Annotated in this window: 116 protein-coding genes and 4 pseudogenes (2 of these 120 running past the window's edge); 71 read left to right on the forward strand and 49 right to left on the reverse strand. The window is 45.6% G+C overall.

The window, feature by feature from the left end; all coding sequences use genetic code 11:
• Positions 1 to 486, reverse strand: partial view of a DNA helicase Rep gene (rep, locus tag ACN0TF_RS06795; protein WP_417441300.1) — the 5' end (the start) only. 1524 nt of this gene lie to the left of the window's left edge; only the first 486 of its 2010 coding nucleotides appear in the window; the start codon lies at positions 484 to 486; its stop codon lies off the left edge, out of view.
• A 110-nt stretch (positions 487 to 596) separates the two neighbouring features.
• Here rep and ACN0TF_RS06800 point away from each other — a divergent pair, with 110 nt between their 5' ends.
• The 3 genes from ACN0TF_RS06800 to ACN0TF_RS06810 all read left to right on the forward strand — a co-directional run bounded on the left by ACN0TF_RS06800 (position 597) and on the right by ACN0TF_RS06810 (position 2226).
• The gene (locus ACN0TF_RS06800) at positions 597 to 842 is read left to right on the forward strand and encodes an accessory factor UbiK family protein (RefSeq protein WP_153849472.1); all 246 of its coding nucleotides are present in this window, start codon (positions 597 to 599) and stop codon (positions 840 to 842) included.
• Between the two features lie 9 nt (positions 843 to 851).
• Entirely contained in the window at positions 852 to 1592 is a 741-nt protein-coding gene (locus tag ACN0TF_RS06805) for a ferredoxin--NADP reductase (protein WP_153849473.1), read from the forward strand.
• A gap of 67 nt (positions 1593 to 1659) precedes the next feature.
• On the forward strand, positions 1660 to 2226 hold the full coding sequence (locus tag ACN0TF_RS06810; protein ID WP_011233473.1) for a hypothetical protein: 567 nt from the start codon (positions 1660 to 1662) through the stop codon (positions 2224 to 2226).
• Positions 2227 to 2328: 102 nt separating this feature from the next.
• On the opposite strand, the gene ACN0TF_RS06815 is transcribed toward ACN0TF_RS06810, so the two are convergent.
• The 5 genes from ACN0TF_RS06815 to ACN0TF_RS06835 are packed head-to-tail and all read right to left on the reverse strand — an operon-like array spanning position 2329 to position 6511.
• Positions 2329 to 2664, reverse strand: coding sequence for a hypothetical protein (locus tag ACN0TF_RS06815; RefSeq protein WP_417441301.1), 336 nt, complete (start codon positions 2662 to 2664; stop codon positions 2329 to 2331).
• A 57-nt stretch (positions 2665 to 2721) separates the two neighbouring features.
• Positions 2722 to 3453: a DsbA family protein gene (locus ACN0TF_RS06820; protein WP_417441302.1), complete on the reverse strand. Its 732-nt coding sequence runs from the start codon at positions 3451 to 3453 to the stop codon at positions 2722 to 2724.
• 29 nt (positions 3454 to 3482) lie between these two features.
• Positions 3483 to 4007 carry a protein disulfide oxidoreductase gene (locus tag ACN0TF_RS06825; RefSeq protein ID WP_417441303.1) on the reverse strand — a complete coding sequence of 175 codons (525 nt, stop codon included), beginning with the start codon at positions 4005 to 4007 and terminating at the stop codon, positions 3483 to 3485.
• Positions 4000 to 6081, reverse strand: a complete 2082-nt coding sequence (locus tag ACN0TF_RS06830; RefSeq protein ID WP_417441304.1) for a protein-disulfide reductase DsbD family protein — start codon at positions 6079 to 6081, stop codon at positions 4000 to 4002. The genes ACN0TF_RS06825 and ACN0TF_RS06830 overlap by 8 nt, the downstream gene beginning before the upstream one ends.
• Positions 6082 to 6130: 49 nt before the next feature.
• Positions 6131 to 6511 (reverse strand): hypothetical protein, encoded by a 381-nt coding sequence (locus tag ACN0TF_RS06835; RefSeq protein WP_417441305.1) that lies wholly within the window; start codon positions 6509 to 6511, stop codon positions 6131 to 6133.
• Between the two features lie 180 nt (positions 6512 to 6691).
• Between ACN0TF_RS06835 and ACN0TF_RS06840 the strand changes: the two genes are divergently transcribed.
• A complete protein-coding gene (locus ACN0TF_RS06840) occupies positions 6692 to 8239 on the forward strand; it encodes a YifB family Mg chelatase-like AAA ATPase (RefSeq protein WP_417441306.1) in 1548 nt (515 codons plus the stop codon).
• Positions 8240 to 8274: 35 nt separating this feature from the next.
• Here the strand turns inward: ACN0TF_RS06840 and ltaE are convergent, their stop codons facing one another.
• A complete protein-coding gene (gene ltaE, locus ACN0TF_RS06845) occupies positions 8275 to 9297 on the reverse strand; it encodes a low-specificity L-threonine aldolase (protein WP_417441307.1) in 1023 nt (340 codons plus the stop codon).
• Between the two features lie 128 nt (positions 9298 to 9425).
• On the opposite strand from ltaE, the gene ACN0TF_RS06850 reads away from it, so the two are divergent.
• The 4 genes from ACN0TF_RS06850 to ACN0TF_RS06865 all read left to right on the forward strand — a co-directional run bounded on the left by ACN0TF_RS06850 (position 9426) and on the right by ACN0TF_RS06865 (position 12499).
• Complete coding sequence (locus ACN0TF_RS06850; RefSeq protein ID WP_011233481.1) at positions 9426 to 10391, forward strand: PLP-dependent cysteine synthase family protein; 966 nt, start codon at positions 9426 to 9428, stop codon at positions 10389 to 10391.
• A 29-nt stretch (positions 10392 to 10420) separates the two neighbouring features.
• On the forward strand, positions 10421 to 11593 hold the full coding sequence (locus ACN0TF_RS06855) for a cystathionine gamma-synthase (protein WP_011233482.1): 1173 nt from the start codon (positions 10421 to 10423) through the stop codon (positions 11591 to 11593).
• 214 nt (positions 11594 to 11807) lie between these two features.
• Positions 11808 to 12038: a hypothetical protein gene (locus ACN0TF_RS06860; protein ID WP_050731324.1), complete on the forward strand. Its 231-nt coding sequence runs from the start codon at positions 11808 to 11810 to the stop codon at positions 12036 to 12038.
• 29 nt (positions 12039 to 12067) lie between these two features.
• A complete protein-coding gene (locus tag ACN0TF_RS06865; RefSeq protein WP_417441308.1) occupies positions 12068 to 12499 on the forward strand; it encodes a VOC family protein in 432 nt (143 codons plus the stop codon).
• 18 nt (positions 12500 to 12517) lie between these two features.
• Here the strand turns inward: ACN0TF_RS06865 and ACN0TF_RS06870 are convergent, their stop codons facing one another.
• Positions 12518 to 13477, reverse strand: coding sequence for a threonine ammonia-lyase (locus tag ACN0TF_RS06870; RefSeq protein ID WP_417441309.1), 960 nt, complete (start codon positions 13475 to 13477; stop codon positions 12518 to 12520).
• Between the two features lie 62 nt (positions 13478 to 13539).
• Here ACN0TF_RS06870 and ACN0TF_RS06875 point away from each other — a divergent pair, with 62 nt between their 5' ends.
• Positions 13540 to 14148 carry a YjaG family protein gene (locus tag ACN0TF_RS06875; protein ID WP_110013021.1) on the forward strand — a complete coding sequence of 203 codons (609 nt, stop codon included), beginning with the start codon at positions 13540 to 13542 and terminating at the stop codon, positions 14146 to 14148.
• Here the strand turns inward: ACN0TF_RS06875 and ACN0TF_RS06880 are convergent.
• Positions 14096 to 14398, reverse strand: a complete 303-nt coding sequence (locus ACN0TF_RS06880; protein WP_034818953.1) for a membrane protein — start codon at positions 14396 to 14398, stop codon at positions 14096 to 14098. The two genes, ACN0TF_RS06875 and ACN0TF_RS06880, sit on opposite strands and share 53 nt — an antisense overlap.
• A complete protein-coding gene (gene rsmD / locus ACN0TF_RS06885) occupies positions 14395 to 14976 on the reverse strand; it encodes a 16S rRNA (guanine(966)-N(2))-methyltransferase RsmD (protein ID WP_417441310.1) in 582 nt (193 codons plus the stop codon). Before rsmD ends, ACN0TF_RS06880 begins: the two co-directional genes overlap by 4 nt.
• A gap of 103 nt (positions 14977 to 15079) precedes the next feature.
• On the opposite strand from rsmD, the gene ftsY reads away from it, so the two are divergent.
• From ftsY to ACN0TF_RS06910, 5 genes are all read left to right on the forward strand, one after another.
• The gene (ftsY, locus tag ACN0TF_RS06890; protein ID WP_417441311.1) at positions 15080 to 16435 is read left to right on the forward strand and encodes a signal recognition particle-docking protein FtsY; all 1356 of its coding nucleotides are present in this window, start codon (positions 15080 to 15082) and stop codon (positions 16433 to 16435) included.
• A 2-nt stretch (positions 16436 to 16437) separates the two neighbouring features.
• Positions 16438 to 17115 carry a cell division ATP-binding protein FtsE gene (ftsE, locus tag ACN0TF_RS06895; protein ID WP_011233490.1) on the forward strand — a complete coding sequence of 226 codons (678 nt, stop codon included), beginning with the start codon at positions 16438 to 16440 and terminating at the stop codon, positions 17113 to 17115.
• Entirely contained in the window at positions 17112 to 18101 is a 990-nt protein-coding gene (gene ftsX / locus ACN0TF_RS06900; protein ID WP_253616956.1) for a permease-like cell division protein FtsX, read from the forward strand. Before ftsE ends, ftsX begins: the two co-directional genes overlap by 4 nt.
• Positions 18102 to 18246: 145 nt before the next feature.
• Entirely contained in the window at positions 18247 to 19107 is an 861-nt protein-coding gene (gene rpoH, locus ACN0TF_RS06905) for an RNA polymerase sigma factor RpoH (protein WP_034818946.1), read from the forward strand.
• Positions 19108 to 19365, forward strand: a complete 258-nt coding sequence (locus ACN0TF_RS06910) for a YkgJ family cysteine cluster protein (RefSeq protein WP_317498162.1) — start codon at positions 19108 to 19110, stop codon at positions 19363 to 19365.
• Here the strand turns inward: ACN0TF_RS06910 and ACN0TF_RS06915 are convergent.
• The 3 genes from ACN0TF_RS06915 to gpmI are packed head-to-tail and all read right to left on the reverse strand — an operon-like array spanning position 19322 to position 22761.
• Positions 19322 to 20077, reverse strand: coding sequence for a divergent polysaccharide deacetylase family protein (locus tag ACN0TF_RS06915; RefSeq protein ID WP_417441312.1), 756 nt, complete (start codon positions 20075 to 20077; stop codon positions 19322 to 19324). The genes ACN0TF_RS06910 and ACN0TF_RS06915 overlap by 44 nt on opposite strands.
• Positions 20077 to 21222: a murein hydrolase activator EnvC family protein gene (locus ACN0TF_RS06920; protein WP_417441313.1), complete on the reverse strand. Its 1146-nt coding sequence runs from the start codon at positions 21220 to 21222 to the stop codon at positions 20077 to 20079. Before ACN0TF_RS06920 ends, ACN0TF_RS06915 begins: the two co-directional genes overlap by 1 nt.
• A 3-nt stretch (positions 21223 to 21225) precedes the next feature.
• A complete protein-coding gene (gene gpmI, locus ACN0TF_RS06925; RefSeq protein ID WP_417441314.1) occupies positions 21226 to 22761 on the reverse strand; it encodes a 2,3-bisphosphoglycerate-independent phosphoglycerate mutase in 1536 nt (511 codons plus the stop codon).
• A gap of 165 nt (positions 22762 to 22926) precedes the next feature.
• Here gpmI and ACN0TF_RS06930 point away from each other — a divergent pair, with 165 nt between their 5' ends.
• Genes ACN0TF_RS06930 through gpsA form a run of 3 tightly spaced genes read left to right on the forward strand, consistent with a single transcriptional unit; the run spans position 22927 to position 24918 of the window.
• Complete coding sequence (locus ACN0TF_RS06930; protein ID WP_110013027.1) at positions 22927 to 23358, forward strand: rhodanese-like domain-containing protein; 432 nt, start codon at positions 22927 to 22929, stop codon at positions 23356 to 23358.
• Positions 23359 to 23400: 42 nt separating this feature from the next.
• Entirely contained in the window at positions 23401 to 23904 is a 504-nt protein-coding gene (gene secB / locus ACN0TF_RS06935) for a protein-export chaperone SecB (RefSeq protein WP_317498166.1), read from the forward strand.
• Positions 23905 to 23916: 12 nt separating this feature from the next.
• Positions 23917 to 24918, forward strand: coding sequence for an NAD(P)H-dependent glycerol-3-phosphate dehydrogenase (gene gpsA, locus ACN0TF_RS06940; RefSeq protein WP_011233499.1), 1002 nt, complete (start codon positions 23917 to 23919; stop codon positions 24916 to 24918).
• Between the two features lie 44 nt (positions 24919 to 24962).
• Here the strand turns inward: gpsA and slmA are convergent, their stop codons facing one another.
• Genes slmA through coaBC form a run of 3 tightly spaced genes read right to left on the reverse strand, consistent with a single transcriptional unit; the run spans position 24963 to position 27311 of the window.
• On the reverse strand, positions 24963 to 25553 hold the full coding sequence (gene slmA / locus ACN0TF_RS06945; RefSeq protein ID WP_253616944.1) for a nucleoid occlusion factor SlmA: 591 nt from the start codon (positions 25551 to 25553) through the stop codon (positions 24963 to 24965).
• 48 nt (positions 25554 to 25601) lie between these two features.
• On the reverse strand, positions 25602 to 26057 hold the full coding sequence (dut, locus tag ACN0TF_RS06950; protein WP_011233501.1) for a dUTP diphosphatase: 456 nt from the start codon (positions 26055 to 26057) through the stop codon (positions 25602 to 25604).
• A gap of 33 nt (positions 26058 to 26090) precedes the next feature.
• Positions 26091 to 27311, reverse strand: a complete 1221-nt coding sequence (coaBC, locus tag ACN0TF_RS06955) for a bifunctional phosphopantothenoylcysteine decarboxylase/phosphopantothenate--cysteine ligase CoaBC (protein ID WP_417441315.1) — start codon at positions 27309 to 27311, stop codon at positions 26091 to 26093.
• A gap of 110 nt (positions 27312 to 27421) precedes the next feature.
• Here coaBC and ACN0TF_RS06960 point away from each other — a divergent pair.
• The 6 genes and pseudogenes from ACN0TF_RS06960 to ACN0TF_RS06985 all read left to right on the forward strand — a co-directional run.
• Positions 27422 to 27715, forward strand: a pseudogene (locus tag ACN0TF_RS06960) (UPF0758 domain-containing protein); the annotation flags it as partial.
• 168 nt (positions 27716 to 27883) lie between these two features.
• Positions 27884 to 28429 carry a TnsA endonuclease N-terminal domain-containing protein gene (locus tag ACN0TF_RS06965; protein WP_417441316.1) on the forward strand — a complete coding sequence of 182 codons (546 nt, stop codon included), beginning with the start codon at positions 27884 to 27886 and terminating at the stop codon, positions 28427 to 28429.
• Entirely contained in the window at positions 28426 to 30333 is a 1908-nt protein-coding gene (locus ACN0TF_RS06970) for a Mu transposase C-terminal domain-containing protein (RefSeq protein ID WP_417441317.1), read from the forward strand. The genes ACN0TF_RS06965 and ACN0TF_RS06970 overlap by 4 nt, the downstream gene beginning before the upstream one ends.
• A 9-nt stretch (positions 30334 to 30342) precedes the next feature.
• Positions 30343 to 31236, forward strand: coding sequence for a TniB family NTP-binding protein (locus tag ACN0TF_RS06975; protein WP_417441318.1), 894 nt, complete (start codon positions 30343 to 30345; stop codon positions 31234 to 31236).
• Positions 31236 to 32381 (forward strand): TniQ family protein, encoded by a 1146-nt coding sequence (locus ACN0TF_RS06980; protein WP_417441319.1) that lies wholly within the window; start codon positions 31236 to 31238, stop codon positions 32379 to 32381. The genes ACN0TF_RS06975 and ACN0TF_RS06980 overlap by 1 nt, the downstream gene beginning before the upstream one ends.
• Before the next feature lie 111 nt (positions 32382 to 32492).
• A complete protein-coding gene (locus ACN0TF_RS06985) occupies positions 32493 to 34325 on the forward strand; it encodes a hypothetical protein (protein WP_417441320.1) in 1833 nt (610 codons plus the stop codon).
• 26 nt (positions 34326 to 34351) lie between these two features.
• Here ACN0TF_RS06985 and csrA read toward each other — a convergent pair whose 3' ends face one another.
• From csrA to ACN0TF_RS07005, 4 genes are all read right to left on the reverse strand, one after another.
• On the reverse strand, positions 34352 to 34528 hold the full coding sequence (csrA, locus tag ACN0TF_RS06990) for a carbon storage regulator CsrA (protein ID WP_417441321.1): 177 nt from the start codon (positions 34526 to 34528) through the stop codon (positions 34352 to 34354).
• An 804-nt stretch (positions 34529 to 35332) separates the two neighbouring features.
• A complete protein-coding gene (locus tag ACN0TF_RS06995) occupies positions 35333 to 36283 on the reverse strand; it encodes a hypothetical protein (protein WP_417441322.1) in 951 nt (316 codons plus the stop codon).
• Between the two features lie 81 nt (positions 36284 to 36364).
• Entirely contained in the window at positions 36365 to 37435 is a 1071-nt protein-coding gene (locus ACN0TF_RS07000) for an MrcB family domain-containing protein (RefSeq protein WP_417441323.1), read from the reverse strand.
• Positions 37436 to 37457: 22 nt separating this feature from the next.
• Positions 37458 to 37817, reverse strand: coding sequence for a hypothetical protein (locus ACN0TF_RS07005; RefSeq protein ID WP_417441324.1), 360 nt, complete (start codon positions 37815 to 37817; stop codon positions 37458 to 37460).
• A gap of 86 nt (positions 37818 to 37903) precedes the next feature.
• On the opposite strand from ACN0TF_RS07005, the gene ACN0TF_RS07010 reads away from it, so the two are divergent.
• Positions 37904 to 39022 (forward strand): DNA methyltransferase, encoded by a 1119-nt coding sequence (locus ACN0TF_RS07010; protein ID WP_417441325.1) that lies wholly within the window; start codon positions 37904 to 37906, stop codon positions 39020 to 39022.
• Here ACN0TF_RS07010 and ACN0TF_RS07015 read toward each other — a convergent pair.
• Entirely contained in the window at positions 39019 to 43359 is a 4341-nt protein-coding gene (locus ACN0TF_RS07015) for a DEAD/DEAH box helicase (RefSeq protein ID WP_417441326.1), read from the reverse strand. The genes ACN0TF_RS07010 and ACN0TF_RS07015 overlap by 4 nt on opposite strands.
• A gap of 537 nt (positions 43360 to 43896) precedes the next feature.
• Between ACN0TF_RS07015 and ACN0TF_RS07020 the strand changes: the two genes are divergently transcribed.
• The 4 genes from ACN0TF_RS07020 to ACN0TF_RS07035 all read left to right on the forward strand — a co-directional run bounded on the left by ACN0TF_RS07020 (position 43897) and on the right by ACN0TF_RS07035 (position 52027).
• Entirely contained in the window at positions 43897 to 47742 is a 3846-nt protein-coding gene (locus ACN0TF_RS07020; RefSeq protein ID WP_417441327.1) for an RNA-directed DNA polymerase, read from the forward strand.
• Positions 47743 to 47827: 85 nt separating this feature from the next.
• Positions 47828 to 49423: a VPA1262 family N-terminal domain-containing protein gene (locus tag ACN0TF_RS07025; RefSeq protein ID WP_417441328.1), complete on the forward strand. Its 1596-nt coding sequence runs from the start codon at positions 47828 to 47830 to the stop codon at positions 49421 to 49423.
• Positions 49416 to 50039, forward strand: a complete 624-nt coding sequence (locus ACN0TF_RS07030) for a hypothetical protein (protein ID WP_417441329.1) — start codon at positions 49416 to 49418, stop codon at positions 50037 to 50039. Before ACN0TF_RS07025 ends, ACN0TF_RS07030 begins: the two co-directional genes overlap by 8 nt.
• Entirely contained in the window at positions 50036 to 52027 is a 1992-nt protein-coding gene (locus ACN0TF_RS07035; protein WP_417441330.1) for a hypothetical protein, read from the forward strand. The genes ACN0TF_RS07030 and ACN0TF_RS07035 overlap by 4 nt, the downstream gene beginning before the upstream one ends.
• A 313-nt stretch (positions 52028 to 52340) precedes the next feature.
• Here ACN0TF_RS07035 and ACN0TF_RS07040 read toward each other — a convergent pair whose 3' ends face one another.
• Positions 52341 to 53711, reverse strand: coding sequence for a hypothetical protein (locus ACN0TF_RS07040; protein WP_417441331.1), 1371 nt, complete (start codon positions 53709 to 53711; stop codon positions 52341 to 52343).
• Positions 53712 to 54087: 376 nt separating this feature from the next.
• On the opposite strand from ACN0TF_RS07040, the gene ACN0TF_RS07045 reads away from it, so the two are divergent.
• The 4 genes and pseudogenes from ACN0TF_RS07045 to rpmG all read left to right on the forward strand — a co-directional run bounded on the left by ACN0TF_RS07045 (position 54088) and on the right by rpmG (position 55523).
• Positions 54088 to 54384, forward strand: a complete 297-nt coding sequence (locus ACN0TF_RS07045; RefSeq protein WP_417441332.1) for a hypothetical protein — start codon at positions 54088 to 54090, stop codon at positions 54382 to 54384.
• Positions 54385 to 54541: 157 nt separating this feature from the next.
• Positions 54542 to 54937: pseudogene (gene radC, locus ACN0TF_RS07050) on the forward strand (RadC family protein); the annotation flags it as partial.
• Positions 54938 to 55119: 182 nt separating this feature from the next.
• Positions 55120 to 55356 (forward strand): 50S ribosomal protein L28, encoded by a 237-nt coding sequence (rpmB, locus tag ACN0TF_RS07055; RefSeq protein ID WP_011233504.1) that lies wholly within the window; start codon positions 55120 to 55122, stop codon positions 55354 to 55356.
• Between the two features lie 11 nt (positions 55357 to 55367).
• On the forward strand, positions 55368 to 55523 hold the full coding sequence (rpmG, locus tag ACN0TF_RS07060) for a 50S ribosomal protein L33 (RefSeq protein WP_006953863.1): 156 nt from the start codon (positions 55368 to 55370) through the stop codon (positions 55521 to 55523).
• A 63-nt stretch (positions 55524 to 55586) separates the two neighbouring features.
• On the opposite strand, the gene ACN0TF_RS07065 is transcribed toward rpmG, so the two are convergent.
• A complete protein-coding gene (locus ACN0TF_RS07065; RefSeq protein WP_417441333.1) occupies positions 55587 to 56204 on the reverse strand; it encodes a 2OG-Fe(II) oxygenase in 618 nt (205 codons plus the stop codon).
• Between the two features lie 158 nt (positions 56205 to 56362).
• Between ACN0TF_RS07065 and ACN0TF_RS07070 the strand changes: the two genes are divergently transcribed.
• Both ACN0TF_RS07070 and mutM read left to right on the forward strand, forming a co-directional pair.
• The gene (locus tag ACN0TF_RS07070) at positions 56363 to 56830 is read left to right on the forward strand and encodes a hypothetical protein (protein ID WP_417441334.1); all 468 of its coding nucleotides are present in this window, start codon (positions 56363 to 56365) and stop codon (positions 56828 to 56830) included.
• Between the two features lie 15 nt (positions 56831 to 56845).
• Positions 56846 to 57658, forward strand: a complete 813-nt coding sequence (gene mutM, locus ACN0TF_RS07075; RefSeq protein ID WP_417441335.1) for a bifunctional DNA-formamidopyrimidine glycosylase/DNA-(apurinic or apyrimidinic site) lyase — start codon at positions 56846 to 56848, stop codon at positions 57656 to 57658.
• 15 nt (positions 57659 to 57673) lie between these two features.
• Here the strand turns inward: mutM and bioH are convergent, their stop codons facing one another.
• The gene (gene bioH, locus ACN0TF_RS07080; RefSeq protein ID WP_417441336.1) at positions 57674 to 58444 is read right to left on the reverse strand and encodes a pimeloyl-ACP methyl ester esterase BioH; all 771 of its coding nucleotides are present in this window, start codon (positions 58442 to 58444) and stop codon (positions 57674 to 57676) included.
• A 36-nt stretch (positions 58445 to 58480) separates the two neighbouring features.
• On the opposite strand from bioH, the gene ACN0TF_RS07085 reads away from it, so the two are divergent.
• Both ACN0TF_RS07085 and nfuA read left to right on the forward strand, forming a co-directional pair.
• A complete protein-coding gene (locus tag ACN0TF_RS07085) occupies positions 58481 to 59170 on the forward strand; it encodes a ComF family protein (protein WP_417441337.1) in 690 nt (229 codons plus the stop codon).
• A 71-nt stretch (positions 59171 to 59241) separates the two neighbouring features.
• Positions 59242 to 59820 carry a Fe-S biogenesis protein NfuA gene (nfuA, locus tag ACN0TF_RS07090; RefSeq protein ID WP_114982115.1) on the forward strand — a complete coding sequence of 193 codons (579 nt, stop codon included), beginning with the start codon at positions 59242 to 59244 and terminating at the stop codon, positions 59818 to 59820.
• Between the two features lie 13 nt (positions 59821 to 59833).
• Here nfuA and ACN0TF_RS07095 read toward each other — a convergent pair whose 3' ends face one another.
• Positions 59834 to 61144 (reverse strand): MATE family efflux transporter, encoded by a 1311-nt coding sequence (locus ACN0TF_RS07095; protein ID WP_417441338.1) that lies wholly within the window; start codon positions 61142 to 61144, stop codon positions 59834 to 59836.
• A gap of 57 nt (positions 61145 to 61201) precedes the next feature.
• Here ACN0TF_RS07095 and ACN0TF_RS07100 point away from each other — a divergent pair, with 57 nt between their 5' ends.
• The gene (locus ACN0TF_RS07100; protein ID WP_417441339.1) at positions 61202 to 62287 is read left to right on the forward strand and encodes a polysaccharide deacetylase family protein; all 1086 of its coding nucleotides are present in this window, start codon (positions 61202 to 61204) and stop codon (positions 62285 to 62287) included.
• Here ACN0TF_RS07100 and ACN0TF_RS07105 read toward each other — a convergent pair.
• The 5 genes from ACN0TF_RS07105 to ACN0TF_RS07125 are packed head-to-tail and all read right to left on the reverse strand — an operon-like array spanning position 62284 to position 66117.
• The gene (locus ACN0TF_RS07105) at positions 62284 to 62898 is read right to left on the reverse strand and encodes an SCO family protein (protein WP_417441340.1); all 615 of its coding nucleotides are present in this window, start codon (positions 62896 to 62898) and stop codon (positions 62284 to 62286) included. The two genes, ACN0TF_RS07100 and ACN0TF_RS07105, sit on opposite strands and share 4 nt — an antisense overlap.
• A gap of 12 nt (positions 62899 to 62910) precedes the next feature.
• Positions 62911 to 63807 (reverse strand): heme o synthase, encoded by an 897-nt coding sequence (gene cyoE / locus ACN0TF_RS07110; protein WP_417441341.1) that lies wholly within the window; start codon positions 63805 to 63807, stop codon positions 62911 to 62913.
• A 13-nt stretch (positions 63808 to 63820) separates the two neighbouring features.
• Positions 63821 to 64810 (reverse strand): COX15/CtaA family protein, encoded by a 990-nt coding sequence (locus ACN0TF_RS07115; RefSeq protein WP_417441342.1) that lies wholly within the window; start codon positions 64808 to 64810, stop codon positions 63821 to 63823.
• 9 nt (positions 64811 to 64819) lie between these two features.
• Positions 64820 to 65365 carry a hypothetical protein gene (locus ACN0TF_RS07120; protein WP_417441343.1) on the reverse strand — a complete coding sequence of 182 codons (546 nt, stop codon included), beginning with the start codon at positions 65363 to 65365 and terminating at the stop codon, positions 64820 to 64822.
• Positions 65362 to 66117, reverse strand: coding sequence for an SURF1 family protein (locus tag ACN0TF_RS07125; protein ID WP_417441344.1), 756 nt, complete (start codon positions 66115 to 66117; stop codon positions 65362 to 65364). The genes ACN0TF_RS07120 and ACN0TF_RS07125 overlap by 4 nt, the downstream gene beginning before the upstream one ends.
• On the opposite strand from ACN0TF_RS07125, the gene ACN0TF_RS07130 reads away from it, so the two are divergent.
• Positions 66095 to 66310, forward strand: a complete 216-nt coding sequence (locus tag ACN0TF_RS07130; RefSeq protein WP_253616902.1) for a DUF2909 domain-containing protein — start codon at positions 66095 to 66097, stop codon at positions 66308 to 66310. The two genes, ACN0TF_RS07125 and ACN0TF_RS07130, sit on opposite strands and share 23 nt — an antisense overlap.
• 15 nt (positions 66311 to 66325) lie before the next feature.
• Here ACN0TF_RS07130 and ACN0TF_RS07135 read toward each other — a convergent pair whose 3' ends face one another.
• The 6 genes from ACN0TF_RS07135 to lexA form a co-directional block, all read right to left on the reverse strand.
• Positions 66326 to 67201, reverse strand: a complete 876-nt coding sequence (locus ACN0TF_RS07135) for a cytochrome c oxidase subunit 3 (RefSeq protein WP_417441345.1) — start codon at positions 67199 to 67201, stop codon at positions 66326 to 66328.
• 12 nt (positions 67202 to 67213) lie between these two features.
• The gene (locus ACN0TF_RS07140; protein ID WP_417441346.1) at positions 67214 to 67783 is read right to left on the reverse strand and encodes a cytochrome c oxidase assembly protein; all 570 of its coding nucleotides are present in this window, start codon (positions 67781 to 67783) and stop codon (positions 67214 to 67216) included.
• A 6-nt stretch (positions 67784 to 67789) separates the two neighbouring features.
• Positions 67790 to 69376 (reverse strand): cytochrome c oxidase subunit I, encoded by a 1587-nt coding sequence (gene ctaD / locus ACN0TF_RS07145; RefSeq protein WP_417441347.1) that lies wholly within the window; start codon positions 69374 to 69376, stop codon positions 67790 to 67792.
• Between the two features lie 10 nt (positions 69377 to 69386).
• A complete protein-coding gene (coxB, locus tag ACN0TF_RS07150; RefSeq protein WP_417441432.1) occupies positions 69387 to 70508 on the reverse strand; it encodes a cytochrome c oxidase subunit II in 1122 nt (373 codons plus the stop codon).
• A gap of 305 nt (positions 70509 to 70813) precedes the next feature.
• A complete protein-coding gene (locus ACN0TF_RS07155) occupies positions 70814 to 71251 on the reverse strand; it encodes an SOS-response cell division inhibitor (RefSeq protein ID WP_417441348.1) in 438 nt (145 codons plus the stop codon).
• Positions 71248 to 71865, reverse strand: a complete 618-nt coding sequence (gene lexA, locus ACN0TF_RS07160; RefSeq protein WP_011233524.1) for a transcriptional repressor LexA — start codon at positions 71863 to 71865, stop codon at positions 71248 to 71250. Before lexA ends, ACN0TF_RS07155 begins: the two co-directional genes overlap by 4 nt.
• Positions 71866 to 71996: 131 nt before the next feature.
• Between lexA and plsB the strand changes: the two genes are divergently transcribed.
• Positions 71997 to 74519: a glycerol-3-phosphate 1-O-acyltransferase PlsB gene (gene plsB, locus ACN0TF_RS07165; protein ID WP_417441349.1), complete on the forward strand. Its 2523-nt coding sequence runs from the start codon at positions 71997 to 71999 to the stop codon at positions 74517 to 74519.
• Here the strand turns inward: plsB and ubiA are convergent.
• Positions 74507 to 75358, reverse strand: a complete 852-nt coding sequence (gene ubiA, locus ACN0TF_RS07170) for a 4-hydroxybenzoate octaprenyltransferase (protein ID WP_417441350.1) — start codon at positions 75356 to 75358, stop codon at positions 74507 to 74509. The genes plsB and ubiA overlap by 13 nt on opposite strands.
• Before the next feature lies 1 nt (position 75359).
• Positions 75360 to 75941 carry a chorismate--pyruvate lyase family protein gene (locus ACN0TF_RS07175; RefSeq protein ID WP_417441351.1) on the reverse strand — a complete coding sequence of 194 codons (582 nt, stop codon included), beginning with the start codon at positions 75939 to 75941 and terminating at the stop codon, positions 75360 to 75362.
• A 78-nt stretch (positions 75942 to 76019) separates the two neighbouring features.
• On the opposite strand from ACN0TF_RS07175, the gene ACN0TF_RS07180 reads away from it, so the two are divergent.
• A complete protein-coding gene (locus tag ACN0TF_RS07180; RefSeq protein ID WP_110013046.1) occupies positions 76020 to 76418 on the forward strand; it encodes a flagellar basal body-associated protein FliL in 399 nt (132 codons plus the stop codon).
• Here ACN0TF_RS07180 and ACN0TF_RS07185 read toward each other — a convergent pair.
• From ACN0TF_RS07185 to ACN0TF_RS07200, 4 genes are read right to left on the reverse strand one after another with little or no spacing between them, the layout of a single operon-like run.
• A complete protein-coding gene (locus ACN0TF_RS07185; protein ID WP_417441352.1) occupies positions 76412 to 77236 on the reverse strand; it encodes a rhomboid family intramembrane serine protease in 825 nt (274 codons plus the stop codon). The genes ACN0TF_RS07180 and ACN0TF_RS07185 overlap by 7 nt on opposite strands.
• Positions 77237 to 77239: 3 nt before the next feature.
• A complete protein-coding gene (glpE, locus tag ACN0TF_RS07190) occupies positions 77240 to 77563 on the reverse strand; it encodes a thiosulfate sulfurtransferase GlpE (protein WP_417441353.1) in 324 nt (107 codons plus the stop codon).
• A gap of 7 nt (positions 77564 to 77570) precedes the next feature.
• Positions 77571 to 78596 (reverse strand): L-threonine 3-dehydrogenase, encoded by a 1026-nt coding sequence (gene tdh, locus ACN0TF_RS07195; RefSeq protein WP_417441354.1) that lies wholly within the window; start codon positions 78594 to 78596, stop codon positions 77571 to 77573.
• 10 nt (positions 78597 to 78606) lie between these two features.
• Positions 78607 to 79797: a glycine C-acetyltransferase gene (locus ACN0TF_RS07200; RefSeq protein WP_114982106.1), complete on the reverse strand. Its 1191-nt coding sequence runs from the start codon at positions 79795 to 79797 to the stop codon at positions 78607 to 78609.
• A 177-nt stretch (positions 79798 to 79974) separates the two neighbouring features.
• Here ACN0TF_RS07200 and coaD point away from each other — a divergent pair, with 177 nt between their 5' ends.
• The gene (gene coaD / locus ACN0TF_RS07205) at positions 79975 to 80475 is read left to right on the forward strand and encodes a pantetheine-phosphate adenylyltransferase (protein ID WP_011233533.1); all 501 of its coding nucleotides are present in this window, start codon (positions 79975 to 79977) and stop codon (positions 80473 to 80475) included.
• A 6-nt stretch (positions 80476 to 80481) separates the two neighbouring features.
• Here coaD and ACN0TF_RS07210 read toward each other — a convergent pair whose 3' ends face one another.
• On the reverse strand, positions 80482 to 81801 hold the full coding sequence (locus tag ACN0TF_RS07210) for a sodium-dependent transporter (RefSeq protein WP_417441355.1): 1320 nt from the start codon (positions 81799 to 81801) through the stop codon (positions 80482 to 80484).
• Between the two features lie 207 nt (positions 81802 to 82008).
• Between ACN0TF_RS07210 and pckA the strand changes: the two genes are divergently transcribed.
• The 3 genes from pckA to ACN0TF_RS07225 all read left to right on the forward strand — a co-directional run bounded on the left by pckA (position 82009) and on the right by ACN0TF_RS07225 (position 85856).
• Entirely contained in the window at positions 82009 to 83610 is a 1602-nt protein-coding gene (gene pckA / locus ACN0TF_RS07215) for a phosphoenolpyruvate carboxykinase (ATP) (protein WP_417441356.1), read from the forward strand.
• A 99-nt stretch (positions 83611 to 83709) separates the two neighbouring features.
• The gene (locus ACN0TF_RS07220) at positions 83710 to 84654 is read left to right on the forward strand and encodes an ABC transporter ATP-binding protein (protein ID WP_417441357.1); all 945 of its coding nucleotides are present in this window, start codon (positions 83710 to 83712) and stop codon (positions 84652 to 84654) included.
• Positions 84651 to 85856, forward strand: a complete 1206-nt coding sequence (locus ACN0TF_RS07225) for an ABC transporter permease (protein ID WP_417441358.1) — start codon at positions 84651 to 84653, stop codon at positions 85854 to 85856. The genes ACN0TF_RS07220 and ACN0TF_RS07225 overlap by 4 nt, the downstream gene beginning before the upstream one ends.
• Before the next feature lie 68 nt (positions 85857 to 85924).
• Here ACN0TF_RS07225 and ACN0TF_RS07230 read toward each other — a convergent pair whose 3' ends face one another.
• Positions 85925 to 87943, reverse strand: coding sequence for a S9 family peptidase (locus ACN0TF_RS07230; protein ID WP_417441359.1), 2019 nt, complete (start codon positions 87941 to 87943; stop codon positions 85925 to 85927).
• Positions 87944 to 87981: 38 nt separating this feature from the next.
• Positions 87982 to 88602 carry an HTH-type transcriptional repressor FabR gene (gene fabR, locus ACN0TF_RS07235; RefSeq protein WP_011233539.1) on the reverse strand — a complete coding sequence of 207 codons (621 nt, stop codon included), beginning with the start codon at positions 88600 to 88602 and terminating at the stop codon, positions 87982 to 87984.
• Positions 88603 to 88755: 153 nt separating this feature from the next.
• Between fabR and ACN0TF_RS07240 the strand changes: the two genes are divergently transcribed.
• From ACN0TF_RS07240 to ACN0TF_RS07250, 3 genes are all read left to right on the forward strand, one after another.
• Positions 88756 to 89895 (forward strand): fatty acid desaturase, encoded by a 1140-nt coding sequence (locus tag ACN0TF_RS07240; protein WP_417441360.1) that lies wholly within the window; start codon positions 88756 to 88758, stop codon positions 89893 to 89895.
• Between the two features lie 114 nt (positions 89896 to 90009).
• Positions 90010 to 90327 carry a flagellar basal body rod C-terminal domain-containing protein gene (locus ACN0TF_RS07245; RefSeq protein WP_417441361.1) on the forward strand — a complete coding sequence of 106 codons (318 nt, stop codon included), beginning with the start codon at positions 90010 to 90012 and terminating at the stop codon, positions 90325 to 90327.
• A 69-nt stretch (positions 90328 to 90396) separates the two neighbouring features.
• Positions 90397 to 91155 carry a putative metalloprotease CJM1_0395 family protein gene (locus ACN0TF_RS07250; RefSeq protein ID WP_417441433.1) on the forward strand — a complete coding sequence of 253 codons (759 nt, stop codon included), beginning with the start codon at positions 90397 to 90399 and terminating at the stop codon, positions 91153 to 91155.
• Between the two features lie 13 nt (positions 91156 to 91168).
• Here ACN0TF_RS07250 and ACN0TF_RS07255 read toward each other — a convergent pair whose 3' ends face one another.
• Both ACN0TF_RS07255 and greB read right to left on the reverse strand, forming a co-directional pair.
• Entirely contained in the window at positions 91169 to 93499 is a 2331-nt protein-coding gene (locus tag ACN0TF_RS07255) for a Tex family protein (protein ID WP_417441362.1), read from the reverse strand.
• A 63-nt stretch (positions 93500 to 93562) separates the two neighbouring features.
• Positions 93563 to 94042 carry a transcription elongation factor GreB gene (gene greB / locus ACN0TF_RS07260; protein ID WP_417441363.1) on the reverse strand — a complete coding sequence of 160 codons (480 nt, stop codon included), beginning with the start codon at positions 94040 to 94042 and terminating at the stop codon, positions 93563 to 93565.
• A 180-nt stretch (positions 94043 to 94222) separates the two neighbouring features.
• Between greB and ACN0TF_RS07265 the strand changes: the two genes are divergently transcribed.
• Positions 94223 to 94438, forward strand: coding sequence for a TIGR02450 family Trp-rich protein (locus ACN0TF_RS07265; protein WP_417441364.1), 216 nt, complete (start codon positions 94223 to 94225; stop codon positions 94436 to 94438).
• Between the two features lie 64 nt (positions 94439 to 94502).
• Positions 94503 to 95171 carry a penicillin-insensitive murein endopeptidase gene (locus tag ACN0TF_RS07270; protein WP_417441365.1) on the forward strand — a complete coding sequence of 223 codons (669 nt, stop codon included), beginning with the start codon at positions 94503 to 94505 and terminating at the stop codon, positions 95169 to 95171.
• A gap of 241 nt (positions 95172 to 95412) precedes the next feature.
• Here the strand turns inward: ACN0TF_RS07270 and ACN0TF_RS07275 are convergent, their stop codons facing one another.
• Entirely contained in the window at positions 95413 to 97041 is a 1629-nt protein-coding gene (locus tag ACN0TF_RS07275) for a hypothetical protein (protein WP_417441366.1), read from the reverse strand.
• A gap of 271 nt (positions 97042 to 97312) precedes the next feature.
• On the opposite strand from ACN0TF_RS07275, the pseudogene ACN0TF_RS07280 reads away from it, so the two are divergent.
• The 6 genes and pseudogenes from ACN0TF_RS07280 to ACN0TF_RS07305 all read left to right on the forward strand — a co-directional run bounded on the left by ACN0TF_RS07280 (position 97313) and on the right by ACN0TF_RS07305 (position 100078).
• Positions 97313 to 97567, forward strand: a pseudogene (locus ACN0TF_RS07280) (type II toxin-antitoxin system Phd/YefM family antitoxin).
• Positions 97560 to 97673 (forward strand): annotated as a pseudogene (locus ACN0TF_RS07285) (type II toxin-antitoxin system YoeB family toxin); the annotation flags it as partial. The pseudogenes ACN0TF_RS07280 and ACN0TF_RS07285, both read left to right, overlap by 8 nt.
• Positions 97674 to 97864: 191 nt before the next feature.
• Positions 97865 to 98185 carry a hypothetical protein gene (locus ACN0TF_RS07290; RefSeq protein ID WP_417441367.1) on the forward strand — a complete coding sequence of 107 codons (321 nt, stop codon included), beginning with the start codon at positions 97865 to 97867 and terminating at the stop codon, positions 98183 to 98185.
• A gap of 42 nt (positions 98186 to 98227) precedes the next feature.
• Positions 98228 to 98719 (forward strand): DUF6985 domain-containing protein, encoded by a 492-nt coding sequence (locus ACN0TF_RS07295; protein WP_417441368.1) that lies wholly within the window; start codon positions 98228 to 98230, stop codon positions 98717 to 98719.
• Between the two features lie 374 nt (positions 98720 to 99093).
• Positions 99094 to 99474 (forward strand): hypothetical protein, encoded by a 381-nt coding sequence (locus ACN0TF_RS07300; protein WP_417441369.1) that lies wholly within the window; start codon positions 99094 to 99096, stop codon positions 99472 to 99474.
• A gap of 49 nt (positions 99475 to 99523) precedes the next feature.
• Entirely contained in the window at positions 99524 to 100078 is a 555-nt protein-coding gene (locus tag ACN0TF_RS07305; protein WP_417441370.1) for a YaeQ family protein, read from the forward strand.
• Between the two features lie 83 nt (positions 100079 to 100161).
• Here the strand turns inward: ACN0TF_RS07305 and ACN0TF_RS07310 are convergent, their stop codons facing one another.
• On the reverse strand, positions 100162 to 100986 hold the full coding sequence (locus ACN0TF_RS07310) for a hypothetical protein (RefSeq protein ID WP_417441371.1): 825 nt from the start codon (positions 100984 to 100986) through the stop codon (positions 100162 to 100164).
• Positions 100987 to 101103: 117 nt separating this feature from the next.
• Between ACN0TF_RS07310 and ACN0TF_RS07315 the strand changes: the two genes are divergently transcribed.
• The 16 genes from ACN0TF_RS07315 to ACN0TF_RS07390 all read left to right on the forward strand — a co-directional run.
• Entirely contained in the window at positions 101104 to 102216 is a 1113-nt protein-coding gene (locus tag ACN0TF_RS07315; protein ID WP_417441372.1) for a DUF4241 domain-containing protein, read from the forward strand.
• Positions 102217 to 102294: 78 nt separating this feature from the next.
• Positions 102295 to 103194, forward strand: a complete 900-nt coding sequence (locus tag ACN0TF_RS07320) for a lipid kinase (RefSeq protein WP_417441373.1) — start codon at positions 102295 to 102297, stop codon at positions 103192 to 103194.
• A gap of 1 nt (position 103195) precedes the next feature.
• Positions 103196 to 103636, forward strand: coding sequence for a hypothetical protein (locus tag ACN0TF_RS07325; protein WP_417441375.1), 441 nt, complete (start codon positions 103196 to 103198; stop codon positions 103634 to 103636).
• A 144-nt stretch (positions 103637 to 103780) separates the two neighbouring features.
• Positions 103781 to 104785: a sensor histidine kinase gene (locus ACN0TF_RS07330; RefSeq protein ID WP_417441377.1), complete on the forward strand. Its 1005-nt coding sequence runs from the start codon at positions 103781 to 103783 to the stop codon at positions 104783 to 104785.
• Positions 104749 to 105471, forward strand: a complete 723-nt coding sequence (locus ACN0TF_RS07335; RefSeq protein WP_417441378.1) for a LytR/AlgR family response regulator transcription factor — start codon at positions 104749 to 104751, stop codon at positions 105469 to 105471. Before ACN0TF_RS07330 ends, ACN0TF_RS07335 begins: the two co-directional genes overlap by 37 nt.
• Positions 105472 to 105483: 12 nt before the next feature.
• Positions 105484 to 106845 carry an amidohydrolase family protein gene (locus tag ACN0TF_RS07340; protein WP_417441380.1) on the forward strand — a complete coding sequence of 454 codons (1362 nt, stop codon included), beginning with the start codon at positions 105484 to 105486 and terminating at the stop codon, positions 106843 to 106845.
• Between the two features lie 242 nt (positions 106846 to 107087).
• Entirely contained in the window at positions 107088 to 107357 is a 270-nt protein-coding gene (locus ACN0TF_RS07345) for a diguanylate cyclase domain-containing protein (RefSeq protein ID WP_417441381.1), read from the forward strand.
• 176 nt (positions 107358 to 107533) lie between these two features.
• Complete coding sequence (locus tag ACN0TF_RS07350; RefSeq protein WP_417441382.1) at positions 107534 to 108145, forward strand: hypothetical protein; 612 nt, start codon at positions 107534 to 107536, stop codon at positions 108143 to 108145.
• Positions 108146 to 108898: 753 nt separating this feature from the next.
• Entirely contained in the window at positions 108899 to 109183 is a 285-nt protein-coding gene (locus ACN0TF_RS07355) for a hypothetical protein (protein ID WP_417441437.1), read from the forward strand.
• Positions 109092 to 109295 carry a diguanylate cyclase gene (locus ACN0TF_RS07360; RefSeq protein ID WP_417441434.1) on the forward strand — a complete coding sequence of 68 codons (204 nt, stop codon included), beginning with the start codon at positions 109092 to 109094 and terminating at the stop codon, positions 109293 to 109295. Before ACN0TF_RS07355 ends, ACN0TF_RS07360 begins: the two co-directional genes overlap by 92 nt.
• A 191-nt stretch (positions 109296 to 109486) precedes the next feature.
• Complete coding sequence (locus ACN0TF_RS07365; protein ID WP_417441383.1) at positions 109487 to 110536, forward strand: lipoate--protein ligase family protein; 1050 nt, start codon at positions 109487 to 109489, stop codon at positions 110534 to 110536.
• 15 nt (positions 110537 to 110551) lie between these two features.
• Positions 110552 to 110974, forward strand: coding sequence for a GNAT family N-acetyltransferase (locus ACN0TF_RS07370; protein ID WP_417441384.1), 423 nt, complete (start codon positions 110552 to 110554; stop codon positions 110972 to 110974).
• Positions 110975 to 111191: 217 nt separating this feature from the next.
• The gene (locus ACN0TF_RS07375; protein ID WP_417441385.1) at positions 111192 to 111740 is read left to right on the forward strand and encodes a hypothetical protein; all 549 of its coding nucleotides are present in this window, start codon (positions 111192 to 111194) and stop codon (positions 111738 to 111740) included.
• A gap of 35 nt (positions 111741 to 111775) precedes the next feature.
• Entirely contained in the window at positions 111776 to 112132 is a 357-nt protein-coding gene (locus ACN0TF_RS07380; protein ID WP_417441386.1) for a hypothetical protein, read from the forward strand.
• A gap of 133 nt (positions 112133 to 112265) precedes the next feature.
• A complete protein-coding gene (locus tag ACN0TF_RS07385; RefSeq protein WP_417441387.1) occupies positions 112266 to 112799 on the forward strand; it encodes a DinB family protein in 534 nt (177 codons plus the stop codon).
• Between the two features lie 146 nt (positions 112800 to 112945).
• Positions 112946 to 113063 carry the beginning of a metallophosphoesterase family protein gene (locus tag ACN0TF_RS07390; protein ID WP_417441388.1) on the forward strand. 728 nt of this gene lie beyond the right edge of the window, so the window shows 118 of its 846 coding nt (coding positions 1-118); its start codon is at positions 112946 to 112948; its stop codon lies beyond the right edge, outside the window.

The raw sequence follows: 113063 nt of genomic DNA on the forward strand, positions 1-113063 counted from the left end.
GGCTTTTTCCTGATCGTTTGACGCCTTTTGTAGAGCCAACTCCGGCGACAGCATGGCGTTTTTCCAGTGGCCTATCTGGTGCTGACAGGTTTGAATCAGCGCTTTGTCGCCCTCAAATACATTTTCAGTCAGGGCGTTAAGCAGGGCGTAGGTGTCCTGGTCGTCAAATAATGAAAAGCCGGGCTTAAACCCCAGGGTGCTGAGTTCCCGACGAATAATATTTAGCCCCAAAGTATGAAAGGTGCACACGGTTAAACCGCGCAGCTGCGCTTTCGGCAAGGTTTGCGCAATACGCTCTTTCATCTCTTTGGCGGCTTTATTGGTAAAAGTCACTGCACCAATTTGCCGGGCGGTGTAAATTTGCTGGCGGATCAGGTACGCAATTTTCTCCGTTATTACCCGGGTTTTGCCACTACCGGCGCCGGCAAGCACCAATAAAGGGCCCTGGATGTAATGTACAGCCTGGTTCTGGCGATCGTTCAGCATGGGCGCCGCGGAGTTCCTGATTCGTGAAAAAGCTGATAAGAAGCTCGGATTTTACCTGAATCTCCTGCTAAGCTAAACGCATAAGCAACGATTTACACAAAGAGAGACTTATGGACAACAAAACAATAGAGAATATTGCTCGCCAAATTAACGACAGCATGCCATCCGGCGTGAAAGAACTAGCCGGAAACATGGAACAGCGCGTTAAACAAACCTTGCAGTCACAGCTGTCAAAACTGGATTTAGTCACCCGCGAAGAGCTGGATGTGCAGCAGCAAATGTTACTGCGCCTGCGCGAGCGCGTGGAGTTGTTGGAAAAAGAGCTGGAAGCGACCAAGAACCAGAACAAGGACTAAGTCAGCCGTATGATCCAATGGATTAGTGGAAAAGTTGTCGAGAATTACCGTTGGAGTTCTGGCGTTTTCAGTTTAAGAGTTGTGGCTGAGCCGTTTGATTTTAAGGCTGGACAGTTTGTGCGTTTGGGTTTGAATATTGGTGGTGAACAGTTGTTGCGCGCCTATTCACTAGCCAGCGCTCCGGACGAAGCCATACTGGACTTTGTGATTGCTGAAGTGGAAGATGGCGAGGTCAGTACCAAGTTAGCTCAGTTACAGCCGGGTGACAGCGTGGACATAACTCAGCCCGCAGGTGGCTTTTTCACGCTGGATGAAGTGCCGGACGGCGACAGCTTGTGGATGCTTTCTACCGGAACCGGCATTGGTCCGTTCATTTCTATGCTAAGAACCGAAAAGCCGTGGGAACGATTTAAACGGATTAATCTGGTGCACGGTGTACGCGTGGCAGAAGACCTGGTTTATCAGGGGCAAATAGAGCAGTGGCAACAAGAATACCCCGGGCAGTTAGGCTATCAACCGGTGATTACCCGTGAAAACATTCCCGGAGCTCTCTCTGCGCGCATTCCTGAACTGATCAACTCAGGACAGTTAAGCAACGCACTTGAAACGCCGTTAGACACTAGCGCGCAAGTCATGCTTTGTGGTAACCCCGACATGATAAAAGAGTCACGCGCTGCGCTTGCGGAATTAGGGCTTGCCAAAAACACCCGCCGTAAGCCTGGTAATGTGACCTCTGAAAATTACTGGTAATTTTACTTTCGAATATTAAAGTTGCCCAATAATTCGCCGATATAAAGGGTTAACACAGGAGGTGTTTATGAAACCTTTAACCATCAGTGATTTCTCGTTCACCATAAAAAAACCATCATCGACAGTGGTAGCCGAGCCCACAGAAAAGCCGAAAGTAAACGAGACTAAGCCTCCGGAGCCTGCGATTGATACCTCAAAGCTTACCGATGAGCAGGCGGAGAAGTTCAAAGGACTGTTGTCGGTTGATCCCGAAAATGCCAAAGACATAACCGTTGAAGAATATATTGCTCTGGCTGAGAGCGTAATGACGTTTAAAGAAGAGACGATAGAAGGTTATTCTCGTGTTGATGATCCATTAAGCCTTTCTGCAGGTGTACTAAAAGTACGTTTACTTTTCCCTGAAAAGGGAGATATATCAGATAGAAAAGTAGCTAATGTGTTTGAAAATAGCCAAGAATGGGCAAATCGACAATATGCGGAACACTCAAGCTATTCAGACGCTGTAAGGATAGCGGATAAGAATTTAGATACGATGACTGAGTTTCTTATGGGGGAGAATATAAGGAATCTTCAGGCTCAGGCTTTAGAATTACTACCTGAAGAAGGAGGCTTTATTATTGACGAACATGCGTGAGTTTTATCAATCAATAGATAAAGAGGCTCTTTCTGAGCCCCTTGAAACGTGACCTGTCAATCTGATTAAGGATGAGTCAGGTTATTGTTTTTTTAAATGATGCTAACGAGTATAGCCGTATTCATATTCAAAGGAACCGGAGCCATCACCACCACCTAGATTTTCTACAGCCCAATAATAAGTCCCCGCCGGCGGATAACCGGTCGTTCCATACAATCCGCTTGAAATTACTTCTACGCCATCTGTTAGGTAAACTCGAAAATTAGCTCCGGCAACATTGTCGGTTATCTGAAACGTCTGATATTCACGTGCACACTCCGGATACACAGTGAATGATGCAATAATATCGATACCATCAGAAACGTCGGTATGAGTATAACCAGCCGAATAAACGGTTCTGCAAATAAGTTGAGGTTGGATTTCTCCTTTTATTCTCAAAGCGTACTTTCGCCGAGTTTAAAGGAGCTTTTAACAAGCTCCCTATCTATTTATCGATTAATCCAAGTCAAATTGCTTTTCGGCTATGGCCTCAAGCTTGTCATAAGGAATGTAACCAGGTGTTACCTGCTGACCAATGATAATAGTCGGTGTGCCGCGAAATCCTAAGTCGCGAAATGCTGACATATTTTTGCGAATAACTGCCTCGTTCTCGCCGGATGGTGACAAAAAGGCTTCGGTACCCGTGACTTGCGCAACGCTTTGTAGCGAGTCAGCGGTGTGCATGCCCGACTTTTTCATCATTAAGTTGTGAGCTTCAAAGAACGCCTTAGGGTCATTGTGCCACAGGTTCAGTCCATAGAGTGCTGAGTTGGTTTTGAGCCCATCGACCTGCTGTTGGCGTAAAGGCACAAAAATGTTCACAACCTGAATAGACGGGTATTCCTCAATCAGTTTATGAAGGCCAGGCTCTAATTTCTTGCAAAACGGGCAGTTGTAGTCGGTAAATACAATGATTTTATGCGGCGCATCTTGGTCACCTAAAACCGGATGTGCCGCCGACTGATACAGCCATTCCTGATGGTTAGCAATGGCGTTTTTTTGCTCACTTTGCTGTTCTAAAAAGCGCTGTAAGCCTCTGTGAATGTTTGGAATAAGCTCCGGATTCTCACGCAATAGCTGTTCGACTTTTTCCAAGTCTTGTTCTTGTTGTGGGTTTAAATCTTGCGCAAATACGTTGCTGCTAAAGATAAAAGCAACGATGAAAAACGTTTTATAGATAAAATTCATACAACTTTCCTACTTAAAAATGAGTTACTTCAAAAAAACTGGTGAAACCAAAGACGAATAAACAAACCGGGAGGTGTTGTGACTCCGGCTGTCGCCGAAACAATGTCACCGTTTTCAATAATGATGATGGTTGGCGTGGCAGATACCTGCCAGCCATTTGAGACGCGGTTGAGGTTGTCGTTAACAATAGGAAACTCATACCCTTTCGCCTGCGCATAGCGCGTCAGCTTGTCATTGTCGCCGGAACGCAATGCCACACTTATGGTCGGGTAGTGGTTGCCTACGTAGTCGACCGTGGGCGATACCGCGGGGCAAACAGGGCACCAGGTCGCCCAGAAGTACAAAACGACCGGGCCGTCCTTACTCATTTCGCGTAAGTTATATTGTTCACCGTTTATGTCCGTTAATGACGAAAGCTCGGCCGGAACAGATTCCGGCACGTCACTATTACGAAAAGCATCAACAACGAAGGCCACTGCCGAGAACAGCACAATATAAAGCGCTGCGGTTCGTAGCCGTTTTGCCCAGGACGTTTTGGCTTTGCTCTTACTCATGGGCATCCTCCAGCGCGTCTATGACTTTGTCTTTACTGAGCACTACGGGCAGGGTTATGCCGTCCGGAGCGCCGGGTCCATAAACTTTGTTAAAGGGCACACCAAAGGTATTGTTAGCCTTTAAGTATTGGGTAATGCTCTCGTTGGCTTTGGTCCAGTCGCCACGCAGGCGGGTGACATGCTCCCGACCTAAGGCAGTGAATACCGGGTCTTGCAGTAATACGCCCACTTTATTGGCCTGGCAGGTGATACACCAGTCTGCGGTCACATCCACAAATACGGTTTGGCCAGTGGCAACGGCTTTATCAATACGCTCTTGCGTTAACGGCTGCCACTGGTGGTCCTGCGGCAGTTTGTTGACCCAGCGGTCCGCGGTAAGAATTAACGTCGTACCGACAGCGGCAGCTAAAACTAGAAAGCCGCCAATAGATAAAAACAGCGGCCTGCGGCCATGTACTTTACCAATAATCACCAATGTCAGAATCGATAAACCGACGATAAGCGCCAGGAATACTTCATTGCTGATAAAGTTTTTCAGCAAGGTTATCAGCCAGACGGAGGTTGCCAGCATCATAATGGCGAAAATGGGTTTCACCCATTGCATCCAGCGACCGGGTTTGGGCAGTAATTTCGCAGTTTTCGGAAACACGGCTATAAATAACCAGGGGCATGCCATACCAACCCCGAAAGCGGCAAAAATCAGCAGAATAACTGATGATTCAGCAGCTAATGCAAAGGCTACCGCGGTACCTAAAAAGGGTGCTGTACAAGGTGTCGCCAAAACCGTTGCCAGCATGCCTTGCAGGAAATGCCCTTTGTAGCTGTTATCGCCGGCGGCCGCAGCACTGGTGCTTAAAGAGGACGGCAATTTAAACTCAAAGGCGCCCATTAAGTTCAGTGCGAATACCCAGGTAATAGCAACCAATGCGGCAATGAAGTAGGGATTTTGAAACTGAATTCCCCAACCGACAGAACCGCCTGACCAGCGAAGCGCCATAAGCCCCAGGGCAATGATAAGAAACGAGCTGATAATACCCAGTGACGACGCAAAAAACTGCTTACGCACGACCTTCGGCTCTTGTGCACCGGACAACATCAGGCTTTGAACTTTCAGGCCTAATACCGGCAACACGCAGGGCATAATGTTCAGAATAAGTCCACCAGCTAACGCCATAAGCAAAATAGCCCAAAGCGGGGGAGCGTTATTAGCAATAGTGCCTGCGGTTAGCTCGGTCTTATATTCAGCGGCAAACTTTTCATCACTAACCGTAGTGATGAGCTCAGCGCTGCTAAGGTCCGGCAGTTTCAGCCAGTGGCTAACCTCAATATTCGCCGTGAGCGTATTTCCTTCCACCTGAATATTCGGTGATGAAAATTCTGCATCGGCCAGAGCTTCGCCGCTGCTGTGTATAAATAGCTGAGGATCTTGCCAGCCACCGTCGCGCTCAATGGTCAGTTGAATGTGTTGGTTTGCGTCGGACCAAATAGCCTGCTTGACGTTATTGCTGTCGTATTCGCGAGGCACCTTGCCCATGGCCTGATTAAAGGCAAACGCGCGATCACTGTCGACGGTCAGGGTGTCCAGATCAACTTGCAAGTCAATTGGGTAGTCCGTTAAAACACAAACGGTGGTACAGGACGACATAGTCAGCGTACCGCTAATGTGCGCCTGTCGGGCATCCGGGCTTAGCTGTATCATTAGCGGAAAGGTCAACGCCCCCTGATACCCAACGGTATCAATACCCTGAATGTTGTAGCGTGAAGGAACCGGCCAGCGCCATTCAATATCGTTAATATTGGATGATTTAGTCCAATCAAAGGTTGGCGGTATGCCGCCTTCGCCCGGTGAACGCCAGTAGGTTTTCCAGTCTTCATCCAGCTCAACATGCAGCAGGGCGGGTAGCAGATTCCGCTCAGCCTCATAGTGGCCGATAAGTTCTAGCTTCACCGATACCGGCGGATGGTCTTCATGACTGAGCCAGCCAGTAGACGGTGTTTCCGCTAAGCTTTGGGCGCTATAAAGCAGCAGCGCAGCAATAAGCGATACGAGCCATAACGGTAAAATTTTATTCATACATTACTCCTGAAGTTAGTATTCCAACGATGAAAATCCGTTGGAAGTGCTACTCCAGAAAGCAACAAAAGACGGCGTGGGGTCGCCTTTTACAGGAAAAGAAAAAGAGTGGGGGCGCTAACTGCTTGTTAACAGTGGTCTTCAGCGCCAAAGTCAGAAGAACAAAGAAGGATAGTGCCGCGTAAGTGATGTCGGACTGGAACTGCTGTAATAAATGCGCTGTTTTGTCGCAGTCGGCCTTAGCGCTTTCGTGTTTTGCTCCTAAATCTGCATGGCTACCGGCTAGCTGTTCAGCCGCGGGTGCGCCCTGATGCTTAGGACAGCCTTCCAGCCAACCAAAGTTTTGTCCCCAACACAGTGAAAAAACCAGCAATAGCAAGGGTGCTATATACCGACCTTTTCGACACTGTTGATTCAGCTGATGGAACATGTTTTTTGGTGACCCTTGGTTATTCGTCTTGTTCTTAAGTAAGGAAAGGATGATGACAGAAGTGGGTACAAAAGCAAGTGGAGAAGGAATGATATCGGTCATTGCTTGAAGTGCTTAGCTTACAGACAGGAACTTTTCTCAAGCTTATAGTTACGGCGTTGTTTAGTCATGGAGAGACAGATGGCGTTAGCGCGAGTTTATACCCGGGCATTGATAGGTATTCATGCGCCGGAAATTCGGGTTGAAGTGGATCTGGCAAGGGGAATGCCAGGATTTACTATGGTTGGCATGCCTGCAACTACAGTAAAAGAGGCTCGGGATCGGGTCAAAACCGCTTTGATGAACGCGGGGTTTGAATATCCACCGGCCACGCGTATTACCGTCAATTTAGCGCCGGCCGATATACCGAAAACCGGGGCACGTTATGACTTAGCTATAGCGGTTGGCATTTTGGCGGCTTCGGGGCAGATACCGGACGCTATTCTGGAGCAGGCGGAATTTTATGGTGAGCTGGCGTTAACCGGTGAGTTGCGTGCGGTAAATGGTTTAATCCCAGCCTTATTGGCGTGTCGTAATAAAAAGCGGCAGGCGTTTGTGCCTATTGCTAACGAGCAGGAAGCCGGGTTAGTACGGGAGCAAAAAAGCTGGCTGGCGGCGGACTTGGTCAGTGTTTATGAACATTTGCATGATCACCAGCCACTGAGGGAATCAAAGCCGATAAATTGGGCAGAGGAATCATCGAACGATGATGGTGATTTAGCCGATGTTGTAGGGCAGGAGCAAGCTAAGCGCGCCTTGTTGTTATCTGCGGCAGGTAAGCACCACTTGTTGTTCGTCGGGCCACCGGGAACCGGTAAGACCATGCTGGCACAACGTTTGAATGGGATATTGCCAGCCTTAACTGAGCAGGAAGCTATGGAAATTGCGGCGGTTAAGTCGGTGTCTTTTGATTATCATCATGCGGAGGCGTTAACACGGCGCGAGTTGCGAAATCCGCACCATACCTGTACAGCCGCTGCGCTTGTGGGAGGTGGGACAGGTAACTCTGTTCGTCCGGGGGAAATATCCTTAGCAAACAATGGGTTATTATTTTTAGATGAGATGCCCGAGTTCAGTCGACATGTATTGGACTGCTTACGTGAACCACTCGGAAGCGGTGAAATTACCATTAGTCGTGCAGGATACAACGTCAAATTCCCGGCTAACTTTCAGCTGGTTTGCGCGCTGAACCCTTCTCCTTGCGGTCAATTCGATGGCTCCTTAGCTAACTGCCGGTCCACACCAGATCAAATCTTAAAATACTTAAGTAAACTCTCAGGACCGCTGTTAGATCGTATTGATATACAGGTGATGGTGCCCCGAGAGAGCGAGTCTATGAGTTTAAAGGGGGCAACTAAGCACAAGACTCAGCCCATGACCTCATTACAAGCAAAAAGCTTAGTCGAGAAAGCTCGGCATCGCCAACTAATGCGACAAGGTTGCTTAAACAGCGAGTTAAAACCAAAAGTGTTAAAGCAGATATGTTTTTTGTCTGAACAAAGCGAAGCTTTTTTGGCAAAAGCGGCCGAGAAAATGAAATTGTCGCATCGGGCCTATCACCGAACACTTCGTTTAGCCCGAACCATTGCCGATTTAGCTGAGAGTGACGCCATTGAGCAGCAGCATTTAGCCGAAGCTCTCAATTACCGAGCCCTAGATCGACTCATTGATCAGGTGCAAAGCTTGTAGCCTGACGCTATTGCGTCAGGCTACGGGATGCAACCTCAGCGCTCGCTACTAAGCCACTGTTTAAACAATTCAACGAAACGCTCCAACTGTTCGCGGCTGACATTCAGGTGGCACACCAGTCGCAGTTTCTGGCCGCCGGGCAGTTTAATATCATTCTCAGTCATCAGTTCCCGTAGGCTGTCTGCCGGTAAACCGTCCGGTAGCTCGACAAAGGTCATGTTGGTACCGGAATAGCGGACTTTGGCTTCGGTACCTGCCAGCAACTCAGAAAGTTGTTCAAACAACCATTTCGCGTTGTCGTGGTCTTGCTGTATACGCTCAAACTGATGCGTTAACGCGTAATCAATGGCTACGGCAACAAACCCGGCCTGACGCATACCGCCGCCGACCATTTTGCGCCAACGGCGAGCGCGGGCGATTAAGTCTTTCGAGCCTGCCAGCAGTGAACCAATAGGCGCGCCCAAGCCTTTTGAACAGCACAAAGACACGCTGTCGAAAGGGGCGGCGAGTTCCGCCATGCTGCGGCCGCTGGCAATAGCAGCGTTGGGCAAGCGCGCGCCGTCTAAATGCATGGACAAACCATTCTGGCCGGTCAGAATACGGGCTTTATCAAAATAGTCCTGGTCTATTAACTGCCCGCCGTGGGTATTTTCAAAGGCCAGCAAGCGGGTGATAGGAAAGTGCGGGTCGTTGGGTTTTATACGCTTTTCAATAGTTTCAAGCGACAAGGTTCCGTCCGCTTCTACTTCTACCGTCTGTGGCACTATGCTGCCTAAAACTGCAGCGCCGCCGGCTTCGTAGCGGTATGTGTGATATTCCTGGCCCACAATGTATTCTTCGCCATTACGGCAGTGGCTCATTAACCCCAGTAAGTTACTTTGGGTACCCGAGCTGCACAGCAAAGCATCTTCTTTACCCAGCAATTCAGCCACCCGCTTTTCCAGCGCGTTAATTGACGGGTCTTCACCATAAACATCATCACCGACGGTCGCTTCGGCAATGGTGGTGCGCATAGCAGCGCTGGGAAGGGTTACGGTATCACTGCGTAAATCCAGCATAACAGCCTCATTTTGGGGTTAGTTATAACAACTATCATCCGGTTCTAAGCGCAAGGTTGTTTAGCGAGCTCAGTCAAGGGATAATGGCCTAATATTGAACCAGACACTCGACAACAAAGCGAGCCAATATGAAAGTTTTTAATAATGTAATGGAAATGGTCGGCAACACGCCAATGGTGCGCGTTACCAATATGGACACCGGCCCGTGCGAGCTGTATTTAAAACTCGAGCTGCAGAACCCGGGCGGCTCAATTAAAGACCGTATTGCGGTGGAAATGGTTGAACAGGCTGAAAAGCAAGGCAAATTAAAGCCGGGCGATACCATTATTGAAGCGACTGCCGGTAATACCGGGCTGGGTCTGGCGTTAGTGGCGGCGAGCAAAGGTTATCCGCTGAAAATTGTTATGCCGGACAAAATGAGCCAGGAGAAAGTAAACAACCTGCGTGCTATGGGTGCCGAAGTGGTACAGACGCGCTCCGACGTACAAAAAGGCCACCCTGAGTATTATCAGGATATGGCAGCGCGCATGGCGGAAGAGAACGGTTATTACTATGTTAACCAGTTTGAGAATCCGGCAAACGTCGATGCTCACTACAAAACCACAGGTCCGGAAATTTGGGAACAAATGGAAGGTAAACTGGATGCGTTCGTTTGTGGTGTTGGCTCTGGCGGAACCTTAACCGGTGTTGGCCGTTATTTACGCGAACAAAAAAGCGATATCGACTTAGTATTGGCTGATCCGGCAGGCTCTATTTTAGAACCATTGGTTAACCGTAACGAAGAAGTGGAAGCAGGCAGCTGGTTGGCCGAAGGCATTGGTGAAGATTTTATCCCGACCATTTGTGACATCAAATTAGCCAATACCGCGTTTGCCATTTCTGATAAAGAAGGCATGCAAACCGCGCGTAAAGTACTGGAAAAAGAAGGCGTTATGGTGGGTTCATCAAGCGGTACTTTAATTGCAGCGGCACTGCGTTATTGCCAACAACAAACCGAGCCAAAACGCGTTGTGACGCTAGCTTGTGATACGGGTAACCGTTACCTGTCCAAGCTGTTCAACGACGACTGGATGCGTGAGCAAAACCTGCTGTAATACTTGTTGTAAATTAAGGAACCTGAATCATGGCAAATGAAAAAACAATGAAATTCGCGACGCGCGCCATTCACGGCGGGCAGTCTCCGGAGCCTGTTACCGGTGCGGTAATGCCTCCTATTTTTACCAGCTCTACTTATGCTCAGGAAAGCCCGGGCCAACACAAAGGTTTTGAGTATTCACGCTCACACAACCCCACGCGTTTTGCCTGGGAGCGTTCGGTTGCATCGCTGGAAGGCGGCAAGCAAGGGCTGGCTTTTGCGTCTGGCATGGCAGCAACCTCGACCATTCTGGAGCTGCTGGATAGCGGCGACCACATCGTTGCTATGGACGACTTATACGGCGGTAGCTTCCGCTTATTCGACAAAGTGCGCGGACGCTCTGCTGGACTGAAATTCTCTTATGTCGACTTAGCTGATTTAAGCGCAGTGGAAGCCAGCATTCAGGACAATACCCGGATGATTTGGGTAGAGACGCCAAGCAACCCGATGCTGAAACTGGTCGACATTGAAGCCATAGTTAAACTGGCTAAGAAAAAGAACCCGGACATTATTGTGGTTGTGGATAACACTTTTGCCACGCCATTTAACCAGCGTCCGCTGGAAATGGGCGCAGACATGGTTATGCACTCAGCAACCAAATACTTAAACGGCCACTCTGATATGGTCGGCGGTATTGCGGTTGTTGGCGACAATGACGACCTGGTTGAGCGTATGCTGTTCTTACAGAACTCAGCAGGTGCTATTGCCGGTCCGTTTGACTCATACCTGGCACTGCGCGGCGTGAAGACGTTGGCATTGCGTATGCGTCATCACAACGAAGCGGCAATGGAATTAGCCAAGTGGCTTGAGCAACACCCGAAAGTGGAAAAAGTCATTTACCCGGGGCTTGAAAGCCACCCTCAGCACGAGTTGGCTAAAAAGCAGATGCAGGGCTTTGGCGGCATGATTTCTATTTTACTGAAAGGTGATTTAGAAGCGGCGCGCAAATTCCTGGAGTCGGTAGAAGTGTTTGCTCTGGCGGAAAGCTTGGGCGGCGTTGAATCACTGATTGAGCACCCGGCTATTATGACTCACGCATCGGTTCCAAAAGAGAATCGTGAGAAGTTAGGCATTCTGGATAACTTCGTGCGGGTGTCTGTTGGTATTGAAGATCTGGATGATCTTAAAGCCGACTTAGACAACGCGCTTAATGCATTTTAATCGCTATTAACGATTAAAAATTCAATATTTAATATGTAAAACCGGCCTCTTGGTCGGTTTTTTACTTTTAATTTCATGGGCTTATACAAAGTTTTACAGTTTAGTCATAATTGAGTAGTCTTTATCTATCAGTAATTACTTGCGAGTAAAAACTGATTTAGAACAAAAAACAGAAACGCAAAGACGTTTTTTAAATAACGAAAAGGAAAGACTTATGCTATTGAGCCTCATGGTACTCCAAGGACTCGTAGCCGCTCTATTGTTTTATACTTTAGTGGGCCAGCATCAGAAAAAACCACTATGGAATTTGTTAGCGGTATTAACCGCCGGTTTCATTCCACCGGTAAACTGGGCGCTTCTTGTGTTCGCTATTGGTGTCAGAATGTGGCGTCGTTCGCCGCAAACCAGTACACCACAAAACATAACGGCAAAGCTCAGCCATTAAGTGGCTAAAGAGCAAGGCAATTTAGCAGTATGTCAGACACAATCAATGTACGACCCTTTCATTTAGCCATTCCTGTCAGCTCACTCGATAATGCCCGTGCGTTTTATGGCGATGTGCTTGGGCTGTCACAGGGACGCAGCAATGACGAATGGATAGACTGGAACTTCTTTGGTCACCAGTTTGTGACTCACGTTGCACCCAATGTTGCCGGTTTAAAAAATCACAGCGGCGTTGATGGTCATTCGGTTCCCGTTCCACATTTTGGCGTTGTCTTATTACGTGATGACTGGGAAGCGTTGGCAGAACGTGTGAAAGCTGCGGATATTGAGTTTGTCATAGAACCCTACATTCGCTTTAAAGGTAAGCCGGGCGAGCAGGGCACCATGTTTTTCTACGACTACTGCGGTAATGCGTTAGAATTCAAAACCTTCAACGACGACAGTCAAATCTTCGCAACCTAAGTTTTGATATAGGCTCGACTACTGGCGCAGCTTTATATCTTCCGGCTGCGCTGCAACATTACCACCGCTCAGCACCAACCCCACTCGTTTACCTTCAAATAGCGCCTTATTTTGTATAACCGCAGCTAAAGCGATAGCCGACGACGGTTCCACAATAATTTTCAGATGATGCCAAACTAGTTGCATGGCGCTTAGGGTGTCTTCATCCTTCAAGACTAAGATCTCGCTGATACGTTGCTGAATAATGGCAAATGGCAATTCACCGATTTGAGTCAGTAAACCATCGCACAGGCTTTTCGCGGGTAACGCCGGTTGCCGCTCTCCGGCTTTTAACGATAAAAAGGCATCATTCGCTAATTCCGGCTCCGCGCCGAACACTTGTATTTCTGTACCGTCACAGGCAAGACAGGCGCCTGAAAGCAAGCCACCACCACCCAGTGGCGTTATTACCGCATCCAGCGCGTCGGTTTGCTCCAGTAACTCAAGTGTTGCTGTGCCCTGACCAGCAATAATATCCGCATGATCATAAGGCGGTATAAAGTGACTTTCACCTTCGTTCTGCCACTTGGCCACAATGGCTTCACGAGCGGCCATGCCGGGTTCTATGTCGGTAATTTCTGCACCACCGGCTTCAATGTTTTGCCGTTTTATTGCGGGAGCATTAGTGGGAACGCCGACTTTCACTTTTACACCCAAAGCTTTACCTGCATGGGCTAATGCCGCACCATGATTGCCGGAAGACACGGTGATAACCCCTTGCTGGCGCTGCTCCGGGCTAAGTTTAAGTAGCGCGTTAGTGGCACCACGGAACTTAAAAGCCCCGGTACGTTGCAAATTCTCGCATTTGAAAAATAATTCGCAGCCCAATTGCTGATTTAACGCAGGGTTTGTCAGTACAGGGGTCTTGACGGTATAGCTATTAATTCTTTGCTGCGCTTGTACGACATCGGCATGGCAGGGGAGCGATAACTTCGGCATAATACGAGCCCTTAACGAATAAAACGACACAGTGATAAGCATACACTGTCTGGAGCCGGAACGTGAGTCAACTCGATACCTTTCAGCGCATACGCGAACTGCCGCGTGAACAGCAAATTGTTATGGCGTTATACCTCTGTGAACGTATGGTTCCAAACTATGACTTTTTTCATCAGCTAACGGGCTTTGGCGACAGTAAACCTTTGCATGGCACGCTAAATGCTTGCTGGGACTGGGTCGCGAACCCGAAGAAAACGAAGGTTAACTTTGCCCGCTGGCAGGAAAAAGTCGACGAGCAAACGCCCAGTGAATACGGGCACGATATGCTGGGTGTCTACCCGGCAATGGATGCCTGCACGGCGTTGAGTACGTTGTTGCAGGGGCTGCTGGACGATAACGGATCTAACTTTCTGGATGTGGCAAAAATATCACAAGCCAGTGTGGCGAAATTTATTGAATTAAATGACGCCGAAGAAGTGGGTACCGAGCAGTTAAAAGAACACGTTCAGAACCATGAATTAATGGAATATGAAGTTGCGATTCAGCAGGCTATGATCAACTTTCTTGAACAACAGCCTGCGGTAAACAGAGCTTTGGTAAGCCAGTTAAAAATGATGCTTAACGACGAGGGGGTGTCGAACCTTGGTCTGGCTTTGGACGCTGAAGAATAGACAGCCAGGCGAAAATGCCAAAGGCCAGGATTTGCCAGCTGTCGCCTTTGCGCCAGGGAAAGACCTCTTTCATGGTGGCAACAAAAATACCAAGCAGCAGCAAGTGAGTAATAACCATAATGGCTAATAATAAGCTCAGCAAACCAATGGACTGAGTGCTGAGCTCGCCGTTTGCTCCTGCAAGCAGAGCAAAAAGACCCAGCCAAATAACGGCAAAAACCACTTTGCCAGCAATAATAATAACTTTCATTCTATGTCCTTAGTCAGTAAGCGAAAGCAAACTTGTCCGTGAGTTTTCTCTTTGGTCACACGCCAGTTTGCCGGTAATTTCAATGGCCACTCTTTTTCTGTTTCCAGATACACCTGATTGTCGGCTGCCAGCCAGTTGCTTTCATCCAGTAGTTTTAATGTTTTATCAGCCAGCCCTTTGCGAAACGGCGGGTCGATAAAAACCATGTCGTAGGCTTCAGCGGATTGAATTTGCAGCCAGTCGAGTGCGTTATGAGTAATGACATCAATGTTTTCGCTGCTTAACAAGCTGACATTATTCTGTAACTGCTGGCTGACGGATTTTACCGCTTCTATCAGAGTCACCTGAGCCGCTCCGCGCGACGCAGCCTCGAAACCTAAGCTGCCACTGCCGGCAAATAAGTCCAGCACCCGGGCGTCGGTAATGTCCCACTGCAGCCAGTTAAACAGAGTTTCGCGCACGCGGTCCGTGGTGGGGCGTAAACCCGGGCTGTCGGCTACGGGTAAGCGACGACCGCGCCATTGTCCGCCAATAATCCGATAGTCGCCGCTGGCGCTTGTCTGGCGTTTTTGTCTCACTCTTTGGCTTCCTTTATTCAGACCGTCGTCAGTTTGTTAACAGCATGGTAAACTAAAGCCTATAGTTTAACGATTCCTGCGTGTCAGTTCCAAGGAAACCAATATGTCGATGTTTTCGCTGTTTAAGAAAAAGCGTAATAAGAAAGCACCCGAGGCCGAAGAGAAAAAAGAAGATGCAGTAGTAGAAGAACAGGAGCAGCCAGAGCCTGAATCAGAATCTGAGCCTGAACCTAAGCCTAAGCCTCAGGACGAGCCGAAACCAGAAAGAACCGAGACACGCGAAGAATTGCCCAGTGCAGTTGACGACTGTGCGCAAGTTACTGCTGAATCGCATGCGGCAAAAACTGCTCCGGAAGCGAAAGAAGCAGCTCAACCTGAAGTGGTTAACGAGCCTGAACCCACAGTTGAACCAGAGCCAGAATCAGAAACTAAATCCGAAGCTAAGCCAGAAGCTAAACCTGAACATAAGCCAGAACCAACCGAAGTCGCACCAAAAGAGAAGGGTGAGAAGAAAGGTTTCTGGGCACGTCTGACCCAAGGTTTACGCAGAACTTCCGGTTCTATCGGTTCAGGTCTTATTGGCGTATTCCGCGGTAAGAAAATTGATGACGATCTGTTTGAAGAGCTTGAAACTCAGTTACTCATGGCGGATCTGGGCGTCGCGACCACCACCAAAATTATTGATAACCTGACAAAGCAGGCCGACCGCAAGCAGTTAAAAGACGCCGAAGCTTTGTATGAGTTGTTACAAGAGCAATTAGCTGAGATTTTAAAGCCAGTCGATAAACGCCTGGAAATACCGGAATCTGATTCTCCTTATGTGATTCTAATGACTGGCGTAAACGGTGTGGGCAAAACCACCACTATTGGTAAGCTGGCTAAACAATTTAAAGCTGAAGGTAAGTCGGTCATGCTGGCCGCCGGTGATACTTTCCGTGCGGCAGCGGTAGAACAGCTGCAGGTTTGGGGCGAGCGTAACGACATTCCGGTTATTGCTCAGCATACCGGAGCCGACAGTGCCTCGGTTCTTTATGACGCGCTGCAGGCCGCTAAAGCACGCGACGTTGATGTACTTATTGCTGACACCGCCGGACGCTTGCAAAATAAAGCCAACTTAATGGAAGAGCTGAAGAAGCTGGTTCGGGTAATGAAAAAGCTGGACCCGGAAGCGCCGCACGAAGTGATGCTGACGCTTGACGCTGGTACCGGACAGAATGCTATTAGTCAGGCAAAACTCTTTACCGAGGCTGTGGGCGTTTCGGGTATTGTGATGACTAAGCTCGACGGCACCGCAAAAGGCGGGGTGATTTTCGCGGTCGCAGACCAGTTCGCTATTCCTATTCGCTATATTGGTGTGGGCGAAAGCTTAGAAGATTTACGGCCTTTTGTGGCAAAAGACTTTATCGCGGCGCTATTTGACCGTAACGTAGATGAATCAGAACAGACAACAGCGAGTTAATCATGATCCGCTTTGAGCAAGTCAGTAAAACCTATCGTGGAGGCCATCAGGCGCTAAGCCATGTCGACTTCCACGTAGAGCCCGGTGAAATGGCTTTTTTAACGGGTCATTCCGGCGCGGGTAAAAGTACCTTGCTCAAACTCATCAGTTTAATGGAAAGACCAACCGCAGGCCGGGTGCTGATTAATGGACACGATTTGCGAAAAATTAAGCCCTCGCAAGTGCCTTATGTGCGTCGCGATATCGGCATGATTTTTCAGGATCACCGCTTGTTGATGGATAAAACCGTGTTCGATAATGTGGCTCTGCCGCTGATTATTGAAGGCTACAGTGTTCAGGAAGCGCGCAAACGTGTTGTGGCTGCGCTGGAGAAAGTGGGTATAGCCGACAAAGTAAAACACTATCCGAAAATGCTGTCCGGTGGTGAGCAGCAACGAGTGGGTATTGCCCGCGCTATTGTTACCAAACCGCCTTTGCTATTGGCTGATGAGCCCACCGGTAACCTCGATCCTAAGTTGTCGATGGAAATTATCCGGCTGTTTGAAGAATTTAATAAAGTGGGTGTTGCTGTCCTCATTGCAACCCACGATTTAGGTCTCATTGCGCGCTTACGCTACCGCACGCTAACCTTAAAAGACGGGCGTATGATTAACGATGGGCTGGAGGACAGTGAACTATGAGTTTATTGTTCCGCAACCGCAGCATTGAAAAAGGTGCCAGTAATCGCGGGCGCTTACCCTGGTGGCGTCGACTCATTATGGTTCCTGTGCATCATGCCCAGCAGGCCATTGCGAGTTTAGGCGAATTGTGGCGTAACCCTTTTGCTTCTTTTATGACCATGGCGGTACTGGGGCTGAGCCTGACGCTACCATCATCGCTTTACGTGTTAGTCAAAAATACCACCAGTATTGCCGATAACTGGCAGGAAGCCTCTGAAGTTACCTTGTTTTTAAGGAAAGATCTGCAGCAATCTGAAGTCGACACATTAAAAACGCAAACGGAACTCTCTGAAGGTGTTGAGTCAGTGCGCCTTATTCCCAAAGAACAGGGGTTGGAAGAGTTTAAGAAAGAGTCAGGCTTTGGTGAAACACTGGATTACCTGTCATCAAACCCGCTGCCGGACGTGTTGGTGGTTATTCCGGCTGAGTCGCATCGCTCACCGCAGCGAGCCGAGGAATTGCTCAACCGGCTGGAAAAACAGCGCGAAGTCGCTTACGCGAAAATGGACCTGGAATGGCTTAACCGACTACAGGGAATTCTCAATTTAATTGAAGATATTCTTGGAGCGCTGGCTGTGGTGCTGTGTTTGTCGGTGGTGCTTATTGTAGGGAACACGATTCGGTTAAATATACTGTCCAAACGTGACGAAATTATGGTGATGAAACTGGTCGGCGCGACTAACGCTTTTATTCAGCGTCCTTTTTTATACACCGGAGTCTGGTACGGAATTATTGGCGGACTGGTTGCCTGGTTGGCAACCGCGTTACTGATCTGGTGGGTCGAGAGTGCCGTAGTAGATTTAACTGAACTTTACGAAACGCCTTTCCAATTAAATGGTCTGACGTTAGGCGAGCTGTTGATTATATGGTTGGTCGCTGTGGGATTAGGTTTAGCAGGTTCTTACTTAGCTGTAAGACGTCATATACAAAGCATAGAACCTGAATAAAATGGGGTTGCGAAAGCCATAGGCTTAGTTATACTGAATTACCTGATCTGCAATGATCATAATGGAACTTTTAGACTCAAAAAGGGTCTTAAAAACTGACTGAAAAAGCAGTAATTAAGTCGGTATTTTAAGTAGAGGTTGTTAAATGAGCACTGAATTAAACACTATGGCATTATCGGTTCCCCAAGGGGCAGGACTCGACGGCTATATTCAGTCAGTCAACCGTATTCCTATGCTCACCGCCGAAAAAGAAAAGGCGTTGGCAACAAGATTATACGAGAACAGTGACCTTGATGCAGCGAAAGAACTCATCATGTCGCATCTCCGTTTTGTGGTACACGTAGCTCGTAGTTATTCGGGTTATGGTCTGCCGCAAGCCGATTTAATTCAGGAAGGCAATATTGGTCTAATGAAGGCCGTGAAACGCTTTGACCCATCAGTTGGTGTGCGTCTGGTGTCTTTTGCTGTTCACTGGATAAAAGCAGAAATTCATGAATACGTGCTGCGTAACTGGCGCGTTGTTAAAGTGGCAACCACTAAAGCACAGCGTAAGTTGTTCTTTAACCTGCGTAAAATGAAAAAGCGTTTAGGTTGGTTTAGCCAGAAAGAAGTTGAAACGGTAGCTAATGAGTTGGGTGTCAGTACTAAAGAAGTGCTGGAAATGGAAACTCGCATGAGCGCCCACGATCAAGCGTTTGAACTGAGTTCAGACGACGATGACTCGAAAGAGGGCAGTGCCTATTCTCCGGCGATGTATTTGGAAGACAAGCGTTCCGACTTAGCCGCAGAAATTGAAGCCGAAGACTACGAAAGCCATACACAGCAGAAGTTGCTGGGTGCAATGAGTCATTTAGACGAACGCAGTCAGGATATCGTCCAGTCTCGCTGGTTATCGGAAGACAAAACTACGCTGCATGACTTGGCAGCAAAATACGAAGTCTCGGCAGAGCGTGTTCGCCAACTTGAACAAAACGCGATGAAGAAACTTCGTCTCGCAATGAGCTAAATGAAGTGCCGCATTGGTTGCGGTGCTTGCTGCATAGCCCCCTCAATTAGTTCTCCCATCCCCGGTATGCCTAAGGGCAAACCGGCGGGTGTGCGTTGTGTTCAACTCGATGATGATAATTTGTGTCGTTTATTCGGGAAGCCAGAGCGGCCGAAAGTGTGTGGCGAGTTTTCTGCCGATGACTATGTTTGTGGTGAAACTCGCGAAGAGGCGCTTATTTTGCTGACGTCACTGGAAGAAGATACCCATTGCGGTTAGCCACAGTGGTTAACTCAGATACGAATACCAACTCAATACCCTGCTCTTGTAATTGTGGTAGTTGCTTTTGCAGAAAGCTCAGGGTTTCCGGATACGGATGGCCAATGCCTATGGCTTGTCCCTGACGTTTGGCTATACTCAACAGTTGCTTAAATTGCTGCCGTAAATAGGGCTCATCAACCTGGTTATCAAGAAACACATGCCGATGTGATGTTCGTACGCCAAATTCTCCCGCCATTTGTTCTGCAACGCTGAACTCAGATGTCCGGCTATCAATAAAAAAGAGTTTGCGTGCCGCCAGTGTCTCCATCACCGCCTGCATGGGCACTTGTAGCTGGGTCAGTTTACTCCCCATATGGTTATTGACGCCAGTAACATAAGGTATCGAGTCCAGGGCATTGACCAGTTGCAGTTTTATCTGCGCATTGTTCATATCCGCCGTAACCACTCCGGGACCCGGGCGGTTATTTTCAACGGCTTCCATTGGCATATGCAGTAATATCTGTTTTTTCTGATGATGAGCACGTAAAGCAAAAGCGCGGGCATAAGGGGTATAGGGCAGCACCGCGAAACTGATATTGCCGGGTAACAGGGCTGCTTTTAAATCGTTTCTATTATTGCCTATATCATCGATAACAATGGCAATTTTAGAGGCGTAGACTGGAGCCGCCAGACACAGCAATAACCCCAAAGCTAGCACAAACCTTAACATTAGCGTATCCAGTTACTTGGGTTTTGTGGAAGCCCCTGGTGGCGAATTTCAAAGTAGAGTGCCGCGCTATTGCGTGAGCCAGACTGACCCATCAGTGCAATTTCTTCGTCTTTACGCACTTTATCACCAACCACTTTTGTTAATGTCTGGTTGTGACCATACAAGCTCATATAACTTTCACCGTGGTCAATAACGATGACTAAACCAAAGCCTCGCAGCCAGTCTGCATATACCACACGCCCATTGGCAATAGAACGAACGGATTGTCCGTTTTGTCCTTCAATGAGTACGCCCTTCCAGTTAACAGGGCCTTCCCGGCGTTGCCCGAATACACGTTTCACGTCTCCGTCACTTGGCCAGCGAAGTTGGTTTTTGACTGCCTGCAGGCCTACCAGACGAACATCTTTTTGCTGAGCCAGCGCGGTTTCAATGGCACTTAATACCTGCTCTAATTGCTCCCGGCTTTGTTCCAGCTGATTCACCCGTGACCGGTCTTTACGTTGCTGTTGTTGCAGCTCTGCTAACTTCTCTTCTTGTCGGTGTTGTTGCTGTTCCAGCTGTGCGCGTTGCTTTTGCTGTTCTTCCTGTAAGCTGGCTAATTGGCTTTGTTGCTGCTTAAGCTGTTCTGTCAGCGTGGCAATTTCTTTCTGAGTGCGCCGAATAACCTCAATTTCATCAACTCTGGCGGCATTCATGTATTGGTAATAGCTCAGCATTCTTTCAAATTGGCCGGGGTCTTGTTGATTTAACAGCATTTTCAGAAAGTCGTGATTACCGTTCATATAAGCGGAAACCAGTTGATCTTCCAGTTGTGTCATCTGCTGCTTTTGTTTTTGCTTAAGCTCTTCGCGGCGTTGTTCTGAGTCAGCTATTGCTGTATTAATTTCTTTAAATTCGATTTCGGTCTGACGTAAAGAACCGGCTATTTCGGAGGTTCTTATTTCCAGATCACGCAGTTGTCGTTCTGTTGAGTTTAGTGCGCTGCTTCGCTCTTCTATAGCCTGCAAACGCTTAGACAGTTCCTCTTTAACAGCTGCAATTTCGGCTTGAGTTGAGGCTTTATCATCTTCGCTATAGTCCTGCGCTAAACTGGGGCTGATAAAAACCAGCCCCAGCGCCACTACCCAAAACAGCCTTATTGGCATAAGTTAATCCTGTTCTAAAGTCATTAGCGAAGTACCGGTCATTTCGTCCGGCTGCTCCATGCCAATTAAGTGCAATATGGTTGGGGCAACGTCAGATAAACGTCCGTTTTTTGCTTTAGCCGGCCGGCCCACATAAATGAAAGGTACAAGCTCGTTAGTATGAGCTGTATGTGCCTGCCCGGTCGTGGCATCGCTCATTTGCTCTGCGTTGCCATGATCCGCCGTTATCAGACATTCACCACCAACGGCCTCTAATGCCGAAACCACTCGGCCAACACTGTGGTCAACGGCTTCACAAGCTTTAACGGCGGCATCAAAGTTACCAGTATGTCCAACCATGTCACCGTTCGGGTAGTTGCAGATGACTACGTCAAAGGCTTGAGACTCAATGGCTGCAACTAACTCATCGGTAAGTTGTTCTGAGCTCATTTCTGGCTGTAAATCGTAGGTTTTAACTTTAGGGGAAGGAATAAGGACACGCTTCTCGCCTTCAAATTCCTGCTCGCGTCCGCCACTGAAAAAGAAAGTAACGTGTGCGTATTTTTCTGTCTCGGAAATACGCAGTTGAGTTTTATCATGCTTAGCCAGCCATTCACCCAGAACATTATTCAAAGGCTCGGGTGGGAAGGCGCTGGGTGCTTCTAAGGTATCGGCATATTGGGTTAGCATAACGAATTCACTGATGTCAGCGTGCGGGCCGCGATCAAAGCCGTCAAAGTCATTATCGACGAAGGCCTGGGTCATTTCACGGGCGCGGTCAGCACGGAAGTTCATAAAGAATACGGAGTCACCATTAGCAATTGGCGCAGGCTGGCCAATAACTACCGGCGTGACAAATTCGTCAGTCTCACCTCGTTCATAGGCATCTTCTACAGCATCGGTCGCATTAGCCGAAGTAACGCCCGAATGACCGTGATAAACGGCTTTGTAAGACTGTTCAATGCGCTCCCAACGTTTGTCCCTGTCCATGGCGTAGAAGCGACCACTTAAGGTGGCGAAACGACCTTTGCCCAGACGTGCAAATAAAGCTTCAAAACGTTCAATGGAAGGCAGTGCCGACTTTGGCGGTGTATCCCGCCCATCTAAGAAAGCATGTAGGTAAACGTCTTCTGCACCTTCTTCCACGGCCATTTCAATCATGGCAATAAGGTGGTCTTCATGGCTGTGAACACCGCCGGCAGAGAGTAACCCCATAATATGAACTGCGCCCTTAGCTGCTTTGGTTTTTTTCAGGGCGTCGCAAAGTACAGAGTTGCCGTAAAAACTGCGATCAGAAATGGCTTTGCTAATGCGGGTGAAGTCCTGATAAACGATGCGACCGGCACCTAAATTAACGTGACCCACTTCGGAATTACCCATCTGGCCATCCGGTAAACCGACTGCTCCGCCGGAGCCATCGACCAAACAATGCGGGTACTTTTCCCATAAACGATCCATAACCGGAGTATTCGCTTTGGCTATTGCATTATCGGGTGCATCTTCACGGTAACCCCAGCCGTCCAGAATCAACAATACCAAAGGTTTTATCGTAGGAGTCATAATGGGCCTCATTGCTCGGTGTTTTCACAGATGAAATTAGCCAACATTCTACTCGATTTCCAGAGCTTACGCATCCACCCAAGATTTTTCTGGAAACTGCGATTTGTACAGGTATACTCTTGACCCGCAACTCTTTTCTGTTACCGACGAATACTGGTAGGTCTTATGCAAGAAATTATGGAATTTGTCAAAAGCAACCCGATGATGAGTGGTATCTGGGTCGTGCTGCTAGTCGCACTGATTGTGACCTCGATTCGCTCGGCTATGTCACCGACAAAAAACTTAGAACCGCAAGAGGCCACGGTATGGGTAAACCGCGGTGATGGCGTTTTTGTTGATATTCGTAGTCCGGATGAATTTAAGAAAGGACACATTCACGGATCGGTGTCATTACCGATGGAAAAAATTAAACAAAAAGAACTTTCCTCTATTGAAAAGTTCAAAGAAGCCCCCATTGTGATAGTCTGTGCAACAGGAATGACGGCAAAATCGGCAGTTAGCCAGCTAACGGCTGAAGGCTTTACTCAAGTTGCTGTGCTGCAAGGTGGTATGAACACATGGCGCAGCGCCAAATTGCCGGTTTCGCAGAAAAAATAATAAAATTCGTCTAATACTTAAAAAAGAATAGGAAGTAAAATCATGGCTGAAGAACAGCAAGCAAACGGCGCAGCAGCTGAAAACCAACAGCAGCAAGTACAATTCGCTATTCAGCGTATCTACGCTAAAGACATCTCTTTCGAAACTCCAAGCTCTCCGGCTATTTTCCGTAAAGAATGGAAGCCTGACCTTAAATTAGACCTGAACGTTAAACACGAAAAAATTGAAGACGGTGTTTACGAAGTGGTACTGACTCTGACGGCAACCAACAAAGTTGAAGACGACGTTGCTTTCCTTTGTGAAGTACATCAGGCTGGTATTTTCACTATTGGTGAAGAGGTTCAGGAAGGCCAGTTGGCGCACATGCTGGGTTCATTCTGCCCGAACATTTTGTTCCCTTACGCTCGTGAGTGCGTTTCAAACCTTGTTAACCGTGCGACTTTCCCACAGTTGAACCTGGCTCCTGTTAACTTTGATGCGATTTTCCAGCGTCATATGCAGCAGCAAGCTGAACAGGCTCAGGGTCAGCAAACTGCAGACGCGTAAGCAGATACAATAATGCAGACACCTCAGGTGACAGTATTAGGGGCGGGCTCTTACGGGACCGCCCTTGCTATTTGTTTTGCCCGCAAAGGTATTCCTACTACCTTGTGGGGGCGGGATGCCGATAAAGTTGCCGTTATGCAGACGGCTCATGAAAACGAAGAGTATCTGCCTGCGTGCCCGTTTCCGGAATCATTAAAGGTTACTGCCGACTTAGGCGAAGCCCTTAAAGACGTGAAAAACGTGGTGGTCGTAGTTCCCAGCCACTCGTTCTCGTCTATGCTGAAGCAGGCAAAACCTTTGTTAGCGGAACATGCCCGCGTTGCCTGGGCAACCAAAGGGTTAGAGCCGGACAGTGGGCGTCTTTTGTACGAAGTCGCAGAAGAAACTCTGGGCGACGAGCATCCGTTAGCGGTGTTATCCGGCCCCACTTTTGCTATTGAAATGGCTAAAGGCTTACCTACTGCCATTTCTATGTCGTCAACTGATCAGGCCTTTGTCGAAGAGCTTTCCGGGCTTCTGCATTGTGACCGCTCTTTCCGGGTTTACACCAACAACGACTTTATTGGCGTGCAACTGGGTGGCGTGGTTAAAAATGTCATAGCCATTGGTGCTGGTATGGCCGACGGTATTGGCTTTGGTGCTAACGCCCGCACGGCGCTTATTACCCGCGGGTTGGCTGAACTCACCCGGTTAGGTCTGAAGTTAGGCGCAAAAAGCGAAACCTTTACTGGTATGGCCGGTTTGGGCGATTTAATTCTTACCTGTACCGACAATCAGTCGCGTAATCGCCGTTTTGGCATGGCTTTAGGTCAGGGCAAAGGAGTTGAAGAAGCGCTGAAGAGTATCGGGCAATCGGTTGAAGGCTACCGTAATACCCGTGAAGTGGTTGCTTTAGCAGCGCGCAACGAAGTGGAAATGCCCATCTGTGAGCAGATATATGCGGTCCTTTATGAAGGTAAAGAACCGCAACAGGCCGCTATTGATTTATTAAGCCGTGAGCGTAAAACGGAGTGATCTGTTTACAGTGACCTGTTTTACGCCTTTATTTACGCACGTACCTACGAACTAACCAGCTGTTGTTCCATTACCTGCCACTGAGCCGAGAAATGCTCGGTCGGTAAACGCTTAAAGTTAGAGCGTACAAACTGGCTGATTTTGCCATCGGCATAGCTTAGCAATAAGTTCGCTAATACCGCTTCGTCCACAATAAAGCGCTGCTGTTCGCGCATCGCTTTCTCGCGCAGTATTTGCTTAATTGAACTCTCTATACGGTTGAACAAGTCTTCCATACGGCCCCGTAAGCGATCATGCTCACCCATTAATGCATCACCTGTCATAACACGGGTAATACCGGGGTTACGCTCGGCAAACGTCAGCAACAGTTGCAATATTGCGTGACAGCGGGAGAGGGTGTTTTTCTCCTCGTCCATAATCATATTAATACGGGTTAGCAGGGTGTCTTCAACAAACTCGATAAGCCCTTCAAACATCCGCGCTTTCGACGGAAAGTGACGATATAAAGCCGCCTCTGAAACGCCTAAATTAGCCGCCAGTTTTGCTGTAGTAATGCGCTGACCCGGGCTGGTTTCCAGCATTGCCGCTAAAGCCTGTAAAATTTCTTCACGACGGTTACGTTTTTGTTCTGCCATGACAGTAACTTTCCTTATTTGAGAGGCCAGAATGATTAGTTGCTGTAACTACGAACGACCAGAATGACCAAAACCACCTTCACCACGATCCGTCTCGTGGAACTCTTCAACAATCGACATTTGCGCCTGCACAACCGGCAAAATCACTAGTTGCGCGATACGGTCGCCGGGCTCAATGGTGTAAGCCTGGTTACTGCGGTTCCAGCAGGACACTTTAAGCTCGCCCTGATAGTCCGAGTCGATAAGACCGACCAGGTTACCCAGCACCAGACCGTGCTTATGGCCCAGCCCTGAACGCGGTAAAATAGTGGCCGCATAATTCGGGTCGCCAATGTACATGGCAATACCGGTGCCTATTAACTGAGTTTGTCCTGGCTCAATGGTTAACGGCTGATCCAGGCAGGCGCGCAGATCCATTCCGGCAGAGCCCTGTGTGGCGTATTCAGGAAGCGGAATAGACTGGCCAATGCGGTCATCTAAAATTTTTACTTCGACTTGCGTCATGGAGTTCTCACTTTCTTATTAATTAGCCCTGAATTAAGGAGCTGTAGTATTAAAATAACGTTTGGCTATCGCGTCGATAATTGCAATAGCCATATCATGCTTGCTCATTGTTGGAAGTGACTGCTCACTGTCCTTACTCAAAATAATGGCGTTATTGCTGTCGCTGTTAAAACCCAGCCCAACCTGACTGACGTCGTTAGCGACAATCATTTGCAGTTGTTTTCGTTCCAGTTTACGTAGCGCGTTGGCTTTTAGGTTTTCAGTTTCGGCCGCAAACCCAACGGTAAAAGGTGGTTTTTCAGAGCTGGCTACCTGCTGCAGAATGTCCGGGTTTTGCACCAGTTTGAGTTGCGGTGGCTGGTTGTTTTGTTCTTTTTTAATTTTCTGCGAGGCAACCTCAGCAACTCTATAGTCCGACACGGCAGCACAGCCAATAAACACATCGCAGTTTGGCAGTTGCTGTTGTACCGCGTTTAGCATTTGTTCGGTAGTCTCCACATCAACGCGTTGAACACCAGCGGGCGTGGGCAGTTGCGTTGGCCCCGATACTAAAATGACTTTAGCCCCTGCATGTGCAGCAGCTTCAGCCAGGGCATACCCCATCTTACCGGAACTGTGGTTACTGATGTAGCGCACGGGGTCGATGGCTTCACGGGTCGGGCCTGCGGTAATCACAAAGGTTTTACCCTGCCAATCTTGCTTGGCTTCAGGGGCTTTTTTTATTAACGCCTGCACAATCTCTGTAGGGTCACTCATGCGGCCGTAACCGACATCGCCACAGGCCTGTTCGCCACTTTCCGGGCCTATCATTTGCACGCCACGGCTCAGTAGCGTTTCAATGTTTTCCTGCACCGCAGTAGCCGCCCACATTTGCTGATTCATTGCCGGAGCAATAGCTAGCGGTGCTTTACTGGCTAAAACCAGGGTACTCAACAGGTCATCGGCAAAGCCGTGAGCAATACGGGCAATAGTGTTAGCCGTTGCCGGAGCAATAAGAATAAGATCCGCCCAGCGAGCCAGTTCAATATGGCCCATAGCGGCTTCTGCTGTGGGATCCAGCAGGTCGTCGCTGACCGTAAAGCCGGACACAGCTTGTAAGCTAAGTGGGGTTACGAAGGCTTTAGCACCGGCAGTCAGCACCACACGAACTTCTGCGCCCTGCTCACGCAAACGGCGCACCAGGTCAGGCGCCTTATAGGCGGCAATGCCACCGGTAATACCTAAAAGTATGTGTTTGTTCTGCAGCTGTGCCATGCGAACCCCTTAGTGTTAAGTCGTGTAAAGATAACATGAGACCCCGTAACTGGGTAGATGGTCGTTATACTTCTCTCTTAAGAATTAAGGTAAGAATTAAGGAGAAAAGAATGAGCGTCAAGGAATGGCCCGTTTCGGAACGACCGAGAGAAAAACTGCAGACCCAGGGGGCAGAATACCTGAGTGACGCAGAATTATTAGCTATTTTACTTGGTAGCGGCAGTGGCGGGCAGGACGTTGTCAGTTTTGCGCGTCGTTTACTAAGTGACTTTGGCGGTGTAGGCGCCTTGCTAACAGCTACACCTGAGCAGCTATTGGCTTGCAACGGCATAGGCCCGGCCCGTGTGAATCAGTTGCGGGTTGTGCTGGAATTGTCACGACGCTACCTGAAATGGCAGCTGGAGTGTAAGTTCTATTGCTAACTGATAGTATCTAATCAATTTCCATTAATAAATAAAAGCACAATGAATTTCTACTCCTCAAAAGTCAGAAAGATTGGTGTTACCACACGAAGCGTATCTGGGGTTGTTCCGGATATCGGCTCTTTTGAGTCTTCATTGGAGAGAGATTTTATGGAGTTGACCCGCTTTGATTCAAATATCGAAGAAATAATTCCGCAGCCAATGACCATAGGTTATTTCGATACACAAGGCGGTTCTCGGCACTACACTCCTGATGGTCTTTTAACGTATAAACTGGAGTTAAACACTCCTCCTATTCTCTATGAAATAAAGTACCGATCTGACTTCAAAGACCAATGGAGAAACTTGATTCCTAAGCTTCGCGCAGCAAAACAGTTTGCTAAAAGTCGGGGCTGGATGTTTAAGGTGTTTACAGAAAAGGAAATAAGAACAACTTATTTAGATAATGTGAAGTTCCTTTGGTCATTCAAGCAGCGAGAAACTGATGAAGAAATGACGTCTTACATCCTTTCGGTTATGAGTGACCTTCAAGAAGCAGATCCGGCATTACTGCTCGCTGCTCTATTCAATTCTAAAAAGAACCAGGCAGCTGTCATTCCACTACTATGGAATTTAATTGCGAACTTACGTATTGGTTGCGATTTAAATGAACCGTTAACAATGCATAGTAAAATTTGGACAAGAGAAGACTTATGAACTCAGTAATCCCAGGAAAAGTCGCCTATTGGAATGATCAATCTGTTCTTGTATTGGAGCTAAAAGGATTCTCTAAAGCAATCGTTCGGTTCATTGAAACTGGCTCTACGGATATTGTTCCAGTTCGTGATTTAGCATTAAATCCAGCTGAAGCAGCTAAAAACCATCAAAGCAAACACCTAGTCGCCGAAGATAAGGAGTGGGAATTGGCATTGGAGCGCTTCGAGGTAATAAAACCTTTACTGGAGAACTCTGGCAGAACCGAGAATGACGTTAAGGAAGTTGCTAGAAAAGAAGCAAAAGGAACAACTACAATTTATCGGTGGTTAAAACGCTTTGAAGAAACCGGCTTGGTCTCTTCTCTGTTGAGACAAGCTCGAACTGATAAGGGCGATCATAAATTAGTTGATGAGGTTGAAGAACTAATACAGGCTCAGATTGAGAAAGAATATCTGAGAAAAGAACGACCCTCAGTACTGAAGCTCTACAGAATAATAAAAGCTGAATGTATAAAAGCTGACCTCCCAGTCCCACACAAAAATACGGTATACGCTCGAGTGCGTAGAATCGACGATAAAGAATCTATTAGAAGGCGTATAAGCCCAAAGGCTGCAAAGCAACAGTTTCAGCCTATAACTGGCCGATTCCCGGGTGGGAATTACCCAAATTCCGTCGTCCAAATTGACCATACAAAAGTTGACTTAATCATTGTGGATGAGGCGCACCGTCTGCCAGTCGGGCGGCCTTACCTTACTATCGCCATTGATGTGGCGACCAAAATGATATCAGGATTCAAAATAACATTAGATCCTCCGAGTGCATCGACTGTCGGACTGTGTGTTGCTCATGCAATCATGTCCAAAGACAACTGGCTCGCTAAGAGAGACATAGATGCTGAGTGGCCCATATATGGAAAAATGGAAAAAATACATGTTGATAACGGGAAGGACTTTCGTAGCAATATGCTTAAAAGAGCCTGTCAGCAACACGGCATCATTCTAGAGTTCCGCCCGAAAGGGCAGCCTAATTACGGCCCTCATGTAGAAAGAGCATTCAGAACTTTCATGCAGGAAGTACAAACGATACCGGGAACTACTTTTTCATCTGTGAAAGATAAGCTCGATTATGACTCGGAAGGTAATGCATGTATGACATTGGCGGAGCTTGAGCTTTGGTTTACCAATTTCATTGTATATTACTATCATCATAAGTCACACAAAGGCATTAATAAAATGGCGCCGATCAAACTTTATACGGAAGCTGTTTTTGGTGATAAATATAAACCAGGTATTGGACTGCCTGCTCCTGTCGAAGATGAGGAGACCCTTCGTTTGGACTTTACGCCTTATGTAGAGCGTACTGTACAGAGACAAGGCGTTATCATAGACAATATCCACTATTATTCAGATGTCCTGAGAAAATGGATCGGTGCAAAGGAAGTCAACGACCGAACGAAGAAACGTAAATTCATATTTGCACGAGATCCCAGGGATATAAGCGTTATTCACTTCTTTGATCCTGATACTCACCGGTATGTGCCGATCCCATACCTTAATTCTTCTCGTCCAACGGTAAGTTTATGGGAATTAAAAGCTGTCGCCAAATCCTTAAAAGACGATGAGCAGCCGTTTATTGATGAAGATGCAATTTTTAAGGGTATCCAGCGAATGCGTGAAATTGAAGCTGAAGCAGTAGAAAGAACGCGGTTGGCTAAGCAACAGCGCGCGACAGAAAAACGAAAACGAAGAATGGCCGAAAGACGAAATAATTGGACGATAGAGGATAACAAGCCAGATAAACATGATGAGCCGAAGATACTTGGACCGAATGTTGATGACGCTGAAGACTTCGATGAGACCGATTTTGATGATATCCAACCGTTTTCTGATGTTGAACTGAATTAAGGGCTAAATATGAATTCATACCCTCACTTACATAAAAACTGCATTGAAAAGTTAGAGTGGGATGTAGAAGCTCGAGTTAAAGATATAAAACAACCTAGGTGGATTGGCTATCCTCGAGCTCATGAAGTTCTTCATCGGTTTGACGATATTTTAGTGCATCCGCGGGTATCTCGGATGCCAAACCTCATGCTTATAGGTAGAACGAATAATGGAAAAACAGAGTTGCTGAGAAAGTTTTGCCAACAACACCTTCCAGACCCCAATAGCTCAGGAGATAGCTTTATCGTTCCAGTGATGTATATGCAAGCTCCTCCTTCTCCTAACGAGTCCGATTTATATGTGCAAATACTTAATAACCTCTATGAGCGGGTCCCTGCTTCTTCTATATCGGCCAAAAGAAGTCGGGTAATTGATGTTTTGAGGAAAATTGAGCTTAAGGTGTTGTGCATTGATGAGCTGCATAACTCGCTAGCAGGCTCCTCCGTGAAGCAACAGAATTTTTTGAATACCCTGAAGTATTTAGGTAATGAATTAAAAATTTCATTTATTGCTTCTGGAACCGAAGATTTATTGAGAGCTACCAGTATTGATAACCAAATTCAAAATCGATTTGAACCAATTCTGTTAAAAAAATGGACGTTAACTAAAGAGTTTCGCCAGCTACTACGCACTTTTGAATCTATATTACCTTTAAAGCGGCCCTCCAAATTGCATAGTGGGTTATTGAGTAAAAAAATACTTGCTCTTTCTGAGGGAACAATCGGAGAGCTATCAACCCTACTGAATAAGGCGACAGTCTGCGCCATTCGAAGTGGCTCAGAGTGCATAGATACCGAGGTGCTTGCAAATTGCGGCTATATCCCACCAAGCGAGCGAATCAGAGATTCGGCTCTCGGTATCTAATGATTCTCCCAATTCATCCTAGGCCTCAGAATAGTGAACTATTGTCGTCGTGGATAACGCGACTGGCGATAGAAAACGGCTTTTACTCGCATTCCTTTTTCAAAAGTATCATTGGCTTAAAAGAAGATATCGTTAGGACAGATGTCGATCGGAGTAATTCCACCGAACTTATTGGAAAATTATCGCAGGTTAGTGGAATAAGTGCCGATGAACTATCAAAGCTGTGTATGAGCTCATTGCAGGGTGAAGTTTTTTCACATGACAGCCTGGGTACTTGCGTTCGCTGGGTTTTACCTCTTGGTTTTTATCACAGAATAAAAAGAAGAAGAGGGATAGTCTATTGTCCACTTTGTTTGAAAGAAGATGAGGTAAGGCACTTTCGAAAAAGCTGGCGATTGGCTTTTATGAATCTATGCGAAAAACATGGGTGTGTCTTATGGGATCACTGCTATCACTGTAAAGCTAACGTTGATTATCAAAGAGTGGGGATAGGTAGTAAGTCTTATGATACCCCCAATAAAGACTTAGGACTTTGCTTTAACTGCCATAAGCCGCTCTGGGATGCCCCTACAAAAAGGCTTTCGCTAGATTTAGAAAGGTTCTCCGCACCCTACAGAGATTTTATATCGGTATACGAGTCAGGAGGCTCTATTTTACCGGCCTTAAATCAACCACTGAACTTACAAGTGTTTAACGGACTTTGGACTTTGGCTGGAAGGGTTGCTTCAGTGCGGGCTGTGGAAGTGAGAGCTCGAATTCTTAGGGAGACAGGAATAGAAATTTCACCCTTAAAGCCAAACAACAGTTTTGAAGGATTCCCGCTTCAGCAAAGGCTTAATATCTTTATCGTTGTTCTATACTATTTGCAAAGCTGGCCCCATAAGTTCATCAATTTGGTAAAGAACACCCACTTTACAGTTAGTGCGTTTGGAAATGACATTGAGCAGCTACCATTTTGGCTAAGCTCAGTTATTTTTGAGCACATGAATTCGACTCCTTACGCTACGACTGAGCGAGAAGTAATAAATGCAATGAAGTACCTACAAGCGGTAAATCCAGACTTCAAAAAAGTAGAATTGGCTAAACTGCTAGGGATTGATATTTGTACTTTAAATAGACGTTTGAAGGGGATGAGTCGACGATAACTCAAGGTATACGTTTCTTACATCATCTTGTTACAGAGGTTGACTCACTGAATTTAACCAATATACATTAGTATTTGATAGTCACTCCTTGGACTTTAATAAGAGCTAGATTTGGGAAAACCTCTAAAAAAGTTATCAAATTACCCAGGAATATGGCGTATTGACGGCTACAGCAATATGCAGCTGTATGCTAACAGTGCGCCAAGAGTATTTATCTCTTTATCACAAATTAAAGAAGAAGGAAGTGATGTTGCGCTATATAACGGGCAGGTAACGGGCAAGCAAATTTGGCTAAATGAGCCCTTAAGTCGCATTTCCGATTTATTGATAGGCTCATGTTGGCGCGGTGGAAAGGATGGTGAAGGAAAACGCATTAACCGGCCTGCACCTATGTCTAAATCATTCCTAGTCGATACTTCTAAAGTTCAAATAGTAAAGCTGATTGAGCCTGTTACTCTCAACGGAGTAGAGTACAGGTCGGCTCTTCCCTCGCGAGCTATTAAGTTAGGCAAGCATTTGAATCGAATGAAGGATTCCTTCTATGCAGTTGTGCCTGTCTTGAATGATGCCGATACAAAGTTTCTAGTCATTTCATGTTATGAACTATACCGAGCATACCTAGGGGTTAGCAGTGGATTAATGAACAATATTGTTCAGGGCGACTTAAGGAAGTTTTTTGAGTGGAATGATCCGAAGCTGAGAGCTAAACGAAGACTCAGTAGACTTGAGCAGTTTGTTGCTTACAGAGGTCATTACGACCAAGAGGGACGAGAGTGGTTTTATATGCCTTCGAACCACTTGAAGGCAACTCGTATGGCCAATCAATATGAGGAAGAACAAAATCGAGAACCACTAGTATTGAAAGCTACCTTCCCTTTCAAGGGCCGAACCCTATTGACCGTAGCTGGGAAAGCGTTCCGCAACGTAAATGACAAAGGTTCGGTTTGGTGTGTCTTTGCTGCGAATCTCCTTCACTGCAGCAGCCCTGTTGATTTTGATGTTCAAATAGAAAGTGATAAGTATTCGACAAGTCCTTTGCCCTGGAGTAATGAAACTGGAGGCTCTGCTCATGATGAGGAAGATGAATTTGATGAAGAAGATCTTCCTGACAGTGAAGAACCTCCAAATGCACGTGGGCGTGGCGCTCACTTGCTAAACTCTAATAACTTTTTCGGTGCAATGCGAGACGTCGGATTCCAGCATTACGATACTGGTGAATCAAAAGACCCGGTATACGAGAAGGATACAGGGGAACCTTTAGATGCTTATTCGTTAGAAGAGCTTGAATCTAAATCAGAGGGGGAGCCTAAAATATTACAGACAGGCGAGTTTGACTCGCATATTGATACTGTGGGGAGAGAGTTATCCGACTTTATAAAGATGATTGTGCGCTTAAGAGGTCTTGTTGCTAAGCGTGGATGGGAATTGAGAACGAGGAATCGAGGTTCAGCTCTTATCATAGTAGAAGGTGAGGTCGTAACTACATTTTTACAAAGCAATAATCCCCGTAAAAGCTGGCACCTGATTGAGGACGAAAATCAAGACAGACTTCGGCAGATAGTTTGGGTTGAAATTGCGCTTGGGAATGATCAGTTTATTTATATTATGGAGATGGAGCTGAAAGAGAGCGAGAGTGGAAAAAGTACACTTTGTGTTATAGCGAACGGTTACAAGTATATGGGCGAAGAGGATTTTAGAATTTTTTTAGGAATGACAGCAGTTCAGAATAAATGGCCAAGAGCCAGTCATCAATGGAAGTCAGATAAAGCTTATGCAGCTGCAAAAAATTACTTTAGCGCCTATAGTCATTTAGGCATTTCACATCCGGCAACTCACCACACCAAGGATGGAAAAAGAGAGCCATTAGATAACAGTGAGTTAAAAGATAAATGGGCTTCCAATATAGAGCAAGTGTTGCTTGAAATATCAGGCGGCCAACAGTAGCTCTATTAGGTCTTGAAAATCACTAGTTATTCATTTTCCGATTCTGATTCTATGCGGAGATAAATCTCTTCTCGATGAACGCCAACGTCTTGAGGGGCTTCAATTCCCAAACGTACCTGATTTCCCTTGATACCAAGAACAGTAACACTTACTTCGTCACCAATTTTTAGAGTCTCGCCATTTCGACGAGTAAGAATAAGCATATCGACATCCTTTGTTAAAAATTATAGCTTATCGAAGCCTAGAGAGAATAGAAACTAATTGGAGCAGCTAACGTTATAGTCGTACATCGATAGTTTATAATTTCTTACATCAGATATAATTCGCTCGAAAATTTTAAGAGAGTTAATCTCACTATCTATACTGTTTACTTTTTTAATGTCATAGTTTATCAAAAGGTTGTTGTCTAATCCGTTTTAGCTTCCGCGATATCCATATATTTCAGGTTAACGATCACTGCTTGCTCATAATAAGAAAGGCAGAAGCTGGGTGTCAGATATAGCTAATTTAAAAGCTATGGGGCTGCTGTTTAGCCTGGCTTACAACTATAAAAGTAATTAACATTATATGCACTAGATTTAGGAATACACAAGAAAGTATCCACTTTAGCCAGTTGATTGACATGTTATCTAGTACCATTAGAATACATAAGCTAAAGGTTAGAAGTAAGAAAACAATTGCGGCTCCATAAAGATGAAAGAATATAGATAGGTAACCTTCTTGTCGCCATTCTTCGAATGCAGGATTCCGACTGACAGTGAATAAATAAGCTCCTATTGCTGCTATAAAACCTGTCATTGTTATACTAAAAGTCGTAACGAAACCGAGAATAACTGGTAGGTTACTAGGCATAATATAGGGAAATAGCGTGGCCACTCCTAGGATATAAACTAGCCCGTTATACAGTCCGTATACGCCACATACAAAGAGAACTGTAAAAAGCCAAATAGCCGCCTTCCAGTACGTTTCTTCTTTGTCGCTGAGCATCGTCATTAAAGAAGTCCCACCTAATATGATCCACTATTCGTTAGCATAGACCATTTATCACAAACCGGTCCACTATGAAGCTTTGTAGTCATTGAATTAAAATAACTATCACAGATACTATTAACAGACTGATTTTTTGATCTTTTTTCTTCAATCTGATGCTCGATCGTGGTTTTTAATTTAGGGTAGATCACATCATAGATAACAAGACTATGATCTAAATACATGTCTTTAATATTCTCAGCCAGGGAGTTACGCTTACCCCTAAAATGGGCGCGAGCAAATTCACTACTATTAGTATCGGATTCGAGAAGGTTTAGCAAAGGCTTGATATCGTCTTCAATCCCTTTGTCACCTGTATTTGTTCGTTTAAAGCTAATTTCAATTTCTAGGTTGTTAGCAACCTTACCGTTAGTTAAAAACTTTTTTAACTTAGTCATTTGTGAAGATCTACTATCCAGAATGATGTCCGCCTGAGATATCATAGCTAAGCTCTTGACTTCTGAACGTGATATCTCAGATATTAAAGGCTCAAGAGAAATTTCGTAAAGTTCGTCTGAAGTCAATCCATTTAAAACTTCATTCAAGTAAAACTGTAGGTCCTCAAAGTTAGCACCACCCTGGGAAGATGCAATACCGACAATCGGTCGTGACTTATCAATAAAAATATAGGTAACTTTTTCTAGGCTATCTCCGCCTATAACCGTACTTAAATGATTTATTCTTCCTGAGCTTTTATCAAGAGTTCTATATTGGTGTAGATCTGTTGGTGTCATTAAGTAAAAAATGGAGTTATATTGTCCAGCTTTTGCAAAATATAATTCTTTATCCGTCTTGTCATTAGTTTTTACTAGACAATTTTCATTCTTTTGGTATGTACAAAAGGTATCAATCACGTCTTTAACGCAAACCTTCCTTCTTTCGCCTTTTTTTTTAAATTTAATGGTATAAGTAAAATAATTTAGCTTCATAAAACTCCGGCTCTTGGCCAAATGCATTAGTTTCCGATAGTGTTTCCAGCATATATTGAAAAATGATTTACTAGCAAACATTTAAATGTATAAAGAGATCAATTGTTCTCTTGATATATGCAAACCTCTATGCTCTAAGCCCGTTTTTCGTATTACGAATAGTGCTTCTATAGCCTCTATAAGCTCTTTTCCGCCTCCATGGTGGAGTAATCTATGACAAGTTGGGCATAGGGCAACGATATTTTCAGGTACATCTATGTTAAACGTAAAATCATCTTGGTAACTTAACGGAACCAAGTGATGGGCTTCAACAAAATTCTCACCGCTGCTTTTGCTCTTAAAGGTCTTATGAGCGGGCTCCAATTGACAAAGGTATCCTGAGTTACGAAGACTAATTGAGGAAACGGCAACATTCCTTCGCCGGCTACCTGTATTAGAAAACTGATTTGGACTAGGCTTTGGAAGCGGTCCATCAGGTAAGTAGCACTGATGAGCTTTCTGAATATTTTTCTGAAAGGAGTCCTCAGTCTCAATCCCTATCGTGGTGAGCAGAGTTGAGCCATAGTACTCAACCAACACTCGATAAATAGAAAGAAGAGAGACTAAGTACTTATCGATTTGCGACCAAGAGAAGAGAGTGTTTACTTCAAAACTTTTACCTATAATATGCCCGGCTTCATATCCCTTACCACGTTCAAGACTGGCTCCTAAATCAGCCGAAACCTCGTAAGTAGAAAAATCATTGATTAAATGCTGAAGTTCCTCTCTAACAGAGCAAGCTCTATCCTTTAATGTTCTAAATTTCTCCGTCCTGTTCAACTTTTTTCCAATCGGTCTCTCGAAGCCTTGGTTTAAGCTTAATAGAATTCTCTTCATGTCTTCCGAAAACAGAAGCGCGACGTAGTAACCACTTTTCGCTGAGTTTGTGACTCTGGCATCCATAAATGTAACTAAAGGGATTTTGGGATAACGGTGATTTGGCTGGGCGATACATCCTTTTATTAGAAGCTCTTCACTACCCTGCAAAGCATTTTGAAAAGCAGTAGGCAACTCTTTCGAAAAAATCTTATAAAACTTATCGTTACTTGCAACAGTTTTGCCCTCTGTATAGGGGATATAGTCTCTACTTATTGCCTTTACAGTATCAAGCATGCTCGTTCCTTTAAGTTAACTATTACCGAACCTTAGACATCCAGTGTGCTGTATGCAGTAGCTGGGCTATAGCCACGGCAGACTCTTGTGAACCATCCCAAACACTTTTTAAAGCATCCATGATGACCGTGCAATTCTCAGGCTCTACGTCTTTCTGCAAACTCTTAAGGGCTACGCCTTCATTGTTAGTAAACTCCAATCCCAAAAAGTTGAATATTTTCAACAGCGATCCAGAATCCACCTTTACTAGATGCCCATTAATAGCCTTGCTTACCATATATTTACTGACGCCTGTATTGTCTGCTATATCTTGGTTTTTTAAGTTCAGATCTTTCATTCTCGACTTTAAAGAGTCAGCAATAGTTGTTGATTTACTACTCATAAAAACACCAATTATTGTTGAAATTATTCAACTATTGTTGTATAAACTTAGTTATGTTTCAAGGGAAAATTTAAATTAGAATATTTATGAGCAAACTATGTTACTTAAAGGAAAATGCGCTTAATTCCATTTGCCCTTATTTCACTATGTTTCCACTCGAGTACCCAATAAGACACTTGAAGAAGTTTAAAATGGGTAATCCAGTGGTAGTGGATCCTTTCTGCGGTCGAGGTACGACATTATTTGCAGCTAGAAAGTTAGGGCTTAATGCTTGGGGGATAGATACGTCTCCAGTTGCAACCGCTATAGCTAAAGCAAAGATGGCTAGTTGCTCTAAAGCGGATATATTAGAACTCGCGCGAGAACTCTTACAAAAGACTCCTAATGACGTACCGGAGAATGAATTTTTTAAAAGGTTATATTCCTCGTCAACTCTTGAAAGCGTTTGCGCGTTACGCGAAGGTCTTTTGTCAATAAATCAGGAAACAAATGCTTCAATAGTTCTCAGAGCTTTAACTCTAGGGGCATTGCATGGACCTTTGAATAAGTCTATTGAGAATTCTATATACTTTTCAAATCAAATGCCTAGGACTTTCGCATCTAAGCCCGACTACTCGATCAAGTACTGGTCTCAAAAGGGGCTCTTTCCGCCAAAAATAAATCCAATCGACGTCCTGAAAAGGAAGTTAGACAGGATTCCGACTTTTAATCATTCTTTAAACGGAAGTTATCATCAAGTAATAGAGGGAGATGCACAGTTAGAGTCGACAACTAACCAAATTAGCGATGATTTTTCGCTCGTCATAACGTCCCCTCCTTATTATGGGATGAAAACGTATGTGCAAGATCAGTGGTTAAGAAACTGGTTTTTAGGAGGGCCGCCAATAGTAGACTATACTTCCGGCCCTCAACTTGAGCACAAAGGTACCGAAGGCTTTGCGAAGTCGCTCGGAAAAGTTTGGAGCAATATGGCAAATTCTAAAGCCAATAATTTAAAAATGTTTGTGAGGTTTGGCATAATTCCCTCGGCTAAGGTAGATGCAAAAAGTCTCATGCATATGTCGTTAGAATCTTCGTCAGCTAACTGGCGAATTATATCCACTCGGAGTGCTCACACAGCAGAAAAAGGAAAGCGGCAAGCGACTCAAATGCAATCTAAGTCTAATGCCGCAATTGAATACGACTTTCATATCGAGAGAATCTAGCTACTAATACTGTTGGATCTCCAGTGCAAGGTAACATCCCTTGTCATATCGGCCGCGTTAACTTGGTAGTGAGTAGTGGCATTACAGTACTGGTATACATAATTTTTAATTGCTCTTGAAGTAATGACCACATCTAAGTCATCGGGTAAATGGTGAACCAACTCTTCGGATATGAACAGAACGGCTTTGCATTCGGCCCTAGAGATAGCAACATTGGTTCTATTCAATTGCAATAGAAACTCTTCCTCTGCTTCGATAATAGATGGGTCGCCAACTCCAAACGCAACTAAAATAATATGTCGTTCGCCACCTTGGAAACGCTCTACTGTATCAATGGCCTCAACTATTAAAGTCGGATCATGGTCTGGAAAGAAGCCCAGTAGTTTTCTAAATATTAATGACTTCTGTGCTTTGTGCGGAGTTACAATTCCGATTACCTTTTTCCAGAAAACCTCCTTGGATAGGTTAGAAAAACTTGATTTTTCATCAATACTAGGCTCTGCACTTACATTGCGCCAAGCATAATAAACATACTCTGCTACAATAGCCGCTTCAAACTCATTAGCCTGTGAACTTTTCCCATCTGGATAAGTTACAGCGGCTACTCTCTTTTCAGGATCTAGTGCTGATAGATAGAAACTCTCGTCGCTGCTGCAATCCGCCTGGGGATTAACAACGATACGCTTTAATTTCTGTTTAGCTTGTAACGTATCTTTATACCCAATATAGTGGCCAAAGTTAACTATATCTTGATTAGACCTGAAGTTAGTATTCAATGTTTGAGTACGAATATTGAACCGTTTTATTAGGTATTCTTGGAAACTCCCAACAAGGTATTCCGCTCCTTTAGGCGGGCAGGCGGCGTGAATCGGGGGCATTTGAAGGTGATCTCCAAATACATTCAGACGAGCATTACTTGATAAGCTAGTTAATACTAGAATGGCATTCGCAACATCAACTTGTGAACATTCATCAATAGCTATGTAGTCAAAGAGCTCAACATTAGAAGATTCTTCAAGCTCAGACTTCAATTTATGTACACTTTGAGGTGTAGCCACTGTGACCGTAATCTTTCCTTTTTCTCTACCTTTAAGCGAAGCGGCTAACTCACCTAACTCTTCGCCATCGCTTAAACATCTTTGGCCACCAAAAACCCGAATGTTTATATTCTCATAGTCATTTCGTTTTTCAAAAATTGATTTCCAAATCCCACCAGCTCTGTCTGACGCTAATAAATTAACCTCAATATTTAAACTCTCACCGAGAGAGTTAAAAATGGGTAATAGGCGAGCAACTAAGACTTCACATGCTCTATAAGTGGGTCCAGTTATCAGCATCCTACTTGAATCCTTTTCAATAGCCGATAGCTCTGCCTCTAAGGAAATTATATATTTAGCAACATCTGTTTTACCCGTTCCCGGAGGTCCCCAAACAACTGATAGTTTCCTTGTTAGGGAGTTAATAATCGCTTCTCGCTGATTCTCTTCAAGAGGAAAAGCACCATGGCGAGCCTCCATATCTCTTAGACTATCCTTAACTTGATCAATATTGTTTCTTACTGTAATTTCAGATAGTTTATCTGCTATCCAAAGAAAATTGGCAGCTGGTGTAACAACGCTTCTACCTGGATTTTTCTCTTTTGTAATACCTTGGGCAAGTAGAGCTTTCTGATCCGGAAAGGCTATGGGAGGATTACCAATATCAGCCAAACACTTTTTTAGTTTTGGAGTTAACGTATCCGTCGAGGTACCCAAGAGTGAAAAATTTTTTGATAAGTCTATGTCAGCTAGATTTTGAATTGAAAACGCGATATCTTCTGCTTTCATTGATGTATACTGAATGGCTATATATCCATCGACTCGATCAAATTTAACTAGTTTAATTCTTAAAAATGATCCGACCCTCATGTTAGGGTAGATCGAGTGGTCGATACTGAGGTTTTCGGGAATATTGCCGTCGAATATCTTTCCGAACTTATCCTCTGGGAAACCCGGAGATTGATCGGGTACGATGGTTAAAAAAGCGTCACCTTCTTTGATTTTAGAGTTCTTTGAATCCTCAGAAATTTTATATAATTTTTCTCTACTACGGCGTAACCCCCAGCTTTCAAACTTCTCTTGGACAAACTTCGGGTCTTCCACTTCGTTCAAAACATGTATAGATTTATAAGAGGCTTCCAGCTCGTCTGCGGAACTAAAATAGCTTTTCTTGTTATCTATATTTTCAATACTTGCACAAACTTCGGAAAATGCCATCCAAAGTTTTGAGTCTTGTGCCATTTTGTTATAGCTTTTCGCATCTCTCAGCTTAATCGGGGCTGCTTTTACTTTGAGTTGTTGCCTCAAATTAGCCCTTAGCTGCTTTGTTATCTTTTCAACTCCACTTACAAGCGTACACATAGTTCTATTCAGTTTGTCATAAACTTCTTTATAATGTGGGGAGTCATTTTTATTCCAAATCTCATATATTCTTTCTTTTGGAATAGCGTCAGAAAATGGATCGCAATAATAGTCACTTACCTGAAAAAACTTTTGCTCATTTTCGGGTAGAATGGACTTTGCGACATTCAATATTGTATATGAATAAGGTACAGGGAGAGCCGCCATTTTCTGAAGACATTCTTTTACGAATGAGATCACTGGAACACTAGTTAACTCGGGGTGCTTATTCAACTCTTCAGGAGGAAAAAGCCATGATAATCCTTTAAAAGACTTGTCTTCCAATATTCGCCATAGATGCCTTCCTATAACCTTTGTTAAGAACTCGTATTGCCTAGGTTCCCAAAAGTATAAATGTGTAGTCGAATTCTTAACTTTGCTTGGGTCATTATATTTGTCTCTATTATTAGTATATTCGAAAATACTTTTTAGTTTGATTAAAAAACCCTTTAAGGCCTGAAACTCTTCTTCAGCTGTATTTTCGAGAGTCGTATAAGCTTGAGGCCTCCATAATTGGTAGTTCCCTTGAGATAATTGCTTCTCTCTATCAGCCATATAATCACGAGGTTCACTCCAGGAAGCGGACGTTGAAATTGATGATAATGTTCCAGTACTAGCATCAAAGTTAACCACTACGTATATACTACAATTTGAAAACTTCGGAATTTCAGTACTCACTCTATGTGAATTAAAAGTCGTTCCTTTCTCCAAAGAGCGAGCTCTTTCCGGAAGAAAGTCACGCTCTTTTTTCAAAGAAACGTGAGCTTTAAAAGCATTACTTTGTGGGTTCAATGATGCTAGCGTTGAACAACTTTGAACGTTCTCATCTTCTAGGGTCCGTCTCATACCCTTAGTAATAAACGCTATCCGGCTTAGGTGATCTGTATTTTTTGATTTCAAATGACAATGGTCGCATCCAACTTTTTCTTTATGCTCTTCTTTAAGCCAAGGTTCATATGCTAACCAATCACACATAGAACAAGATGCTTCTATATGCCAATCTAGGCTTCTCCAATCCAACGTACCGATCACTCTTGGGATATCTTTCAATAAAAATTTTCTTAATGTGATAAGGAACTGGTCGAAAGGAATAGGAGCTAGCTCGTTGTTAATAAGTTCAAGCTTTTCAGTTTCTTGAGCTTCAAGAATGAAATCCTGATTGTAACTTGCTTGATTAGTAACACTTCCTTTAACCCAGAGTGCACACTGGTCAGTCACCACATACTGTTTGTGTAAGTTATGAAAGTGAATCCAATTAGAAATCACCAGGGTATAAAGAACTACTTCAGCAGCATAGCTAGGATTGCCATGTTCCGAGTTTTTAACATCTATAACTGAAAGCCTAATTCGCTCATCATCGCTATCAATTGGCTTCGTGGTACCGTCGACAAGAACCTCGCTCTGAAAGGGGTTTCCACTTTTGTTTATGACTTCTTCGCTACTTAAAACTCTTAGGATATCGGGCCGAAAATCAGCTAAAGTAGGTAAGGTTTTAAATGCGTTATCCTCAGCTTTATAACCTATGTTTACGTAGAAAAATTGATCTAGCTGGTCTGTTTTTATCGGGGTTTCAATTAAGAACGAACCTACGTCCAAGTTTCTTTCCTTCAGCCAATCGACCAACTTTTCGTTTGAAGGTTCATGACTACTAGATTTTAATAATCCATCTAACCTATAAGTTTTATCGGGAAACATATTAGATAAAAGGTCGTACTTGGCTTTTTCTAATTTTATACCTTCGGCCATTGTTTGAGCTATTTGAGGCCTTGCCTTTATCGGTTCTGGTACAGCATCTCCGTTCGGGAAAACTTTATCACTTCGATATAGAGAAAATAATAAAAATTTATCGCACTGTGTTCTAAAATACTGAGAAACTGTCTTTTTTTCCAGTCTTGCCATTACTAAATTCCTTTCAATATCACTGCGAGGAGCTATCAGCTTTTTTTGCCCATAGAGGGCAATTTACACTTTATAAATGAGTTGATAGAAACACTTTTAGCTCATCTTATTATGCTTATTATATTAATATACCGATATATACACACTATGACTACAGTTTAGGGAAGCGATTTCGTCTTTAGTTGAATGGGCAGTGATTTGCTAGAAACCTCATAACTTGTCCTCTGAAATTTCAGTAAGTAAGCGCGCTAATAAAGTGTTAATGAAGTAATGAGTTGTAAAGTCACTTCTGTTAGGCTGGCGATGCTTCAGATTCCACTTCATTCTGTAGAAACAATTTACTAGAAGCCAAGGCGGGCAAGTGCTTTAAGAGTTTCAGTAAAGCTGTAGTGATCTAAACCCTTCAAAGTTTTGTCAACCAAAAACTAGTTAGATAGAGAGCGTGCCAAATACTTTTTGCTATTTAAGCCTTAACATAAGCCTGTATTCTGTGTAGTTTTAAGTTACAAATTAAGTTAAGCAAACGGACTTATAGCAATGAAATTACTGCGTGAGAAGTACTGGAAGTTAACTCCTTCGATGGAACTGCTCTCAGATAAACTAGTTCTTACACAAGCATGGAAAAAATCTCACGCCTATATTCGTGCTCGCAATTGGTATGCCGACACCTTAGCTCTAGATGTTTCAGCGTTGACCATAGAGGAGTCTGTTGAAAAGTGGAGCAGAGACCTAGGTCCGGGTCTTAATACTCACAAAGTAGAGTTGATACTCGCAGGCAAAAGTGAATCGTGGGGGTTTGATGGAGATGAGGGATGGCAGCCAACTGGACTAATTAAACGAGCGCACGAGTCATCATCTAACTCAAAAATAAAGGCTCGTGAGGATCGTCCGCCGTTGAGGCCTCTTTCCCACTTATCTGTAAGAGATCAAACATATGCCACTGCAGTTATGTTATGTGCTGCTGATTTTGTGGAGAGTAGACAAGGGGAGTGTACAGAAAATCCATTTGTAGACCGACAGAACCAAGTTTACAGTTATGGCAACCGCCTCCTATGTGATTGGCGTACTCCTCACGATGCCTGGTTTAGGTGGGGGAACTCTGAAACTTATCGAAAATTTTTTGTTGACTACCAGAGCTTTCTAAGTCGATCTAGTATAATTGGTCAGCATGTCCAGAAAAGTGCTTCCGGTGGGCGAGAAGTATATGTAGTAAGCTTGGATTTAGAGTCCTTCTTTAACTCTATTGATTTGGAGCATTTAAATAACCTTCTTCAGGAGGTGTCATGTGGTGAAGCACAAGGTATTGATAGTGATTTCTGGTCTACAACAAAGAGAATTTTGACTTGGAAGTGGAATGATAAAGAGGTTAGAAAAGCTGAGAGTTTAGGGCTAAAAAATGTTACAAAGGGACTACCGCAAGGCTTGGTTGCGGCTGGCTTTTTTGCAAATGTTTATATGCTCAATTTTGATGAAGCTATATCTTCTAAGCTAAATCAAAGTGTAGGAAAAGAGAAATCTATTTGGCTACATGACTATTGCCGTTATGTTGACGACTTGAGGCTTGTTATCAGTTCGGACATTAGTGATACAGAGCAGTTAAAAGATATTATCGATGATTTTGTCAGTCGCCTATTAAAAAATACTTGTAATGCAACATTAAAAATTAATAAAGATAAGACAAAAATAAACTCTGTTACTGATTTAGCGAACGCTAGCAGTATATCTAACCGATTAAAGGCAGTTCAGCAAGACCTCAGCGGCCCTAATGATAGAGAGAGCCTTGAAACAACATTAGGTATTCTAGAAAACTTTTTAACAACACCGACTGTAAAAAGCGAAAAAAGCCATGTTTTATCTGACGAACATGAGCAGCGTTTACTCTCATTGACTCAATACGATCATGACGTTAGAGCAGACACCTTAAAAAGGTTTGCTGCAAATCGTCTTGAGTCAGTTGTTCGAAAAAAACGACGGATATCCTCATCAAGTGATAGTGACACTAACGCTCAGTTATTGTCGGAAGCTGAAAATGAGTTGCTGGCTAAAAAGCTTATCCATGCTTGGACAACGGATCCTTCACTAGCGCTTTTGCTCAGGAAGGCAATGGAAATATATCCGGACGCAGAATTGTTCGAGCCAATACTGCAAGTGATATTCCAGCGAAGTTCATTTGGTAAAAATCCACTTATGAGAGCGCGAAAAAACAAAAATGAATCAATTAACCAGTATGTAATGGATTTTTTGCTAGCCGACATGTTCCGCTGCGGAGTTGATTTTGTTTACTATTTTGACAAAATGGATTTCCCCTCCAGTTTAGAGCCTAAGTCGTTACTAGAGCTTTTAGCGAGGTTTGCTGTAAAGACAGTTAACAGTAGGCTTAGGAATGTTTCCTTTGTTAACCGGCAAGCATTAATGCTTTTGGCTTCTGTGAATCGACCGACTTTAGCTAGTAACATTAAAAGAAATATCGGCACTCGCGAATCCTCGGTTGAAGGGCTTCAAGAGCTCACTCTACAAAAAGAACTTCTTCGAATTTTATCTGGCTTAGACATAAAGTACCATCGCCAAACCTCAGTTTTATTTGAGATTGCTAGCCAAATCACAGGGCATTACGATAGTTATTCAAGACGATTTTTAGAAACCGCAACATCTCATGAAAACGAAGGTAGTTTTCACATTAAGCTTCTACCATTCGCAAAGAGAGGGGGCTTATTTTGGGATAATATTTGGGCTGATTTGGAAAAAAATCGGAATGATTACGGTGAAGCTTTAGAAAACCTAAAGTGGGCTAGGCCGTGTGGCTCTCAAATACTTTTAGGTAAGAAGCAATCACTTTTTAATCTTATTACGTCGGAAAGTCATGCTTTCGAATACGAGCAGTCGCTTATAAAGCTTGCAAAAGCACTATTTGAAAGATTTTGTGATGAAGACGATTTTAACCCCCCTCCTTTGTCAGATATTATTGTAGCTCTAGATGACAACTCCAACAATTGGAACACCCTTTACCGCCCCTCAAGTGACTTATATATAGAGCAGAGTAGAAAAAAGCTTAAAAGATCCGTAGATCCCCGCTATGCCATACCAGAATGGATAGATGATACTACAGAGAAGCGGCTAGTATATTGGATTGGAATGGTATTAAGAGCGGCTGCCCTTGGCTCACCAGATTATACTGGTAACCTTTGGAATAATAGCAAAATAGCTGCATACCGGGGAGTTAAAGCCACATGGTTTAAACGGCGTATGGCCATGATGCACTCACCTGAATCGATTATTGGTGAAGATGCAACTATTTCTGATTGGTTCTCAGAGTTCTTAATGAAGTGTCTCCAGTGGCCTGGTTTCGAGGTAAATAAAATCCAGCATTCAGATATCGCCAGTGCAAATAATATATCGGATGTTATTTCTGTTATTAAAAATCGGATTAAGAAACTAGACTCATTGTATTGTGAGATCTCTGATACACCTGGTTTACCGACTAGAATAGGTCCAAACCTAGATCTGAAGAACTTTAGAATAGTCACAGTTCAACCGTTACTTCCTAAGCCGGAGTGGTTTATAAACGACATGAAGCTTGACCGCTCGGAAGTTAAACCCTTACACCGTGAGCATATTGCATCCGTCTGCAGCTTAGTTTTAAAAACGCTAGAAGCAAAATCGTTGGCGACAGGAACTAAAGATGAACGCTTTGCAAACATTATAGTTTTTCCTGAGACTTCCGTTCATATTGATGACCAAGACTTAATAAGAAGTTTGGCAGACAAAACTAAGTCTATAATATTTGCAGGAATGGTGTTCACTGAGAAAGATAGCAAATTAGTAAATTTTGCTAGATGGTTCATTCCTAATTACCGAGGGACCGAACGTACCTGGATGCTCCGTGACCAAGGAAAACAGAATCTTATACCATTTGAAGTCTCGAATGGAGTAAACCCTTACAGACCATGTCAGCATTTTCTCGAAATGTTTGATCAAAACAATGAGTCGCGTTTGATTACCGGTGCGATTTGCTATGATGCCACGGACATAAAGCTCTCAGCAGACCTGAGAGATAAGTCTGACCTGTTCATTATTTCTGCTTATAACCAAGATGTGGCGACTTTTGATAATATGGCTAAAGCTCTACATTGGCATATGTATCAGCATGTGGTTATTGCTAATACAGGTATTTATGGTGGCTCCACCATTCAAGCTCCATACAAGCAGTCCTACGATAAAATAATCGCACATGTTCACGGAGCAGGCCAAATTGCTATAAATATGGCGGATATTGACCTTGGTGCATTTACTAGAAGTTATACAAAGTATAAAGAAATTAAGTCACAGCCTGCAGGTTTCGAACGTGATCAACGTCAATCAAGCTTTAGCCTTAAAAAGAGGTAACGGGCAATGAGCGGAATATTTCTTACTTACCTGAATTGGGTTCGTTAAATGATGACAGGGTATTTTCTGAAAGCAGGAGCGTTAAGTGTTAAAGAATGACTTCTATTCAGCTGCTGTAATAAGGTTGGTAACTTTACAAAAGAGAAGAGGCCAGGCGGGTCAGTTACTTTTTGCAACTATATCACTGCTTCCAAGGGGTAGGCCAATACCGTATCCAATGAGTGGGATAGATAGATGCTCTGTCGGAAAAACCGGTGAAACTGTTTTTTTCCGCCGCACCCTTATGAACGTTCAAGAAGCAATAGACTGGTATCGAGGACTTGGCTCCGGTGATGAGAAGTCTCCTATTCCTTCCAAGCAGGAAGAGCGCAGTGATAAGTACGATGGAATTAAAATTGAAGTATCGGAGCTGTCAGATGACCCTGCGTGGCCTCATTTAGGGCTACCGATTGAGAAGGGGCTATTGACTCATTTTTCTGAGCGAAGCCACCCGGCCCCTTTTATCGGCAATCACTCTGCGCGGATTCACCGACGTTTCGGTAATCCTAACGGTTTTGATTCATTGCTAGCTGATGATAAGGCTGTTGCCTTTATTTCTAGGCGTATTCACCTCAATGTTCGACTTTACAGGGAGTACCTCGGGAGTGCGGCTTTGGTAGCCCCTGATCCTGTTCTTCAGCAAATTGACTGCTTTATGATCCCTGCTTCGGGGGAAAGAGGTGAACGTATTTTTTACCGGTTTGTTCCCCGTGCTGGTGAATCCGTTGAAGGTTTGAAAGTAACTACTTTCGATGAACAGGGACATTTACTAACAGACTTCAAAACACATAATATTACAGAGAGTGGCATTTTAGATATTGATAAAGGCTATTGCATTGGCTCATACGGCTATGTGGTGTCTCATCAAGAGCATGGGATTCTGGCATATAGCCCCCCCTCTCGGTTTATGCGCCAGATGAATTTTTCGATGCACGCAAGTACTCGAGAAGTTAGAAAAATTAGTGTTCCAATTAATGAGTCGGATAATGCTCCTCGAATTGAATACTCAGCAGCCCCATCTAAAACGCCTATTTCCCAGAGTATAATAGGAAAAACGCCAAACATACCGAACAACAGTGGCCGTGTCACCGCTGCAGAAGCATATCGAGATAGTCTTGCAAGAGCAGAGTACTACGGTCAGCGCTGGTTTTCTGATGGCTCTCGCGAGGAAGCTATGCGTTTTATTCAAAGTGAATTACGACAGGCTAAATCAAGGGTCATCATCGCAGATCCTTACCTTGCAGGTTTGCAATTAGGCCAGTTTTTATATGCTGTTAACCCGGAAACGACGGGAGTGACCCTATTAACCTCTAATCTTGCGTTTAAGTCTAGAAAAGAAGAACTTTCAAAAATTGATAATTTCGACGAGAAGCTCGCAGAATTAGAGAAATTTGGAAAAATCACAGCAAATGTACATGTACTTCTGTCACCTATTTTGCATGATCGTTTTATGGTCATTGACGATTCGGTATGGTTTCTTGGGAATTCATTGAATACCTTGGGGGATAAAGCCTCTCTCATCGTAAAGTTACCCAACCCAAATGAGGTTATTGAAAAGCTCAAAGGTATGCTAAAACAAGCCGCTTCATTTAAAGATTATAAAAGCGCTCAGCTTAAGACTAAAAGACGCAACGATGATTAGTAAACTTTCCTCTCGAGTTTCGCTTGCGCCAGAGGCAGAGCGACCATTTCCAAACAAAGAAATTCTTTGGGGGTCACAAGAAGGAGGACAGTCACTCTTTCCTACAACCGCCGCTGCTTATGAGCGAAAGTATTCTAGTGACGCTGTACCACTTGAAAAATTTTGCCACGCAGTGGCAAATGCCCAAGAGCGAGTGTGGATGGTTGATGAATACTTACTGATGCCTGATAGAGGGAATCCAGTAGAACGAATTGATAAAATCCTAGAGTGGCTACCTTTATGGCTTGATGCGAGTGACATTAGGCTACTGACGAAGCCTCATCAGGAAATTAGTAAAGATGATCTGAGAAGGTTTTACAATCATGCTATGGCTATAAACAGTCATGATGTAAGGCGCACTAAAGAATGCCGCATTGAAGTTAGGATGCACCTTACTAAGGATTGTGACTTTGTCCATGATCGCTTTGCTATTATTGATGACGAGCTTTGGCATTTTGGTGGAACTGTCGGTGGGTTTCATTCTAAGGTTAGCGCTACTAGTCGCGGATGGAGAGCAGAAGATCACGGTGCCATCAGGTTTTTTGAGGAAATTTGGGATGCTGGTGTTAGAAAATGAATAACAAATGGCCACTCGAACGTCGCAATGAAAAGGTAGAAGCAGGTTCAAGTCCGTTGGCTAAAGGTGTCCCGGACTTTGTAAGCTTAATAAATGTAATAGATGAAGCTGAAGAGTCAAGTTTTATTGAAGTAGTAAACTGGATTGTGAAGCAAGGGGAGAGCATCTCTGAATTAGAAAAACGAATCGTTGAATTTGCGGATGAAATTGAAGTTACCCTTGAGGAAGAAAAACCTGCACTTATGGCGCTAGCTTGTGCTGTAGCTCTTGCGAGGAATCCTTCAATCGACACTTGGATTAAAGTTAATGCGCTAAAATGCGAGTCATGTGAGATTGAAAGTTGGCTGAGTGCAGCCATGGTAGCGTATGTTGAAATATATCCCCCAGCATGTGGTCCTTATAATTCACTTGCTAAAAGTGTTTTTTCGGCACTAGATAATTTTTCATTAAAATCTAAGTCAGAGCGTGTGAATAAAGAGAGAGAAGGGGTTTGGTTCTATTGGAATGATAGGCAAGATAAACTAGAAGAAGTCTGGTTTGGGTTGAGGAGCTGGTCAGGTTTTATTAACTATAGAGAGGAACTTCCATTATTCGAGGTATTCTACAAAATCAGCCCGCATGAATTCATAGCTACAATATCAAGATCCACAAATCCTTATTTATTGAATGCATTGTGCTTAGCAGCTGGCATAGGAGCATTTTATCCAAAGTTCTCCGAGTGGAGAAATATAATTGGCGCTGCGCCTATTGCTTTTGAGGCGAATGGAGAATGGAATGGTTCTGTTCTGTTACCTCTACTGCTTGTTGAAGCTCGCGATCAATTATTACAGTCGCGAGACCCCGTTGGTCCAAGTTTGACTCATGACGAGCACGATGGGCTTGAAAGGGAAATAAAGAAAACAGCGAAAAAAATAGTAACTGCTTTGGCGGAACGTAAAGATTATTTAGTTATCTTCTCTCGTTGGTGGCCTTGGCTAATGAGACAAATTCTAGCAAGTACCGAAGAAGAGTTAACCGATGTTAAGTCTTCGGCGTTTTCGGATAATGTGCTAATGAACGAGATTGGTGAAAAGCTTAAAGGCAAGTCTATATCTCAAGTAGTTTCGAGTAGTGTGCCTTTATGGGAGGTATGGTGCCATTATTGTGCTCTAGCATTTTTTTCTCATGAAGAACATATTCAAACTCCAAACTGGAAAGTTTTTGTCGACGAGTGGAGACTTTTACCTGAGGACTGGGGGGGCGATAAAGGTAAAGCTTTACGTGATCACTCTAGGTTAATTATAGCTTCAAATAGAGAGACTCCCGGGATTGCTGTAAACTTGCTTGCCTATCCGATTGCGCAATCCTCTTTTCCATTTAAAGTATGGGACGATCTATGGAATAACGCTTATGTCTTGCGTGAAATTGTTGAATTCGGGGACTTGGATGCAATTGAAGATGAATATAGCTCACGCTCGGAAGCAGGCCGCCTCTTGCTGCTATTATTTAAAATAGGCCTAGCAATATTAGACCAAATAGCAGTCGAAAGTCCCGATGAAGACAGTATCGAAGCGAGAACTGCCGCCAAACTATTTAATACTCTTTACTTTGCTGCAAGTGAAATGCGAGAAATCGATAGTACTTTGAATCATGACAAATGGTTTCAAATGGTGCAGCACTTAGTGATTAGGAGAGTTATATGGGAGCCCGCCTTTAAAGACGAAGGTACTTCGTTAAACTTCCAAGTTTTCAAATCAGAAGATGTTCCGACCGTCTCATACAGTCTTTTAAAAGAAAAAAGTGACCCAACAAGACTGATAGCCATTTTACAATCTCTTTTGCTCAATACTGAGAGTTCACGGTTAAGAAATGAACTCAGTTCAGCATCAATTGATGTTTCCGTTATTATAAAGTCGATAAGATTGCTGAATGAATATCACCCAAATAAGTACCCTGTTGATAAATCAGAGTTAAGCAAAATAGAAAAACTTCTGGGGGAGGCCAATTAACATTTGGCTTGTAAATGAGTGATGAGGTAAAGACGGAAGTCGAGCGACTAATAGTCGTAAACAGGCCTCATAAATTTACAGAAATACATTAAAGGTCTTAGTTTTTGAAAATCTAGTGTTGATTCTCAAGAAAACAAAGAGCGTTAGTAGTAGCGAAGAACGGTTTTATTTTGCGATGGGCATCTAACTATGAATCAAAGGCGTAGCGGGTGATTAAGAAGACGATAAATCACCTGCTACGCATACCCACAAATAGTAATCGTTATCTCTTTGCTCGTTTTGATGGACATTGGGGCATTTCTTAAAGATTTCCTTACCCTTTCATTTCTTTTTTAACGTTAGTTGAATCCCCAGAGGAAGGCTTCTTCTGCTCTTCATCAAGCCCCACAACAATTTGTTTAATTGCTCGATCTCGTTTTGGTTCACCCAAAATCATGAAAGCTGCGACTTGAAATGCATCCATGTCATCCTTTTGAGCTATAACTCTTTGATATGGGCTTTGTTGGAGGTATGATTCAATGCCGGCTATCATAGCATCATCTTGCTCCGTGTTTTCTCGACCTTCGGTTTTATCATTAGCAGGGGCAATACCTCCACCTGGACCTCCATCGTCTGGAAGTGGCGATATATCCCTTCCGTCGCCGATTAGAAATCCATGTTTATGGAAAATAGGTAGGAAGAACTTTTCTGACTCTGCAACATCAGCAGTAAATAAACCAGAGAATAGAGCCAGCGCTTGGTCTATTGGTGGAGAAGCATGCGCATGTTGCCTTATTCCCCAACAGTTGATAGACGACAAACAAAACATTGATAAATGCCTTGTGTTTTTCATTCGTTCTTTTTCAACAAATTCGAACTCATTGTCTGGCCAATCCGCATCAAGAAAGTTATTCGATGCTTCATATTGGTTCCGAAACGATATGGCTGGTTTAAATAGGATTTGGAAGTCTCGTATATAACTTCGTTGGTTGAAGCATAATGCGCGATGATATTGGAAATGCCAGACGCAAAGGCGTTCCCATCGGGTGAAACTAATGACTCTGTGCTTAACTTCTTCATTGGTTAGAAGTCTGTTATCCTGCGAACCTGCGCCCTCCTCTAGCAAATTAAACAGTTGCATTTGGTAAATGACACCTTTAATTAGCTTAGAGTAAATTGGCCAAGTCTCGTTTACGTGAATTGGCAGAGCCTTTCTTTCTTGTAACTCTAGTAGTCTCAGTACGAATATTATGATAACCGCTGATGCATCAGCTTCATAGTCAATCTCATGTAGAATGTTAGGCGCAAGAGTGGATAACCCTCTATGGTTTTGTTCACCCATTCCTTGGCAGCGGTGAACTATTTCGTGAACAATAAAGTTATCTACAGTCTCGATTAATTCATCCTGGTCTAGTTTTCCTTCGTTTGCCATGTGAACAAACATTTGTCGCATTTCGTTGCTTAAGAGCAATCTTGCGGGGCTTCCCACTTGCTGCCCTCTGATATCTATCCGTCCACTACCGCCGGAGCTAGGTTCATCAGACACGTCGTAATGGAAACCATTTAAGCTGGTTTTAAGTTCATGACCAAACCAAGCAACAACGCCTATAACGAATTCATTTGGTATTTTTCGCCCGAAGTTAGAAATAATTTTAGCTCTTTCTTTAATGGTGTCATTTATCTGTTTTAGGTTGAATTTTGCCATTATTATCTTCCCTAGTCTGGTAGTGACTGGCCTCCAACAATACTAGTACTTGATTTTAACTAATTCCAGAAAGCTTAAAATCGAAACTATTCTTACCGATTTTATCGGAGGCAAGGCCTTAATAAGAGAGATGTTTCGGTAACTTTCAACGCCTGTATTATGATAACCGCTATGGTTCATGCCGGAGTCAGATCCGCGTCTTTCCTCTACTCTCACCACTTGTAACCTAGGTTCACTTTTTCCGCCTAGCGTTTCTTGAACTTGCTCTTCCTAAGGGGGACGGTAAGTATCAGAGCTGAGGACTTTCAGATTTATATGATGAACTGTAATATCCGTTGCAAGAGCGTAATTTATGCTAATAAAAAGGAGAGTGCACATGGGACGAATCCGCCAGCACTGTTTAGATCAAGTGAAAAGTATAGCTAGACGAAAAGGTGAGTCATTTCCGATAAATATTGAAATAACCGACATACATGGAGTTACTATAGCCGGAGGAGAATTTCACAATGATGGAGAAATTACAGTGTATAGTAATCCGAGTTTAGGTATTAAACATCGTCGCTATGAGAACCCAAGTGCAATGAGGCAGGATATAGTGGCTTCAAACCGTCCGACCTATAAGTATATTAAATATAAAGGTAAAACGCTCAGTGATTACGGAGTATCTGGTTAGTTCTATGCGTTATCTGGAAAATGTTACGCAGAGGGCTCTTGGATTGATAGACTTGCGACTTGAAAATCATAAAAGAGCCGTAAAATCAATTTGACATGTTGACTGTAAGTTAAAAATGTACACTTTCACTTAAAAGTGTACATTTTCAATTATCTTTAAAACTTACATGGAGCGTTCAGACGGCTTTACCGAACCTACCATGGTCAAAGACTATTTAACCTCGCAGCTGCGTCATCAGGGCCGCGAAGTCTTTGCTATTTTACTGCTGGACAGCCAGCACCGGCTGTTACGTTACGAAGAACTGTTTCAGGGCACCATTAATGCCGCGCCGGTGTATCCACGTGAGGTAATAAAGCTGGTTATGCAGTATAATGCGGCAGCGGTTATCCTCGCACATAATCATCCATCGGGTGTTGCAGAGCCCAGCCAGGCTGACCAGAGAGTCACCGAACGAGTCAAAAAAGCCCTGACTTTAATTGATGTGGCGTTGTTGGATCATTTCGTAGTGGGCGCCGGCGATCCAATTTCTTTTGCAGAGCGCGGATTGTTGTAGTTTTGTACTGGCGGTTTGGTTAAAAATCACGTAAAATCCGCACCGAACGATCGATGACGATCAAATTTCCGTCGTATAAGCTTGATTAGAAGGGCAGTTTGCTGTATAAAATGCGCCCTCGGATTTATAGGCAAGGTCACGTTGGGCGACAGGCGAGCTTGCAGCAATTTTGGAGTAAAGACATGTCACAAGTATGCCAAGTTACAGGTAAGCGTCCGGTAGTCGGTAACAACCGCTCGCACGCACGCAATGCGACTAGACGTCGCTTCCTGCCGAACCTTCAATCGCACCGCTTTTGGGTAGAAAGCGAGAAGCGTTGGGTTAAGTTACGCATTTCTACTAAAGGTATGCGTATCATTGATAAAAACGGTATCGATACGGTATTAGCGGATCTCCGCGGCCGTGGTGTTAAGGTTTAAGGAACTAAATTATGCGCGATAAGATTCGTTTAGTGTCATCTGCTGGTACAGGTTATTTCTATACCACAGACAAAAACAAACGCACCATGCCAGAAAAAATGGAGATCAAAAAATTCGATCCAGTGGTTCGTAAGCACGTGATCTTCAAAGAAGCTAAAATCAAGTAATTGGTTTCAAAGCTTACAAAAAACCCAGCTTCGGCTGGGTTTTTTATTGGGTGGTGTTTGAGTTTATCGTGGTGGGTCAATAATGCCCGAGATGCTGGCATTAATACGGAACCAGCCGGTAATGCTGAAGCGGTCACGTTCCGAGCGTTGTACTTCATGCACAAAGCGGTCGCTTAAAAATACCACTAAACGCCCTTGTTTAGGCAGCACGGTTTCCAGCACCTGTCCTTTGTCGCCATAAATAACCAATTGCCCGCCGTCGGTTTCCTGCCATTCCGGGTTCAGATAAAACACGGTTGTGAGCACTCGGTTGCTTCTGCCTTTAAACGCATCCAGATGTTTTTTATAAAACGCCCCTTTAGGGTAATGCGCTAAGTGGCACTCATAGTCAAACAAGCCAAGAAAAAGTTCGCGGTTAAATTCGTGGCGTAACTCGTCCATAATGCCGAGGTAGTCTTTATGACGTGGCTCTTCGGACGTTAGCCAGTAAATGCGGTCGTTACGAACCATGGTATTAATGGTCTGGTTTTGCTGGCGGCCTATACCTGCCAGGTTCCAGTATTGCGCGGGTAATTGCAGAGCATATTGATACAGAGCCTGCGAACGCTGCGGCTGCAGAAAATCATCGATAATGCAGTAGCCGTGGTCGGCAACTTTGTCGATAATATCAGATAGCACCATAATGCAATAAAGCTCCGTACTTTGTTGTCGCGCGAGAATATAGGGTATTCTGTCTCCAGTAACAAGGAATACGGCAACAAGAAGATTATTCGACACGTTAGCACAAAGAGCCCAAGCCGATGAAAGTGAATGAGAAGCGAAAAATATTTGGACTGACTATGACCCGAAGGGCGTGGAATAACGTTCTGGTATACGTGATATTAATTATCATGGTGGTGTTCTGGTATGTCGCTCCGCCGGTTAAAGAAGAGGCGGCTGACAGCATCGCGAAAGAGGCTGAATCGGGCGAAGTCATTGGCTTAATACCGAATGATGGAAACTTGAGAGCAATACAAATTGACCAACTGAAGTTAGCGCTAAATGACGGGCAATGGCAATGTCAGTCTCCATGTCGTTTATCGGAAAAAGCGTCCGCCAGCGTCGCTGAAAATTGGTTGGCATTAACCATGACGCCAACCGAACAGTCAGCTGAAAATTTGATAACGGAAATTTATTTTGGTTTTGTCGGGGGCGAAGAAGCACGTGTTGAGTTATACGCAGACCCCGAGTTGATGATCCGTTTGCCAAATCAACAACAGAATTATCGTGTTATAGAATTTACTGCCAGTCAGTTATTGGGCCATTAAGGACATTTTAAGTTTATGCCAGAGTTACCCGAAGTCGAAGTCAGCCGTTTAGGCATTTCTCCACACATTGAAGGCCGCACAATTAAGTCGGTTAAGGTTCACGATAAGCGCCTGCGCTGGCCGGTCCCTGAAACTGTGCATCAGGTCGAAGGACACGTGCTGCGTTCGGTTAGCCGCCGTTCAAAATATTTGTTGTTACAGACAGATAATGGCTGTCTGATATTGCATTTGGGTATGTCGGGTAAGCTGCGCGTGGTTCCAGTCGAAACAACTCACTACAAACATGACCATATTGATATTGAGTTCGATAACGGCCAAACCCTGCGTTTGAACGATCCGCGGCGTTTTGGTGCTTTGCTCTACAGTGAAAGTGATGTGAGCGGGCATGAACTGCTAAGCCAACTTGGCCCGGAACCGTTAACCGACGCGTTTAATATCGACTATTTATTTGAACGCTCACGCGGGCGTTCGCAGTCGGTGAAAACCTTTCTTATGGATAATAAAGTGGTCGTGGGTGTTGGCAATATTTACGCGAACGAAGCTTTGTTTAAGGCGGGTATAAACCCGAAACGGGCCGCCGGGAAAATCAGTAAAGCGCGCTACCAGAAACTGGTGCCGATAATAAAAGAAACTCTGGCAAGTGCTATTGAACTGGGTGGTACTACCTTAAAAGATTTTACTCAGGTGGACGGTAACCCGGGCTATTTCGCTCAGAAACTTCAGGTTTACGGGCGTGGCGGTAAGCTTTGCATGGTGTGCAGTAACCGGTTGAAAGAAATTCGTCTGGGTCAGCGCAGCACCGTGTACTGCACCCAGTGCCAGCGCTAGTTTGGCTTTTAACTCTTAGTTCTTAACAACAACCTTAAGCAATTCACTGACAAAGCGCTCCGGTTCCGAAATAAACGGGGCGTGTGCGCTTTTGGTGAATACCACAGCTTTTGACTCGGGCGCCAGTGCGGAAATATCGTTGATAGCGCGCTCCGGAACCAGGCTGTCCAGGCGTCCGTAAAAACGGTTGAAGGGCACTTCAATGCCGGGTAATTGCTGACGTAAATCTGCGGTTTGTAATATACCTAGGGACTGTTTCAGCACACCCTGGTCTGGCATTGGCTTGGTAAATATCAGCTGCTTTACCTGCTTAACCTGTTCGCGTGCGTCCTCGCTGCCCATGGCCTGAATCGCTAAAAAACGTTCAATGGTCTTTTTAAAGTCGCTGTCCAGTTGCTGTTGAAACTGCTCCAGAATAGTTGGCTTAATACCCGCCCAGTCGCTTTTTTCCACAAAGTGAGGTGACGATGCAACGGTGGTTAAAGACATAACCCGGTCAGAATGCGTCAGTGCAATTTGTGTCGCAATTAACCCGCCTAAAGACCATCCCATTAAATGAAAGCGTGGCGGCAGGGCTGGCATTATTTGTTCAATAAAACTCTCCAGCGACACCTCATTCTCTGATGACCAGACAGAGTCGCCAAAGCCGGGCAGGTCGATGCAGTACAACTGAAAGTGCTCGCTTAATGCCGGTACCACGGGTTGCCAGATGTTCGAATTCATTCCCCAGCCATGGAGTACAACAATAGGGGTTCCTGTACCACAGCACGTTACCGAAAGGCTCACTATACTACCTGTCCGAGTTATTAATTAAGGGGTGGTATGCTAGCGTTTTTACAGCGTTTCGCCAATGCTTTTGAGTTGGGCACATGCTGGAGTTGCGGTTATTCTAAGGTGGCCGCTGCAAGCCTTTGCCCTTATTGCGAAGAAGCACTGCCGCGTTGGTATCCGCGTTGCTGTCAGCATTTGTCCGATATTGAACAGCATTTAGTGGCGGAGCAGAAGCAGTGCCGCTACTGGTACGGTGCATTACGCTGGGAGCCGCAGGTACAGCAGCTTATTACTCAGTTTAAATTTCGCCATAAAGCCGAGCTGGCCCCTTTACTGGCAAACCAGTTAGCGGCTCATTTACGCCTTTGTTACCGCGAACAGGCACTGCCGGACTGCGTTGTTGCGGTGCCTATGACGCAACAAGCCTGGCGTAAAAGAGGTTTTCACCAGACTGCATTACTGGCGCGGCATGTGTCAGTGGCGCTTGAGTTACCTTACATTGCGGGCGGATTACGTAAAATACGAGCGGTGCCCATGCAGCACATGGCATCGAAGGCATTACGCTGGGAGAACAGTCGGGGCAGCCAACTCGCTTTACAGGATTTTAGTGGCTGTACGGTAGCGGTTGTGGACGACGTACTGAGTACCGGCGCCACTATGATGGCGGCGGCTGATGCGCTCTACAAAAAAGGGGCTAAAACCGTCGATGCCTGGGCCGTTGTCTATAACCAGCACGACTAGAAACTGCAGGGCGTTTCGGTTACACTATACCCTAGTAATTTACTCAGGTATAAGCCGTGAGGTCAGTATTTATGATTCGTATTTCAGAAGCAGCGCAGTCCCACTTTCAGAAACTATTAGCCGATCAGCCCGATGGCACGTGTATTCGTGTGTTTGTGGTGAACCCGGGTATGGCGAATGCAGAGTGTGGTGTTTCTTATTGCCCGCCAGATTCGGTCGAACCGGACGACGAGCGTCTGCCGTTTAATGGGTTTGATGCCGTAGTGGATTCAGGCAGTGCGCCTTTTTTAGAAGACGCCGCTATTGATTTTGAAGAGCAGGAAATGGGGTCTCAGTTAACTCTGAAAGCCCCGAACGCCAAAGCGCGTAAAGTGGACGACGACGCACCGCTAATTGAGCGGGTGGAATACGTGATTCAGGCAGAAATTAATCCTCAGTTGGCCAGCCACGGTGGTCAGGTGATGGTGTCAGAAATTACTGATGACGGCGTTGCTATTCTGCAATTCGGCGGTGGCTGTAATGGTTGCAGTATGATTGACGTAACCCTGAAAAACGGCATTGAAAAAGAGTTGCTTGAGCGCTTCCCGGAAGAAGTGAAAGGCGTGCGTGATATAACTGATCATGAGCCCGGAGAACACTCCTACTACTAATCGTAGCTTTCAGTTAATAAGTTCCGGAAAAGTATTTAAGCCAAATTGCCTGGGTAATACCACGCATGAATAAAAAGCCGCTGAGAGCTAACCACAGACCGTGGTTCTCCAGCGGCAATCCCGCCCACCATAAAGGCAGAAAGCCAATTAAAGCGCTTAATATCATCGTATTACGCATACCTCGGCTGAACGATAAACCAATGAAAACACCGTCAAACCAATAGCTCCAGTGCGCGATAAGTGGCAATACCACTATCCATGGCAGATAGTTTTCGGCAACCCGGATAATGTCGGGAATATCGGTAATGAGACGAATAATTGCACTGCCGGCCAGGGCGAAAACCAACGCATAAACCACAGCAAAGAGTGACGACCAGAGCAAGGTAATTTTGCACCAATAACGGATTTTATCGTAACGCTTCTGACCTTTAGCTTCGCCAGCTAAAGCTTCCACAGAATAAGCAATGCCGTCCAGCCCCAGCGATATCAGCATCAGAAACTGCATTAACACGGCGTTAACCGCCACCATAGTGCTGCCGTAGCGAGTCGCGTAGCCGGTCATGGTTGCCATGCACAGTTGCAGTATCAGGCTGCGTATAAAAATATTACCGTTAACGCCTAAAAACTGACGCAGCTGCTGAAACTTGAGCTGCCAGAGGCGTAAGTGCCAGCCCAGCGCGCGGGCAGTCCAGTAGAAGCCGACAATAGCGGTTACCCACTCAGCACTAAGCGAAGCCCAGGCGGCACCTTTTACATTCAGTCCAAAGCCGAGAATGAGTATCACATCCATAACCACATTCACGGCGTTGGTAATTATCACCAGAAGCATGGCTTTGCGGCTGTTTTGTCGGCCTAATAATACCCCCAGAGCGACCAGCGTTATCAGCGAAGCCGGTGCCGACCATAAGCGAATTTCGATATAATCGCGGGCGTAGCCTTCGAGCTCGGCAGAAGGGGCGATAACCCACATGGCTAAGTCATTAATTAAAGGGCTGGCAACCGCTATTAAAACACCTAAAACCAGCGCAATAATAATGCCGTTATTGAAGTGCTGGCGCTGAGCATGTATGTCATCGGCACCGTATGACTGAGCTATGTAACCGGTTGTGGCCATGCGCAGAAACACCGCCAGCAGATAAATAAAACTGACCACCATGGCGCCAATGGCAACAGCCGACAAGTAGATAGCGTTCGGCAAATGACCTATGATGGCAGTATCGACCAGACCGAGAAGGGGCGCAGCAATATTGGAAATGATCATTGGCAGGGCAATCGCAAAAACGCGGCTGTGATCTGACAGCGAAAATCCAAACAGCTTGTGCATAACTATCCTTAAGTAAACTCGGTTAATAACGGCTTTTATATTTTATCAGGAGTCAGTATGAAGATGTTGAACAAAATGACGTTGAGTGCCGCATCGGCCTTATTGCTGGGCTGCTCACCATTAGCCCAGGCAGGCAGCGCCGATAGTGTGGTGGTATTGCAGTATCACCATGTCAGTGACTCAACTCCGGCGGTAACGTCAATTGACCCGGAGACGTTTCGCGAACATCTGCAATATCTGCAGGATAACAACTTTAACGTTATTGATATTACTGACGCTCGTGATGCCATTGAAAAAGGGGAAGAGCTTCCCGAAAAAGCCGTTGTTATAACCTTCGACGATGGCTACCAAAACGTTTATGAGAACGCTGTAGAGGTTCTGGAAGAGTTTAAAATGCCTTATACGGTGTTCGTTAACCCTGAACTTATGCGTAAGCACAGCGGCCATTACATGGGCTGGGAAGAGCTTAAAGAAATTCAGCAGAACGGCGCTACTATTGCTAACCACGGGCAGACTCACGGACACCTTATTCGCAAGCAAGAAGGTGAGAGTGGTGAAGAATGGCGCGAACGTATGCATTACGATGTTATTACCGCACAAGAAGCCATTGATGAAAACTTAGGCGAACAGCAGAAGTATTTTGCCTATCCTTACGGTGAGTACAACAACGAGTTGCGGGCGTTACTGGATGAATGGGGTTTTCTGGCCTTTGCTCAGCATTCAGGCCCATGGTCTAAGTGGAGTGAGGATACTGTTATTACGCGTTTTCCTGCGTCTGGTATCTACGCGAACTTAAATACGCTGAAAGCCAAGTTGAATTCGAAAGCCATGCCGGTAAGTGTTTACCAACCGGAAGAACCTTTAGTCACGCATGAAAATGCACGACCGACGATTAGTGTGACACTGGAAGCAGGCGAAACATTAGACGATATGCGTACCGATGCGCTGCAATGCTTTGCCGGAGGTTCAGTCTTAAAACCTGAATGGGAAAGCGATACTCAGTTTAGTGTGACGCTTGAAAAGGACATTAACATTGGGCGCTCACGCGTCAATTGCACAGCACCCAGCGCATCGGAGTCTCGTTACTATTGGTATTCCGTAGCACTTATCCGTCCGAACGAGTCAGGCAGTTGGCCTGACTAATTGGCGATAATGGCAAAATCTTTTGCCAGTTGTTCCATGTCGACTACCGGTATTTCCCCACGTTGGTGGTCGGCATTAAATATCGCTTTACGGTGCCCGTTCGGGTTAACCAGAATAATAGCGGCGCTGTGGTTAACCAAGTAATTTTCCTCGCCTTCATCGGGAATGGAATACATTAAACCTAAATCACGTACGAAAGGGAACAGCTCTTTGTGCTCGGCTCGCACACCAACAAAGTCGTCACCAAAATAGTTAACGTATTGAGTTAAACGTTTAATGTCATCGCGTTGCGGGTCAACTGAAATCATCCATACTTTAACCGGATCGGAGGTTTCTTCCTGTAAAGCCGGAAGCACACCTTTTAAGTCTGACATGGTGGTTGGACAGATATCAGGACAGAAGGTATAACCTGTAAAGAGCAAGGTCCACTGGCCTTTCAGTGCATCGTTTTCAATAGCGCCGTCGGCTGTGCTGTTTAACTTAAACGATTTTAAAGCACGAGGGGGCTCGTAAATTAAAGCTTCCGGCTTCTCTTCCGGCCAAAAATTGTAAACCGCGAACCCGGCTGCAAGGGCGATAAAGGCAGCCAGCAGCGTAACGATACGACTCATTTCTTACTCCAGTTATACGTAGTGATCGACCAGTAAAATCACAAACAGCAGCATGAGGTGCCAGATAGAGAAGGCAAACATGTTAAAGGCTGTTTTTTTGCTGGGCGCGTATTTCAACTTCCAGGCATAAGCCAGAAAAATGGCGTTAAGTACACTGACGCCCACCAGATAAATCATGCCTGTCATGCCAATTAAAAACGGCATAAGGCAAACCACGATCAGCAAAACGGTATACAGGAAAATACAGGTTTTGGTGAATTCAATACCGTGGGTTACCGGTAGCATTGGCACCTTGGCACGGGCATAATCTTTGGCGCGGTGCACCGCAAGTGCCCAGAAGTGGGGCGGAGTCCAGGTGAATATGATCATCACCAACAGTACCGCTGGCGCGTTAATTTCGTTGGTCACCGAGGTCCAGCCCAGTAACGGCGGTGCAGCACCGGCTAAACCACCAATAACAATGTTCTGCGGCGTAGCGCGTTTTAAGAACATGGTATAAACCACGGCGTAACCCACCATACTGGCAAAGGTTAACCAGGCAGTTAATGGATTAACCCAGGCATACAGGGTGACGAAACCAATAGCACCAATGGATGCGGCAAAAACGGTTACTTTTGTCGGTGACAAATTCCCCTGAGGTAGCGGGCGGCGAAGCGTACGCGCCATTTTCGCGTCAATATGGCGGTCAACTAGGTGGTTAATGGCTGCTGCTGCGGCAGACATGAGTCCAATACCGGTCAGCGCCGGCACCAGTACATTCAGCGACACCAGTTCTTCAGTGGCCAGACACATGCCAACCACTGCGGTGAGTAACAGCAAAGCGACGACGCGGGGCTTGGTCAGTTCAAGGTAGTCCCGCCAATGAGCGTTGCGCGTTTTTGTTATATTATTTGTGGCAACGGATTGCATAGTTTCAACTCCTCTACGCTTTTCTGGACAGGTTGTAATTCAACGCGACCAGCGACAGTAACAACAAAGCACCTACGGCATTATGTGCTACTGCATTCCAAAGCGGTAATTGAAAGACTACGTTACTAATACCCAGCAGAATTTGCAAAGATAATAACAAGCCGATAACAATTAATGAGCGCCGGAAGAAATGCGACTTCGCTTTTCGCCAGCATTTAAAGAGTAGAGCACAAATCACTAAAAAAGTAATAATAGCGCCCACTCTGTGCATTACGTGCATGGTCATGCGGTCGTTATAGTCATGGGCACCGTATTGATAGGTGTCGGCCTCGGGTATGCTGAAGGCTCCGGCAAAGTCCAGCTGCGCCGTCCAATTACCTTCGCAGAAAGGGAGTTCCGTGCAGGCTACTGCGGCATAGTTTGCAGCAACCCAGCCACCTAAGGCTATTTGACCAATAACCACCAGTAGCGTAAAAAATGCCAGTCCCCGATAGCGCCTTAATTCCGGGTCGCCACCGGCCAGCCGAAATGACGACAGTCGCAGCGATAGCAGGTAAAGCAGCGATATGACCGAAAAGCCGCCCAGCAAATGCCCCATAACTATGAGCGGTTGCAGGTTCATGGTGACTGTCCACATACCCAGAGCGGCCTGAAATATCACTAACCCCAGAAGCAAAGTTGGCAACTTAACCGGAGTAGGGTAATGACTGTAACGACGGCTTTTAACCCAGGCAATAATGGCAATGGCCAGTATTAATAACCCCAGAGTGCCAGCAAAGTAGCGGTGCACCATTTCGTTCCAAGCTTTGGCGTGTTCCACAGGCGCATCCGGGAACCTGAGTTCCGCTTGCTGAATGTGCTCTTCCTGCGATGGTACCTTCATGAAACCATAGCAGCCGGGCCAGTCCGGACAACCCAAACCTGCTTCAGTTAGCCGGGTAAAGGCGCCAAGAACAATAACGATAAAAGCAAAAAAGACACTAATTTTTACCAGTAAACGCATGTCATTTCCCTACCCAATTCTGGACAATTTAAGCAGTTTACGAAGATCCGCCAACACATTTTTACCTTCAGCAATCATTTGCTCTTTGTCTTCATGAGTCGGATAATACAGCATAACGTTGTGCATCGGGTCGATAATAAATACGGTATTTTCGGGCAGTTCGGAGAGTTGCGAAATTAATTCTGGTGTCACCAGTTGCGTAATATGCGGAGCGCTATGATTAAAGTTAGCCTGCAGGCTTTCACTTTGATGCAGGACCACAGGTGTGAGGCGGTCAGTATCCTTACCAATAGCGACATCCACTTGATTCATAACGTACAAGGTATTCTCACAGGTGGCTTCACAGTTCTCCGGGGCGATATAACCCAGTTGCCAGCCTTCGGGTAGTGTTTCGGCCTGTTGTTCCAGGGTAATAGGCGGCTGCAGCAGGGTACCTTTATTGGTGCCTGCCTCATACCAGTTCTGTGACAAAATTAGCCAAGCCGCTAATAAAGGGACAATAAAGGCAACGAAAACAATAATAATGGCGCGTCGAGAGCGATTGGGGGAGCTCATCGGGTCTCCTCTTTTTTTGGTTGTTTATTCAGTTTTATAACAGCAAATACAAAAATCACCAAGCATGCAATGGCCAGCGAGAACCATTGAACCGCGTAACCCTGGTGTTTTTCCGGCGGCATTACCTGAGGCTGCCAGTTACGTTGCCAACCTATGGTTTCTGGTGACTTCAATAAAAAGGTGTAGTCAGTTAACGGAATATCGAGTTTTTGACTAATGGCATTAGGCTGAAATTCTTGTACTCGTATTCGGTCATCAGCTAACTCGGTTTCATAAGTATTACTGACAAATTTGTTGTTTGAAGGGAAATACAGGTAACCGGTAAGATTCTGTCTACCCTCGGAAATATCTATTTTGGGTAGTTCTTGTCTGGATGCTGGAGCCGGTAACCAGCCCATATTAACAGGAATATAATTATCGGGTTTGGCGTCAGAGCGGAACAAGGCAATAACCTGATAACCGACAATGCCGTCGGTCATTTTATTATCGAGAAAAAAGACCGGTTGTTTAACAAATTCGCCTCTCATTTTAACGAAAAGAAATCGGTCAGACTCGGAAGATATGGTTCCTAACTGAGACAGTGCCGTTGCATCCCCTTTCGATTGTTGCTGTTCGTAATCGGAAAATAGCTTACGTTTTTCTTCTGCGCGCTCTAGTTGCCAAAAACCCAGCTTGACCAACACCGCAATTGCCAGCAGAGTAACTAAAGTAGCGATAAGAGGAAAACGTATGTTGGTCTTTTTTAAAATCATTATTGTACTGCTGCTTGGTTATATGGTGGTGAATCTTTTCCGCGCATTATTCAGCATGCTGCGTAACGATCCGAATAAACCACCCATGTCCCATTACTTGGGGAAACGGGTGGGAGTGGCCGCCGTTATCCTTGTGATACTGATAGCGGCGACGGCTAGTGGCTTTTTACCTTTAAACCCACGCCCCTATTAGACGGGGCGTTTCTTCTTAAAGTATGTAAACCACGACGAACAGGCACAACCAAACGACATCAACAAAGTGCCAGTACCAACTTGTCGCCTGAAAAGCAAAGTGGTTATCTGGCGTAAAATGCCCTTTTAAAACCCGCAGGAACATGATGATAAGCATGACGGTTCCTAAGGTTACGTGCATACCGTGGAACCCGGTGAGCATATAAAATGTATTACCGTAAATGCCAGAATCCAGCGTCAAGTTTAAATCCTGATAGGCATGCACATACTCGGCACCTTGCAGGTAGAGGAAAATACAACCCAGAATAATCGTAATGCCGAGCATTGCGGTCAGCTGCTTACGTTTATTTTGTTCCAGACCCGTGTGGGCAAAGTGGCAGGTGACTGAACTGACTAACAAGATGAGCGTGTTGATAGCTGGCAGACCATACCACCCCATAGCCTGAGTTTCAGTACCGCCTGGCGTTTTCACCAGCGGCCATTGGGCAACGAACTCCGGCCACAGAACCTCATTGGTCATAGCATTGTTACTGTCTCCCCCTAACCATTGCACAGCAATAACGCGAGCATAGAAAAGGGCGCCGAAAAAAGCGGCGAAGAACATGACCTCGGAAAAAATAAACCAGCTCATGCCTTGTTTGTAGGAGTCGCCGAGTTGGCTACTGTATTTACCGCTCATGGACTCGTTAATCTGGTCGCGGAACCAGCCGAAAAGCATGATGGCTATAACGATTAAGCCAAGGATCAATACAGTACTGCCATGACCGTCTTGCTCTTTACTCATGTCGATAACGGTGTGCCCTGCGCCCCAGGCTATTAAACCTAAGCCAATTGCTCCAACAATAGGCCAGGGACTGGAAGCAGGAACATAGTAACTTTGTTGTTCTGCCATAACGTCGTTTCCTTATTCTGTTTTTAACAGCTGAACCATTTGCTCAGCCGACGTATTGGCTGTCATATCGTACAGCGTGTATGACAGGGTAAATGTCGTAATGTGATCGGGAATGTCCGGATCCAGATAAAATTGCATTGGCATTTCTGTTTCAGCGCCGGCGGCCAGCGGTTGCTGGTTGAAGCAAAAACACTCCACTTTATTCAGGTAAAGAGAGGCTTCAGCTGGCGCAACAGATGGAATAGCCTGAGCGACCATGTTTGATGAAGTCGGGTTTTCTGCTAAGAAATTGACCACTTTAACTTCACCAGGATGAATCTTGATCTGTTTGATCGAAGGTTCAAACTTCCACGGAATACCTTTAGCATTCCGTGTAATAAATTGAACATTAACCGTTCGTGACTCATCCACTTCAACCTGTTGATAAACCGCCGCTTCGTTACTGGTACGGCCGTTAAAGCCGGTCACTTCACAAAAAACATCATAAAGTGGTACCAGTGCAAAGCCGAATGCAAACATCCCGGCGACTGTCAGTAACAGTCGCTTGACCAGAATGCTGTTGTCCGGACGCTGTTCAGACATGGTTTATCACTCCACTTTAGGTGGTTTTTCAAAGGTGTGATAAGGCGCTGGGGATGGAACTGTCCATTCCAGTCCTTCTGCACCCTCCCATGGTTTAGCTTCAGCTTTCTCACCACCTCTTATACATTTGATAACAACCCAAAGGAAAAGCAGCTGCGACAAGCCGAAGGCAAAACCACCAATACTGGTTATTTGGTTTACGTCCGCAAATTGGGTCGCATAATCAGGAATACGCCGCGGCATGCCGGCCAAACCTGCAAAATGCATAGGAAAGAACAGTACATTCACGGAAATAAGTGATGTCCAGAAATGGGTTTTAGCCAGAGTACTGTCGTACATATGCCCCGTCCACTTAGGTAGCCAGTAATAAGCCGCTGCCATGATCGAGAAGATAGCACCTGTTACCAGAACATAGTGGAAGTGAGCAACCACAAAGTAGGTATCGTGATACTGAAAGTCGGCTGGAATTATAGCCAGCATTAAACCGGAGAAGCCGCCGATGGTAAACAGAATCACAAATGCGAGCGCAAACAACATGGGGGTTTCAAACGTCATGGAACCGCGCCACATAGTAGCTACCCAGTTAAAGATTTTAACCCCGGTGGGAACGGCAATGAGCATGGTGCAGTACATAAAGAACAGCTCAGCAAATACCGGCATACCGGTGGTGAACATGTGGTGAGCCCACACCAGGAATGACAACAATGCTATCGCGGCCGTGGCATATACCATGGAGGAGTAGCCGAACAATCGCTTTCGGGCAAAGGCCGGGATAATTGCCGAAATGATGCCGAAGGATGGCAAAATCATGATGTAAACTTCTGGATGACCGAAGAACCAAAATATATGTTGGTACATAACGGGGTCGCCACCGCCGGCAGCATCAAAGAAGCTAGTACCGAAATATTTGTCCGTCAACAACATGGTGACAGCACCGGCCAGAACTGGCATTACCGCGATAAGCAGAAAAGCTGTAATGAACCATGTCCATGCGAACAGTGGCATTTTCATATAGTTCATGCCAGGAGCGCGCATGTTCATAATGGTCACAATGACGTTAATAGCGCCCATTATGGATGAAATACCCATAATGTGTACTGAGAACACGAACAATGCAGTTGAATCGGAGCTGTAAGTTGTGGAGAGCGGTGCGTAAGCAGTCCAGCCAAATGCCGGGCCGCCACCTTCCATAAACAAAGAGCCCAACAAAATAATGAAAGCAAAGGGTAGTATCCAGAAACTCCAGTTATTCATCCGGGGCAGAGCCATATCCGGGGCCCCAATCATCATGGGTATCATCCAGTTAGCAAGCCCGGTAAAAGCAGGCATAACTGCGCCGAAAATCATAACCAGACCATGTACTGTGGTCATTTGATTAAAGAAATGTGGATCAACTAATTGCAGACCCGGTTGAAATAATTCGGCCCGAATTACCATTGCCATGGCGCCGCCCACAAAGAACATGGCCAGGCTGAACAGTAAGTACATCGACCCAATATCTTTATGGTTGGTAGTAAATAGCCAACGACCAATACCAGACGGCTTATGATCGTGGTGTGTGTCGTGATGTGTCTCTTCCACTGCAGTGCTCATCACCGTCTCCTTATTGATTCATGACTTCGTTAATATCGGCGGCCTGAATCAGGTCTCCGGTATCGTTACCCCAGGCATTACGCTCGTAGGTGATAACTGCGGCTAACTCGCGCATTGAAAGCTGACTTCCGAACGCTTGCATAGCCGTGCCGGTAACGCCGTTAACGACAATGTCTATGTGTTTGCTTTTGGCTTCAGGGTCTACCGCAACGCCAGAACCAGCAAGCGCCGGGAACACGCCGTTTACGCCTTGACCGTTAGCCTGGTGACAAGCTGCACAAGTACTGTTGTATACTTTCTCACCAAGATCCATGAGTTCGTCTTCTGACATTTCCATAGCGAGCAATTCCTGTTCACGCTCGCGCGCTTTGCGTTGCTCTTCTTCTTTCTCGGTAATCCATTTTTCGTATTCAGCAGGCTCTTTGGCTATAACAACGATAGGCATGAAGCCATGGTCTTTGCCACATAACTCAGCACACTGGCCACGGTAAATACCGGGTTCGTCTACTTTGGTCCAGGTTTCATTAATAAAGCCCGGATTCGCATCTTTTTTAATGGAGAAGTCAGGAACCCACCAGCTGTGAATAACGTCGTCTGAAGTGACCAGGAAGCGAACTTTTTTATTGGTTGGGATAACCAACGGGCGATCTACCTCTAATAAATAGTTTTCACCTTTCTCAAACTGATTGTTAATTTGCTCTTGCTGAGTGGCTAAACGACTGAAATATTCAACTTCGTTTTCAAAGTATTTGTAATGCCACTTCCATTGCGACCCGGTGACTTGCACCGTTACATCTGCATCTGACGTGTCTTCCATGGCAATTAGTGTCGTTGTCGCAGGCACTGCCATACCTGCAAGAATCAGCAGCGGAACTATAGTCCAGGCAATCTCGACTTTTACGTTTTCATGGAAATTGGAAGGGGTTGGGTTTTTCGACTTCCTGTGGCGGATTATCGAAATAAACATGAGACCAAATACAATTACGCCAATGACGCAACAGATATAGAAAATCGTCATGTGGAGATCGTAAACCTGGTTACTAACTTCAGTGACACCTTGGGTCATATTGAGTTGCGACTTAGCGGTGGCCGGTAGACTCGTTAGCGCCAATAGTGCCCACAAAGGCTTCATTTTCACGTGGCTTCTCCTCTTATTCTTCAATGAGACAGCAAAGCAAGTTTTGCTAGCCTGAATTAGAAGAACAAAGAGGTAAGCAGAAAAAGGTACAGCTTCTCCCCAGAAATCGCTTTCTCTACTGACTCTTTGTTGTAGTTATCGTTATTATATTATTTTTATATTCGGGTACTGCATTTATTAACGAATTTACAACGAAAGATCCAGATCAAATCACACGAACGAACAAAAAATAAGCGAATCTGTTAAAAAAAGGCTGCAAAAGCAGCCTTGGGGAAGAAAACACACTAACAAAGGTGGGGTTAGTGCAGGTGGGATGTCAGTGTGTTTTTATCAAACAGAAAATATTGTGTCTCGCTCAATTTACTGGCCATTCGTGCACGCTGCCAGGTACGACTGGAAACAGAGTCTAGATAACCAATAACCATACTACTGGTACCTGCCAGCAAAGCCTGTTCCAGCGCCCATTCACAGCGTTCGGCGGAGTGGCTGCGTAACCAGCGGATTTGAGATTCAGCTACGCCGCAGGCAATAAGTTGCTGAATGACGTTTTTATCGCCACCAATAACGGTTATCCACTGGCTGGGTTTTTGTTGCAAAGCCCGCTGTACAACTGGAGAGAGGCTATCGACGTCAAATGAATCCTGACTGCTTTTCGCATCCATAGGAAAGGGCGACACCGCAGTTTCGGCAGTCCACAGACCTGGGTGATGTAATTTTTGCTGATATTGAGTTTTCATAAGGTCGCTCCGTTTCTGATCACACCCACCGCAAGCCCTTCAATGGCAAAAACTTGCTCGGCAAGGTTGACAGTAATGGTAGAGAAATCTTCATTTTCAGGATGAAGCAAAATAGTTTTTCCGCGCTGTTCAAAACGCTTTACAGTGACTTCGTCTTCAACTCGCGCAACGACTATTTGTCCGTTACGTGCTTGTTCGGTTTTATGTACAGCCAGTAAGTCACCGTCTAAAATTCCGATGTCTCTCATGCTCATACCGTTTACTTTAAGTAAGAAACTGGCGGCTGGATGAAACAGTGATTCGTCAATTTTGTAATGGCCTTCAACATGTTGTTCAGCCAATAAAGGTTCGCCTGCTGCAACCTGTCCTATTAACGGCAGGCCATCGGCGATATCGTAGTCATCGCCGACAAGGCGAATACCGCGCGACATACCGGGTAGTATTTCAATAACGCCTTTACGGGCCAGCGCTTTCAGATGCTCCTCTGCAGAGTTGGCAGAGCGAAAACCCAGCTTATGGGCAATTTCGGCACGGGTCGGTGGCATACCGGTTGCGTGCAGATTATCCTTAATAAGCTCAAGAATTTCAGATTGTCTTGGTGTTAACGGGCGCATAATGTACCTGTTTATTTGTACAGTGATACTGTGAGTATATACAGGTAAATTGATTTCGCAAGTAATTTCTTGAACGACATTTTTACACGAAGTTGGTATCCTGTATTTCTGTTTAAAACAGAGGTCTCTATATGAAAGGAATAAGCCGCTTTTTCCCAATTTTTAAATACCCGTTACGCTGGTTAACGCGCTTTCAGGAAATTTGGGATGGCACTGAAGAAGAGCATTCAGCGACTGTTGGCAAGCCAATTGTCTATGTAATGCGTTCAACCTCTAAAGCGGATCTATCCATTTTGCAGCGGGCGGCGCAGAAGCGCGGTTTGCCAGACCCTGTCGACCCTCTTGTGGTTAACGGTAAAACCTATAACCGAATCATGTACCTGGAGGAACTGGCGAATGATGTATCGGATCAAACGGTATCCGAATTTCACCAGCTATTAACCCTGCATAAAGACCAGCCGGAGCTTGATGTGCAACTGATACCTGCGGGCGTATTCTGGGGCCGCCAGGCCGGAGAAGAGGCGCATGCCGGTAACACCATGACCGGTGACTTAGATAACCCGGGCCATTGGCGTAAATTCTGGCTGGTAATTTTTTCTGGTCGACAAGTGTTACTGCGCTTCTCACGTTCGGTGAGCCTGGGCACTATGGCGCGGGACCACGGCACAGATATGCGTATCGCGCACAAATTGGCGCGGGTAGCGCGGGTTCACTTCGTCCGTATGCGCCATGCGGTTGCCGGCCCTAAACTGAGTCAGCGCAAAGAGCTGATGTCTGCATTAATTAACACCCCGGCCTTAAAAAAGGCGGTATCGGATGAAGCCCGAGGCAAAAAAATCAGTGAAGAAGCCGCCCGCAAGCGCGCTTTATCTTATATCGATGAAATAGCCGCCAATTATAATTCAACACTTATCCGGGTATTAGATCGTTTTATGACCTGGATGTGGAACCGGATTTACAACGGTATTCATGTAAAAGGCGGGGATACGATTCGACGACTGGCGCAACAAGGACATGAAGTTATCTATGTGCCTTGTCACCGCAGCCACATGGATTATCTGTTGCTCAGCTATGTTATTTATAAAGAAGGCCTTGTGCCGCCGCATATAGCCGCTGGCGTTAACCTTAACTTTTTCCCGGTCGGCGGTATTTTCCGGCGTGGTGGCGCGTTCTTTATTCGCCGCAGTTTCCGGGGTAACAAACTGTATTCAGCGGTTTTTCGTGAATATTTGTGCTGGTTGTTCCAAAAAGGTTACCCGGTGGAATACTTCAGTGAAGGCGGTCGCTCCAGAACTGGCCGCTTATTACCGCCTAAAACCGGTATGCTGGCAATGACCGTGCAGGGTATGTTGCGCGACCAGCAGCGTCCGGTGTCGCTGGTACCGGTTTACCTTGGTTACGAGCATATTATGGAAGTGTCGACTTACCTGAAAGAGCTTAAAGGTAAGGACAAAGAAAAAGAGTCGGTTTTTCAAATTCTGAAAACCGTTGCCAAGCTGCGTAACTTTGGCCAGGGTTTCGTCACTTTCGGTCAGCCGATTAATTTAAAACACCATTTGGACAAAGTGGCGCCTAACTGGCATGAGTCGGTCACACGTGGTGCACAGGAACCGGAACGTCCAGGCTGGTTGAACCCTGTGGTAGGTGGTTTAGCCGAACAAGTTATGCAGGGCATTAACGATTCAGCGGCGGCTAACAGCGTTAACCTTACTGCATTGGCGTTACTGAGTTCAGAGCACCACGCGCTGATGAAAGAAGAACTGTTGGCTCAGCTGGAGGTTTATCTGGGCGTTCTGCGCGAAGTGCCTTACAGCAATATGATGAGCGTGCCGGACGAGACACCGGAAGAACTTTGGCAGCAGGCACTGCGTACTGACAAATTTACAGTTGATAGCGACACCATGGGTGAAGTCGTGTCGCTCGAGCGCATGACAGCCATAGCAATGACATACTATCGGAATAATATTCTTCACATGATGGTGGTTCCCGGTATTGTTGCATCAATTATCATGGCCAGGAAAAAAATCAGCGTGGCCGAAATTGCGGCGCGGACACAGGCAATTTATCCGTCATTAAAAGCAGAGCTCTATTTGAGTCATAATGTTGAAGACTTGCCGCTCTGGACGGAAGCTTTAGCCGAAGAGTTGGCGCGACAACAGTTAATTACTCTGGAAGACGGTGTTTGCACAATTGCGCAAAGGGAAAGTGCGCAGTGGTATAGGCTGCGGCTATTGGCCAACAGTGCCAGTGAAACTTTGCAGCGTTATTGCATTGTACTTGAGTTGCTGCAACAGGCGCAGCCTATCATGCGCGCGGATCTTGAAAAGCAGTCTATTACCCTGGCCGAACGCTTAAGTTCCATTCACGGCATTGATGCCCCGGAATTTTACGATAAGAAAGTCATGTCGACGCTGATTGCCAGTTTAAAACAGCAAGGTCTGGTAGAAATTAATGACGACGGCCAGCAAATTGCTGCCGAGCCAGTTGGCGAGCTCAGCGATCAAGTCGATGAGCTCATTGACGGCCCTGTGCTACAAACCATTCGTCAGTCGGTTGAGCAGTTCGTTCAGCAGCTAAAAGAGCAGGCAGAACATGAACAAAAAGAAGCACTAAAAGAAGAGCAAAAACCGACTGAGAGTGATCAGAACCAGTAATGCACGGCTAAGCCAATAGCGAATACCATGCCAATATAATGGTTATGCAGAAAAGCCTGGAAGCACTTTCCGGGCTCTCTGTACCGTATTAACCAGTGCTGGTAAGCAAACAACAGAAAAATAGCCGCTAATGCCAGCCACACCCAAAGTTCAACTGTAATTAAGTGCAATACCCAGCCCAATAAGGCCAGAGTAACGAGTTGCATCAAGCCAATAGCCAGACGGTCGAAGCGGCCAAACAAAATTGCCGTGCTCTGCAGGCCTATTTTTAAATCGTCTTCGCGGTCCGCCATGGCGTATTCGGTATCGTAGGCGACCGTCCAGAGAATATTGGCAAGAAATAGTAAGCCAGCAATAAACCATTGGTCAGATTCTAGTGCGGTAAAGGCCATGAGAATGCCGAAACTAAAGGCGATGCCCAGTACAATTTGTGGCAAATGCGTCCAGCGTTTGCAAAACGGGTAAAGCGCAGCTACGCCAGCCGCGAAAAAGCTGAGCATGACTGTTTCAGTGTTCAGCTGCATAACCAACCCGAAGGCAATGGCTAACAGAGCGATGAAACCTATCATTGCTTCAGTTGCCGATATTTTTCCCGCCGGAATAGGACGCTGGCGGGTGCGGCGTACGTGACCGTCATAATTGCGGTCGGCAAAGTCGTTAATAACACAACCGGCAGAGCGCATGACAAAAGTACCGAGCAAAAATATGACAACTATACGCAGGGGCGGCTCGCCGGCTCCGGCTATCATGAGTGCCCAGATAGTTGGCCAGGCAAGTAGATAGGTACCAATGGGTCTGTCCGCACGCATTAACTGCCAAAAAGCAACTAACTTTTGCATACTAACTCCTGTTATTCGGCGAAGAGTAAAGTGGCGACGGCTGCAGAAAAACTTCACTGACTAGCAATTGCTCACCACCCGTTGAAAACATTCTGCGTCTGCCCAGCAGCCTATGGTTTTGCCCAAACCACTGCTGATTAAGCAGTGCAATCGGGTGCGCCAACGCAACTTCTGCTACTTCTATTTGCCCGCAGTGTAAGTCGTTACGAGCAAATAGAGACTCACCCAATGACTGATTCCCCAGCTGTTGCAAATTAAGTGTATCGGCGTTTTCGGCGCTGGGTGAAAATAGACTGCGCGCAAAAACCCAAGGCTTTTCATTACAGTATAGTAGAACTTCACGGATAACGACTTGGTCTTTACCCTTTAACCTTTGTTTTTCTTCCGTGTTAGGGGAAAGCAACTGCTGGCCTAGTAATTTAACAGAAAAGTGCTGACTTATCTGCTTCAGACGTTCTGTAAGCGAACCTTCGTAAAGCAGCCAGTCGGCTTGTGTTGAGGTTAATTCAAGTTGTTCAGGCGGTGTCCATTGCAGCGCTTTGCTAACTGGAAAAGCCGGGGTAGCATAAAACTCTGTTGTCATTTGTGTTGGCGTTATTAAGCTCTGTCGCTATGATAGCAGAGAGAACTTAATTGAACAGCAATCGGGCCGGGTAGGGCTATGAAACTTCTGATAACAGTATTCGCCAGTATTTTTCTTTGGTTCAGCAGTGTAACGGTGGCGTCGGCAGACGACGTTTCGTACTACGGCTTTGAGCCTGATATCACCACCAATTACCTGAAAGAAGGCAACGATTACCGGTTGGGCTTTATTCGGGTTGCTATTGAAGTGATGGTGCCGGACCCCAGTTACGTTAGTGTGGTAGAACACCATGCGCCTTTATTGCGTAATGCCTTTGTGTCAATTTTAAGTACTGCGACGGAACGCCAGGTGCGCACCATGACGGGTCGCGATCAACTTCGCTTAAAATGTATAGAAAGGGCAAAGGAACTGATGCAGCAGGAAACCGGTAACCCGGTTATCCGCGATGTTCTGTTTACTAAGTATATTTATCAGTGAAGCTGCCGCACTTTAGGGTTTAACCAACGTACCACAAAGCCTGCGAAGCAGCCGGAAAGCAGCCCGGCCAGATGGGCTTCGTTAGCAACATTAACCCACAGCATGTCGGTGTAGCCAATTACTAACCACAGCAGCATAAAGATAATGAGCCCCGGTGGCAGATACAGCGGCGTGGGACGATTGAAGCTGTATATCCAGCAGAAACCAAGCAGGCCATAGACCACACCGGACAGGCCACCAAAGTTAGGGCCATTGAACAGGTACTGAATAACGTTTGCAGTAATACCACAAAATAACAACAGAGCCAGTAACCAGGATATCCCTAGCGAACGTTCAATACGGCCGCCCAGATACCACCACCAGAAAATATTAAATACCAGGTGAAGCAGGGTAAAGTGCATTAGTACCGGAGTAATAAAGCGCCAGGGCTGATCGTAGGGAAGCGCCGAAAAATATTGGCTGATCCTCAGTGTTTCCAGCATGGCTTCGGGATAAATTTGCACCATCCCAAACACCAGCAATGCCATAACTGCGACAATTCGAGTCAGCCAACCGCTTTGCTGTAGCAAACTAAAAGACAGTGATGATGAACCTCGTTCTGAAGTTTGCTGTTCCTTTATCGGCTCAGCGGCTAGCTCGGGGTTATCTTTAAACTGTTGAATTAATGTCTTAGCAGCGGCTTCATAGCTGCTCTGATGTAACCACAATTCCAATTGCTCACCGCGTTCGGTAACGCTGACTGGCATGCCTTGCTGACGTAAATACTGATACAGCTTGTGCATCCAGTCTGAGTCGCGGCTGCTGAGCAATCGTCGCATGGTTTAGTTCCTTTCAGTGTGTTCAGGAAAAGACATGGACCAGGCCGTATAGCCGCCGTCCATGCTGTGTACATCAGTAAAACCGTTGCCTGCTATGTAATCAGCAGCACCCTGACTGCTAATGCCATGGTAACAAACCACAATCACTTTTTGGTTTTTATCAACCGAACTCAGGAACTGCGGCAGGTTGCTGTTATCCAGGTGTTGAGAGCCCGGAATGTGTCCCGCAGCAAAGGACTGCGGGTCACGGATATCAACAAAAACCGCATCGCCATTTTGCCAATGCTCAACGGCGATGGGTAAGTCCATTAGCTGATAATTGCTCATTTACGCGTTAATCCCAGTTCAGTATGACTTTGCCGGACTGGCCTGAAATCATGGTTTCAAAGCCTTTTTCGTAGTCATCGATGGGCATTTCGTGCGTTAAAATAGGTGAAATATCCAGACCCGACTGCAGCAAGCTGGCCATTTTGTACCAGGTTTCAAACATCTCGCGGCCATAAATACCTTTAATAACCAAACCTTTAAAGATAACCTGATTCCAGTCTATAGCAATGTTTTCTGGCGGAATGCCCAGCATGGCAATTTTACCGCCATGGTTCATGGTTTCCAGCATTTGCGAAAACGCAGAGGGAACGCCGGACATTTCCAGACCGACATCAAAACCTTCTTTCATACCCAACTCGGTCATTACGTCAGATAGCTTTTCTTTGCTAACGTCCACTGCGCGGGTCACACCCATTTTACGGGCTAAGTCCAGACGGTATTCGTTTACGTCGGTAATAACCACGTGGCGTGCGCCAACGTGACGGGCAACGGCTGCTGCCATAATACCAATAGGACCCGCACCGGTAATTAAAACGTCTTCACCCACCAGGTCAAAAGCCAGAGCGGTGTGAACCGCATTACCAAACGGGTCAAATACGGCGGCCATTTCGTCAGTAACGTCATCTGGCAGTTTGAAGGCGTTTTCAGCTGGCAGTGCTAGGTATTCTGCAAAAGCACCCGGACGATTAACACCCACACCATAGGTATTGCGGCACAAGTGACGACGGCCAGCACGGCAGTTACGACAGTGACCACAGGTAATGTGGCCTTCGCCGGAAACACGGTCACCAATTTCAAAGCCGCGAACACCGTCACCCATAGCGGCAACTTCACCTACGTATTCGTGGCCGACCACCATAGGCACAGGAATGGTTTTCTGCGACCAGTCGTCCCATTTGTAAATGTGAACATCGGTACCGCAAATGGCGGTTTTCTTAATTTTAATCAGCAAATCGTTGTAGCCGCATTCCGGCTTCTCGACGTCTGTCATCCAAATGCCGGGTTTTGCGTGCAGTTTTGATAAAGCTTTCATTCTATACTCCTTAAATCACACCCAGCTCTTTACCAATACGGGTAAAGGCTTCAATGGTACGATCCAGTTGTTCACGTGTGTGGGCCGCAGACATCTGCGTGCGGATACGGGCTTTGCCCTTAGGAACGACAGGGAAGGAAAAGCCGATCACATAAATATCTTCTTCTAACAGGCGGTCTGACATTTCAGAGGCCAGTTTGGCGTCGCCGACCATCACCGGAATAATGGCGTGATCTGCGCCGCTCAGGGTGAAGCCTGCGTTCGTCATTTGTTCACGGAAGTAGCTGGCGTTTTCCCAAAGTTGACTGCGCAACTTGCCGCCTTCTGCCAGCATATCCAGTACACGAATAGAAGCCTGTACAATGGCCGGTGCTACTGAGTTAGAGAACAGGTAAGGGCGTGAACGCTGGCGTAACCAGTCAATGACTTCTTTCTTACCTGAAGTGTAACCGCCAGAAGCACCACCCAGCGCTTTACCCAAAGTACCGGTGATAATATCAACGCGGCCAATAACGTCGCAGTATTCGTGTGTACCTTTACCATTTTCCCCAAGGAAGCCGGTAGCATGGCAATCATCCATCATGACTAGCGCGCCGTATTTGTCGGCCAGGTCGCAAATACCTTTTAAGTTGGCAATAACGCCGTCCATTGAGAACACACCGTCGGTTGCTATTAATTTGTGGCGTGCGCCGTCTGCGTCAGCTTGCTTCAGCTGTGCTTCTAAGTCTTCCAGATTGTTGTTTTTATAGCGGAAGCGTTTCGCTTTACTCAAGCGAATACCGTCAATAATGCTGGCGTGGTTGAGCTCGTCACTAATAATGGCGTCTTCCGGGCCCATTAGGGTTTCGAACAAACCACCGTTGGCGTCAAAACACGAGGAATACAGAATAGTGTCTTCCGTACCTAGAAACTCACTCAGTTTTTGTTCCAGCGTTTTGTGAATGTCCTGAGTACCACAAATAAAACGCACTGAAGCCGTACCAAAACCGTGTTCGTCCAGGCCTTGTTTGGCGGCTTTAATTAAGTCCGGATGGTTTGCCAGACCCAAATAGTTGTTAGCGCAGAAGTTGAGTACCTTGCGGTTATTCACCGTAATTTCAGAGCTTTGGTCCGAACTGATAATACGTTCTTTCTTGTACAGGCCTTCGGCTTTGGTTTCGGCCAGTTGGTCGGCCAGTTGCTGATAAAAGGCTGAGCTCATTTTTTACTCCACTATTTGAAAACGTAAGTTACCCTCTAGTTTACTGATGTTAGTCGCAACTCGCATCCTTAATTTGAATATCGGGCTTTTGTTTAGTGTGCACTTGCGTGTACTCTTTAGGCCAAATGAAAAGCGTGCAAATAAAGTGCTTGCACAAATAACGGTTTAGGAGACTCTATGCACCGTCGAGCAATTTATCCGGGAACCTTTGATCCTATTACAAATGGCCACGCCGACTTAATTGAACGAGCCGCCAACTTGTTCAGTGAAATTGTTGTAGGTATTGCAGAAAGCCCCAGTAAAAAGCCGCTGTTTAGTCTGGAAGAGCGGGTTTTGCTGGCACAGCAAGTGACTGAAAACCTCGATAATGTCACTGTTGTTGGCTTTTCCGGGCTGTTGGTGAACTTTGCCAAAGAGTACGAAGCAACAGTGCTTATTCGCGGATTACGCGCGGTGTCTGATTTTGAATACGAATTTCAGCTAGCCAATATGAACCGACGCTTGGCGCCGAATCTGGAAAGCGTGTTTCTGACGCCGGCCGAGGAAAACTCGTTTATTTCTTCTTCTCTGGTAAAAGAGGTGGCGCTACATGGCGGCGACGTTTCCGGCTTTACTGACGCCCGGGTGGCGTCAGCACTGGAACAGAAGTTTTCCGGTAAGCGTCCGGGCAAAAGTTAACCCTGCTTAACTAAAGGCTACGTGGTAAAACACAATGCTCATTAGTACCGGACATAAATAGCGAATATGCCAGCGTAATAAGGTTAAGCCGACACTGCCCGCAGCAATAGCTTTTAAGTGATTGCTGCGGTGCCATAGCCAACCCACCACCAGCAAATAGAATAAGCCTGACAGCGGCAGCTGGAACTGTGTGACTGCCGTAACAACCCAGCCAAACAGCGGTTCAAAGAACAGTATTAGCAGCAGCGAAAACACCGCAATAACGCTCAGTGACAGAGCTGTTGCCACTGGCCGTTTCAGTTTGCGCTCTTCTATGCAGTAAGACACCGGTACCTCGGCCTGAGCAATGGTCGAGGTTAGAGCGGCAATACTCAGCAACATAAAAAATGCAAAAGCCACAAAAGGTCCGGCAATGCCCATACTGTTAAATAGCTCTGGCAGTACCGCAAAAATGAGCTGGCCTTCGCCAATGAGTTTAGAGCCTTCGCCGACATTAACGCCCAGATGAATACCCGCGTACAGAGCCGGAATAATTAACAGCCCCGCCAGAAAAGCGATAAAAGTATCCAGCGCAGCCACTGATAAGCTTAAACGACCTAAGTTAGCACCCGGTTTCAGGTAGGAGCCGTATATCATCATGCCGCCCAAACCAATAGAGAGCGAGAAGAACGCCTGACCCATAGCCGCCACTAAAATGCTGGTGTCAGTCATTAAGCTGAAGTCGGGAACAAGGTATTTCTTCAGACCTTCGTCGGCGCCGGGTAAGGTCAGCATGTAGGCAATTAACGCCACCAGCAAAACGACTAAGGTAGGCATCAGGCGCTTTGACCAGCGCTCTATACCTTTTTCTACACCCTGAAAAACCACGTAAGCGGTGGCTAATAAAAATACAGCGGTGAAAATTAAGTCGCGGGTTAGTGAGCTGTTCAGCAAAAATTCAGCAACAGCTTCAATACCAAAGCCGCGAGCCAGAAAGCCTAAAGCATGAACTAACATCCAGCCGGCAACTACGTGGTAAAAGCTGAGCATTAAGCAGGAACCCAGTACATTCAGGTAACCCATTAAGCGGCCAATAGGGCGTGCGCGACCTTCAGACAGCTGCGTTAACGAGCGAACCGGATTCGCCTGTGCGCTATGGCCTATCAGCATTTCGCTGTATAACGCCGGTATGGCAAGTATAAAGATTACGCAAAGATACACCAGCAGGAATGCGCCACCGCCATGGTTCGCAACCTGGGTCGGGAAGCCCCAAATATTTCCCAGGCCAACGGCAGAGCCCGCCGCTGCTAATATAAAGCCAATTCGGCTGTGAAAGGAATCGCGCATAAATGATCAGAAACCCGTTGCTGCTTACAGAAGTCAGGCGGGCATTCTAACGAACTGGCAAAATTTTGCCCTATCTTTTTTTACACAATCAGGTTAATATTCGCGCCCTGAAAATTAGCCAGTAACCAAACTGTAAAACAGGATTTTTTACGCTGTGTTGCTGCTGTTAACGTTAACGAACGACCGTAATCTCAGGAGCCTTACGTCATGCCTAATCTGGATCTGAGCCGCTACGGCATCACAGATGTCGAAGAAATTGTCCATAATCCGTCCTACGACCTGCTATTCGAAGAGGAAACTCGCGACGACCTGCAAGGTTATGAAAAAGGAACGGTAACGGACCTGGGTGCGGTTGCTGTCGATACCGGAATTTTCACCGGACGTTCCCCTAAAGACAAATACATTGTCCGCGATGACACAACTCGCGATACCGTCTGGTGGGCTGATCAAGGCAAAAACGACAACAAACCACTGTCAACAGAAACCTGGAATGAACTGAAAGGTTTGGTCACTGAGCAGTTGTCGCACAAACGTTTGTTTGTGGTTGATACCTACTGCGGTGCTAATGAAGATACTCGTCTTGCAGTTCGCTTCATTACCGAAGTGGCGTGGCAGGCGCACTTCGTGAAAAACATGTTCATTCGCCCAAGCGAAGCAGAGCTGGAAAACTTTGAGCCAGACTTCGTTGTTATGAATGGTGCTAAGTGCATTAATCCTAAGTGGCAGGAACAGGAACTGAATTCAGAAAACTTTGTGGCGTTTAACTTAACTGAAAAAATTCAGTTAATTGGCGGCACCTGGTACGGCGGCGAAATGAAAAAAGGTATGTTCTCAATGATGAACTACTTCCTGCCGCTAAAAGGCATTGCTTCTATGCATTGCTCTGCCAACGTAGGCAAAGAAGGCGACGTGGCTGTTTTCTTCGGCTTGTCAGGCACGGGTAAAACCACTTTGTCGACTGACCCGAAACGCGCACTGATTGGTGACGACGAGCACGGTTGGGACGACGACGGTGTCTTCAACTTTGAAGGTGGTTGTTACGCGAAAACCATTAACCTGTCGAAAGAAGCTGAACCGGATATTTATAACGCCATTCGCCGTGACGCTCTGCTGGAAAATGTTGCTGTTGATGGCAACGGAATCGTTGATTTTGACGACAACTCGAAAACTGAGAACACTCGAGTGTCCTACCCCATTTATCACATTGAAAACATTGTGAAGCCGGTGTCTAAAGCGGGTCACGCAAAGAAAGTGATTTTCTTAACAGCCGATGCCTTTGGCGTATTGCCTCCGGTTTCTAAGCTGACTAAAGAGCAAGCGCAGTATCATTTCTTGTCTGGCTTTACTGCTAAGTTAGCCGGTACTGAGCGTGGTGTCACCGAGCCTACGCCAACCTTCTCAAGCTGTTTTGGCGCGGCGTTCTTAAGCCTGCACCCAACGCAGTACGCGGAAGTTTTAGTTAAGCGTATGGAAGCGGCTGGCGCAGAAGCTTACCTGGTTAACACCGGTTGGAACGGCACTGGCAAGCGCATTTCTATTAAAGCGACTCGCGCTATTATTGACGCCATTTTAGATGGTTCAATTGAAGATGCTGAATTTGTGCAGTTGCCTCACTTTAATCTGGCTATGCCAACTGAACTGACCGGCGTTGAAGACAGCAGTATTCTAGACCCACGTAAAACATACGAAGATGACGGTGAGTGGGACGTTCGCGCGAAAGACTTAGCCGAACGTTTTGTCGCAAACTTTGAGAAATTTACTGACACCGATAACGGTAAAGCGCTGGTTGCCGCAGGCCCTCAGCTGTAAATTCATAGTTTGAAACAAATTAAAGGGCTCGTAACACTTGTTACGGGCCCTTTGTCTTTCTAAGATAGGCGCTTCTTAAGCAAATAACAGAAAAATAACATGCGCCTTTCAGTTAATAATGTCACTAAACGTTACCGCACCGTAACGGCGGTAGACGCTATCTCCCTCGATATTCAGCCCGGCAAGATTCAGGCGTTACTCGGTCCTAACGGCGCCGGTAAGTCGTCCCTGGTTCGTATGCTGGTTGGCCTCACCCAGCCAGACGAGGGTGAGATCCTGGTTGAGAACAACGGCGAGAGTGTTGAGCTGACCTATCATGACTTTGCTTACCTGCCTGAAGATCGCGGTTTGTATCAGGACCGAACCATACTGGATAACCTGAATTATATTGCCAGTTTGCGCGGGTTGAAGCTGAGCGATATACGCAGCGATATTGATAACTGGCTGGAGCGGTTCGAACTGACTGATCGCAAAGATGAGCCCTTGCGTCAGATGTCTAAGGGAAACCAGCAAAAAGTACAACTTATTGCCACGCTGCTGCACGATCCACAACTGGTTATTCTGGATGAACCCTTTTCGGGATTAGACCCGGTAAACCAGGAGCACGTGCTGACGGTATTGAACGAACTGCGTGAACGGGGCAAGACTGTGGTACTAAGTGCGCACCAAATGGAGCTGGTTGAGCGTTTAGCCGACACCATGTTGTTAATGAATAAAGGACGGGCGGTAGCTCAGGGCAGCTTGCAGGAAATTCGCAATACCTTGCTGCCTAAGCCGGTTTACCGGGTGACAACCAATGCTCAGCTTGTGTTGGATAGCTGGCAGGGCGTTGAGCAAATAGAGTCCATGCGCAAGGTGAGTGAAGATCAAGTGGAGATAACCTTTCGCGCCGACGCCGGTATAGATCAGTTGTGGCCACAATTGGCACAGCAGGTATCGATTAAAGCCTTTGCGCCGATTCAGCCCGGGTTACATGATTTATATCTGGATACGATTCGTCGGCAAGCGAGTGATGAGAGAAGCAGCGAGGAAGCGCAGTCATGAAACAGACGAATCCGGGTTATTTAAAGCAGTTGAAAGCCATTTCATGGTGGGAGTTTAAGCGCTTCTTTAAGTGGAAGCAGGAACTTCTGTCTATTGTCATTTTGGTCGGCATTTTTGCCGTGAGCACTGGCTGGGGCGCAATAGCCCAACTTTTGTCGGATGAATATCACGGAGCTATTTTCTATGAAGAAGGCAAACCCCAGTCTTGGGAGTTTGAGGCGCCAAAAGACTTAAACCTTCGCAGTGCTGGCACCATGGAAGTAGAAAAGTGGAAAGCACAATTACCGGAAGACCTAGATACATTAATTGTCATAACACCGGAATTAACCGCAAAAGTCTGGGTTAAGAAGTCTCAGACCTGGCAACAGGAATTGCGTAGTGAGTTACAGGATCAATTGCAGGATCTGCGTATTCAGCAGTTACCACTGGCACCGGAAGAAAAAGCGGTTATTGATGAAAAGCCGGAAATTGCGTTTTCTATTGAAGAAAGCGAAGAAGCTTCCATTGACGATGCTAACGACGGTTCAGCCAGTATGCTACTGGTGATTATAATGGTCGGGGTTTTTACTGGTTTCGGCTTGATGATGATGTCCATAACCGCCGAGAAACAGCAGCGTGTAACCGAGCAGTTGCTGACTATCGTGACACCGACTCAGTGGATGGATGGCAAAATTATTGGCATTACCTTGCACAGCCTTAAATCAATGCTCTTTATCGGCCTAATGATTTTGGGCGTAAGCCTGGTCGTTGCGGCATTGTCCGATAAGAGCGGTTCAGGTCTGGACTGGGGCATTGGCACAGGTCTGTTGAGTCTTATCTTTGTTTTATTGGGCACAGTCTTAATTAACGCCTTACTAGCGGGTTTTTCCGCAACCATCGATGACCCTAACCACTCGTCCCGCAGTACGGTGATGCTGGTACCTATGTTGCCAATATTTCTGAGCTTTAGTGTGGTAAGTGCGCCAGACTCAACCTTAGCCACGGTTATGAGCATTCTGCCGGTTAGCTCCTTTGCGATGATGCCCGCACGCTTACTGCAAACTGACGTTCCGGTATGGGAATGGCTGCTAAGCTTAGCGCTGTTGCTTGTTTTTGTTTACTGGATGCGAAATGTTGCGGGGCGCTTGTTCGCTATGGGCATTCAGTATTACGGAAAAGAACCGGGCTGGAAGGAAATTTGGCAGGCAGTTTCGGGTAAATAAAAAAACTACAGAGACAAAAAAGCCGGGATCTTCAATGAAGCATCCCGGCTTTTTATTAGGAAACCGCTTTATTTAAGCTGTTCAGCGTGCGGTAATTCAAACGAGGGTTTCTCTTCGGCTTTTTCAACCAGGAAGCTATCCATCCAGCGCATAAAGCGCATGCTGTAGTCCAGCTGTGCCGCCACTTTGCGGTTACCGTGCCCTTCACCAGGGTACAACACCAAACGAACCGGTACCTTGCCGTGAGTTTTCAGGTAGCGGTAAAGCTCCATAGACTGTGAAGGGTGTACACGAGTGTCCTCTTTACCATGCATAATAAGAATTGGCGTACGCGCCTTTTCTGCGTGATAAATTGGGCTGCGCTCTAAGTACCATTCCCACTTGTCCCACGGATAGCTACGGGCGTGTACGGCATGCATTTCTTTGGCAATGTCGGTAGTACCAAACTTAGATAAGTTGTCGCTGATACCCACAAACATAACACTGGCAGCAAAGTGCTCGGTCTGTGCTGTTGCGCCCCAGGCCGACGCGTAACCACCGTAAGATCCGCCGGTAATACCCACGCTCGACTCATCGGCTAAACCAATATCAACCAAATGCTTTTTCGCATCAACAATGTCGTCGAACTCTTTACCCGCGTAGTCATTCTGCCCCAGCTTAGAGAACTCGACGCCACGACCGGTACTGCCTCGGTAGTTAGGGAAGAACAGGGCATAACCTTTGGCTGCAGCATGTTTAACCGGGGACGCATAGCGATCTAACCAGCCGTTGCTGTAATGCGACTCAGGACCACCGTGAATCACCATCATGGTCGGGTAGGTCTTGCCTTCTTCGTAGTTGGTTGGGTAAACCACAATACCTTCCAGCTTAAGCCCGTCGCGTGCTTCATAAGTCATGGTTTCCTGACGAGGCATATCGATGTCGGCCAGCCAGGGGTTAGAGTCGGTTAAACGCTCCAGACGACCGTTACTGTACTTAAACGCTTCGCTCGGGTGGCTTGGGCGGTGACCTGTTAAAACAAATTCTGATTTACCGGCTTCGCCGTCCAGGCTGGTGAAAACGGCTTCACCCAATTCTAACAGGCTGCGGCTTTCTAAAAACTTAAGTGTTAATGCCTGAACTTCGGTTTCGGTACCGCGGTGACCTAACCAGATGATTTCTTCGTCGGTACGCCAGCTAAAATCTTTGACTGCGCCTTTGTAGTCAGGCAACACGTTGCGGTGTTCTTGCTCGCGAGTGTCGTAAACAAATAAAGAACCAGCAGAAGGATCGTTGTAGTCAGCAGCGCGGATCATGGCCAAATAACGACCGTCCGGTGAAAATTCTGCACGACCAAGCTTGCCTTCACTTTCAAAAGAAGTGACTACTTCGCCGTCCAGACTAATAAGCTGATATTGGCTGCTCATGTAGTTGTCGTCAATAAGTGAGGTTGGTGCGGTACGAACCAATAACTGTTCGTTATTCGGGTGGAAGCTAACCGAAAGCGCGTGCTGGTCGTCGGTAGTAACCGCTTTGGCTTCTGCGTCTTCTTCACTCAGAGAAACGTGGTAAACCTGAGTGTAGGTTAAGTCTTCTTCGTAAACTTCGGCTTTAAAGCCTTTTTTCGAGAGCTTTTTCTTGTCGCTATCCTTTGCGCCTGAAGACAAGAATACGAGTTGCTTGCCGTCATCGCTCAGCGCGTAGCCGCCAATATTGCCGTCAAATTCAAAAACTGACTGAATACCACCGCCGTGTACAGGCATGCGGTAAAGCTCCTGATACTCATCGCCTTCTTCTTTGGCGGTAAAGTACAAGTACTCGCTTTGTGGACCAAAGTTGACCCGGCCGAACTTTTTGTCTTTGCTCAGGTAAGACGTTTCTTCGCCTTCAGCGTTAATAAGCACTAACTCACTGTAGCTGGAGCCGTCGTCATCTTCGTATGGGGTACGGGGTGTTGAGCGGATAACCGCAGTGAATTGACCATCCGGCGACAATTGAGCCGAACGAATGGCTTTGGTGGTTACGGTTTCCATTAGCGTCATGTCGCGGGCATCAATATCTGCTGCCCAGACTGCTAATGCCATACCGCCTACAGCACGTAAAAGCATAATGTTCTCCAGTTTCTTGTTCTGATTAAGATTATTTTTTATGACTCTCGTTTTAGTAATCGGCGAGTCGCTTCGGCGCCTCTGGCAACTAAGCGAACTTGCAGAATCGTTTTTTCGGTAATAATTTCGCGTTCTTCTTCGTCTACGTCAAAGCAGTCGGCTCCGGCGCTGAATACAATTTTGGCAATAGTGTCCGACTGTAACTCGGCCAATTCGCGACTAAAGGACTGTTCGTTAACTAAATAGTCTTCAAGTTCGGCTTTGAAGTGGTCTATTTCGCGCACTACCGCTAAGCGAAAGCTGCGTGAGCGACCGGAACGTTCCTGCAGCAATAGCCTGAAGGTGGCGGTATTGTTCGCCACAAATTGCATAAAAGTTTCTATAGATACCCGAATAATAGAGCCGCCGGATTCAATGCGTTGACGCGCCTGGCGTAATAGTTGGCGTAGAGCCAGGCCGCATTCGTCGACCAAAGTGAGTCCTAACTCATCCATGTCGCGAAAGTGCCGGTAAAATGAGGTAGGGGCAATACCCGCTTCGCGCGCTACCTCACGCAGACTCAAACTGGAGAAACCGTTTTCGGCGCTTAATTGGTTCATTGCCGCGTTAATTAACGCCTGTCGGGTTTTCTCTTTCTGCTTTGCGCGAATTCCGGCCATAGTCGTATAGTCATCTTTGCGTGTATATTAAGAATGATAACACAGCTTTTTACACTTTTACCGCTTGTAATTTGAACACGAAACACGTACATTCAGCGTACAGGTGTACGCTATTAGACGCCTGCCTTTATTTGAATGTTTTAGGTTATATGCATGCAAAAGATTTCTGAAAAGCCCCCCATCATCTGGTTAAACACCCTGGTGTTCTCTATTACCTTTATTGTCGCCATTGTTGGTGTACCTTTATACGCATACAGCGTTGGCATTGGAGCCGCGTTTTGGTGGGTTATGTTTGGTACGGCGTGTTTCGCCGGCTTGTCTATTACAGCGGGCTATCATCGCCTGTGGGCGCACCGTACATACGATGCAAACCCCGTAATTCGTTTTATTTTTGCCATTGGCGGTGCGGTTGCGCTGCAGAACAGTGCACTTCACTGGTCTTCTGACCACCGTGAACACCACAAGCATGTTGATAATAACGACAAAGACCCGTATTCCGCTAAGCGCGGGTTCTGGTACTCGCATATTGGCTGGATGATCCGTGAATATCAGGCGAGCCGTTATACTGACTACGATAACGTTAAAGACCTGCAGAAAGACCCAATTGTTATGTGGCAGCACAAGTATTACTTGCCGCTAACCCTGTTTGTGAACTTTGGCTGGCCAATTGCCGCCGGTTTCATGCTGGGCGACGTGTGGGCAGGGCTGCTGGTTATTGGTGTCCTACGCTTAGTGCTGAACCACCACACCACATTCTTTATTAACTCGCTGGCGCATATTTGGGGTAAGCAGCCTTATACCGACAAAAACACTGCGCGTGACAATGGCGTGCTGGCGTTTCTGACGTTTGGTGAGGGCTATCATAATTATCACCACATTTTTGCTGCGGATTATCGTAACGGCATTCGCTGGTGGCAGTTCGACCCAACTAAATGGCTGATCGTAGCCAGTAAATGGTTGGGGCTGGCGAAAAACTTAAAGCGCAGCTCGCCGTATCAGGTAGAGCGAGCGAAACTGCAAATGCAGTTAAAGCGAGCTCAGAAAAAAGCATTGTCAGCGCCGGATTCATTATTTGAACGTGCTCAGGAACATTATGACCAAATGGGCCAGCAGTTGAAGGCTTATTATCAGGCTCGTAAAACGCTTCTGGATACTAAAGCTAAAGCGTTGAAAGAACATGTTCATCACGATATTGATGCGTTGAAGCGTCAGGTTGATGAAATGAAGGCTTCGCTGGAAATGCAAAAACGCTCCTGGAAAGCGCTATTAAACCAAATTCAGCAGCACGCGTAATTATTGGTTGAAATTGCGACGAATGGCATTTGTCAGTACTTGAAAATGTTTAAAATATAAACGATACTGACAAATACATTCGTAGTAACACGTTTTAGCGTGTGGGAGGAAACGATGGAAATTGGTGCAGCAATGAACTCAGGCCTGCAGGGTATGCAACGTGCAAACCAGCAGGTATCACAAGCGAGTCAGGAAATTGCGTCTGCTTCAACATCGGGTCGTAATGATGTTCAGCAGCAAAGTAATGCCGTTGCAAATGGTGCTCAGGCCGCAACAGAGACTGCGTCTGAAACCAGTCAAAGCGTTACGGCTGCCAATACCACTGATTCTCTGGTTTCACTAAACCAGGGGCAGACCAACTTTGAGTCAAACACCCGTACGGTAGAAACTGCCGACGAGATGTTGGGCACAATGATTGATACCCGCGCTTAATGTTCTAACATGAATATCTCACCAGCGTTACCGCCTATTCCTGTAACGTCGGCACCGCCTGCGGAGTCGATGAACAGGGATAATTTGCAGCGGCCGCTGGTGAATGAACCTGCCAAACCTGATCAATCCAGTAATAAAGCCGATACCCAGGCCGACAGAAAACCCGACGCGAAAGCTGATGGAAAGCCTGACAGCAAAAAAGCCACCGACAAAGCAAGCAAAGAAGTTACTGACAATGCTGAAAAGAATCAGCAGAAGCTCAGTGAAGAAGAAGTTGAAAAAGTCGATGAGCTAAAAAGCCGTGACCAGGAAGTGCGTGTACATGAGCAAGCCCACGCGGCGGTTGGAGGTCAGTATGCTGGTTCTCCTTCCTATGATTATGAACGCGGGCCTGACGGTAAGTCTTATGCTGTGGGCGGCGAAGTTCAAATAGATGTCAGCCCGGTTAATGGTGATCCGCAAGCTACCATTCAAAAAATGCAACTGGTACGACGCGCCGCATTAGCACCAGCACAACCATCGGCTGCCGACCGTTCAATTGCTGCCGAAGCGGCTAATAAAGCTACCCAAGCGCGTGCAGAGCTGGCTCAGCAACAGGTAAAGTCGGGTGAAGAAGATGGCGAAAACACTACTCCGGATATTAGTATTAATGCGCCGTTTAATAAAAGCTTAGAGGGCGAAGGCAAGAGCCAGTCAGCGTCTTCGGACGTAGCGCCTGAAGAGCAGGGTAAAAAGACGTTGTCGTCTCCTGAACGAGGCGAGATGATAGCTTCTTTCTACGATAAGCGCGTTCGTCCTTCCGTGGACTCATTCAGCGCTACCGCTTAACCCCAATCCTGTTTTAATCTTTCTTCGCTTTTGCAAAGGCGTCTGCTAATGCACTGCCCATTGCTGAGTTTTGTGGCTGTGGCGCACGACCACCATTACCTGAAGGCTTTTTCTTAGGTCCGCTTCCGGTTTTCGCTTTAGGCTTGTCGCTGCCTGCAGTATTGGCTGGGGCTTCATCGCTCAGGCGCATGGTTAAGCCAATACGTTTACGCTCAATGTCCACTTCCAGCACTTTTACCTTCACAATGTCGCCGGCTTTAACCACTTCGCGCGGGTCGCTGACAAATTTGTCCGCCAGTGCGGAAATGTGCACCAAACCGTCCTGATGCACGCCTACATCAATAAAGGCACCGAAATTCGCAACGTTAGTTACCACACCTTCCAGCAACATGCCGGGCTTCAGATCGCTGACTTTCTCAACGCCTTCTTTAAATTCTGCCATTTTGAATTCAGGACGCGGGTCGCGGCCGGGTTTTTCCAGCTCGGACAAAATGTCGGTAACCGTTGGTAGGCCAAAGCGCTCGTCGGTGTAGTCTTTAGCGTTCAGGTTTTTAATTAATTGCTGGCTACCAATAAGCTCCTGTACTGGCAGGGAGTTCTCTTTGGCAATGCGTTCAACCACAGTATAAGCCTCGGGGTGAACTGAAGACGCATCCAGTGGCTGCTCGCCGTTACTAATGCGTAAGAAGCCTGCCGCCTGTTCAAAGGCTTTTGGTCCCATGCGCGCAACATCCAGCAATTGCTTGCGGTTACGGAAAGCACCATGAGCATCGCGGTGCTCAACCAAGTTCTTCGCCAAAGTTTTCGATAAACCGGATACGCGCTGCAGTAACGCGGCAGAAGCCATATTGGCATCTACACCCACGGCGTTTACGCAGTCCTCAACCACCGCATCCAGACTTTGCGCTAATTGCGATTGGCTGACATCGTGCTGGTACTGCCCGACACCAATAGACTTAGGCTCAATTTTAACCAGCTCTGCCAATGGATCTTGTAAACGGCGGGCAATAGAGACCGCGCCACGTAGCGACACGTCCATATTCGGGAATTCCTGCGCAGCCAGTTCAGACGCCGAGTAAACCGAAGCACCGGCTTCGTTCACTATAACCTTAGTGGCTTTAATGTCGCTGTGCTGTTTCAGCATGTCGCCGACCATTTTGTCGGTTTCGCGCGAGTGGGTGCCGTTACCAATACTGATAAGTTCCACTTTGTACTGCTTGCACAAGGTAGCCAGCGTTCGCATGGATTTATCCATCTGGTTTTGCGGCTGGAAGGGGAATACGGTGTTAGTGGCAACCGCTTTACCTGTTTCATCCACCACGGCAACCTTAACACCGGTGCGAACACCCGGGTCTAAGCCCATGGTGGTTTTAGCACCGGCAGGCGCCGCCATCAGCAAGTCTTTTAAGTTGCTGGCAAATACCTGAATCGCTGCTTCCTCGGCACGTTCGCGTACACGGGCCATTAACTCGGTTTCCATGTGCAGCGATAATTTCACCCGCCAGGTCCATTGAATAACCTGACGCAACCAGTCGTCGGCAGCGCGGCCTTTGTGCTCAAAGTTCAGGAAATCGGCAATAATCACTTCGCAATGTGAGCCTGCGGTTTTATCTTCACTGCCCGGATCAGCGTCCATCGACAACTGCAAAAAGCCTTCGTTACGGCCACGCAACAAAGCCAGCGTGCGGTGCGAGGGGATGGTTTTAAACAGCTCAGAAAACTCAAAGTAGTCGCGGAATTTAGCGCCTTCTTTTTCTTTACCCGCAGCCACGGTGCTGGTTAAGTGCGCGTTCTGCCATAAGTGAGAGCGTAAGCGTTTTAGTAACTCCGCCTGCTCGGCAAAGCGCTCCATTAAAATGGCGCGGGCACCGTCGAGTACTGCCTTCGCATCGGCAAAGCCTTTGTCGGTGTCAACGTATTCAGCCGCTGCCTGCTCCGGGTTCTGCGTTGGTTCTTTCCACAGCAAGTCCGCCAGCGGTTCAAGCCCAGCTTCAATGGCAATTTGGCCTTTGGTGCGGCGCTTCGGTTTGTAGGGCAGGTATAAATCTTCCAGCTCGGTTTTCGAGTCTGCGGTTTTAATGCTCTGAGTCAGTTCGTCGGTTAGTTTGCCTTGCTCGTCAATGGACTTGAGTATCACCTGACGGCGGTCGTCCAATTCACGCAGGTAGTTAAGGCGCTGATGCAGCTGACGCAATTGCGTGTCGTCTAAGCCTCCGGTCACTTCCTTACGGTAGCGCGCAATAAAGGGCACTGTTGAGCCTTCATCCAGCAACTGGATAACAGACGAAATCTGGCGTTCATCAACCTTCAGTTCATTAGCAAGTAATTGCGGTATCTGGCTCATAGTACATCTCTTAGTTTTGAAACTTTACGACAAATAATGGGGACGAATACTATCACGAATTGGCTACGCGGGCTGTTGGTAACTTATCTTATTAATGAACCAGACTTTACTGCCCTGAGGTGTGTTAACTTCCGCCTCGTCGTCCACCTGCTTTTTCAGCAGGGCACGCGCCATGGGTGAATCAATAGACACCGCGTCTTTGCGATCATAAATTTCATCCGGACCAACAATTTGAAAGGCACGAACGTTCTCTTCTTCGTCCTCAATTTCCACCCAGGCACCAAAAAACACCTTACCGTCCTGTTGTGGAGCATAATACACTACCTTCACCTGCTCCAGACGCTTGGTTAAGTAGCGAATGCGCCCATCAATTTTGCGCAGCTTTTGTTTGTTATATTTGTAGTCTGCGTTCTCAGACCTGTCGCCGAGGCTCGCCGCCCAGGAAACCTTCTCCACCGTTTCGCGCCGCTCTACACGCCAAAGGTGTTCAAGTTCCTGTTGTAACTTTTCATAACCGCCAAGGGTAATTAAATTGGTTTTCATACGCTGAATAATTATTGCCTGCGTTGAATTATGGGGGGATTTTACTGGGTTATTGCTACGAAGGAAATGGTGGTGAATAGAGCCTAAATATGATTTCTTGTTTTTGCGGCTATGTTACTCATTCATTAGAATAAGAAGGATGGGTAAAAATAAGTAAATTCAGTTTATTACGGAGTCAATATGAATCAAATTAACCCAGCTAAACTGCGTAATAGTAAGTGGACTGCAGTAGAGCCGCTTAATCGCGAGAAGCATTTTTTGGTATCAGAAGTTGAGTATGATGAAGACGGCTCAGTAATTTCATGCAAAATTGAATCAGTGCTTTCGAGAAATGAATATTCAATCAATTGGCTTGAACTTAAAAGTGAAGAGAAATGGATCCAAGGTTGGAAATGAGAACCCCCTTCAAGGCGTGTGGGCTATCTCTAGGCGTGGTTTGAACGGTTGGCGGCCGAAGAAAATGAACTTTTCTTCTGGCGTTTTAATTTTTTTTGCATCTTTGGCTTCGGCTGGTGAAAGCACCTGTTTTGGTACTACCGCGAACGGAAGACTGGAAGGGGGCGTAGAGCTTCCTGCATCGGGAGAAAATTTCGAGGGGTACAGTACAATAGCCAGACTGGCGGGCAGAACTTATGTCCATTCCGAAGTAAGAGAGATAATTATAGCAGCCTATAAAGAGCTGGAAACGACTCAACCGGGAAAGGTATATAAATACGCAGAAACTGGATACAAAGACGGGGGGCAGTTCAAACCACATAAAACCCATAAAAATGGACTGTCGGTAGACTTTATGGTTCCCGTTGTAAACGGAAATGGTGAGTCGGTTCACCTACCGACAAATCCACTGAATAAATTTGGTTACAATATCGAGTTTGATGCAAATAGCAGCTACGAAAATTTCACGATAGATTATGAAGCACTCGCAGCCCATATCGTTGCGGTGCATAAGGAATCAAGGAAGCGTGGGCACGACCTTTGGCGAGTAATATTTGACCCGGAGTTGCAACCTAATTTGCTTAAAACTCGATACTCCGAGTATTTATCAAAGTATGTCGAGTTTTCAAAAAGGCGTTCCTGGGTTAGGCATGACGAGCATTACCACGTAGATTTTGAAATACCCTGTAAATAGCCGGCGCCTTGCGTGGTCTCAATTGCGCTGGACTGTGCAAAAAGAACATAACCTGTAAATACTTTTCAGATAACTCCTATGTTCGTTAACCTGACTGTACTTCTGTTTTAACTCCTGGTCTGGTGAGAAAATAACATAGGCGAGCAGAGAGTCTTTGAGTAATTGTGCCAACCCCGGCTTCTTCAAATACCTCAAGCCGAGGTCGGAGGCGTCCGTTGAGGTAAGGCGAAACGGTCTTAGATTAAAACGGCTTTTTCGCAAAATTAAGCTTCACTTGTTTGACTTCCGCCTCCGGTGGTTCCTGGTAGTATGTTAAAGGAAATTTCTCGCTATTACCTTTAACAACAAACTGCTGGTACCAGGCCTCGGGAGCGTCTACTCGGCTCAGTTGTAGCTCTACTGACGGTTTTAAGTCATAAAAAGCTTTGTCGCTCCAGCGTCCTGATAATCCGGGGTAGTCGGCGTATTGGTCAAGAATATAGTAAGAGCGATCACTGGCTCTTGTTGCAATAATCCACCCGTCATCTGTTGGCGTTGCGCTCGCCCGCGCATTTCCTTGTTGAATACTAGTGACGTCTTTGGCTAGAGGAAGAGTGACAGGAATAGGCTCTACCGCAGGCATGTAGTCCATAACTGCCGTTATGCTAGATATTTTGCTCAGGTCAGTCTTCTCCCAGCCAAGCGGAACTAAGTAAATGTTCATCTCGCTAGCCCCGGAGTAATTGGGCTCTATTGATCTAAGCATCATGGGAATATTTAGCTTATTTCCTTCGTTGTCCATTAGAGTCAGGGAGTTGATGGAAGTTAGCCCCCCCATAACCTTGCCTTCGGGTCCAACAAATTCAAGCTCCAGCTCTAAGCTGTTATCCTTTGGGTTAATGGCGAATGCTGTTTCGGTATGAGCAACAGGATCACCAATAAAATCAAAATCTGGCGACTCGCCAGCAGAGCTCATAGATAGTTCATATGAACCGTTATTCTCAGCGAGGAAAGTTGCCATTTCAAAAGGAGCCAGAAAATCATCCGTGGAACCAATTACCAGTTCGCTTTTTCGCCTTAATACGAGTGTCGTATCAATTTCTTTGGATGGGGTATCTTTGACGGTTTTCTGAGTTGTAATAAGTACTAAGTTTTCAATCCAGCCGTCGTCGCGGCTAATGCGCATACGGCCGTTAACTTCCGACCATCTTACCTTCAGGTTGGGGTTGTGCCCCATCATTGGCACGGCATCTGCTGGGGCTTTGGTCTCTCTGGTAATATCAACAGTAATGCTATTCTCATCAATGCTATCAACCTTGAGAACTAACGAGGGGATCCCTTGAAAGCTATTTAGAGTAACCGATTTCCCTTCAACCATCGGCAGAGCCCAGTTCACAACCGGAGACAGGATAACTTGCTGTAATTGCTCTACTCGTTGTTTGCTCGCTTCCTGGAGGTTTCTGCTTTCTTGTTTTGCACTTACTGTTGTTCTTCCTGTTTCCCTGTTCATCGTCTGGTCGAAGCCTGACGAAATCAGTTCTCTAACCGGTTTTTCCAAGTTGCGTTTAGGGTTTGAGCTGCTGAACTCAACGCTCTCATTAAACGAAAATGTTAGTGCCTGGGGAACGGCACTAACATTAATATCAGGGCCCACCTTATCTACACGGTAATGTAATATGCTATGCAGGGATGCTGTGTCTGCTATTTGCCAGTCCCGGTTGTTTATATCTAGTATCCGCGTACGCATATCTAAACGGTATTGTTCTGTTTTACCGATATCAGCTTCAAAACGGAGAAATTTTGTTTTCTCTGGCAAAAGAGCCGCTATGCTAATAGAAACGATTATGATTCCGACAAGAGCTAGAACGATCTTGCGTGACAAAAATTGCATATGACATCCTTGTTTAATGACTATTTTTATAGAGTAAGAAATTATACCAAATAATAGAGATAGGCGTGAAACTCTGTAGCTTTTAAGCCTTTACAGAGGAGGTGCTTAGAGACCCCAAAAAATAGTGTGGCTATGAAGTTTTGGAAGTGCCGCTCCTAATATCGAGTATCGAGCTCTTGTAGCAAGCGTTAGCTACAGTTGCACAATAATCTGTACATGTACCAATACCTATTTTATACATGTTCAATAAATTGAAAATGTTGAGGTGTATATGAGAATAGTCTCTTTTACTGAAGCCCGAAATGGCTTAAAAGCAGTGTTGGACAGCGTAGTAAACGATGCTGATACAACGGTAATTACCCGCCGTGACTCGAAAGATGCCGTGGTGATGTCCTTAAATTAATACAGTAGCCTAATGGAAACCGTCCATTTGCTCTGTTCGCCAGCAAACGCTGAAAATTTGAATAAATCTATTGCTCAATATAGAGAAGGTAAAGCTAAAAAGAGAGAGTTATTAGATGAGTAACTGGTGGCTGTTATGGACTGATGCGACCTGGAAAGACTATTTATATTGGCAAACTCAAGATAAAAAGACACTTAAACGTATCAACAGATTAGTTGCCGAAGCTAGGACGATCTGCAAGAGAGTAGGGAGGCGAAAAAGTGACTGTTAGCAATTGCTAACGAAATCGAGTTAGAGCTAAGTCGCTTGTAAAGAGTTAGCAAAGCCAGACCCTGCGATGGCTTTTCCGTTGTGGCTTCGCTACTATTCCAAAGCTGCGCGAGCCGCGGACATTAAGTTTCCCGGAGAGATAGTACGAATATGGTAAACGGATTCAATAACCACGATGACATGGTCAATTCGGTCTGTGATGGGTTTATCAACAGAGTCAATGATGCCGTACCCAATAATATAGAGCTTCTTTGCAACCAAGATGGTTATGAAATACTAACCGATGCATTTGGCAATGAATTTCAAAAGCATGACATAGAAAATGCAAGCATTGAGCAAATCAACTCTATAGCAAAAGAATTGAGCGAGTTTCTGGAAAAAGAGGTAAGTCCAGAGAAAGTCTGCGGCTTTGTTAATGGGGCTCTTAAACAATCATTTGGTGACTACCGTGCTGTGCAATACGAAACTTAGCACGTTCGAGTGGTTGAGATCTGAGCTGAAAGGAGAGTGTCCGTGCAGTTAGAAAACCTAGCTGAGTGGCTTAAAGGACTTCGAAAGGAAGAGGACTTGCTTGTTGGTGAGCTGCACCTGCCCTTCATGCGACAAAAGGAATCGATAGAAGTCTGCTTTGTCGGCCAGAAGAAGGCGGTTACGGAGAGTCAGCAGAAGACGCTGCGGGGTTATCTTAAGCAACTTGATACTATTCATCAGCAGGCCGTGGAACGAATCTTTACTGACTACCAGGCAAAAACCGACATTTATCGAGAAGCCTTTGAAGAGTGGGGTGAAGACCTCGACGAGCATGTTCCTCTCATCAATTCCGCCGAAGACTTAGCTCCAATTCTACTGTATCAGAGCTTATTTATTCCCTCTTGGAAGGATGTAGGAACTTTCGGTATGGGGTTTTGGGCTAAGTGGGAAGTTGAGCATGGCGTCGGGATCAAATTTGAGAGCTGGCGTCTACTTGAAGCAGGCGAAAACTCTGTGCACTTTTGTTTCGAATAAACGAGCAGCTAGCAATCTCAGTTATCGCGGCGTTAGGGATTTCTAGATCCATGAAACGAATCATCCGAATTTCATTTTTAATCAGTACGACAATCGGCTTTCTCTTTGGTCTGGTTTGCGTGTACGCTGCCTGGGAACATAATCCTCAATGCGAGTTTCACTGCAATGGATATATTGATTGGTTGGGTTTATTTGCTATCTGGAGCTCTTGGTTCGTAATGATCGCCATTGCTCTGGGGATGGGACTGTCAATTGTAGGTATGATTATGTCTTTAATCTTTAGGCGTTTGATGACGAATGGATAACAAGCTACCCCAAGTTTACTTCGGTGGCAAAATACGCGGTTTATGGCGGGCGTTAGGAGAGTTTAAAAAATGATAGAGCTGTACTTCTTAGTTAGCGTCTTTGTAGGAATAGCGGTAATTGTTGATGGTGTTGTTTTATATAAAGCCAAAGGTGTTTGCTGGACAAATAAAATACAATCGTTCACAACCACTATTGAGTTTTTATGGGTTATTGTTTCTATCATTGCCTTTTTTACGCTAGAGTTATCACACTTCCAGATATTAATTCCCTCTCTTTACGTCGCGCATAATATTTTTGGCTGGGCGTACGGCTCTTATCTTGTGTCAAAGTCACCTGAAGTGAAGAATGGGACAGAAGCATTGGTTATACCGTACTGGTATCTTATTTTTGGCATGACCGTTGGTATCGTATTCAGTATAAGCAGTTTATGTGCACTCATACTCTTATAACCAATGGCTTAAATGGTTAATACGAACACGAAAACACTTAGGTACCCAAATGGCATTACAGGCAACTCCTTATAAAATCTCACTGGATATATCAGATACTGATCGCGGTGTTTACGAGAGTGTGAAATTTACTGTTGCACGCCATCCATCCGAGACAGAGCTACGCTTAGCCTCACGAGTGCTGGCTTATGCGATGTTCTATCATCCGCAACTCTCCTTTGGCCGGGGGTTATCCGATACCGATGAAGCGGCACTCTGGGAAATTGATCTCACTGGTGAAATTCAGCATTGGATTGATGTTGGCCTACCGGATGCTGCGCGGGTTATTAAAGCCAGTCGACGTGCACCGAAGATGTCCGTAGTTGTGTATGGCAATGCGCGTTTGTGGCGAGAAAAAGTGCTACCGAAGTTTGCCCATTTAAACAACGTGAATGTGTTTGTTTTACCGCAAAATGAGCTAGCGGAAATTGCTGAAAAATTACATCGCTCAACACACTGGGGCGTAATGATAAGCGATGGTCAGCTGTATATCAGTGATGGTGATGAACAGATGATTGTTGCGCTTGAGTGTTGGCATGGTGAAATGCCCGAGGCATCGCTGTAGGTTGATGTGCAATATAAATAAGTGGCGCAGTGGTTCTTCGTTGCGGCTTTGAATGCACTCCAAAGCCGCGCAGCGTCATGCAGTTAACTTTCAGTCAGATAGCCGAGTTCAATCAGTGTTTCGCGGACTCGCTTTTTGATTTCCTTGGAGTTCCGTATAAAGTAACGCTGAACAGAGGTGTTTTCTGCGTCGACTTTATTCAGCATCTCATCTTTAAGCTTACGCGCTACGTGAGCTGGCGCTAAAGGGTCGGTGGCTAAGCCGATAGTGTGACTGCTAAGCCTGTTTTGTATCGCCATTGTGTCGGCGTACCGGCCTGATTCAGCTACCTTGGTATAAACTTCGTTAGCCGGTAAATCATAGATGTCCGCATAAATTTCACGTAATTCGTCGAGCCCTTCCTGCTGTTCCTGATCGGTGTAATCTCGCATGCTCATCGCGTGCTCTACTGAAAGTTCTGCTGTAGTCAGTGGATTGATAACACCGTCGTAGATGTCGCGGGCTCCAATGGTGACGGTTTCCCAATATGGAGCCAGCGTTACTGTAATTTTAGGTAAAGGGTTTTCTCTAGGCCAGGATGCGATTAAGTTGTAACCTAGGTGAGGAGCTTCGGACTCCCAACTGAGCTCGTAACTGCCGTCGGGGTTGGTTGTGGTTTTAGGATCTTTTGAGTTGCAGTTGAAGGTTTTTTTTAAATCGGCGCAGACTTCCACATTGCTAACTCCCTCTTCAAATATAACCTTGCCGGATACTTTAATCGTACGGGTTTCTGGTTCGTTATTAGCTTGCTCAGTAGTACTTTCATTACTCTGAACTTGAGTCTCTTTAACTTCCGTTTCTGAATCAGAGTCGTTGCAACCGATTAAAACCGTACTCATTAAAATAAGACCAAAAAGCTTTGTTGGCATTTCAAAATCCTTTCGAAACAAAATTTAAGTATGTATATTCACATAGCGTAGTTGAAAGTAAAAGTTAAGAAAGCGTTAAGACAAGATGCCAGATGAAATTGGAGTTCAAAATCAAACATGCAAAATTCAAATAATGTTGCCGGGAAGCAGAGTAGTTACGACGAGCCAATGAATTCACCTGAAGAGAGGGTTAAGTCGTTTATTTCCCATTGGTATGAACAATGGTTGAAAGCCGAGACAAAAAGCAAGGCTGAAGAGGATAACGGTCAGGGGTTTGATTTTGGCTACTGGCGTAATCTTATGTTCGCTGTCGATAAAGCTCACTTTGTTGCCGGTAGTGGTTCAGGGTCTGACAATTCGTTTGGGCCCGCTGACTACGACCCGAATAACGAAAAAATCATTGAATGTGATATTCAAGGCGACTTGGCTCAACTGCTTACCGAGCTGCGCCAAGATGAGGGTAGGCCTTCAAATTATCATGCCTACGAGCTTAAGTTTGATGCAGAAAAAGACTGGAAAATAACGCGGATACATACTCTTTTTCATCCTCCCAAAAGCCCGGTTATCGCCCCTGAACAACATGCTGATATTCTTGCTATGTCGAGCTCTGATGCTCCGTTTATGCATAAACAAGAGAATTTAGACCTTAATGAACAGACTCTTTTTCAGCAAAACCGGCGTGTCACAATCCCGCATTTAGATGAAGGAGAGGCAAAACTGGAAGAGGTCGGAAGGCTGCAAATTAGCTCAGGCATTCTCGGGATTCTAGATTTTGGCTATGATATTTATCGGTTTGAGCCGCTACAGCGTAAGGTAAAGCCCGGCGACTATCTCGTTGAAACAGTTACAGCCTATAACCGGGTTGCCGGTATTCGGGTAAAGCTAAGTGAAAGCGAACAGGCAGTAAAATGGTATGCAGCGAATACACCGAGCGGTAACGGAGTTTATGGTGTCGACGCTGGGAACTTGGCTATATTCGATGTTGGGAACATTGTGGAACTAAGCCATTTGAGAAAAGAGAAGCTCTTTAACGAATGGAGTTTGGAGGGGAAAACGGAGCTGTTATCAATGACTGGGCAAGATGACTGCGTTATTTGCACCAGCGGTTTTGGTGATGGCGCTTATCCCGCATTTTGGGGCGTTAATGAGCAAGATGAAGTGGTCTCGCTGTACATTGATTTCATGATCCTTGTACAAGAAACTGAAAACGGCTCATATGAGTCGATTTAAAATATTCTGTCAGTACTTTGCAGCCTTTGAACAAACCGCTTATATTTGAAACAGCGTTTAATAGGAAGAGGTAAGGCATTGCAACATGCATTGTTAGTGGTGAACCCGAAGAGTCGGGATGGTCACTCTGAGGTGCTAACAGAAGCCATCGATTTGCTCAGAAACTCAGGCATTGAGGTAGAGGTTTGCCTCACTGAAAGTGCGTCTCACATGGCTTCCTGCATTGAAAATTACCGTGAGAAAGAAGGTGTAGTTATTGTTGCCGGTGGCGATGGAACTATCAGTGCTGCGTTGGAACCGGTTTATAAAAGCAAACAAACCTTAGCCATTTTACCTATGGGTACGGCGAATGATTTCGCGCGTTCGTTAGGGCTTCCACAGGACGTAGTCGCAGCCGCACAGGCTATCATTGACGACAAGCGGGAACGCATAAACCTGGCGAAGGTGAACGATAGTTACTTTGTGAATGTTGCTCATGTTGGCTTAGGCGTAGAGGTAACCCGCGAGCTGACATCCGAAATGAAGAAATATTTCGGTGTGTTTGCTTATCTGGGAGCCTTTACCAGCGTAATTAAACGCAATAAAAGTTTTAAAGTCGCTATAAAAGCCGATGACTGGGAAGGCTCAGTAAGAGCTATTCACCTGGCGGTGGGTAATGGCCGCTTTTATGGTGGCGGAAATATTGTTGATGATGACTCCACGTTGCTGGATGGACAACTGAATTTATTTTGTTTGAAGCCAATACGGTGGTGGCGGTTGCTATTGCTGGGGGTAAATTTCCGTCACGGTAATTTAGGAGAGGCAGAGCGCGTGGTCTGTAAAAAAGCCCGGAAAATTAGTATTAAAACTTCCAGACCTAAACGGATTCAGGCCGACGGCGAGTTTAAAACCGATACTCCGGCTGAGTTTGAAGTGATCCCAAAGGCGATTGAAGTTATTGTTGGCGATATGCCAGTGCCAAATAAAAACAAGGAATAATATGTCGATATTACGCACAGATAATCAGGCCGATAGCATAGAAATTCTGAAGCTAGTTATTGAGACAAAGGATTACTACCGTGAAATAGCGAAGGTGGTTGAGGACGATAACCTTGCTAACGAGCTTGATAGCATTGCCAGTGAAAGAGCCTCCTTTATTGAGCCGTTTGAAAATATCGTTAAGGACCTTGGCGAGCTGCCGGCTAAACCCGACCCTGATAAAGAACTGATGCAAATAATTGAAGGGGAACTCACTCAGTTTTTCTCTGCGGATTCTAAAATCGCTATTTTGGATAAGTGCCTGCAGGAAGATGAAGAACTGGCAAGTGTGGTAAAACGCACAGAGCTGGGAGAAAAGTCTTCGGAGTATCAGAAGCTACTCGACGCGTTGGCTGAGAACCTTCGTGAAACGCAGAAATCAATTCAGGCGTTAAAAGATTAGTATGTAATACCACAAGCAGGTGAATAATCTAACCTACGATTCAGAACCATTCACACCTAAGTTTCTACCGCTCACGCATTCCTTGTTTGTATCTGCCGAGCGGCTGGGCTAGCTTAGCAGTCAGTTTCCTAACGGTACTGACGTATGACTTTCAATAAAAAAGAAAAACTGTCGATATCGGCGCTGCTGATTATTCTCTACTTAATACCTGCAGGGCTAGAGTGGTTAGAGTTTGATAGTGAAAACTTACACGTTATTGCGATAAGCCTGCCAATTTGGTTGGCCTTCTTTTACCTCGGCCCGTTTTGGCTGTTCTACTGGACTCAACAGAACAAGCATGTTGCCCGCTTACATGTGGTGGCGCAGGGCGTGTTGTACGTTCTGATGATGTTTGCTGGCGCCAATATCGTCGGCAGACTGCATTCGCTGGCGTTTCCGCAGTACCAGTTTCCGATAAAGGAGCAGGGGCTGTCGGCATTTCTGTGGGGTGTGTTCATCTTCTCGATGACGCACATGTACCTTTTATACCAGCGCTTTGTTCAGGAGCAACGGTTGCGTAAAGAAGCTCAGCTGGCTGATTTGACCAGCCGTTTAAATCCCCACTTTCTGTTCAACTCGTTGAACACCATTTCCGCGCTTATCCACTCATCACCTGACAAAGCCGACGATGTATTGCATAAACTCTCCGACATATTGCGTTACTCCGTTGATCAGCAAAATAAGTGGGTGCCGCTGGAGCAGGAGCTTGCTGTTTGTGAAACCTATTTAACGGTTGAGAAAGCGAGGTTCACCGACAACTTGAACATTAGCTGGCAAATTGCGTCTTCGGTCGATACGCGGCAATTGAAGGTGCCGCCGCTGTTACTGCAACCGCTGATTGAGAACGTTATGAAGCACGTGAAGCGCCGACCTATTGAGTTGCTCATTAGCGTGCGAGCGGAGCAGGGCAAGCTTATATTCAAAGTAAAAGACAACGGTAAAGGTTTTTCTGATCCGTCGTTGAATGAGCAATCGAGAGCAGGGCAGGGTCTCAATATTGTAAAACAACGTGTTGATATTGCAGGTGGTGAGCTGTCGCTTTTTAACGATACGTCAGAGCAAGGAGGTGCGGTGTGCGAAATCACCTTACCCATTCACGCCTGCGTGTAATTATTGTCGAAGACGAAGCGCCTGCACGCTCGAAGTTAAATACGCAGCTTTCGCAAATGGAAGGCGTTGAGGTTGTTGCGGAATGCGCTGAGGCGCCTCAGGCAATACAAGACATTAACTCGCTCAAACCAGATTTGGTTCTGTTAGACATTGAGTTGGGTGAGTTGTCAGGTTTTGACGTGCTGGAAGCAATAAAGCATCCGTGCCATGTGATATTTACCACGGCTTACAGCCAGTATGCCGTTAAAGCATTCGAGAAACAGGCGTTAGATTATCTACTGAAACCCTTTGATTTGCCGCGACTGCGTCATGCTTTAGAGCGCGTGGTATTAGCGCAGCCCCAGGTTGCAGAACCGGCCACAGTGCAGTTCTCCGCGAAAGTCGGCGATAAAATACGCATACTGCAATCATCCGATATTCGATTTGTGAGAGCCTCACAGGGACTGGTGGTAGTGCAATGCCTTGAGCGCGAACATCATTTGGATGACAGTCTGGAATCCCTGTTGAACCAGTTGCCGGATTCTTTTTTGCGGGTGCACCGCAACAGCATCGTAAATACCCAACATATTCATCAAATAGAAAAGTGGCAAAACGGTGCGCTTTTACTTCGTTTCGAGGGTGTAAACGACACCATTACGACCAGCAGACGTGGCGCCGCAGCGCTAAGAAGATATCTCAACCTATAACCGGAGAACAACATGAAAAAATTATGGTTATTCGTCGCGTTGTTTATGACCACGCAGGCTTTGGCAAGTGACTTTGTAATAAACAATGTGTTGCTGCCTGACTTTCAGACACGCGAATTAACACCCGTTAACATTGAAGTTGCGGACGGTAAATTCAAACAAATTGTGGATAGCTCGGTGCCTTTGTCGCATTCCGATGTGCGTGACGGTAAAGGGCAAGTGATAATGCCAGCCTTTATCGATATGCATTCCCACAGCATGGGCAATTCATCGCTGGATCGTAGCGACTATCAATACATTGGTATACGCGGTACCGCGAACGCCATGTTGTACGCAGGCGTGCATGGCTGGCTAGATTTATATAGCGATGAGAATGATATTTTTGAGTATCGCGATCAGCAATTTCCACAGGAGCGCGATGAAGCCTACGTATTTGCTGCGGGCCCTTGCTTTACCGTTCCAACCGGGCATTGTGACTTTGGTGAAACGCGATTGATCAGCACACCAGAGGAGGCGGTTACAGAGCTGAGGGATTTAAGCGGTTCAAATCCTAATGTGGTGAAAGTTGTATTCGATAATGCCGGCAGTAAACCCACTCTTGATAAGGCTACGCTTAAGGCTTTTTTGAACGAAGCAAGGCGTCTAAATATTAAGTCGGTGGTGCATATAGGTTCTTGGAGTGATATTCGCACGGCCTCAGAATTAGGCGCTGATGCTGTTACCCACTTGCCCTGGCACGCTATGCCTGACGATATTCCCGAATTATTGGTAAAACAGGGTACCGTCATTATTCCTACGGTGAGTGTTATAAACGAGCTGTTGTATTTGCACGACTCAGGCTCCGATGAGCTCTCTGCCTCGGTACTTCCTGTTCCAATGACGGACGCATTAGTCGAGGAAGATCTGTTGAGCGACTACCCGATAACCGCAGAAAATAAAGTGTATTTTGACTGGGTTGCAGGGCTAAAAGCAGATGGCGCTCTCGAAAACCGGAATGATGCGATTAAGCGTTTAGATGGTGCTGGAGTCAATATACTGGTGGGCTCCGACGGTGGCAATTTCGCTGTATTTCAGGGCATAGGGTTTCATCGAGAAATGTACTTTCTGCAGCAAATGGGTATGTCGCCGTGGGATATTGTGTTGGGCTCCACCCTAAAGGCCTACGAGTTCCTCGGCGTAGACTGGGGAATTGAAGAAGGGCGCCCCGCGCATTTTACTTTGCATGACAAGCACATTTTTGAAGACTTAAGTCTTTCAACTGAAGTGGAACAGATTTATCTGCATGGACGAAAGGTGAGTCGAGAACCTTTGCTGGATTACGCTAACCCGGGATTCTTTCAGTACATGAAGTTGTTTTTAGGATTTGAGGTGTAGGAGAGCGTAAAAAAGTACTGCAAAACGGTGAATAAAAGGTCAGAATTAGAAGCTACCGGATGTACAAAATTACCGTTTAGACAGGAAAAAGCGTTGTCGCAACAACAAAAACAATACGACATACATTGGCTGACGGGATAGTTTTTCGATTTCAGCAAAGAGTCCCGGTATCGCAACTCCATTAAAACGCGGGTACGTTTCGAGTCCCGCTTTGCATTGCCGCTAAGTTCGGAGAGTTTGTCGTGGGGTTCCCCCTTACCAGCACCAATGACACCCACCTAGTGCCACAACGTTTGGAGGAGAATGTAACGGCGTTGCCACTGGAGGACGAACTGAGTGAACTGAGCTCGAGCGTAACCACTGGCATTACTGTGGCTAATAACAATGATGATGACCTTGATTCGTTGATAACTAGGGCTGATAGAATGCTTTATGCTGGCAAACGAGATGGTAGGGTTGGCAAAGGTAGTCTATTAGATGCAGCAATTCTTTTGACAATTCGACCAAGATGATTAAATTCCCTTCGCTCATGGAGCGAAGCCGACTAATCATTTCATGAGCGTGGCCAGGCTAATTAACGTAGTTGAACTTACTGAGAGTATGAGTGAGAGAAACACGTATTTAATGTTCGCTTTTTTGAGTCTTACGGGATAAAATCTTGGTTACTATTTTAAACTGGATTATTAAAATGAAAGAAATAATATTAGCAATGTTGGTTCTGATTTCTATAGCGGGATGCTCTGCAAAAAGCGCATCAGAGGTAAATGTAGAAAAAGAAACGTCTCATGAAATGAAGAATGAAGAATTAAGAGTTAGTGATGAGTTAGTGCTCCCTCATCATATTCCAAACTCTGGAGCTCTTTCTAAAGAAATTGTTAAGATAGAAAAACCAGAAGGCCTAAGGGTGAAGTACTTGGCTCCGAAGCTTATTTCTTCTTCTATTTATGTTCAAACTCTAAATGAACCCTTATCGGAAGAAAAGACAATAAAATCCCAGGCAACTCATTTCGCAGAAGTCAATGTGATAAACCTGAGAAAGCAAGGAGTTGATGATGTAACGTTATTGGAAGAAAGCTTTGTTTCAAAATTTAGTGAAACAGATGTCGCTTATCAAAGGGTTGTTAGAAATGATCTTAATAAGGTTTTGCATATTTACTTTTTCAGTATTGATGAAAAGGTAATATTTATCCAATCCTGGTCTAATTACAGAAAGGAAAATGAAGGTTATAGAATGCGATTCGATACTTTTGTTTATGACTTGATTAAGAACCTGGAAAGTCAAATATTAATTAACGAGTGATAAAGTAGTTTTGATGTTATTGAATATGATTCGATTTCGTATTTTGACTCTTAATAAGAAACTATGATCAAATTCGAATGTGATGAAATTCTGTTGAAGTCTAGAGTAAATTACTTTAGATGGTTTTCGTATCTTTTCATCTTTGCCTGTGTAGCACTTTTTTATTTCGAAAATTCTTGGTTGATTGTTGAGAATAAGCCATTCGGATTGCTAGTGTTCTTATTAGTATTAAAGCTATCCAGTATGCTTGAAAAATATTATCACGAGGCGTTGGACTTACATAAAGGCGAGATACTATCGATTAGCGACGAGAAAATGGTGTTTCATCAACATTCAACAGGCTACAAATTTGAGAAAAGTTGGGATGAGATAGAAACAGTAAAAATGAGTTATTTTTTTGGGTCTTCTAGGGTGAAAATCAATTTTTGTAATAATGAATTTTATAAGTTCAAGTGGTTTAAAGACGCTCAAGTATTGTATCGGGCATTGGAGAATAAAAGGCTTTTGCATAGGCGAGCCGGCAAAAGTGTTTAACACGGATACACAATAACTTACCCGACTAGAAGGTTAGTGTGATTTGTGCAATTGAAGCTGCGTAGAAATACCTTTCAGGGCTAAAGTATTTAGCTTTCCCCTAGAATGCCTGAAAGTGAGATGGTAACCGATGTCTATCTTCCTATTGAATAAGTCGAGCTAAGTGGCCCGCAACTAACATGACCTGAATTAGATTGTTTTTAACAACGAGGCTTACAGGTGTCGGTATTGCTGGAAACTGACGGCATTCTCAAACTGAGTCATAAAGTCGGACAATCAGGTCACTGGTTTGTCAGACTGAGCGATCGTACTCTTTTTTGGTCAGATGAATTGTTTCGTCTGCATGGTATGTTGCCAGGTGATAAGCAGCCTGATATTGATGATGCTGGAGAGTCTTATCATTCTGACGACCGTGAACGCATTGAGACCTTGGAGTTTACTGGTTGTCGATTTCGACCTTTTCAAACCGATAAACGACCAATACGGTCAGGCTATAGGCGATGAAGTGATTCAAGTTTTCGCTGAGCGCTGCCGGAGTCTGTTGCGTGAATCGGATACGCCGGCCCGTATTGGGGGACCGCTTACGGGGATGAATCTCAAACTATCGAAGCCATGATTCAGGCCGCTGACAGCCGTCTGTATCAGGCTAAACGTGACGGTCGCAATCAAGTCGCTTAGACAGTTTAAGCAGATAAGCGTTAGTACCATAAACATCTTTAGACTAAGTTATATTGTAACTGTTAAAAGTGTCTGGCAAAGTCAGGGACGTCCATTCGTCTTCTAGATTGAATCATTCAGGGTGGAATAATGCACGGAGAATATAAAGTACCAGGCGGTAAGTTAGTCGTTGCTGATGTTAATTTAGAAGAGGGTTGTCTGAGTGAAGTCAGTATTTCAGGCGACTTTTTCTTAGAACCTGACTCTGCGCTAAACATAATCAATGAGGCCTTAACTGGACTACCCGAAACCTCAAGCCATAAAACGCTTGCTGCGGCAATTGATGAAGCGCTTGATGACGACGTAATGATGTTTGGTTTTTCCGGCGAAGCTGTTGCTACAGCTGTACGACGTGCCTTAGGTAAGGCGAGCAGCTGGTTAGATCATCAATTTACTCTTATTCCACCAGTAACACTGCCCGCAGCAGAACATGCCGCGTTAGACGAAGTGATAGCCGATTCAGTTGCCAAAGGTTTACGAGGCCCAACATTAAGGTTTTGGGACTGGGACGATTCTGTGGTGGTGATTGGTTCTTTTCAGTCAGTAAAAAATGAAGTGGATATGGCCGCCGCGAAAGAAGCCAATGTGCAAGTTGTGCGCCGGGCGACAGGTGGTGGTGCTATGTTCATGGAACCCGGTAATTGCATTACTTATTCATTAACGGTACCCACCTCATTAGTCGATGGCATGAGCATTGAAAAGTCTTATGAGTTTTTAGATGCCTGGGTTTTGGCTGCGTTAGCTGAGGTTGGTATTAAAGCCTACTATAAACCGTTAAATGATATAGCTTCTGCGCAAGGCAAAATAGGCGGAGCAGCACAAAAGCGCTTTGCCAGTGGTGTTGTCGTGCATCATGCGACTCTCGCTTATGATATCGATGCCAATAAAATGCTACAGGTATTACGTACTGGCCGTGAGAAACTCTCGGATAAAGGCATTACTAGTGCCAATAAACGAGTTGACCCAATGCGTAGCCAGACAGGCTTAACCAGAACCGCCATTATCGATGCGTTTATGAATCAGTTTACTCAGGCTTATCAAACCCAAGTTGATGACTATTTACCGAAAGAGTTATCCGCGGCAAGGACTCTGGTAGAAACGAAATATTTGACGGAAAAATGGTTATACAAAGTAACTTAAACATGGGAAGTTATTATGATTACCTTCCGTCCCGCTAAAAACCTGAGTAGCGCTGCAGAGCTGACCCTTGCCAATATGCGTTCATACTACGAACAGTATTCGGTTGAGTGGGACAGCGTGCAAATCGAGAAAATGACGCGTGAGCTGATGAATTTCGACATTCTATTTGAGGGCGAACCTGTCGGCGTTATCAGGCTGTCTTTCGATGATGATGGTTGTCACCTGCGAGACTTGCAGGTGGATGAAGGGTATCAGGGGCGAGGAATTGGTTCTCAGGCACTCGCGCAGGCAGAAAAGCTTGCAAGGGAAGAGAAGGTCAATACACTCCTGTTGAAAGTATTTAAAAGTAGCCCCGCAGTTCGGTTATATCAGCGTACCGGTTTTAGCGTGAGTAGCGAAGATGACCGCTTTTACTATATGGTTCGTTCTATTCTTTGATAAGAGCTTTGAGAAGAGTAAAGGGAGCCGTTCTCAACCTTAATTTTTGAAGAGAGAATAAATCCTACCGACTTTTTAACGAGCCTATTTTATTACCAAAAAATAATGTAAATATCTTGTTGAGTCGTTCCTTTTAATTATGTAATCTGCTTGTCTATTTTTGGGGCAATTTAGTGCTCAGATAAAGAACCTTCCCAGTCTAAATTAAGGAACATCAATGAAAGCAATAGTTGCGATAGCGCTGACCATATTTTTGAGTGCCTGTAGCTCATCACCTTCATCACCTCCTTCTAAGTCAATGCAAGTAGAAAAAGAAAGTGTCATTTATAGGCTTTCTGAAGTAAATGTAAATCTGACGCTTGGTCATGGTGCAAATCCGGAAGATGACAAATTTGCTGATCAAAAAGAATTGGAAATGCAGTTTAGAGAGTATTTAGAAGAAACCTTACAAGAAAACGGGCTTCTAGCTCAAGAAGATCAGGATGCTTTAGAAGTGGCCATAAATATTGATTATGAAAGAATGGTTAACATAGGTGGTAAGGCATTAAATAAACCCCGAGTTTCCCATAATTTTATTATTTCTCATAACGGAGAAGAAGTATCTACTTTTACAAGTAAGCGTTATACAACGAGCTATGGATACTTTAAAAATTTAGCGGTGGCCGCAGAAATTGCATCTTTCTCTTGGGATGAAGAAGATGAACCAAGGGATATTAAACAGGTATCTCAGGTCATTATTGACGATTTGATTAAAGCGGGTTTATAAACTCCACTCGTTATATGGATTAAAAGGTTTATAAAATGATAAAGAAGTCAATGATGCTCACCGTAGTGATATTAATGGCCGGCTGCTCAAGTTCAGGCGTTTCATGGGATACACTTAATCAAAATGGCGTGAGCTCTAATTACTGCTCCGCAACCTTCAAGAAATTAGAGAAAGTAAAAGTATGTGAAGCAGAGTATGCGGCGCTTAAAAGAGCTCAAACCGAATGTAAGAAAGACTCACAGTTAAGTTATTGCATGTTGATGGCAGAACATGGATGGAAAAGGTTTAAAGATATGTTGGACATTAGTGCTCCTACAAAGGAGCATGCGAAAATGTATCCGATATTATGTGGGTTTAAAGAAAATAACGTTACAGCATGTTCAAAATTATAATGAGTCTCATAATCCGGGGAGAGCCCCGGTTTGCGCTTTGCCGAGGTAGTGATCTGCGGCTGTGTCCCTAACTAATGATAAAAAATGTGTGACGGATTAGGTTGCTGAAAAATAAACCTAAGGAGAAACTCCTGTGCTACAAAACAGTTATGTTTGTCTGATGGCCGAATATAACCAATGGATGAATCTCAAACTCTACGATGCATGCTCTCAGTTATCTGACGAGCAACTCAGCGAGAACCGGGGGGCATTCTTTGGTTCTATAATAGGCACACTGAATCATCTGGCCGTGGCTGATACCATTTGGTTAAAGCGTATGTCTACCGACTTAAGTCATCACAGGGAACTGAGCTCACTTTCCCAGCTATCTATGCCGCAGGCATTGAATACCATTCTCTATTCAAAACTAAAAGATTTGGCTGAATACAGGCTGTATCTCGATAATCTATTTCTGTCCTTATCAAAAGTTGTAACGGACAGCGAGTTGCAACAAACAATCACCTACAAAAACACCAAAGGCATTGAGTTTAAGAAGGTACTCTTTAGTCTGCTGGTTCATGTTTTTAACCATCAAACACACCACCGAGGGCAAACCACTACGTTACTCTCACAAGCCGGTGTCGATGTTGGTGTTACTGATTTGTTGGCTATCATTCCGGGCGAGTAGTGAAGCTTTAAGTCTGCTGTCATTAAAGCGTCATGCCAATGACACATTCATTCGATAGCATCCGCCCTCGTGATTCAACACCAACAACAGAGCTTTGCTATATGTCCGTAATTCGCGTTTTATCTGTTATTTCCCTGCTAGTATGCATGACCTTAACGAGCGTTTTTGCTAATGGTGCTGAGGCTTCTCGTTCTGATGACAGTCTGGTATTGAAGTTTGCTGTACTGGGTGATGCTGAGCCTAAGCCTAAAGCAGAATTCCCGG

It is taken from the genome of Idiomarina sp. (genome assembly GCF_048265525.1).
GTDB lineage: Bacteria > Pseudomonadota > Gammaproteobacteria > Enterobacterales > Alteromonadaceae > Idiomarina.

Excerpts from the sequence above, each read along its gene's own strand:
- ACN0TF_RS07030 (WP_417441329.1), top strand. The coding sequence starts at position 49,416 with ATGATTAGTAAACTTTCCTCTCGAGTTTCGCTTGCGCCAGAGGCAGAG.
- coxB (WP_417441432.1), bottom strand. The coding sequence starts at position 70,508 with ATGAAGCCTTTGTGGGCACTATTGGCGCTAACGAGTCTACCGGCCACC.
- ACN0TF_RS06835 (WP_417441305.1), bottom strand. The coding sequence starts at position 6,511 with ATGTTCCATCAGCTGAATCAACAGTGTCGAAAAGGTCGGTATATAGCA.
- ACN0TF_RS07120 (WP_417441343.1), bottom strand. The coding sequence starts at position 65,365 with ATGAGCTCCCCCAATCGCTCTCGACGCGCCATTATTATTGTTTTCGTT.
- ACN0TF_RS06965 (WP_417441316.1), top strand. The coding sequence starts at position 27,884 with ATGGAGTTGACCCGCTTTGATTCAAATATCGAAGAAATAATTCCGCAG.
- ACN0TF_RS07225 (WP_417441358.1), top strand. The coding sequence starts at position 84,651 with ATGAAACAGACGAATCCGGGTTATTTAAAGCAGTTGAAAGCCATTTCA.
- ACN0TF_RS07130 (WP_253616902.1), top strand. The coding sequence starts at position 66,095 with ATGTTGGTCTTTTTTAAAATCATTATTGTACTGCTGCTTGGTTATATG.
- slmA (WP_253616944.1), bottom strand. The coding sequence starts at position 25,553 with ATGGCAGAACAAAAACGTAACCGTCGTGAAGAAATTTTACAGGCTTTA.
- plsB (WP_417441349.1), top strand. The coding sequence starts at position 71,997 with ATGAAAGGAATAAGCCGCTTTTTCCCAATTTTTAAATACCCGTTACGC.
- ACN0TF_RS07045 (WP_417441332.1), top strand. The coding sequence starts at position 54,088 with ATGGGACGAATCCGCCAGCACTGTTTAGATCAAGTGAAAAGTATAGCT.
- ACN0TF_RS07220 (WP_417441357.1), top strand. The coding sequence starts at position 83,710 with ATGCGCCTTTCAGTTAATAATGTCACTAAACGTTACCGCACCGTAACG.
- glpE (WP_417441353.1), bottom strand. The coding sequence starts at position 77,563 with ATGAGCAATTATCAGCTAATGGACTTACCCATCGCCGTTGAGCATTGG.
- ACN0TF_RS06830 (WP_417441304.1), bottom strand. The coding sequence starts at position 6,081 with ATGAATAAAATTTTACCGTTATGGCTCGTATCGCTTATTGCTGCGCTG.
- fabR (WP_011233539.1), bottom strand. The coding sequence starts at position 88,602 with ATGGCCGGAATTCGCGCAAAGCAGAAAGAGAAAACCCGACAGGCGTTA.
- ACN0TF_RS06975 (WP_417441318.1), top strand. The coding sequence starts at position 30,343 with ATGAATTCATACCCTCACTTACATAAAAACTGCATTGAAAAGTTAGAG.
- ACN0TF_RS06800 (WP_153849472.1), top strand. The coding sequence starts at position 597 with ATGGACAACAAAACAATAGAGAATATTGCTCGCCAAATTAACGACAGC.
- ACN0TF_RS06880 (WP_034818953.1), bottom strand. The coding sequence starts at position 14,398 with ATGAAAGTTATTATTATTGCTGGCAAAGTGGTTTTTGCCGTTATTTGG.
- ACN0TF_RS07035 (WP_417441330.1), top strand. The coding sequence starts at position 50,036 with ATGAATAACAAATGGCCACTCGAACGTCGCAATGAAAAGGTAGAAGCA.
- ACN0TF_RS07000 (WP_417441323.1), bottom strand. The coding sequence starts at position 37,435 with ATGCTTGATACTGTAAAGGCAATAAGTAGAGACTATATCCCCTATACA.
- coaBC (WP_417441315.1), bottom strand. The coding sequence starts at position 27,311 with ATGGCACAGCTGCAGAACAAACACATACTTTTAGGTATTACCGGTGGC.
- coaD (WP_011233533.1), top strand. The coding sequence starts at position 79,975 with ATGCACCGTCGAGCAATTTATCCGGGAACCTTTGATCCTATTACAAAT.
- ACN0TF_RS07245 (WP_417441361.1), top strand. The coding sequence starts at position 90,010 with ATGGAAATTGGTGCAGCAATGAACTCAGGCCTGCAGGGTATGCAACGT.
- rpmG (WP_006953863.1), top strand. The coding sequence starts at position 55,368 with ATGCGCGATAAGATTCGTTTAGTGTCATCTGCTGGTACAGGTTATTTC.
- ACN0TF_RS07330 (WP_417441377.1), top strand. The coding sequence starts at position 103,781 with ATGACTTTCAATAAAAAAGAAAAACTGTCGATATCGGCGCTGCTGATT.
- ACN0TF_RS06995 (WP_417441322.1), bottom strand. The coding sequence starts at position 36,283 with ATGAAGCTAAATTATTTTACTTATACCATTAAATTTAAAAAAAAAGGC.
- ACN0TF_RS07155 (WP_417441348.1), bottom strand. The coding sequence starts at position 71,251 with ATGAAAACTCAATATCAGCAAAAATTACATCACCCAGGTCTGTGGACT.
- ACN0TF_RS06860 (WP_050731324.1), top strand. The coding sequence starts at position 11,808 with ATGCTATTGAGCCTCATGGTACTCCAAGGACTCGTAGCCGCTCTATTG.
- ACN0TF_RS07310 (WP_417441371.1), bottom strand. The coding sequence starts at position 100,986 with ATGCCAACAAAGCTTTTTGGTCTTATTTTAATGAGTACGGTTTTAATC.
- rpoH (WP_034818946.1), top strand. The coding sequence starts at position 18,247 with ATGAGCACTGAATTAAACACTATGGCATTATCGGTTCCCCAAGGGGCA.
- ltaE (WP_417441307.1), bottom strand. The coding sequence starts at position 9,297 with ATGCTGGATTTACGCAGTGATACCGTAACCCTTCCCAGCGCTGCTATG.
- ACN0TF_RS07380 (WP_417441386.1), top strand. The coding sequence starts at position 111,776 with ATGATAAAGAAGTCAATGATGCTCACCGTAGTGATATTAATGGCCGGC.
- ubiA (WP_417441350.1), bottom strand. The coding sequence starts at position 75,358 with ATGCAAAAGTTAGTTGCTTTTTGGCAGTTAATGCGTGCGGACAGACCC.
- ACN0TF_RS07340 (WP_417441380.1), top strand. The coding sequence starts at position 105,484 with ATGAAAAAATTATGGTTATTCGTCGCGTTGTTTATGACCACGCAGGCT.
- ACN0TF_RS06805 (WP_153849473.1), top strand. The coding sequence starts at position 852 with ATGATCCAATGGATTAGTGGAAAAGTTGTCGAGAATTACCGTTGGAGT.
- ACN0TF_RS07365 (WP_417441383.1), top strand. The coding sequence starts at position 109,487 with ATGCACGGAGAATATAAAGTACCAGGCGGTAAGTTAGTCGTTGCTGAT.
- ACN0TF_RS06930 (WP_110013027.1), top strand. The coding sequence starts at position 22,927 with ATGCAAGAAATTATGGAATTTGTCAAAAGCAACCCGATGATGAGTGGT.
- ACN0TF_RS06910 (WP_317498162.1), top strand. The coding sequence starts at position 19,108 with ATGAAGTGCCGCATTGGTTGCGGTGCTTGCTGCATAGCCCCCTCAATT.
- ACN0TF_RS07315 (WP_417441372.1), top strand. The coding sequence starts at position 101,104 with ATGCAAAATTCAAATAATGTTGCCGGGAAGCAGAGTAGTTACGACGAG.
- ACN0TF_RS07325 (WP_417441375.1), top strand. The coding sequence starts at position 103,196 with ATGTCGATATTACGCACAGATAATCAGGCCGATAGCATAGAAATTCTG.
- nfuA (WP_114982115.1), top strand. The coding sequence starts at position 59,242 with ATGATTCGTATTTCAGAAGCAGCGCAGTCCCACTTTCAGAAACTATTA.
- ACN0TF_RS07200 (WP_114982106.1), bottom strand. The coding sequence starts at position 79,797 with ATGAGCTCAGCCTTTTATCAGCAACTGGCCGACCAACTGGCCGAAACC.
- ACN0TF_RS06980 (WP_417441319.1), top strand. The coding sequence starts at position 31,236 with ATGATTCTCCCAATTCATCCTAGGCCTCAGAATAGTGAACTATTGTCG.
- ACN0TF_RS07250 (WP_417441433.1), top strand. The coding sequence starts at position 90,397 with ATGAACAGGGATAATTTGCAGCGGCCGCTGGTGAATGAACCTGCCAAA.
- ACN0TF_RS07095 (WP_417441338.1), bottom strand. The coding sequence starts at position 61,144 with ATGCACAAGCTGTTTGGATTTTCGCTGTCAGATCACAGCCGCGTTTTT.
- ACN0TF_RS07300 (WP_417441369.1), top strand. The coding sequence starts at position 99,094 with ATGATAGAGCTGTACTTCTTAGTTAGCGTCTTTGTAGGAATAGCGGTA.
- ACN0TF_RS07135 (WP_417441345.1), bottom strand. The coding sequence starts at position 67,201 with ATGGCAGAACAACAAAGTTACTATGTTCCTGCTTCCAGTCCCTGGCCT.
- secB (WP_317498166.1), top strand. The coding sequence starts at position 23,401 with ATGGCTGAAGAACAGCAAGCAAACGGCGCAGCAGCTGAAAACCAACAG.
- ACN0TF_RS07185 (WP_417441352.1), bottom strand. The coding sequence starts at position 77,236 with ATGCGACGATTGCTCAGCAGCCGCGACTCAGACTGGATGCACAAGCTG.
- ACN0TF_RS07140 (WP_417441346.1), bottom strand. The coding sequence starts at position 67,783 with ATGTCTGAACAGCGTCCGGACAACAGCATTCTGGTCAAGCGACTGTTA.
- ACN0TF_RS07230 (WP_417441359.1), bottom strand. The coding sequence starts at position 87,943 with ATGCTTTTACGTGCTGTAGGCGGTATGGCATTAGCAGTCTGGGCAGCA.
- ACN0TF_RS07270 (WP_417441365.1), top strand. The coding sequence starts at position 94,503 with ATGAACTTTTCTTCTGGCGTTTTAATTTTTTTTGCATCTTTGGCTTCG.
- ACN0TF_RS07265 (WP_417441364.1), top strand. The coding sequence starts at position 94,223 with ATGAATCAAATTAACCCAGCTAAACTGCGTAATAGTAAGTGGACTGCA.
- ACN0TF_RS07275 (WP_417441366.1), bottom strand. The coding sequence starts at position 97,041 with ATGCAATTTTTGTCACGCAAGATCGTTCTAGCTCTTGTCGGAATCATA.
- ACN0TF_RS07065 (WP_417441333.1), bottom strand. The coding sequence starts at position 56,204 with ATGGTGCTATCTGATATTATCGACAAAGTTGCCGACCACGGCTACTGC.
- gpmI (WP_417441314.1), bottom strand. The coding sequence starts at position 22,761 with ATGACTCCTACGATAAAACCTTTGGTATTGTTGATTCTGGACGGCTGG.
- ACN0TF_RS07085 (WP_417441337.1), top strand. The coding sequence starts at position 58,481 with ATGCTAGCGTTTTTACAGCGTTTCGCCAATGCTTTTGAGTTGGGCACA.
- ACN0TF_RS06850 (WP_011233481.1), top strand. The coding sequence starts at position 9,426 with ATGAAAGTTTTTAATAATGTAATGGAAATGGTCGGCAACACGCCAATG.
- ctaD (WP_417441347.1), bottom strand. The coding sequence starts at position 69,376 with ATGAGCACTGCAGTGGAAGAGACACATCACGACACACACCACGATCAT.
- ACN0TF_RS07290 (WP_417441367.1), top strand. The coding sequence starts at position 97,865 with ATGGTAAACGGATTCAATAACCACGATGACATGGTCAATTCGGTCTGT.
- ACN0TF_RS07070 (WP_417441334.1), top strand. The coding sequence starts at position 56,363 with ATGACCCGAAGGGCGTGGAATAACGTTCTGGTATACGTGATATTAATT.
- ACN0TF_RS07125 (WP_417441344.1), bottom strand. The coding sequence starts at position 66,117 with ATGATTTTAAAAAAGACCAACATACGTTTTCCTCTTATCGCTACTTTA.
- ACN0TF_RS06865 (WP_417441308.1), top strand. The coding sequence starts at position 12,068 with ATGTCAGACACAATCAATGTACGACCCTTTCATTTAGCCATTCCTGTC.
- rpmB (WP_011233504.1), top strand. The coding sequence starts at position 55,120 with ATGTCACAAGTATGCCAAGTTACAGGTAAGCGTCCGGTAGTCGGTAAC.
- ACN0TF_RS07100 (WP_417441339.1), top strand. The coding sequence starts at position 61,202 with ATGAAGATGTTGAACAAAATGACGTTGAGTGCCGCATCGGCCTTATTG.
- ACN0TF_RS07255 (WP_417441362.1), bottom strand. The coding sequence starts at position 93,499 with ATGAGCCAGATACCGCAATTACTTGCTAATGAACTGAAGGTTGATGAA.
- ACN0TF_RS07115 (WP_417441342.1), bottom strand. The coding sequence starts at position 64,810 with ATGCGTTTACTGGTAAAAATTAGTGTCTTTTTTGCTTTTATCGTTATT.
- ACN0TF_RS07350 (WP_417441382.1), top strand. The coding sequence starts at position 107,534 with ATGAAAGAAATAATATTAGCAATGTTGGTTCTGATTTCTATAGCGGGA.
- ACN0TF_RS07175 (WP_417441351.1), bottom strand. The coding sequence starts at position 75,941 with ATGACAACAGAGTTTTATGCTACCCCGGCTTTTCCAGTTAGCAAAGCG.
- greB (WP_417441363.1), bottom strand. The coding sequence starts at position 94,042 with ATGAAAACCAATTTAATTACCCTTGGCGGTTATGAAAAGTTACAACAG.
- ftsY (WP_417441311.1), top strand. The coding sequence starts at position 15,080 with ATGTCGATGTTTTCGCTGTTTAAGAAAAAGCGTAATAAGAAAGCACCC.
- ACN0TF_RS06920 (WP_417441313.1), bottom strand. The coding sequence starts at position 21,222 with ATGCCAATAAGGCTGTTTTGGGTAGTGGCGCTGGGGCTGGTTTTTATC.
- lexA (WP_011233524.1), bottom strand. The coding sequence starts at position 71,865 with ATGCGCCCGTTAACACCAAGACAATCTGAAATTCTTGAGCTTATTAAG.
- ACN0TF_RS07005 (WP_417441324.1), bottom strand. The coding sequence starts at position 37,817 with ATGAGTAGTAAATCAACAACTATTGCTGACTCTTTAAAGTCGAGAATG.
- ACN0TF_RS06970 (WP_417441317.1), top strand. The coding sequence starts at position 28,426 with ATGAACTCAGTAATCCCAGGAAAAGTCGCCTATTGGAATGATCAATCT.
- ACN0TF_RS07180 (WP_110013046.1), top strand. The coding sequence starts at position 76,020 with ATGAAACTTCTGATAACAGTATTCGCCAGTATTTTTCTTTGGTTCAGC.
- ACN0TF_RS07020 (WP_417441327.1), top strand. The coding sequence starts at position 43,897 with ATGAAATTACTGCGTGAGAAGTACTGGAAGTTAACTCCTTCGATGGAA.
- ACN0TF_RS07015 (WP_417441326.1), bottom strand. The coding sequence starts at position 43,359 with ATGGCAAGACTGGAAAAAAAGACAGTTTCTCAGTATTTTAGAACACAG.
- ACN0TF_RS06820 (WP_417441302.1), bottom strand. The coding sequence starts at position 3,453 with ATGAATTTTATCTATAAAACGTTTTTCATCGTTGCTTTTATCTTTAGC.
- mutM (WP_417441335.1), top strand. The coding sequence starts at position 56,846 with ATGCCAGAGTTACCCGAAGTCGAAGTCAGCCGTTTAGGCATTTCTCCA.
- ACN0TF_RS07040 (WP_417441331.1), bottom strand. The coding sequence starts at position 53,711 with ATGGCAAAATTCAACCTAAAACAGATAAATGACACCATTAAAGAAAGA.
- ACN0TF_RS07105 (WP_417441340.1), bottom strand. The coding sequence starts at position 62,898 with ATGAGTCGTATCGTTACGCTGCTGGCTGCCTTTATCGCCCTTGCAGCC.
- csrA (WP_417441321.1), bottom strand. The coding sequence starts at position 34,528 with ATGCTTATTCTTACTCGTCGAAATGGCGAGACTCTAAAAATTGGTGAC.
- ftsE (WP_011233490.1), top strand. The coding sequence starts at position 16,438 with ATGATCCGCTTTGAGCAAGTCAGTAAAACCTATCGTGGAGGCCATCAG.
- ACN0TF_RS07375 (WP_417441385.1), top strand. The coding sequence starts at position 111,192 with ATGAAAGCAATAGTTGCGATAGCGCTGACCATATTTTTGAGTGCCTGT.
- pckA (WP_417441356.1), top strand. The coding sequence starts at position 82,009 with ATGCCTAATCTGGATCTGAGCCGCTACGGCATCACAGATGTCGAAGAA.
- ACN0TF_RS06840 (WP_417441306.1), top strand. The coding sequence starts at position 6,692 with ATGGCGTTAGCGCGAGTTTATACCCGGGCATTGATAGGTATTCATGCG.
- ACN0TF_RS07210 (WP_417441355.1), bottom strand. The coding sequence starts at position 81,801 with ATGCGCGATTCCTTTCACAGCCGAATTGGCTTTATATTAGCAGCGGCG.
- ACN0TF_RS06915 (WP_417441312.1), bottom strand. The coding sequence starts at position 20,077 with ATGTTAAGGTTTGTGCTAGCTTTGGGGTTATTGCTGTGTCTGGCGGCT.
- ACN0TF_RS07305 (WP_417441370.1), top strand. The coding sequence starts at position 99,524 with ATGGCATTACAGGCAACTCCTTATAAAATCTCACTGGATATATCAGAT.
- ACN0TF_RS07370 (WP_417441384.1), top strand. The coding sequence starts at position 110,552 with ATGATTACCTTCCGTCCCGCTAAAAACCTGAGTAGCGCTGCAGAGCTG.
- ftsX (WP_253616956.1), top strand. The coding sequence starts at position 17,112 with ATGAGTTTATTGTTCCGCAACCGCAGCATTGAAAAAGGTGCCAGTAAT.
- tdh (WP_417441354.1), bottom strand. The coding sequence starts at position 78,596 with ATGAAAGCTTTATCAAAACTGCACGCAAAACCCGGCATTTGGATGACA.
- cyoE (WP_417441341.1), bottom strand. The coding sequence starts at position 63,807 with ATGCAATCCGTTGCCACAAATAATATAACAAAAACGCGCAACGCTCAT.
- ACN0TF_RS06870 (WP_417441309.1), bottom strand. The coding sequence starts at position 13,477 with ATGCCGAAGTTATCGCTCCCCTGCCATGCCGATGTCGTACAAGCGCAG.
- gpsA (WP_011233499.1), top strand. The coding sequence starts at position 23,917 with ATGCAGACACCTCAGGTGACAGTATTAGGGGCGGGCTCTTACGGGACC.
- ACN0TF_RS06810 (WP_011233473.1), top strand. The coding sequence starts at position 1,660 with ATGAAACCTTTAACCATCAGTGATTTCTCGTTCACCATAAAAAAACCA.
- ACN0TF_RS07240 (WP_417441360.1), top strand. The coding sequence starts at position 88,756 with ATGCAAAAGATTTCTGAAAAGCCCCCCATCATCTGGTTAAACACCCTG.
- ACN0TF_RS06855 (WP_011233482.1), top strand. The coding sequence starts at position 10,421 with ATGGCAAATGAAAAAACAATGAAATTCGCGACGCGCGCCATTCACGGC.
- ACN0TF_RS07010 (WP_417441325.1), top strand. The coding sequence starts at position 37,904 with ATGAGCAAACTATGTTACTTAAAGGAAAATGCGCTTAATTCCATTTGC.
- ACN0TF_RS06825 (WP_417441303.1), bottom strand. The coding sequence starts at position 4,007 with ATGAGTAAGAGCAAAGCCAAAACGTCCTGGGCAAAACGGCTACGAACC.
- dut (WP_011233501.1), bottom strand. The coding sequence starts at position 26,057 with ATGACGCAAGTCGAAGTAAAAATTTTAGATGACCGCATTGGCCAGTCT.